Here is an 88,938-nt window from a genome sequence, read left to right as displayed (position 1 = left end):
AAGCGTTGTGAGGCGTTGAGCTAACCTGTACTAATTGCCCGTGAGGCTTAACCATACAACACCCAAGGGGTTTTGATGGACTCAATGAAAGAACATTGAATGTGTAAGAACGAGAATTAAACACAGCTTTCCGAATTAAAGAATTTGCTTGGCGACCATAGCGTTTTGGACCCACCTGACTTCCATGCCGAACTCAGAAGTGAAACGAAATAGCGCCGATGGTAGTGTGGGGCTTCCCCATGTGAGAGTAGGACATCGCCAGGCTTTAGTTTTATTTTCACTTTTTCGAAAAGTGAAGACAAAAGCGGACATTTGCTTATTAAAGCGAGTGATACCACTGCGGAGTGGTAGTTCAGTTGGTTAGAATACCGGCCTGTCACGCCGGGGGTCGCGGGTTCGAGTCCCGTCCACTCCGCCACTTATTTGAGCGTCGTCTCAATAAACACGAATTACAGGGGTGTAGCTCCAATTGGCAGAGCAGCGGATTCCAAATCCGCGTGTTGGGAGTTCGAATCTCTCCACCCCTGCCATACTCTAAAGCCTCAGCAGTAATGCTGGGGCTTTTTTGCATCTGAAGAAAAGAGAATCTGACTAGTTGGAGAGTTGTCGATTCCTCTGATACCAAAGTATCGGGGGATTGAAAGTTCATATCTCCGGGATATTGGTCCACTTCACCTATCCCCCATATTCATAAGCTCTGGCTTAGGTCAGGGTCTCTTTTATTCCTAACGTATAGTTTCGATGTCAGGTGTATGTTTATCCAACGAATATGGCATACCTTTGCTTCAGATAGTTTTATTTTCTAGTAATGTAATTACTAAATGTTGATGTATCGCTTTGCTCTTTCTGTTTTACCTTCGAATTTCATAACACTTTTTCTTCGTTATCGAGCACATCTGATTCACAATCTATTGAAAGGTCAGTGGTTACATTGGCTTGGATGATTACTGACTTGGTTCCTGTTATCATCATGCATTAATGCTAATAATTAGGAAGTAAGTTTATGCCACATTTTCGATTCCGTGCTGTAGAGCCACAAGCTGTTCAGGCATTATCAAAACCCCTTACGGATGAACTTCAGCCTCTAATGGACTGTCCGCGTGAGGATTTTACTTTTGAGTATATCTACACTACGTTTTTCAATGAGGGTGAGGTGAGTGCTGCATATCCTTTTGTCGAAGTGCTTTGGTTCGACCGTGGCCAGGAAGTGCAAGATGAAGTTGCCAAGCTTATTACGCAACAAGTGCGCGCTATCGCTGGTGCCGATATTGATGTTGCAGTTATCTTTTCCGCCTTATCTCCTAAAGCTTATTACGATAATGGCGAACACTACTAAAGGTTAAAGGCTATGAGGCTGAGTTTCATTGTAACTTTGGGTTTATGTTTCTCAGCTTCAGTATGTTCTACTCCTTGGGAGTCCGCGGTTAATCCTACCCGAAACTCTTCCTCCTCTATTGGTAGTTATGCTAACGGTTGTTTAGATGGTGCATTACCCTTACCTCTCGATGGCGTTGGTTATCAAGTCTTACGTAGTAAAACGAAGCGCTACTATGGGCACCCTAAAACGATAGAGTTTATTGAAAATCTGGCGCTTAAAGCTCACCAAAATCTCAACACCACTCTGCTGATTGGTGATTTGTCTTTACCTAGAGGTGGAAGGTTCTCGTCTGGTCATTCTAGTCATCAAACCGGGTTAGATATCGATATTTGGTTAAGACTTGCTGACCATCCGCTTTCTTATAACGAATTACAACTTCCTAAGCCAATGAGTGTGGTGGATTTAAAAGGTTATTCCATACTTAATCAGCGCTGGGAAGAACGGCACTTTAAGCTAATTCGGTACGCTTCAAAAAGTAAGGATGTTGCACGAATTTTTGTACATCCTGTTATTAAGGAGCAACTTTGCTTGCAAGAAAACGGCAAAGATCGTTCTTGGTTACGTAAAGTACGTCCATGGTGGGGGCATCATTACCACTTTCACGTCAGGTTATCTTGTCCTGATTCGAGCGACTATTGTGTTGATCAAGCACCACCTCCAGTAGGTGATGGCTGCGGTGTTGAGCTCGCAAGTTGGGCCCCGAAAGCAAAACCTATTGATACCCCTCCACGGGTAAAAACAACCTCTAAGCCTAAACGAAAAAAAGTCGTTCCACCTCAATGCTTGCCGCTTATCAATCCTAATTAGTGTTACTCTTCAAGTTTATCTGTACTTGGTGATTTCTTTTATGAAACTGGAGAAACATCATACTTTTGTCTACATTGAATAGTACCAATACAAAAACTAACCCAATTAGTTTTGGGGACATATTATAGAAATCTAAATTAAACAAAGAGTTGTAGTATGGGTAAGTTGTAACTTCTCTGTTTAGAAAAAGATCTTTCGTCACGATACTCTGGTTTCTTAGCAATATGTCTGTCAGTTGGCTAAAAAGCGATAACAACGCAGACAAGTGTGTAAGGCAGGGATATGCCCTTTTCCTGTTAGAAGAGTAAATCAAGGACAAAACCATGACTATGATTTGTGCAAAAGAATTTGCAGAGTGGTTAAGACACAGATTTAGCAGTGATACTAAAGGAGTCTCTTTGACTCGAGAGGATGTGAATCACCTGACTGGGCGTCAACGCCTTGATCCGGGTTTTGTTAATGATGTGCATTATGAGCTGATGCAATATGGAATGGCTTTCGTTACTGATACGAGCCGAGAAAACTTTTATTTAATACCTGTTTCTCAAGCGGAAAATTGGCGTGAGAGACTAGAGTATCATTTTGAAAAAGAGCTGTTCTGCAATATTATCCCTATTGAAAAATCAGGTTGAGAAAAGGTTCAACTTTGATGCCAAAGTTGAACCTAATTGCTCTTATGCTAACCCTTGAATAATCACGAATTTTTCAAGCAACTGCTCTTCAGTTTCGACATGGTTCGGATCAGTGATTATGCATTTTGTAATTGGACACACTGACTGACAGGTCGGCTTTTCGTAATGGCCCTTACACTCTGTACATAGCGCTGGATCAATTTCGAAAATGCTCTCTCCCATACTGATTGCCCCATTGGGGCATTCGGGATCACACATGTCGCAGTTAATGCATTTATCAGTAATGAGCAAGGCCATGGTTACTTACCAGTCGGATTACGGGTGTCCTGCCCTGAGTTTAGATTACGCATTAATAGGCCATATTCTAAATCTAGCTCTGCTGGTACTGGAATGAATACAAAGTGACCGTTTCCTTTCGCGTCTTCAATAGACTCTGATTTGCGGTTTTCCATTGCCTCTAGCGTGAAAACAATATTGCCTTTTGGCGTCATTAGTTCAAGGCTATCACCGACAAGAAACTTATTTTTTACTTCTACTTCAGCCATGTCACCACGACGTTTGCCAGTGAATTCACCAACAAACTGTTGAGCATCAGAGACTGAGTAACCGTAATCGTAGTTTTGGTAAGTATCGTGTGTATGACGGCGTAGGAAGCCTTCAGTGTAGCCACGGTGAGCTAGGCTTTCTAGTGTACCCATTAGGCTTTCATCGAATGGTCGACCTGCTACAGCATCATCAATTGCTTTACGATAAACTTGAGCGGTACGTGCGCAGTAGTAGAACGATTTAGTACGACCTTCAATTTTCAATGAGTGAACACCCATCTTAGTTAATCGTTCAACGTGCTGAACCGCTCGTAGGTCTTTAGAGTTCATGATGTAAGTACCATGCTCATCTTCGTAAGCCGCCATTTTTTCTTCTGGACGGTGCGCTTCAGAAAGCAGAACGACTTCATCTGTTGGTTTGCCGCGACCAATTGTGGTTTCAGGGCGCTCGTCTTGTACTTCGACAGGCTGTGCTTCAGTCGGGTCGAATTTCTCTACGATATCACCAGCGTCGTTTTCTTTACCCTCTTCAACTTTGTATTCCCAGCGGCATGCGTTAGTGCAAGTGCCTTGGTTAGGGTCACGTTTGTTGATATAGCCAGAAAGTAGGCAACGACCTGAGTAAGCCATGCATAATGCACCGTGAACGAATACTTCAAGCTCAGTTTCAGGGCAATGCTCACGAATTTCTTCGATTTCTTCTAGAGACAGCTCGCGAGAAACGATCACACGTTCCACGCCATTCGCTGCCCAGAACTTAACGGTCGCCCAGTTTACAGCGTTTGCTTGTACAGAAAGGTGAATTGGCATTTCTGGGAAAGCTTCACGAACCATCATAATTAGGCCTGGATCTGACATGATCAATGCGTCAGGACCCATCTCTACGATTGGCTTAAGATCACGGATGAACGTTTTTAGCTTCGAGTTGTGTGGTTGAATGTTACATACCACATAAAGCTTTTTGCCTAGGGCGTGGGCTTCATCGATACCGATTTTTAGGTTCTCGTGGTTAAACTCGTTGTTACGTACGCGAAGGCTGTAGCGAGGTTGGCCAGCGTAAACTGCATCTGCCCCGTAGGCGAATGCGTAACGCATGTTTTTCAGGCTGCCCGCTGGAGATAGTAGCTCAGGCACGAATGCTTTCTCAGTTGTCATTGCTCAATTCTCTTTTATCTGATCACAAGTCAGGCCAATTCCACCTAATGGAAATGGGGCGCAAATTTTACGTCAAAATGTGAACTGTGACTAGGGTAATTGTGCTTCAGATAGAAAAACGCCCTCAAAAAAAGTGAGGGCGTTATGGTTAACCTTTATACAATATTATGCGTTAGGATTCGGTAAGCCGCCTAGCGCATCGTATAAGTTGGGAAGGAAAGCACTGAACTCTCCACACATTAGAGAGAAGTCTGCATCAAATCGAGCTGCTTGATCTTCACGTGGAATATCATCGTTTTGATCTTTCAATTCATCAGAGAATTTTAGACGTTTGATGCCCGCATCTTCCGTCATAATGAACTCAATACGATCTTGCCAATTAAGCGCAAGTTTCGTCACGACTTTATCCGCAGCGATGTGGTTGCGGATTTCATCAGTGGTTAGCTCTTGCTTCTTACAGCGAATCACACCACCTTCTTCAAGTACGGATTTTAGCTCAGCTTCGTCCATCATGCTGATACCTTGAGGTGTGTCACCGCTTTTCACCCACTCGGTTAGCGTAGTTTCAATCGCCACTTCTGGAATAGCAGGAACAACAGGTAAACTACCCATGGTTTTACGAAGCAATGCTAATACATCTTCTGCTTTTTTATAGCTGCTTGCATCAACAAGGATAAAACCTTCTTTTGGCATGATGAGCACGTGAGTGTGGCTGCTGCGGCTGAATGCGCGCGGCAGTAAATCCATTACGATGTCATCTTTCAGGTTGTCTTTCTCTTTCTTCTTCAGAGGACGACCTTCTTGCGCTTCCATTGCTTCTACTTTTGCATTCAATGATTCTTTGATCACAGAGGCAGGTAGCATTTTCTCTTCTTTCTTGGCGCAAATCAGAATGCGGTTTTCTGACACGTGAGTCATCATATCGCCATGTCTACCCATTGCACTGACCCAGCCAAATTTCTGTTTGTCTTGACTGCCACACGGGGTGAATCGGAATTCAGACAGCTGAGTTTCTAGTTGTTCGGCGTTAAAAGTAACCTCGCGGTTAACGCGGTATACCAGACAGTTTTTAAACCACATAAATCTTCTCTAGGCTTGATGACAAGGGACTAATCATAGGGAATTTTTGTGCTGATGTCTTAATAGAAATGAAAAATATCCGAATGAACCTCAAAAGAAAGTTATATGAAAATTTGTTTTCAAAGGTCACAAAAGTGTCATAATTGGTAGTGATAATGCTTATGCATAGAGAGGCGCTTTGTCTCTTAAATTCATTAGCTCAACGAACATAAGGTTACTCAATTATGTCTAGAAGGATTCTGGTTGTTGAAGACGAAGCTCCTATTCGCGAAATGCTGTGCTTCGTACTTGAGCAGAAAGGTTACCAAGCGGTAGAAGCGGAAGATTACGATACTGCAGTAACCAAACTGGCTGAACCCTTCCCTGATTTAGTTTTACTGGATTGGATGTTACCAGGCGGTAGTGGCATTAACTTCATCAAACATATGAAGCGAGAGGAATTAACGCGCAACATTCCAGTTGTGATGCTTACCGCTCGTGGTGAAGAAGAAGATAAAGTGCGCGGTTTAGAAGTCGGTGCGGATGACTACATTACCAAGCCATTCTCTCCTAAAGAGTTGGTTGCACGCTTAAAAGCGGTGATTCGTCGCGTAACCCCTACTGCACTAGAAGATGTAATTGATGTACAGGGATTAAAGCTTGACCCTGTATCGCACCGTGTTACGGCTAATGATGCGCCATTAGACATGGGCCCAACAGAATTTAAGATGCTTCATTTTTTCATGACGCATCAAGAACGCGTATACAGCCGTGAGCAGCTATTAAACAATGTTTGGGGCACCAACGTGTATGTCGAAGACCGTACAGTCGATGTCCATATTCGCCGTCTGCGTAAAGCGTTGGAAGCTGCAGGGCATGATAAGCTGATCCAAACTGTTCGTGGTGCTGGATACCGCTTCTCGACGAAGGCATAAATTAACACGCAGCTTATCGGTACCATTTCTGGAGTTATGAGTGGTTGAAAGATTAACGTGGAAAAAGCTGGCCTGGGAGCTGGCTTTTTTTTACACCCCATGGGTGATAGTAGGTTGGATATTCGGTTATATGCCGTGGTTGCTTTTGGCTGCTACGGCATTGCAGCTTGTGTGGCATTTGCATAACCAAGTACGTTTATCTTCTTGGTTATGGGATGAAAAACGCCTCACGCCACCATCTGGTAGTGGTAACTGGGAATCTTTGTTCAATGGGTTGTATCGCTTACAACAGCGCCAACGCCGCAAACGAAAAGAACTTACTAATCTTATTCGTCGATTCCGAAATGGTGCAGAATCGCTACCCGATGCGGTAGTGGTATTCCGTGCTGAAGGAAATATTGTTTGGTGCAACAAGCTGGCTCAGCACTTACTGGGCTTCCATTGGCCAGAAGATTCAGGTCAACCTATCTCCAATCTCATTCGTACACCTGATTTTATCAAGTACCTCAACAAGAAAGACTTCTTAGAGCCATTAGAAATGCGTTCACCACTCAACGTCGAACGCATGCTGGAATTGCGTATCGTACCGTATACCGAGGGTGAGCACTTGATGGTAGTGCGTGATGTGAGCCAATTAAAACAACTTGAGGGAATGCGTCGCAACTTTTTTGCCAACGTATCTCATGAACTGCGTACACCAATGACGGTGCTACAAGGTTATCTTGAGATGACAGAAGACCCTGATATGGTCGTGGGTCCAATGTGGAGCAAAGCTCATGGTGTCATGACGGAGCAGCTTAACCGCATGAACAGTTTGGTGAACCAACTACTGACACTATCTAAAATTGAAGCGGCACCTATGCATGAGCTTGAGGAAGTCGTGAATGTGCCCGCGATGCTTGAAGTGTTAGAAAAAGAGGCGGTTAGCCTTAGTGGGGACAACCAACATAAATTGAAATTTGATGTTGATGCTAGCCTACGCGTGCTGGGCGATGATGACCAGTTACGTAGTGCTATCTCTAACCTCGTTTATAATGCCGTCAAATACACACCGCCTGGTGCGAACATTAATGTTCGTTGGTTCCAGACCTCTCAAGGCGCATGCTTAGAGGTGGAAGATAGTGGTGATGGTATTGAACCTCAGCACCTCCATCGACTTACTGAGCGTTTTTATCGAGTGGATAAAGCAAGATCACGTGATACTGGTGGAAGTGGTTTAGGGCTTGCCATTGTAAAACACGCGCTGAGTCACCATGACTCTCATTTAGAAATTCACAGTGAAGTAGGCGTGGGTAGTAAGTTTTCTTTCGTATTGCCTGAGCGTTTGGTGGTGAAATAATGGCTTTACGATTGGCAAAAACATTCAGTTTATTCGCGCTTGTTTGTTCTTGTATGGCTGCTGCTCAAGATAAACCATTGCCGACTTATCATAAAACGACGGGGATTGTCGGGAACTTGCTCTCTGTTGGCTCCGATACACTTGCGGGTATGACAACGCTTTGGGTTGAAGAGTTTAAATCCATTTACCCGAATATTAATGCGCAAGTCCAAGCGTCTGGCTCTTCTACTGCCCCTCCAGCATTGACCGAACAAACAGCTCAGTTTGGTCCCATGAGCCGCCCTATGCGTTTAAGAGAGGTTGAAGCGTTTGAACGTGAACATGGCTACAAGCCAACGGCGCTTAGGGTAGCCATCGATGCAATCGGTATTTTTGTTCATCAAGATAATCCAATTCAAGGTCTTAACTTTAGTCAATTAGATGCTTTGTTTTCTGCCACGCTACGCTGTGGTGAAAGTCAATTTGTAACAAACTGGCAGCAACTCGGTCTTGAATCACAGTGGGCAAAGCGAAACGTACAGTTGTTTGGTCGTAACTCCGTTTCTGGAACTTATGGTTACTTCAAAAGTAATGCCTTGTGTGGCGGCGATTTCAAGACTCGAGTTAACGAGCAGCCAGGCTCCGCGTCAGTTGTGCAAGCTGTAGCGTCAACCATCAGTGGAATTGGTTATTCCGGTGTCGGTTATCGAGTGGCAGGCGTGCGCTTAGTCCCTGTGGCTAAAATGGGAAATGACTACGTGACTCCAACGCGAGAACATATTGTTAGTGGTAAGTACCCACTATCACGTTACTTATATGTTTACGTGAATAAGCACCCTGATTACCCATTAACACCAATTGAAGCTGAGTTTATTCGCTTTATCTTTTCTGCTCAGGGACAAGCGTTGGTTGAGAAAGATGGTTATGTGCCCATTACGGCAGACTTTGCAGAAGAAGAGTTAAAAAAAGTCGGCCTGTAAGCCGACTTTTTATTTAGGTATGGACAGTACGAGATCAGAAAGTGAGTGTCCACTTCGCGCTGTCCCAACGTTCTTGTTCTTCCTGTAAATCCGCGTGAAGTAATTTATTGTTTTCTAGCCATGCTTCATCTGTGCAGGTGAGAATCCATTCGTCATTTTTGATAGATAAGGTGATATCAGGCAATGGATCTTCATTACGCTGCCCATTTAATACGATAGAAAGTCGTAATATTTTGATGAGGCTTATAACGTCACTCTGTTTATAGAGGTTGAAATCTGGTAGTTCTTGCAATTTGAGCGCTTTACGCTGGAAGCGAGCTAATGTTGCAAGCACTAATTGCTGCTCACGGTTGAAGCCTTGTAGGGTGGAGTGCAACAGAATATAAAAAGAGTGGCGATGGAAACTACGCAAGTTGATACTTAATCCGACTTCATGAAGCAACGCTGCCCATTCTAGTAAGTCAAATAACTCACTCTTTTTCTTAATGCCTAGTTCAGAGCGTACCTGGCATAACATCTCACGTGCATGCCCCTTAACACGAGCGGCATGCTCTAAGTCGACTCGGTGCTTGTTGGCTAAATTTTCTGTGGTGCGCATGCGAATATCGGAGCGTGCGAAACGTTCTTCCATTTCGTACAACAGGCCTTCGCGTAGAGCACCATCGGAGAAAAACATTTGCTCAATGCGAAGCGCTTTGAAAATCGCGGACAAAATCGCTACGCCTGCTGCGAATACGGGTTTACGTTCTTCTGTTAGACCCGCCAGCTCAATATCTTCAATGGAATCAAATTTACACAGAGTTTCGATAAGTGTATCCAGTCGACTCGCTGTGATCAGGCCATCTTCAAAACCTAATCCTACTAGCACTTCTTGAATCGCTTTGATGGTTCCTGATGAGCCGAGAGCAATATCCCAGCCCTTTTTACGATATGTTGAAGCGATGGACTCGAGTTTTTGTTCGGCAGCTAACATCGCCTTGCTGAAGTTTTTTCCTGACAGTTTGCCGTTTTTAAAGTATTGCTCTGTAAAACTGACACATCCCATCTGTTTACTGTTGAGAAGCTCAGGCTCAAATTCTTGTCCAATAATCATTTCGGTACTGCCGCCTCCGATATCGATGACTAGTTTGGAGTTGGATTCTACTTGAGTGTGCGCGACGCCTAAGTAAATCAGGCGGGCTTCTTCTTCTCCAGGGATAATTTCTATCGGGAAAGGCATCACTTCTTTCGCACGCTCGATGAAAAGGTGGGCATTTTTAGCGCGTCTTAGTGTGTGTGTGGCGGCGATACGTACATTTGACTCATCAAGCCCTTGCAGCCTCTCAGCGAACATGGCTAAGCATTCTAGCGCACGCTCCATTGCGGCGTGACTTAAGTTCATTTCACTGTCGAGTCCTGATGCTAAGCGAACACGTTGTTTATGACGACTAACCAGTTGTAGGTCACTGCCAACAACTTTGGCCACCACCATATGGAAACTGTTTGAGCCGAGGTCTATCGCGGCAATGTAGCGAGTATCTTGTTCAAGTATTTGAGGCATCTGAATTTTGTTTTCTAGTTTGCTTTTCTATATTTTTAAGATAGTCATAGATAGCGATTTGAGAGCGAACTTTTTTGCGATTACCTCGTGGTACGTAAGCGTTACTCATTTCTTTATCTATTAAACGAGCCTTTACTGTATCGGTAAAATGGATATTCGTTATATCAATAATTCTCTGTTTCAAACGTGGATCACGGACTGGTACTGCTACCTCGATACGGTGATCAATATTTCTTGTCATCCAGTCTGCGGAGGAGATATAAACTTGCGGATCGCCATCATTGTGGGTGATCACCACGCGAGGGTGCTCAAGAAAGCGGTCAACAATACTGATGATGCGAATATTGTCGCTGATCCCCTCAATGCCCGGTACTAATGAGCACATACCTCGAATGATCATGTTTATTTTTACACCGGAAGTACTTGCTCCATAAAGCTTATTGACGATGCCTTTATCGACTAGGTTATTGACCTTGATCGTAAGAGCGGCTTTTTTCCCTAGCTTGGCATTCGCAATTTCATTATCAATTAAGCGGTAGATTTGGGTTCGAGAATTACGAGGAGATACCATAAGGTGATTGAACTTCACTGGTCGGTATGGATTCTCAATGTAACCGAAGACATTACGGACTTCATTAGTGATTTCTTGATCTGCCGTAAGCAGGGAGAAGTCGGTATAAATTCGTGCCGTCTTCTCATGGAAGTTGCCTGTGCCGATGTGTGCGTAGCGAATAATTTCTTCACCTTCGCGGCGGCTAATCATCAGTAGCTTTGAGTGAATCTTAAGACCAGGCGCACCAAAGATGACGTGCACACCCGCTTCGGTTAATACTTTTGACCATTCGATATTGGCTTCTTCATCAAAGCGAGCTTGCAGTTCGACGACCACAGTGACATTTTTGCCGTTGTGCACCGCATCAATTAAAGAGTTCATCAAGCGAGAATCTTTCGCGACGCGATAAATGTTAATCTTGATACTAAGTACTTTGGGATCGAAGGAGGCTTGGCGCACTAACTCACTAATATGGTCAAAAGTGTGGTAGGGATAATAGAGCAGAATATCTTTCGCTTTAATCGCGTCAAAGCTGTTGGCATAACCTTCGAAATCGGCACATTTCATTGGCGGGAGAGGTTTATTTTCAAGATATTCTCGTCCAACATTTGGAAAGCCGATGAAGTCTTTAAAGTTGTGATAGCGTCCGCCGGGGATAAGGTTATCGTAGTTAGAGATATTAAGTTTGTTACACAGAAACTCTAACATTTGAGGCGGCATATCGCGTTCGTAGACGAAGCGAACGGGCTTTGCTGTCAGTCGCTGATTGACACCCTCTGACATTTGTTCAAGCAAGCTGTACTCGATTTCATTGCGTAAATCGTATTCAGCGTCACGCGTCATTTTCATCGCATAGCCGCTAAGCTCATCATAATCAAAAAAGCCTTTGAACAGCTCGTCCAAACAGTGGCGGATAATATTATCAAGTAAGATGATGGTTTTTCGACGCTTTCCTTTCTGTTCTGGTACCATCACAAAGCGGGGAAGGTGATCGGTCGGAATTTCGATCAGAGCGTACTGGTAATGTTCTTCTTTACGCAGTTCTACGGCGATGTAAGCGTACTCGTCTTTGAGAAATTGCAGAACATCGATCTCGTCTTTCATTAGGAGGGGAGTGATATGCGGCATTACCTCTCTACGGAAGTATTTTGCGATCCACTTTTGTTGCGATTCATCCAGTTGTTGTTCGTTGACCAAGAAAATGCGACGTCGTGCCATTTCTCGAATCAATTCGCTGTAAAGCTCATCAAATTGTTCGTTAAGCTTTAGTGCTTTCGACTGCATTTTGGTTAACAGTCGTTTAGGGCTATCACTGCCACCGCGCTCTTGGCTGATTAGGATTCTGCGCTTCACGTCCGCAAAGCGTACTTTGTAAAATTCATCTAAATTGTTGGAAAAGATCCCAAGAAAGCGAATACGTTCGATCAAAGGGACGGTTTTATCGGCAGCTTCTTGTAATACTCGTTCGTTGAAAGACAACCAACTCAGCTCTTTTTCTATATATAGTTTTTCTGCGCTCATAACCTTACCTAGCCAAAAGTGAAGTAATACGTACTCATCTTGGAAAAATGGATGAGTGAGAACATTATGAGATTTTCATTACAGATTTATTTCATACCACGCATTGCATAAGAGTTGTATTCTTTTCAGGTGTTTAATGTGATCTGTAATATAATTGTCATCTTAACGACATATTCTAGTACTAAGTCAAAAAAGGTAGAGATTTAAATGGCACAAGCCGAGTTTTCATTGCAGGAAAAAGATAAGAAACGACTGATAAAAGATCGTTTAGTTCGACTTGCAGTGACATCCGGTGGTGTCGGCGTACTCGCGGCGCTTATTTTGATCTTTGTCTACCTCGCCATGGTGATCATTCCGCTTTTTTCTGATGCGGAGATCAAAACCAACCAAGCCATTCGAGCCACTCATATTGAAACACCACTTGCGATTTCAGTGGATGATTACGCTCAGCTTGCGTTCGTCCTAACCCAAAGTGGTGAGATTCAATATTTGTCGATGGACGATCCTACGAAACCTGCGGTGTATAAACAGCAAATCGTCCAGAAACCCGTCGCTTTCTCTCAATCTGCTCCTGGGCTAGGTTGGTATGGATTTGTTGATGGGCAGGGTAAAGCGAACCTTTTCAAGCCAGAATTTAATGCCACATTGAGAGAAAATACACGTCCTCCGGAAGTGATTGAGCTAGACACCAGCATGGATCTGACACTAAGTACGCCTCAAGATCCTGTGACTCAGTTTGTATTTGCAGCTTCGACGCCCTTACCAACGGTTGTTTGGCAGACGCAAAGCGGTGAAGTGAAAGCTCGCTGGCAAGTGGCTTCGTCTTTGGGTACGTCTCCTACAACGATCGATTTTACGTTCTCTTCAGGCTTTAATACGCCTCAGCAAATGTTGTTGACACCTGACGGTGAAACGCTTTATTTGCGCGATGGCTCTGAGTTGATCGTGTTAAAGAAAACCGCACGTAAATTTGCTGTGCGAGAGGTGGTCGATCTCACTCAAGGTGATAAGAAGCATTCCGTTCGTACGATAGACTTATTGGCTGGTGCTTACTCGCTTTTGGTGACGCACAACGATGGTCGGGTGTCGCAATGGTTTGATACGCTGCAAGAAGAAAAACGCACGTTAACGCATATTCGTGATTTTAAATTGGCATCAGAGCTTAAGTATTTGTTGCCGGATTCTCATCGAAAAGGATTTTATAGCTTTTACACCAACGGCACGTTGCAAAGCCATTATACAACCAGTGAAAAACTGGTGTTGTTTAAGCGTGCGTACAATCAAGCGCCCGCAATCGCAGCAATGTCTAACAATGAACGCTACTTAATCACTTGGCAAAATAATGCGTTAAATGTTGCGGAAGTGGACAATGCCTATCCAGAAATTTCATTGTCCTCATTATGGCAAGAAGTGTGGTACGAAGGGTATCCTGAGCCTGAATTTGTGTGGCAATCGACTTCGGCGAGCGATAACTTTGAGGCTAAGTTCAGCCTAGTACCTATTGCGTTTGGGACGATAAAAGCGGCGATGTTTGCGATGCTGTTTTCAGTACCGCTCGCAGTGCTAGGTGCTATTTATACGGCTTACTTTATGTCGCCACGCATGCGTCGTGTCGTAAAACCGTCGATTGAGCTAATGGAAGCACTGCCGACGGTGATCATTGGTTTCCTCGCGGGGCTGTGGTTCGCGCCTATTGTCGAAGATCACCTGATTACGATCGTCGTTATGCTGTTTGTTTTGCCCTTGAGCACCATGATTATGGGCGGGCTATGGGCATTAATACCGCAACCTTTGCGGAATCGTCTGCCTAATGGTTGGCATGCTTTAGTGCTCATGCCTGTCATATTGGTACTGATTGGGCTTGGAGTGTGGATTTCGCCTACGATTGAGCAGACGTTCTTTGGTGGCGATATGCGCTTATTCTTAACCGAGCATGGTATTGGTTACGATCAACGCAATGCATTGGTGGTGGGGCTAGCGATGGGGTTTGCTGTTATCCCGACGATTTTTACCATTGCCGAAGATGCCATTTTCTCTGTACCGAAGCATTTATCGGATGGCTCTTTGGCATTAGGGGCCACGCCTTGGCAAACTTTAATCTATGTTGTCTTGCTTACTGCAAGCCCAGGTATTTTTTCTGCCATTATGATGGGCCTGGGACGCGCCGTTGGCGAAACCATGATTGTGTTAATGGCAACGGGCAATACGCCATTAATGGATTGGAATATTTTGGAAGGATTGCGCAGCCTGTCGGCGACCATCGCCGTTGAGTTGCCAGAGTCGGAAGTTGGAAGTTCGCATTATCGCCTGCTATTCCTAGCTGCATTGATTTTGTTTGTGTTTACGTTTGCAGTAAACGCGCTTGCGGAGTGGGTTCGTCAGAGACTGAGAGATAAGTACCGTGCGTTGTAACAATGGTTTGAATAAAGAGCGAGTAATAACGTGTTAAATTGGATTCGTTCTGGCGCACCGTGGATATGGCTAACAGGCGGTGCAGTCAGCATCAGTTTGTTGTCGGTATTAGGGTTGTTACTCCTTATCGGCTGGAAAGGCCTGACTTACTTTTGGCCAGCGCCCTTGTATCAGTGGAATGTTGCAGCGCTGACTCCTGTACAAGGTGAAGTGCTACATGAAAATACTATTCTGATTGGTCAAGTGTATGAGCGCAGCTTTGTACCGAAGAGTTATTTGCCTGAAAGCGCAGCACAACAGTTAGAAGACGATGAAGATTTTGCCACGCGACTCAACATCAAAATCGCTAACCGAGAGTTGTATCCCGCCGATTTTATCTCCGTATTGCAAATGCAGTTGGATGAGCCCACGACGCCAGAAGAGTGGGCGGTGATAGAGCGCAGTAGCGGTGGTTATTTCTTTGGTAAGCTGGTGGCGTTTCAAGATGGCGATAATATATACACCAGTGATATTCAATCGATACTAAATAAAAAGCTTGATGATGCAGAAACTCTGCGCCATGAGATTGATTCTTTGGTGGTCGATCAGCTTAAAGAGCTTGGTTGGAAGCTAGAGCAGTTGCGATTAGAAAAGCGCAAGCATGAATTGAATGACACGCTGACAGAAAGCTTCTTAAAGGAAAATCAGACGAAAAAAGAGCAGATAGAGAAAGCGCTTGAGACGTTAGATTTGCAACTTGATGGTTTACGACTTCAGCTCTCTGACTATGCCTTGATTGTCGAGGATATGACCGGGTCACAAGTATCGATTCCGCTCGAAGATATTTTGGACTACTGGTATCCAAACCAAATGTCACTGCCTGATAAAGTCATGCATTGGGGAAAACAGGTTTGGAAGTTTTTATCTGAAGATCCAAGAGAGTCTAACTCCGAAGGAGGCGTGTTCCCTGCGATATTTGGTACGGTTTTCTTAGTACTCATTATGTCGATCATTGTGATGCCACTTGGGGTGATCGCCGCTATCTATCTACATGAATATGCTAAGAATAACGCTCTAACCAGAGTTATTCGTATTGCGGTTATAAACCTAGCGGGTGTTCCATCGATTGTTTATGGCGTGTTTGGTTTAGGTTTCTTCGTTTATACGATTGGTGCCTCTATCGACAACGTATTCTATGCGGAGAAGCTACCGGCACCAACCTTTGGTACGCCGGGTTTGTTATGGTCAGCACTAACTCTTGCCGTGCTGACGCTTCCAGTTGTGATTGTGACGACTGAAGAAGGTTTAACTCGTATTCCGAGCTCAGTACGACATGGTTCTCTGGCGCTTGGTGCAACTCAGTTCGAAACACTATGGCGTGTGGTTTTACCTATGGCGACGCCAGCTATTATCACAGGTTTGATCCTTGCGATTGCACGTGCAGCTGGCGAAGTAGCGCCACTGATGCTGGTGGGGGTCGTGAAATTGGCATCCAGTTTACCGGTTGACGGACAATTCCCTTATGTGCATTTGGATAGAAAGTTCATGCATTTAGGTTTTCACATTTACGATGTTGGCTTTCAAACCTCCAACATCGAAGCGGCGCGACCATTAGTTTATGCTACCTCTTTCTTACTCGTGACAGTGATTGTCGGGCTAAACTTAACAGCAATCAGTATTCGCAATAATTTACGAGAAAAATACAGAACGTTAGGACAAGATTAAGTATGTTTAATTTTGATAGTACATTAGGTTATGAGCCACCATTGGATGTTCATAATTTAACGGATGAACAAACAGCCATCTCAATCGAGAACCTTAATCTGTTCTATGGTCAAACTCAGGCGCTGCATGATATTTCGATGCGAATTCCCAAAGGGCGAGTCACCGCTTTTATCGGTCCTTCAGGGTGTGGAAAGTCGACGTTATTACGTTGCATCAATCGCATGAACGACTTAGTGGAAGGGTGTCGAGTCACAGGTAAAGTGCGTCTCCATGGCAAGAATGTTTATCATCCTAATGTCGATGTTGCGACACTTCGACGCCGAGTGGGGATGGTGTTTCAAAGACCCAATCCATTTCCTAAGTCTATTTATGAAAACGTAGTTTATGGCTTACGCTTACAAGGTGTAAAAAACAGCCGTAGTTTAGATGACGCAGTGGAGCGATCCTTGCGCTCAGCGGCGTTGTGGGATGAGGTAAAAGACCGCTTGCATGAGAACGCATTTGGCTTATCTGGGGGACAGCAACAGCGCTTGGTCATTGCGCGCGCGGTGGCGATTGAGCCGGAAGTCCTGTTATTGGACGAGCCAACATCAGCGTTGGATCCAATCTCAACTTTAACTATTGAAGAGCTTATCAATGAGCTGAAGACTCAATATACTGTGGTTATCGTTACCCATAACATGCAACAAGCGGCGAGAGTGAGCGATCATACTGCATTCATTCATATGGGTAAGTTAATTGAATACTCTGACGCGGACTCGATCTTCACTTCGCCAATGAAGAAACAGACCGAAGATTACATTACGGGTCGCTACGGTTAAGTCGCGACTCTATACGGAATAAGGAACATCATGCACTTTGGACGTCATATTTCAGGACAATTTAACGTAGAGCTAGAATCGATTCGTACTCATGTATTAACCATGGGAGGCTTGGTAGAGCAGCAGCTTTCGTATGCTATTCAAGCCTTGCATAAAGAAGACATCGAACTGGCGCGTAAGGTTGTGCGTGACGATCATAAAGTGAATGCGATGGAAGTCTCGATCGATGACGCCTGTACACGCATTATTGCTAAGCGTCAGCCAACGGCAAAAGACTTGCGCTTAATCATGGCTATCATCAAAACGATCACGGATTTAGAACGCATCGGTGATGTGGCGACACGCATTGCTTACGTTGCCATTGAAAGCCCATCATCAAAAGAACGACAATTCCAAGTGTCGTTAGAGCCTCTCTGCCGTCAGGCAATTAATATGCTGCATCAGGTTTTAGATGCGTTTGCCCGCATGGATGTAGAAGCGGCAGCAGAGGTGCATAAACAAGATGACAAACTAGACGCCGAGTATGAAGCGGTGATTCGTCAGTTGATGACTTACATGATGGAAGATCCAAAAAATATCCCTAACATTCTGCAAGTGATGTGGTCGGCACGCGCGATTGAACGCGTGGGGGACCGCTGCCAGAACATCTGTGAATACATTATTTACTTCGTGAAAGGGAAAGATGTACGCCATCTAGGTGATCAAAGTATTGATGACGTACTGAAGTAACTGACTTCAATAAATAGACCAGCTTTTAGGCTGGTCTATTTATTAGAGAGAAGGAAAGCACATCAATATTTATCAGGAACGAAGGTCTGATCATCAATGGGCGCTCTGACGTAACCTTCTTTATTGAGTTCAGGTAATTCGATGGGTGAGTACTCAAGTGCTTTGTAATCAATCTGGCTTAGTAAATGACTGATACAGTTCAAGCGCGCTTTCTTTTTGTCATCAGAAGGGACGACCCACCAAGGGCAGTTTTTCGTGTCTGTATAGGCAAACATCTTATCTTTTGCTTCCGAATACTCCGCCCAGCGATGACGTGACTCTAAATCCATTGGGCTGAATTTCCAACGTTTGATCGGCGTATTAATTCGACCTAGAAAACGTTTTTCCTGCTCTTCGTCTGAAACCGAAAACCAATACTTAATCAGAATAATCCCAGAGCGTTGCAACATTCTCTCGAATTCAGGGCAAGAGCGTAAAAACTCCTCGTATTCGTCTGGAGTACAGAACCCCATGACTTTTTCGACACCTGCTCGGTTATACCAACTTCGGTCAAATAAAACGATTTCACCAGCAGATGGTAAATGAGCGACGTAACGCTGGAAGTACCATTGCGTTTTTTCTTTTTCTGTCGGTGCAGGCAGAGCCACTACGCGACAAACACGCGGGTTTAGCTTTTCTGTAATTCGCTTTATCACTCCGCCTTTGCCCGCAGCATCACGGCCTTCAAACAGAACCACCACTTTTAACCCTTTGTGTTTGACCCACTCTTGAAGTTTTACGAGCTCAACTTGAAGGTTTTTGAGCTCCTTTTCGTATTCCTTTTTCTTCAATTTAGACATACACCTTTCCTCACTCCTTGATAAACAATATGTTAGCACTCAAAAGCTATGCGCGTGAGGTTACGGTAGTCTATTTGAGAGCTGCTACGACATCGGTAATGGCTTGTGTACTTGTGATGGGGATTAAAAAATCATCGACATCGGATGCGCCCATTTTGCTTTGTTCAGCAACAAAGGTCATTTGGCTAGGGCGTGTGGTTTTGCCTGACAGATGGATTTCAGGAACTTGAGTGTCTTCTACTAACGCACGTACGTTACTCGCATTAACGCCAGCCCCCGCCATGATTGCTATGCGTCCTTGGGCTTGCTTAACCAAAGCTCTAAGCACATCGATCCCTTGTGGTGCTGAAGGCGCAAGACCGGAGGTTAAAATACGTTCACAACCTAAGCTGATCACTTCTTCCAAAGTTTTTTCAGCGTCACGACACTGGTCAAAGGCACGATGGAAGGTCACGCCTAAGCCAAGCGCTTGAGCAAATTCACACAGCGCAGCCGCGTAAGGCATATGAATATCACCGTCTTGAGTGAGCACGCCGAACACGACACCGCTCAAGCCTGATTGGTGAGCCGCTTCAATATCCCAACGCATCATTTCGATCTCTTCTTCATTGTAGAAGAAGTCACCTTGGCGTGGGCGGATCATGGCATAAACTGGAACACTCGAAAGCTTAGCTGCTTGCTGCATAAAACCATAACTGGGTGTTAGCCCGCCTAAAGCCAAAGAGGAGCAAAGCTCAATCCGAGTGGCGCCGCCAGCAATGGCGTAGTGCAGAGATTCAATATTATCGATACAGACTTCTAGGTGAGTAACCACGTTCATTCATCCTGCTAACGTTACAAATAGGTGTTGTGGCTAAGATATTAACAGGGCCAGTAAGCAGAATCTGTATGGAGGGGATGATAAATAGAGGTAAAGTTTACGCTGAAGCGTTACCTCATTTTTGCGGTTTATCTGAAGGAAAAAGAAAGCCCAGAGCAGAGGCTCTGGGCTTTGATAGGACTTTACTTAGACTGATTGGCGTTTGCGGTTTTCCGCATTAGCTTATTGCTTTATATACATCCAACCATCACACCCGTTGAGCTAGGGTGAAGGTCTATTATTTTTTGCCTAGGTCAGCTGCGTGCTCAGATAGGAACGCTGCAACACCTTTTGGAGATGCGTCCATACCTGCTTTACCTTCTTCCCATTGTGCAGGACATACTTCGCCGTGCTTCTGGTGGAAGTTAAGAGCGTCAACCATGCGTAGCATTTCGTCGATGTTACGGCCTAGTGGTAGGTCGTTAACTACTTGGTGACGTACAACGCCTTCTTCGTCGATTAGGAAAGAACCACGGAAAGCAACGCCTGCTTCTGGGTGCTCAACGTCGTAAGCTTTACAGATTTCGTGCTTAACGTCAGCAACTAGTGGGTACTTAACTTGACCGATACCGCCATCTTCGATAGCAGTGTTACGCCATGCGTTGTGAGAGAACTGAGAATCGATAGAAACACCGATTACTTCAACACCTTTAGCTTGGAAGTCAGCTAGACGGTTGTCGAATGCGATTAGCTCAGATGGGCAAACGAAAGTGAAATCTAGTGGGTAGAAGAATACTACTGCTTTCTTACCTTTAGTGAACTCTGCAAAGTTGAAGTTTTCAACGATTTCACCGTTACCTAGAACAGCTGCTGCAGTAAAATCAGGGGCTTGACGACCTACTAGTACCATTTTTTTGCTCCTAAAAAGTATGGTTAGCTCCAAACCGAATTCAGTTGTGTCGGTTTGGTTCGTGTTTGTACGAGACAAACTATAGTACAGATTGTAGTATTGAAAAAAGCGAAATAAATAGATTGAGTTAATCGAAAAAAACGATAATAACAAAACTCTTAACTCGATCACTGGAACGGCGGTAGATACAAATACAATTATGAATAAATGGCCCAGTTTGAAGCAGTTACACTATTTAGTCACACTGCATGAAACAAGACATTTTAGTGACGCTGCAGAGCGTTGTTTTGTCAGTCAGTCGACTTTAAGTAAGGGTATTCAAAACTTAGAGGAATTGATTGGTTGTCCCTTATATGAAAAGAAAGATAAGAAAAGTCCACTGGTTTTTACCCAAACAGGAGAAATGGTAGTAAAGCAGGGGCGAGAGCTGTTAGCAAAAGGGCAAGATTTGGTCGAGCTTGGACGTATGTGCCAAGGCGACGATATGCAAGGCCAGCTAAAAGTAGGATGCATACCAACAATTGCTCCGTTTTTACTGTGTGATTTGGTACAAGAGGTGAACTACCGTTTCCCACAACTGAACCTTTTATTAAGAGAAGACACGACGACAAACTTACTCCAAGCGCTCAGACATGGTGAGCTGGATGTGCTTATTTTAGCGTTACCAGTCGAAATTGATGGGATGGAAAGCCGAGTAGTGGGTAAGGATCCGTTTCGAATGGTTATAAGCGCTAATCAAGCCCAATCGGTCCCTGTGCCGATTCGTTACGCGGATTTACCTGACGAATCCGTCTTTCTACTAGAGAAAGAACATTGCTTAACGGAACATGCGGTATCAGCGTGTAAATTAACAGACAAAGAAAAAATCAATCCGTTTACGGCAACCAGCCTCCATACACTGGTGCAAATGGTTGCGAATGGTTTGGGAACAACGTTCATTCCTCAAATGGCTATCGACCATGGCTTGCTGCATAACCAGAATTTAGTCGTGATCGATCCTCCAGGTAAACAAGCTTATCGCGAAATCGGCTTAGTTTGGCGTCCGAGCTCGTCAAGAACGAAAACATTTAATCAACTTGCAGAAGTCGTTTCAGAGCTGCTTTAGCTATTAGTATTAGCCCTTACTTCTCCATTATTTATCTAAAAGCGCACTGGAAACAGTGCGCTTTCTAGTATTTTATTCTGTTGGTAAACTTTGACTTGTAAAATTTTACAGCTCTTCTTTGATGAAGCTTTCATAAAATAGTGAAATTTCACAATGTTAATTTTACACAAAGCCCTGCATGTCTTGTTTGACCCCTGTTTAAATCCATCTCTTCAGCCCTTGTGAATACAAGGTGTTTGTTTATCAGTCTATATTCATACGCTTGTTTGAAATGATAAAACGACTTTAAATTTAATGTAATTTTATTACGTAATAACTTACAAAATAAGGCTCTTGATAGATGGTTTTTACCTTGCGGAATAAAACTTTGAATTTTCTCTTTTGTTTATATTGGGGGTTTCACTAAACCCCTTGTTGATATAGCTTATTTAAAGGCCGGTACGACTTATGTCTAGATTGAAAATACACGTAGCATTACGCAATCTATCGACATGGCTAGACGAGTTGAACACAAAGTTAAAGGATGTAATTTGTTGTTCATAACTTACAAATGTAGCTTTACGCTGACTGCCCAAGATTGATAAAGCACGTTAAGGATGAATGATTATGCTTGCTCAGACAGAACAAAAAACACAACAACTAAAGCAAACCCAAGGCATGCTTGAGGTGAATGGAGTCGTAGCTCCAGAACATCAAGCAATTTTCCCTGTTGAAGCCCAAACCTTTTTATCTCTACTGTGTGAAAAATTTGCCGGACGTGTTGAACAGTTGCTAGAAGCAAGAGAAGAGAAGCAAGCACGTATTGATGCTGGTGAGCTACCAGATTTTCTACCAGAGACACAAGACATCCGTGAAGGAAGTTGGAAGATCCTAGGAATCCCACAAGATCTGCAAGATCGCCGTGTGGAGATTACCGGACCAACTGACCGCAAGATGGTGATTAACGCACTGAATGCGAATGTAAAAGTGTTCATGGCAGACTTCGAAGATTCAATGTCTCCTGCATGGAGTAAAGTGCTGGATGGTCAAATTAACTTGCGCGATGCTGTTAATGGCACCATCAGTTACACCAATCCTGGCAATGGCAAACATTATCAGCTGGAAGATGACCCAGCGGTGTTGATCTGCCGTGTTCGCGGCCTTCATTTAAAAGAAAAACACGTTTCGTGGCACGGTCAGATCATTCCAGGTGCGCTATTCGATTTCGCTCTGTATTTCTATAACAACTACAAAGCGTTACTTCAAAAAGGCAGTGGCCCTTATTTCTACCTTCCAAAACTGCAATCGCATCACGAAGCGAAGTGGTGGAGCGAAGTGTTCCATTTCACGGAAGACTACTTCGGTTTGGATACAGGCACGATCAAAGCGACTGTGCTGATTGAAACCTTACCAGCGGTATTCGAAATGGACGAGATTCTGTTCTCGCTTAAAGAACACATCGTTGGTTTGAACTGTGGTCGCTGGGATTACATCTTTAGCTATATCAAAACATTGAAAAAACACTCAGACCGAGTACTGCCAGATCGCCAAGTGGTAACGATGGACAAGCCATTCTTAAACGCTTACTCGCGATTATTGGTACGTACTTGCCATAAACGAGGTGCTTTCGCGATGGGAGGAATGGCCGCATTTATCCCAGCTAAAGACCCGAAAGAGAATCAAAAAGTATTAGACAAGATCCAGACTGACAAATCGTTAGAAGCTAACAACGGCCACGACGGTACTTGGGTGGCTCATCCAGGTTTGGCTGACACTGCTATGGAAGTCTTTAGTGCTGTGCTGGGTGAACGCACCAACCAGTTGGATGTGAGCCGTGCAGAGGATGCGCCTATTACAGCAGCCGAACTGCTTGAGCCTTGTGAAGGCGAGCGCACTGAAGGCGGAATGCGCCACAATATTCGCGTTGCGCTGCAATACATCGAAGCTTGGATTTCTGGCAACGGTTGTGTGCCGATTTACGGACTGATGGAAGACGCAGCAACGGCAGAAATCTCCCGTGCTTCTATCTGGCAATGGATTCAACACGGCAAGTCGCTAGACAACGGATTAAAGGTCACTAAAGAGCTGTTCGAACTCTATCTGAAAGAAGAGATTGAAGTCGTGAAGCAAGAAATTGGCGAGCAGCGCTACCATGCGGGTCGATTTGAAGAAGCAGCAGACTTAATGGCAAGGCTCACGACGAGCGATGAACTGACCAACTTTTTGACAGTTCCTGGTTATGACTACCTAGATTAATAAAGAATAACTGTAACACCAATAACGTGAAGGATTTTCAAGGCAGATAGGGAAGTACTGCCTGAGAACGGAAACTCAACGCACACGCATAAAGTGCAAATTATAAAGAGGGATAGACCAATGACTAACTTAACTCGCCGCCAACAAATTGAAGCTCTGGAAAAAGACTGGGCAACTAACCCACGCTGGAAAAATGTGAAGCGTACTTACACTGCCGAGGAAGTGGTGGAACTGCGTGGCTCTATGGTGCCTGCAAACACAATTGCACAACGTGGTGCAGACAAACTTTGGTCACTGGTCAACGGTAGTGCGAAAAAAGGTTACGTAAACTGTCTTGGTGCGCTAACGGGTGGTCAAGCGGTTCAACAAGCTAAAGCAGGTATTGAAGCGATTTACTTGTCAGGCTGGCAGGTAGCGGCGGATAACAACACCGCCTCGACGATGTATCCAGACCAGTCTCTTTACCCAGTAGATTCTGTACCGTCAGTAGTAAAACGCATCAACAACTCATTCCGTCGTGCAGACCAAATTCAGTGGGCTGCTGGTAAGACGCCTGAAGATGAAGGTGGTATTGATTACTTCCTACCTATCGTAGCGGATGCTGAAGCGGGCTTTGGTGGTGTGCTTAACGCTTACGAACTAATGAAATCGATGATCGAAGCCGGTGCCGCGGGCGTTCACTTTGAAGACCAGTTAGCATCAGTGAAAAAGTGTGGCCATATGGGTGGTAAGGTATTAGTTCCTACGCAAGAAGCGGTACAAAAGCTCGTTGCAGCTCGTTTGGCTGCTGACGTAGCGGGTACAACAACATTAGTTATTGCTCGTACTGATGCGAATGCGGCGGATCTCATTACTTCAGATTGCGACCCATATGATAAAGACTTCATCGAAGGTGAGCGTACTCAAGAAGGTTTCTACCGCGTTCGCGCGGGTATCGACCAAGCGATTTCTCGCGGCCTGGCTTACGCACCATATGCAGACTTGATTTGGTGTGAAACGGCTACGCCATGTTTGGAAGAAGCACGTAAGTTTGCAGAAGCAATTCACGCTGAATACCCAGATCAATTGTTGGCGTACAACTGCTCGCCTTCATTCAACTGGGAGAAAAACCTAGATGCAGAAACTATTGCTAAGTTCCAACAAGAGCTTGCAGACATGGGCTACAAGTACCAATTCATCACGCTAGCAGGCATTCACAACATGTGGTTCAACATGTTTGAACTGGCGCACGCTTACGCTCAAGGTGAAGGTATGCGTCATTATGTTGAGAAAGTTCAGCGTCCTGAATTCCAAGCAGCTGAAAAAGGCTATACGTTTGTTGCGCACCAACAAGAAGTAGGTACAGGTTACTTCGATAGAATGACCAATACTATCCAAGGTGGTAACTCTTCAGTGACAGCATTGACAGGTTCGACCGAAGAAGACCAATTCTAATTGGCAGAGAAACACTTCCTTAATCAGCGTCAGTAATGGCATTTTGAGCGGCAACCCTGCCGCTCTTTTTTCGTTTAACCGGTGTAAAAACGAAACTTACAACAAAGAGAATACGCTTGCGTACTACTCTTCCTGCTCGATTTCTTCAGGTTCCACTTCTTCTTGTAGTTCCAATAAGTTAATCGCAATCGTCACGAAGTCACTATCAGTAATAATGCCGACCAAGCGACCTTTGGTGACAACAGGTAGACAGCCAACTTTATGCTTTTGCATATAGATAGCGCTCTCTTTGAGCCCCGCGATAGGCTCTGCCGTCATGATATTGGTGTGCATCATTTCGTAGAGCGGTGTGTCTAAAGTAAAAGATTGTTCAGCCTCATCTGGGTGCAAGCTCGATTCTTGAGCAGCAAGAATGTCGCGTTGAGTCACCAAGCCTTGTAAGTGGTTATTGGCATCAACAACCGGAATATGTCGAATATCAAGCGCATCCATCATGCTTTTTGCATCACGCAAGGTGTGCGTGCGCAGTAAGGTATGAGGATTACGAGTCATCATGTCTTCAACCTTGATCATAGAGACCTCCAGCGGCATTGTCCTTCTCCATTGTCCTTCTCTTAAATATAGAGAATATTTTTCTGTATATCTGGGAGCTAACTCGTTTTTCATCAATTAAATAGCACAATGCTGATGGGCTGCGTAATCTGTGTTTTATTGGTGTTTTTATTAATTTGAATAAGTCGGTTTGTGTGCGAGTCAGTTGGCATTTTTAGTTGATATTGAATGTGTCCCCAAGGTAATCCAATGAATTGAATCGCACATTTTTATTCGCTGGATTTTCCAAGATTCTTCTCTCGAAGAAGATACGTCCAGGCTTACCAAATTGAAGACAGCAACCTAGATGAAACGAACAACGTGTAACAAACTTATTGCGCTGGCAGTGGCGGCATTCAGTGTGCCATCAACACAGGCGATTGTGTTAGGAGATGAACAAACCGATCCTGTTGACCGCGTTACTTTGCGAGCAAGTAATATGGCAGAGTTTCCGCTGTGTGGGGGAACGATGCTGACAGAGCAATGGGTACTGACTGCGGCGCACTGTGTGGTGATGGGACAAGGAACCAATGAAGCAACCTATTATGTGACCCCGCCGGGTGAGCTGTCGGTGAATGCGAATGTGTATGAACTTAATTCTGCAGGGCTTGATAACTTCTATCCGGTGTCTCACGTTGTGGTTCATCCGGATTACACCCGGATTTCAAAAGCTGAGACCGACAGTAATGGCAACGTGAAACCTATCCAAACCGGTTTAGATTCAGACATCGCGTTGCTGTATCTCACGCGCCCAGTGGCAAACGCGAGCTTTGCTGACCTAGCGAGTAAAGTTGACATGGAGAGTATCGAAGCACGTTTGGCGGCGGACTGGAACGATAATTACCTGACCAATCAACGTGTCGAAAATGTGCAAGTGTTTGGATGGGGGTCTACTCAGCCGGATGCTTCTGAACCTTCTAATACGCTCAAAACCACCATTAGCACATTTTTACCCATCGACAAATGTTATGAGCGTTTAGAAATTGGCAGCAGTTTTCCGGGGATCATTGATTCAAGAGACAACCAAACCAAAATTTGTACGCTACCAACACAAAACCATGTATTGGAGCCAGATAACCATACTCAATATGGCAACTCTGCATGTAAAGGTGACAGTGGTGGCCCGTTGGTCGATGTGGCGACCGGCAAACAAATTGGTATTGTTAGTGGCGGCCCCCTTATTCTACCAACGTGTGGCTCTTTGACGATCCCAAGTTTCTACACCAAGGTGAGCCACTATTACGACTGGGTACAGTCTTACATCACTGCCGATGCGCCACCAAGTCGTTACATCATTGCGCCGAATTTTATCAAAAGTGCTAACAATGAAAGTGGTGACAATAAAGAGTGTCACGATGGCATTGCGACCAATAACTGTGATTTCAAAGGCTCAGATGATGAAGGTGGCAGTCTAGGGTTTTGGTTATTGGGTTTATTCGTGCCGTTATTCTTGTGGCGAAAGCGTGAGGTTTGATAGGGCGATTGGAATGCCAAACTAATAAGCAGTGGTATACGCTGCTTTGCTTTTTTCATGTTCTCTCTTTTGGGCTCAAATTAAAAATAGTGCCAAGTCATCGAGGCTTTTCACGTTTTATTACACTCTTCACCATGGCTTTTACTGCTATATTCTGGTGATTTGCTTGCTATTGCAGCATGTAAACATATACTAGTCTGCTGCGAAAAACTCGTCGCAATTTTATCGTCGCCTAGACGTGATTTGACCAATAGATAAGACAAGTAACATGCAAGTATCAGATTTCCATTTCGACCTTCCAGATGAACTCATCGCTCGCTACCCTCAACCAGAGCGTACCGCTAGCCGACTGCTGCAAATGGACGGCAATACCGGAGAGCTCATTGATGGCACATTTACTGATGTATTGGGCCAAGTTCAACCCGGTGACTTAGTGGTGTTTAATAATACACGTGTTATTCCTGCTCGTCTTTTTGGCCGCAAGGAATCGGGCGGTAAATTAGAAGTGCTAGTGGAGCGCATGTTGGATGAGAAAAGCATCCTCGCGCACGTTCGTTGCTCTAAATCACCAAAACCAGGTACAACCATTATTGTTGGCGAGAATGATGAATATTCAGCAGAGATGGTTGCACGCCATGATGCTTTATTTGAACTGAAATTTAGTTCTGATAAGACGGTACTAGAAATTCTGGAAGAAATCGGCCATATGCCGCTTCCTCCTTACATCGACCGTCCAGACGAAGATGCAGATAAAGAGCGTTACCAAACGGTATATAATCAAAAGCCAGGTGCGGTTGCGGCACCTACAGCGGGCCTTCACTTTGATGATGTTCTCTTGGAGAAAATCAAAGCGAAAGGTGCAGAGTTTGCTTACGTTACTTTGCACGTTGGGGCGGGTACATTCCAGCCGGTAAAAGTGGAAAATATCAACGATCACCACATGCATGCCGAGTACGTAGAAGTACCACAAGAAGTCGTCGAAGCAATTAAAGCGACGAAAGCGCGCGGCGGACGAATTATTGCTGTTGGTACCACATCTGTGCGTTCACTTGAAAGTGCAGCGCAAGACGCATTGCAAAAAGGGACTGAGCTGGCCCCATTCTTTGGCGATACAGAAATCTTTATTTTCCCTGGTTACGAATATCAGTTGGTGGATTGCTTGATCACAAACTTCCACTTGCCTGAATCAACACTGATCATGTTGGTGAGTGCATTTGCTGGATACGAGAACACCATGAATGCTTACAAACATGCGGTGGAAAACAAATACCGTTTCTTCTCGTATGGCGATTCAATGTTCATCAAGAAGAAAACGGCGTAGTTAAAAATAGATTTACGAGTGCTAGCAGTAAGCTAGGAAATAAAGCATCCATTGCTTTATCTCTCGCAAGGAAAAGCGACCGCTCCTTAAAGTAGGGTAGAGCCCTAAACACTCAGTCAGACTGTTTCTCTGACACCCGGAGGCATCGTGAAATTAAAATTCGATCTTAAGAAGAAAAACGGCAATGCACGTCGTGGTCAACTGACTTTCGAACGCGGCACTGTTCAAACTCCTGCGTTCATGCCAGTAGGTACTTACGGTACCGTTAAAGGTATGACACCAGAAGAAGTAAAAGGTACTGGTGCAGAAATTCTGCTAGGTAATACGTTCCACCTGTGGCTACGTCCTGGTCAAGAAGTGATGAAAATGCACGGTGACCTGCACGATTTTATGAACTGGCACGGTCCTATTCTTACTGATTCAGGCGGCTTCCAAGTATTCAGCCTTGGTAAGATGCGTACGATCACTGAAGAAGGTGTTCACTTTCGTAACCCAGTAAACGGTGACAAAATTTTCATGGACGCAGAAAAGTCGATGGAAATTCAAAAAGACCTAGGCTCTGACATCGTTATGATTTTTGACGAGTGTACGCCTTACCCAGCGACACACGATGAAGCGAAGAAATCGATGGAAATGTCATTACGCTGGGCACAGCGTTCACGTGACCACTTCGAGAAGCTAGAAAACCCAAACAACCTATTTGGTATTGTTCAAGGTGGTGTTTACGAAGATTTACGTGATGTGTCGGTAAAAGGTCTAACGGAAATCGGTTTTGACGGTTATGCGGTTGGTGGTTTGGCAGTAGGTGAGCCTAAAGAAGACATGCACCGTATTCTTGAGCATACTTGTCCTCAACTTCCTGAAGACAAACCTCGCTACTTGATGGGCGTTGGTAAGCCAGAAGATTTGGTTGAAGGTGTTCGTCGTGGTATCGACATGTTTGACTGTGTAATGCCAACGCGTAACGCACGTAATGGTCACTTATTTGTGACTGGTGGTGTGATCAAGATCCGTAATGCGAAACATAAAACGGATACAACACCATTGGATCCGCATTGTGACTGTTACACTTGTCAAAACTACAGCAAGTCGTACCTTCACCATTTAGAGCGTTGTAATGAAATCTTAGGCGCTCGCTTGAATACAATCCATAACCTGCGTTACTACCAGCGTCTGATGGAAAGCATTCGTAAAGCAATTGATGAAGATCGCTTCGATGAATTTGTTACTGAGTTCTATGAGCGTCGTGGCCGTGAAGTGCCACCACTAGCAAAAGAGCAGTAATTGAAAAACTAAAAGAATTAAAGCCTTTGGCATGTCGCCAGAGGCTTTTGCTAATAAAGTAGGCTAACGCACGTTATTTTTGAGAGAGCGATCTCTATTAGTTACTCTCAGACTTGAATCTAAAATGCGAAAGCCCAATTTGTTTGATTATCAATAAAATATAATGAGGATGTTTTAATGTTTATTTCTCAGGCTCACGCAGCAGCAGAAGGCGCGCCAGCAGGCGGTGGTTTTGAAATGCTAATCATGCTTGGCATGTTCGCAGTGATCTTTTACTTCATGATTTATCGCCCACAAGCGAAACGCGTAAAAGAACACAAAAACCTAATGGCTTCTATGGGCAAAGGCGACGAAGTTTTAACTAGCGGTGGCCTAGTGGGTAAAATCACTAAGATTGCTGAAGACAATGACTACATTTCAATTGAGCTTAACGCGAACAATGAAGTAGTAATCAAGAAAGACTTCATCACTGCAGTGCTACCAAAAGGTACGCTTAAGTCTCTATAAAACAGCTAAAGGATCCTCGCTGTGCTAAACCGTTATCCATTATGGAAGTACTTGATGGTGCTTTTTGCCATCATCACCGCTGCGTTATACGCACTTCCAAATATCTACGGTGAAGATCCGGCTATTCAAGTTACAGGGGCGCGTGGCGCCTCTGTAGATATGTCAACGCTGGATGCTGTCACTACTGCTCTTAACAAAGAGCAACTTTCTCATAAATCCATTGCTCTCGAAGATGGATCAATTCTTGTTCGTTTTAACGACACTGACACACAAATCAGTGCTCGTGATGTCATCAGCGAAGCGCTAGGCAAAGACACAATTGTTGCACTTAACCTTGCACCTTCTACACCCGACTGGCTAGAAGCGATTGGCGCGTCACCATTGAAGCTAGGTCTTGACCTTCGCGGTGGTGTTCACTTCTTAATGGAAGTGGATATGGATGCAGCGATGGAAAAGCTTGTTGGTCAACAAGAAGAAGCTTTCCGTAGCGAACTTCGTGACGCCAAGATTCGTTACCGTGCAATCCGCCCTTCTGGAAAAGAAGCGGTAGAAGTGTTGTTGCGTAACGAAGAGCAATTAGCAGAAGCGAAAGCAACGCTAGAAAAGAATCACCCGGACATGATTTTTGTCGATTCTGATTCAAATGGCCGTTACGCTCTTACTGCAACCTTTACTGAGCAACGTTTACAAGAGATCCGTAACTATGCTGTTGAGCAAAACATTACGATTTTACGTAATCGTGTCAACGAACTAGGTGTTGCGGAACCATTGGTTCAACGTCAAGGTGCTAGTCGCATTGTAGTTGAACTGCCTGGTGTTCAAGATACTGCTCGTGCAAAAGAAATTCTCGGAGCTACGGCAACGCTTGAATTCCGCGAAGTTGATGATAAAGCTGACCTATCGGCAGCGGCAAATGGTCGTGCGCCAGCAGGTAGTGAAATCAAGATGGACCGTGATGGTCGCCCAGTAGTGCTTAAGAAGCGCGTTATTCTTGGCGGTCAAAGCATCACAGATGCAAGCTCAAGTGTTGATGAATATGGTCGTCCACAAGTTAACATCTCGCTAGACAGCGAAGGTGGTAATAAGATGTCTGCGTTCTCTAAGAAGAACATTGGTAAGCTAATGGCTACCGTGTTTGCAGAATACAAAGACAGTGGCCGTCGTACGCCTGAAGGCAAAGTTATTCTGGATAAGCATGAAGAAGTCATCAACCAAGCAACGATTCAATCGGCTCTTGGTCGTAACTTCCGTATCACAGGTATCGACTCTGCTGCAGAAGCACACAACCTAGCACTTTTACTACGTGCTGGTGCACTGATTGCACCTATCTCTATCGTTGAAGAACGTACCATTGGTCCATCAATGGGCCAGCAAAACATCGATATGGGTATCCAAGCATGTATCTGGGGTATGGTTGCCGTAATGCTATTTACGCTGCTTTACTACCGCGGCTTTGGTTTGATTGCAAACATTGCTCTAATGGCAAACTTAGTGCTTATCATTGGTGTTATGTCGATGATTCCAGGCGCTACCATGACGCTTCCGGGGATAGCCGGTATCGTGTTAACAGTCGGTATGGCAGTTGATGCGAACGTACTGATCTTCGAGCGTATCCGTGAAGAAATTCGTGATGGACGTAGTCCACAACAAGCGATTCACCAAGGTTACGCGAATGCATTCAGCACGATTGCTGATGCGAACATCACAACACTAATTACTGCAATCATTCTATTTGCGGTCGGTACAGGTGCGGTGAAAGGTTTCGCAGTTACTCTATCTATCGGTATCTTAACTTCAATGTTCACCGCCATTATTGGTACACGTTGTATCGTGAACCTGATCTACGGTGGCAAACGCGTTGATAAATTGTCGATCTAAGGCTGGGAATTAATATGTTTCAAATTCTAAAAGCAGAGAAGACGATCGGCTTTATGCGTTGGTCGAAAGTAGCATTCGTTTTTTCAATTATAATGATTGCTGCTTCTATCTTCACTTTGTCAACCAAGTGGCTTAATTGGGGTCTAGATTTCACTGGCGGTACTCTTATCGAGGTCGGTTTTGAACAGCCAGCAAACCTTGAAGAGATTCGTGCAGCACTAGATTCAAAAGGCTTTGGCGATGCGACAGTACAAAACTTCGGTAGTGCTCGTGAAGTCATGGTTCGTCTTCGTCCACGTGATGACGTTTCTGGTGAAACGCTAGGTAACCAAATCATTGGTGCTATCAAAGATGGTACTGGCGAAAGCGTAGAAATGCGTCGTATTGAGTTCGTAGGTCCCAACGTTGGTGATGAGCTAACAGAAGCTGGTGGTCTAGCGATCTTGGTATCGCTGATCTGTATTCTGCTTTATGTATCGATGCGATTTGAATGGCGTCTAGCGGCTGGTGCGGTAATGGCATTGGCTCACGATATAATTATCACGCTAGGTGTCTTCTCGTTTCTACAAATTGAAGTTGACCTGACTATCGTAGCTGCGCTACTGACGGTTGTGGGCTACTCACTCAACGATACCATCGTTGTATTTGACCGGATTCGTGAAAACTTCCGTAAGATGCGTAAGGGTGAACCTTCAGACATTATGGACGCCTCAATCACTCAAACGTTGAGCCGTACATTGATTACATCTGGTACGACGCTGTTCGTGGTAATTGCACTGTTCATGCAGGGTGGTGCTATGATTCACGGCTTTGCAACCGCACTTTTACTCGGTATCACTGTAGGTACTTACTCTTCTATCTACGTAGCATCAGCACTGGCTCTAAAACTGGGTATCCAGAAAGAGCACTTGATGCCACCTCAAGTAGAAAAAGAAGGTGCAGAGTTCGACGAAATGCCATAAGGCAGATTGAGAACCGAAAACAAAAACCGCTGAGCAATCAGCGGTTTTTTTGTATCTGAATAGAGTCGTGAGCTTGCCGAACCTCATTGTATGGAGAGCCTTACATTGCAGCTAAGTAGATACGGTTCGGTAGATACAAAAAAGCCCCGCTCATTGAGCGGGGCTTTCTAAAGTCATCAGCGTGACGGGCTAAATATGACTTTCAAATCTTACTTAAGGATCGCGCTGTTACCGTTTTCGCGGATGTGCTTAAGGATAGATTTTACGCCACGAGCGCTTGAAGCAACGATGTTACCAGACTTCATGTAGTCAGTGCCGCCAGCAAAGTCTGTTAGGATTGCGCCAGCTTCACGAGCAATAAGCTCACCTGCTGCCATATCCCAAGGTTTTAGGCCTAGTTCGAAGTAACCATCAACACGGCCAGCAGCCACGTAACAAAGGTCTAGAGCAGCAGAGCCGCTACGACGGAAATCAGCACACTCAGTGAATAGCGCACCAACGATCTTGATGTAAGACTCAGCGTGTTGTTTCTGCTTGAATGGGAAGCCTGTTGCTAGAACAGTACCTTGAAGGTCTTTTAGTTGAGCAACACGAATACGTGCACTGTTTAGTTGAGCGCCGGCACCGCGTTGTGCAGTGAATAGCTCGTTTTGCATTGGATCGTAAACACAAGCAACTTCAGTTTTGCCCTTAATACGAACAGCGATAGAAACCGCGAAAGTTGGGTAACCTTTTACAAAGTTAGTGGTGCCATCCAGTGGGTCGATGATCCATTGTACGTCTTTATCTTTACCTTCGATAAGACCTTGTTCTTCAGCAACGATACAGTGCTCAGGGTAAGACTGCTTGATAGTATCGATGATGATGTATTCTGCTTCTTTGTCTACGTTAGTGACAAAGTCATTAGTGCCTTTAAGAGTAGATTCTACTTTATCAGTGTTTTCTAATGATTTAGCAATATGATTGCCTGCCTTTCGCGCAGCGCGAATAGCAATGTTTAGCATTGGATGCATACGAATTTCCCAACGGATGTTAAAGAACAAATGAAAGCGGCGGCGAGTATACCAGAGATAATCAAAAAGGGAAGTGGTTATTTTTTGCTCTAATTGCGGCCGACTGAGTGTACAGAGCATACTGCGGACGAGAACAATAACCAAGAATGAGAAGAGAGGTCTGCTTGCCTCTAGGGTGTCTTAAAAAACTATGATAACATTCTGCGGTTTTAATTTAGGTAGCAAACACAGATGTTGGATCAAGTAAAAATTGTACTCGTAGGTACCTCTCATTCAGGCAATATTGGCTCAGCAGCTCGAGCAATGAAAGTGATGGGTTTAAACCAACTAGTATTAGTCGATCCACAATGTGAAGTGGATGAACAAACTCTTGCTTTAGCTGCGGGTGCTGGTGATATTGCTCAAAATGCAAAGATTGTCGGCACATTAGAAGAAGCGGTTGAAGATTGTGGCCTTGTTGTGGGTTCTAGCGCCCGCTCTCGTACATTAGAATGGCCAATGCTCGAGCCACGTGAATGCGGTGAGAAATTTGCAGTTGAAGGCCGAAAGCATCCGGTTGCGCTCGTGTTTGGCCGAGAAAGAACTGGTTTGACAAACGAAGAGCTACAAAAGTGCCACTACCATGTTTGTATTCCCGCTAATCCTGAGTACAGCTCGCTTAACCTAGCTATGGCTGTACAAACTCTCAGTTACGAAGTGCGAGTTGCACACTTGAACTTAGAGCAAAGCCAGTTTTCCCCAAATGAATCGGAAGAATACCCGCGTCATCGAGAACTCGAAATGTTCTTCGAGCATCTTGAAAAGGTGATGGTTGAGACCCAGTTTATTAACAAAGAGCAACCTGGACAGGTGATGAATAAGTTGCGCCGTTTGTTCTCTCGTGCTCGACCAGAAACCCAAGAACTTAATATTCTACGAGGCGTTTTGACTTCGATAGAAAAGAAGTTCTGAGTAAATAATAACCACTTTAGGTGTAAGGATGAATACCTGAGTAAAATGGTCAAATAAATACTTGACCAAATTACTCAGGTATGGAAAAATCTTAACCATTACAAACCATGTGGATACGGTGTGGTATGAAACTTACATCTAAAGGAAGATATGCGGTGACAGCCATGCTGGATGTGGCACTGCATTCGCAACAAAACCCTGTACCTCTGGCTGATATTTCAGAGCGTCAAGGGATCTCGCTCTCTTACTTAGAGCAGCTATTTTCAAAATTGCGTAAAGCAGGTCTCGTTGCCAGCGTTCGTGGTCCTGGTGGTGGTTACCGACTTGGTGCCGACGCTCACAGTATCGCTATTGGTACCGTGATTGCTGCCGTTGATGAGTCAGTAGATGCAACCAAATGCCAAGGTAAAGGAGATTGCCAAGGTGGAACACGTTGCCTTACTCACACGCTGTGGCGTGACCTAAGCTCTCGCATTAGTGACTTTTTGAATAACATCACTCTTGGTGAGTTGATGACAGACAATGAAGTACTCGAAATTTCTGATCGTCAGGACATTGATCTGGCGGTAACCCATGGGCTATCAAACAAAAATACAACCGCCGCGCCCATCGGTGTAAACGTCCGCTCTTAGCGGTCAGCTTTTTACATTGGAGTAGAGAATGAAACTGCCGATTTATCTTGATTATTCCGCTACATGTCCAGTTGATCCACGTGTTGCTGAAAAAATGGTTCAGTACATGACAATGGATGGCACATTTGGCAACCCAGCGTCACGTTCGCACCGTTACGGCTGGCAGGCAGAAGAAGCGGTCGATACTGCTCGTGAGCAAATTGCTGACCTTCTAAATGCAGATCCTCGCGAAATCGTATTTACATCTGGTGCGACAGAATCAGACAACCTTGCGATTAAAGGTGCAGCGCACTTTTACTCGAAGAAAGGCAAGCACGTAATCACTTGTAAAACAGAGCACAAAGCCGTTCTTGACCCATGTCGTCAACTTGAGCGTGAAGGCTTTGAAGTGACTTACCTTGAGCCAGAATCAAATGGCTTGATCGATCTAGAGAAGCTTAGAGCAGCCATGCGTGATGACACCGTGCTTGTGTCTATTATGCATGTAAACAACGAGATTGGTGTGGTTCAAGACATTACAGCGATCGGCGAACTGTGCCGTGAGCGTAAAATTGTTTTCCACGTGGACGCTGCGCAATCTGCTGGTAAATTACCAATCGACGTTCAAGAGATGAAAGTTGATCTAATTTCACTTTCTGCTCACAAAGTTTACGGTCCTAAAGGTATCGGTGCACTTTATGTACGTCGTAAGCCTCGTATTCGTCTTGAAGCGCAAATGCACGGTGGCGGTCATGAGCGTGGTTTCCGCTCTGGTACACTACCTACTCACCAAATCGTAGGTATGGGTGAAGCATTCCGCATTGCAAAAGAAGACATGCAAAAAGATTACGATCATGCTTTAGCGCTTCGTAACCGTCTTTTTGATGGCGTGAAAGACTTAGAAGCAGTGACGGTAAACGGTGACTTTGAGCAGCGTGTACCACACAACCTAAACATCAGTTTCGCATTCGTAGAAGGTGAATCACTACTAATGTCGCTTAAAGATCTAGCGGTATCTTCTGGTAGTGCTTGTACGTCTGCAAGCCTTGAGCCTTCTTACGTTCTTCGTGCCCTAGGCATGGATGACGAATTGGCTCACAGCTCGGTTCGTTTCTCGTTTGGTCGTTTCACGACTGAAGAAGAAATTGATTACGCAATTGAACAAATCCGCGTTGCAGTGACTAAGCTACGCGACATGTCTCCTCTATGGGATATGTACAAAGAAGGGATTGATTTGAGCACTGTTGAATGGGCTCACCATTAATCTCAGGGATTGAAATAGAGGATTCGAGGTAATTTATCATGGCATACAGCGAAAAAGTAATTGATCACTACGAGAACCCACGTAATGTTGGTTCATTCGATAAAGAAGATCCATCAGTAGGTAGCGGCATGGTTGGCGCTCCTGCGTGTGGTGACGTAATGAAGCTTCAAATCAAAGTGACACCTGAAGGTATCATCGAAGATGCGAAGTTCAAAACATACGGTTGTGGTAGTGCAATCGCATCAAGCTCACTAGTAACTGAGTGGGTAAAAGGTAAGTCAGTTGATGAAGCGGCAGCAATTAAAAACTCTGAGATTGCTGAAGAGCTAGAGCTTCCACCAGTGAAAGTTCACTGTTCTATTCTTGCTGAAGATGCAATCAAAGCAGCGGTTGCTGACTACAAGAAAAAACACCAAGAATAATTATTCCGTAATATAATGGGAGCTTTGACGCTCCCATTCCAATCGAAATTTAGACAGACTAAGGTGCAGTATGGCCATCACAATGACAGAATCAGCGGTAAGTCGCGTAAGAGCATTCCTAGATAACCGAGGCAAAGGTATCGGTTTACGTCTTGGAGTGAAGACGACTGGTTGTTCCGGCATGGCATACGTACTTGAGTTTGTTGATGAGCTCAATGAAGAAGACGAAGTATTTGAACTCTCTGGAGTGAAAATTATCATCGATCAAAAGAGCTTAGTGTACCTAGATGGTACTGAATTGGATTACGTGAAAGAAGGGTTGAATGAAGGTTTTGAATTCAACAACCCTAACGCGAAAAGTGAATGTGGTTGTGGTGAAAGCTTCAACGTCTAATTGATTGTCCTTCTGGGCAAACGAGTCCGGAAGGCTTTACTAGGACCCGAACTTAATGAATCACTTTGAATTATTTGGGCTACCAAGTCAGTTTAAGCTGGATGGTAGCCTTCTTTCTTCTCAGTTCCGAGAACTACAAAAACGCTTCCACCCGGATAACTTTGCAACGGGCTCAGAACGTGACCGTTTGATGGCGGTGCAAAAGGCGGCGCAAATCAACGATGCCTATCAAGTTCTGAAAAATCCTATTTCTCGCGCCGAGTATATCCTCGCAGAGCAAGGTGTTGAGATCCGAGGTGAACAGCAAACGATGCAAGATCCGATGTTCTTAATGGAGCAAATGGAACTGCGCGAAGAACTGGAAGAGATTGCTGACAAGTCCGATCCTGAATCGGTGCTTTTTGACTTCGACTCTAAGGTCAGCAAAATGTACAAACAGCATCTGGCAAGCGTCGAGCAAGAGCTTGATGATGGTCTATGGGCTGAAGCCGCAGACCGAGTTCGTAAGCTAAAATTCATTGCCAAACTAAAGAACGAAATTGAGCTAGTCGAAGACAAACTCCTCGGCTAGTAAGCGTGACAAGGACCTATCATGGCACTACTTCAAATCGCAGAACCGGGCCAAAGCTCGGCACCTCATGAGCATAAGTTAGCAGCGGGTATCGACCTAGGTACTACCAACTCTTTGGTTGCTTCTGTACGTAGCGGCGATGCAACTCCACTTGCGGACGAGCAGGGCCGTACTATTTTACCTTCAGTCGTTAATTACGCTGAGGAAACGTTAACGGTCGGCCACGAAGCCAAAGCTAAAGCAGAGTTTGAACCAGAGAACACGATTATCTCTGTAAAACGTTTGATCGGTCGTTCATTAAAGGACATTCAGTCCCGTTACTCTTCACTTCCTTATCGTTTTAAAGAGAGTGAAAACGGCCTGCCAATTCTGCAAACACCTCAAGGTGACAAAAACCCGATTGAAGTATCTGCGGACATCCTAAAAGTATTGGGTAAGCGAGCTGAAGATACGTTAGGTGGTGAGTTAGCTGGTGTCGTTATTACCGTTCCTGCTTACTTTGATGACGCGCAACGTGCAGGTACAAAAGATGCGGCGAAATTAGCTGGTCTTCATGTTCTCCGTCTACTTAACGAACCAACCGCTGCGGCAATTGCTTATGGCCTAGACTCAGGTCAAGAAGGTGTGATTGCGGTTTACGATCTAGGTGGCGGTACTTTTGATATCTCTATCCTACGTTTATCGAAAGGCGTATTTGAAGTATTAGCAACAGGTGGCGATTCTGCATTAGGCGGTGACGACTTCGACCATCTATTTGCCGATTATTTAATGGAGCAAGCGGGTCTAGAAGCGCCGCTTTCTGCAGAAAAGAACCGTACACTGTTGAACATTGCTACTGAAGCTAAGATTGCTTTCTCTGAGCAAGACAGTGTTGACGTTGACGTTTTTGGTTGGAAAGGCACCGTGACTCGCGAGCAGTTCGAAGATCTTATTCGTCCGCTAGTGAAGAAAACCCTGATGTCTTGCCGCCGTGCGCTGAAAGATGCGGATGTAGATGCGGAAGATGTACTTGAAGTAGTCATGGTCGGTGGCTCAACACGCACATTGCTTGTACGAGAAATGGTTGGCGAATTCTTTGGCCGTACACCACTGACAAGCATTAACCCAGATGAAGTTGTTGCAATCGGTGCGGGTATTCAAGCAGACATTCTCGCGGGTAACAAGCCTGACTCTGAAATGTTGCTTCTTGATGTGATTCCACTGTCGCTCGGTATTGAAACCATGGGTGGTTTGGTCGAGAAGATCATCCCCCGCAACACTACGATTCCCGTTGCGCGTGCGCAAGAATTTACCACATTCAAAGATGGCCAAACGGCGATGAGTGTTCATGTGGTACAAGGTGAACGTGAAATGGTTGATGACTGTCGTTCACTTGCTCGCTTCTCGTTAAAAGGTATTCCTCCGATGGCAGCGGGTGCGGCACATATTCGCGTGACTTACCAAGTTGACGCAGATGGCCTTCTTTCTGTTACGGCAATGGAGAAGAGCACTGGTGTTCAATCAGAGATTCAAGTAAAACCTTCTTACGGCTTAAGTGACAATGAAGTGGCGGATATGTTGCGTGATTCAATGACGCACGCAAAAGAAGACATGCAAGCTCGTGCCTTAGCTGAGCAGCGTGTTGAAGCCGACCGAGTGATAGAAGGTTTGATTGCAGCGATGCAAGCTGATGGTGATGACTTACTATCAGAACAAGAGAAACAAAACTTGATTAAAGCCATCGAAGCCTTGATTGAGCTGCGTAATGGTGATGATGCAGATGCGATAGAGCAAGGCATTAAAGATACCGATAAAGCGAGCCAAGATTTCGCATCACGCCGTATGGATAAATCGATTCGAGCTGCGTTGTCAGGTCAATCAGTAGACGATATATAAGAGATAAGTAGTTATGCCTAAGATTATTGTATTACCACACGACGATTTGTGCCCAGAAGGTGCAGTGTTGGAAGCAAACTCTGGTGACACCGTTCTAGACGTAGCGCTAAAAAACGGTATCGGTATTGAACATGCGTGTGAGAAGTCATGTGCGTGTACTACCTGCCACGTAATCATCCGTGAAGGTTTTGATTCACTAGAAGAAAGTGAAGAACTAGAAGACGACATGCTAGATAAAGCGTGGGGTCTAGAGCCTGAGTCACGCCTAGGGTGTCAGGCGAGAATTGCTGATGAAGACTTGGTGGTAGAAATTCCTAAATACACACTAAACCACGCTTCAGAAGATCACTAAAACTATCTTCCCAATATAGGGAAGAAGCAAAAGGAAGATGAGCAATGAAATGGACAGATTCTCGCGATATCGCGATTGAACTTTGTGACAAGTTTCCAGATGTCGATCCAAAAACAGTGCGTTTTACCGATCTTCATCAATGGATCATGGAGTTAGATGAGTTTGACGATGAGCCAAACCGTTCTAATGAAAAGATTCTAGAAGCCGTTATCATGTGCTGGATGGACGAAGCGGACTAAGTCTGTAAAACACAGCCTAGTTAACAATTCTTACTAAAAAAAGCGGACCTTTAGGTCCGTTTTTTTTATCCAATTGACATTTTTGCCCTACATAATGCTAACATCCGTGAGTTATTAAAAAGAAGCAGCGTAGGCAACGCTGCTATAAGACAAGGAGAAACCATGTCTACACAGATGTCTGTATTTTTAAGTCAAGAGTCGGCAGCACCACATTGGGGTGAAAAAGCACTGCTTTCATTCGCTGAAAACGGCGCAACTATTCACTTAGGTGAAGGTCATGATCTCGGCGCAATTCAACGTGCAGCTCGTCAGCTAGATGGCCAAGGAATTCGTTCTATTTTTCTTTCTGGTGATAACTGGGATCTAGAGAGCGTATGGGCTTTCCACCAAGGGTTCCGTAACCCTAAAAAACATGGCTCAGTTGAGTGGGCAGCATTGTCTGATGAAGATCAAGCAGAGCTTCAAGCTCGTATTACTTCGACTGATTTTACCCGCGATATTATCAACAAAACGGCAGAAGAAGTTGCTCCTCGTCAGCTAGCGACAATGGCTGCTGAATTCATTAAATCTGTTGCGCCGAAAGGCACGGTGACAGCACGTATCGTCAAAGACAAAGACTTGTTGGCAGAAGGTTGGGAAGGTATTTACGCAGTAGGCCGTGGTTCTGAGCGTACTTCTGCGATGCTTCAGTTAGACTACAACCCAACTGGTGACGAAAACGCACCTGTATTCGCATGTCTTGTGGGTAAAGGCATCACCTTTGATTCCGGTGGTTACAGCTTGAAGCCTTCTAACTTCATGAGTGCAATGAAAGCAGATATGGGTGGCTCGGGTACTATCACTGGTGGCCTAGGGTTAGCTATCTTACGCGGTTTGAACAAGCGCGTAAAACTGATCTTGTGTTGTGCTGAGAACATGGTTTCTGGCCGTGCCCTTAAGCTTGGCGACATCATCACTTACAAAAACGGCAAAACCGTTGAGATTATGAATACCGACGCGGAAGGTCGCTTGGTGCTTGCAGACGGTCTTATCTACGCTAGTGAGCAAAAGCCTGAGTTAATTATTGACTGCGCGACGCTAACAGGCGCAGCGAAGAATGCGTTAGGTAACGATTACCATGCGCTAATGAGCTTTGATGATGAGCTATCGCATCAAGCGCTTACGGCGGCAAACCAGGAAAAAGAAGGCTTGTGGCCGCTACCACTTGCTGATTTCCATCGAGAAATGCTGCCATCTAATTTTGCCGATTTATCGAATATCAGCTCTGGTGATTATTCTCCGGGTGCAAGTACTGCAGCTGCATTCTTGTCTTACTTCGTTGAGGACTACAAAAAAGGTTGGTTACATTTCGACTGTGCGGGTACGTATCGTAAAGCCGCTTCTGATAAATGGGCTGCGGGAGCAACGGGTATGGGTGTTCGTACACTTGCTCGTTTCCTCAATGAGCAAGCTGGAAAATAAGATTGATTGCAGCACTCTCTTGTTTGAGTGCTGCTCTTACCCAGTAAGTCACTTTAAAAGCACAACTATTATTACAAGTACAGAAAGGAAATTTTATGGCTCTAGAAAGAACATTTTCAATCATTAAGCCTGATGCTGTAGAGCGAAACCTAATTGGTGAAATCTACAATCGTATTGAAAAGGCTGGCCTACGTATCATCGCTGCCAAAATGGTTCACCTGACAGAAGATCAGGCAAGTGGCTTTTATGCAGAGCATGAAGGTAAAGAGTTTTTCCCTCCTCTAAAAGAGTTCATGACATCTGGTCCTATTATGGTTCAGGTATTGGAAGGTGAAAATGCGATTGCACGTTACCGCGAGCTAATGGGTAAAACCAACCCAGAGGAAGCGGCATGCGGCACTTTGCGTGCTGATTACGCACTCAGCATGCGTCACAATTCAGTTCATGGTTCCGATAGCCCTGAGTCTGCCGCTCGTGAAATTGAGTTTTTCTTCCCGGAATCAGAAGTTTTCTCTCGCTAACTCGTTCATGCATCACTTTTGCGTGATGATCTAGTTCGTAACAACCTCGGATTTGTCCGAGGTTTTTTATTCCGCGTTCTCCATTTCACCGGCGAGTTCATTCGTAATTATTCGCGAAGACGTTGGCTAATCTGAGCATCTTACAGGGGGGAAAGCTTAGTTAAGTGTGTTTGTTCTCACTGTTTTCTCTGTATCACTTCTACGCTTTTGCTGTCGGTTGTCTAATCATTATTCTCACCGCAAAGTCTGTTTAAAATTTAATCGTTTTTATTTTAATGCCTTAGCAAACTCAGGGTCTTACACCCCTTGTTGTAGCTGCATAAAGGCTGTACAATTCGCGCCCTTATTCTTGTTTCAGTCATTGAGAGGCAACATGACCACTGAAAAAATCAATCTACTCGACTTTGATCGCAAAGGCATGCGTCAGTTTTTCGCGGAAGAACTTGGCGAGAAAGCGTTTCGTGCCGATCAGGTTATGAAGTGGATCTACCATTTCGGTGTAGATGACTTCGAAAAAATGACAAACATCAACAAGAAGCTGCGCGAAAAGCTTTTACACAAGTGTGAAATTAAAGCACCAACTGTAGCAGAAGCTCAGCATTCTTCAGACGGCACGATCAAGTGGGCAATGAAGGTTGGTGATCAGGATGTAGAAACGGTTTACATTCCAGAAGATGATCGCGCAACGCTTTGTGTATCTTCTCAAGTAGGTTGTGCATTGGAATGTAAGTTCTGCTCAACAGCACAGCAGGGCTTTAACCGTAACTTGAAAGTTTCAGAGATCATCGGTCAGGTGTGGCGTGCTGCACGTGAAATTGGTCTTGAGAAAGAAACAGGCCGTCGCCCAATTACGAACGTCGTGATGATGGGCATGGGTGAGCCGCTTCTTAATATGAAGAACTTGATTCCTGCATTGGAGTTAATGCTGGATGACCTTGGCTTTGGTTTGTCGAAGCGTCGTGTAACCGTATCAACATCAGGTGTGGTTTCTGGTCTTGATCAGATGACGGGCAAAATCGACGTTGCGTTGGCGATCTCTCTTCATGCGCCAAACGATAAGCTGCGTAGTGAAATCATGCCAATTAACGATCGTTGGGGTATTCAAGATTTCCTAGCATCCGTTCGTCGTTACATTGCTTCATCGAATGCAAACCGTGGCAAGGTAACAGTCGAGTACGTGTTGCTTGATCATGTGAACGATGACATGGACCATGCTCGTGAACTGGCTGAGCTGATGAAAGACACACCATGTAAGATTAACTTGATTCCGTTTAACCCGTACCCAGGTTCACCTTACAAGAAACCAAGTAACTCACGTATTGATCGCTTCCAAAAAACATTGATGCAATACGAGCACACAGTTACGGTTCGTAAAACACGTGGTGATGACATTGATGCCGCATGTGGTCAGTTGGTCGGTGATGTAATTGACCGAACTAAACGTACGGCAATGCTGAAAGCGTCACGCGGTGCCGATACCATTGAAGTGAAAGCTGTATAAACGACCGGAATTCAAAAATAGCCAGAGCCATTCGCTCTGGCTATTTTGTTTATTGTTTAGGACATTTTCGCCAAGATTTGGGACTATCACTCTTCAACCTAAGGTTATTTGGGTATAATTTCGAATTCCTTTGTCAAAGTTTGGACAAAAGCTTGAGCTATCTGTTAGTTTGAGTGTAAAGAGTTTTTGTCTTCGTTGCGCATTCGCTTATCATGATATGTAACACTAACTATGACACCGATAATTCTCAGCATTTTCTCACATACGTTTTGCTGATTTTTGCAAAACGGGTATTCGCACTCAGATCGCTGAGAGTTTCTTAAAATTATTATTTTTGGTTAACGCGTTTAGGCTAGCTATCTTTAAAGAGGCTTAAGAACAATAACGAAAATACATGACCACGTTAGCCACTAAAACAGATTAAATACCGCCATTATGACAGAACACGAAAATACGAATGAAGTGCCACTCTCTATTGAAGCTGGCACATTACTGAAAAACAAACGTGAATCCTTGGGAATGAGCCAAAAGCAAGTTGCCGATCGCCTGAGGCTTCGCATTTCTGTGATTGAAGATATTGAAAATAACCGATTTGAATCTCAACAAGTCGCGACATTTACGCGTGGTTACTTACGCTCTTACGCTAAATTCGTAGGTCTTGATGAGAAGGTGGTTTTGACGGCGTTAGAGCAGACTGCCGATGCTCAGCCTCAAGAGCAAGAAATTGAAATGCAAAGCTTCTCTCGTAAAACAAAAGACGAGAAGCACAATAGCCGTATTATGCTCCTTACTTGGGTTATCGGGCTGGTCATTATTGGCATTTCAGCGGCATGGTGGTGGCAAAACCAACAAGAGAATAGCCTAACTAAGGAAGTAACGGATTCAAGTGTTGAAGCGCCGCAGCCCACTGCTCAAGAATTAGCTGATATCGATTTGATGACGGCTGAAGAGTTAATCGCAAGCACTCCTGAAGAAGTTGCTTCAACTAATGAAGGCGTTGCTGAATCGACTGAAGCATCCGTTGAGCAAGGGGCGGATCCTTTGCTGACTGAAACTGAAAATACAACAAGCGTAGATTCTGAAGAACCTGTTGCCGTGATTGAAGCGGCGGAAGAGGAACAGCCTGCGCCAGTAGTACCTGAAGGCATGACACTTCTTACTATGAAGTTTAAAGCGGACTGTTGGATTCAAGTAAAAGACACCAATGGTAAAACGCTGGTAAGTGGTACTCATAAGCCAGGACAAGATGTAGAACTTACCGGAAAAGCGCCATTTAAAGTGATATTAGGCGCACCGGAAGGGGTTACAATGACATTTGCAAGTGAACCTGTCGACCTTTCTGGGTATACTTCAGGCAAAGTAGCTAGATTCACTCTACCGTTATAAAAAATTATGCAACACGAATCTCCAATTATTCGTCGTAAATCGACGCGTATTTATGTGGGTGATGTGCCAATTGGTGATGGTGCGCCAATTGCAGTACAGTCAATGACTAACACTCGCACGACTGACGTAGAAGCGACAGTCGCTCAAATCCGAGCACTAGAAAAAGTCGGCGCAGATATCGTTCGAGTTTCTGTACCTACGATGGACGCAGCAGAAGCTTTCAAACTGATTAAACAGCAAGTTTCTGTACCATTAGTGGCTGATATTCATTTCGACTATCGTATCGCGCTGAAAGTTGCGGAGTACGGAGTTGACTGTTTACGTATCAACCCAGGTAACATCGGCAATGAAGAACGCATTCGCGCTGTTGTCGATTGCGCTCGCGATAAAAACATCCCGATCCGTATTGGTGTCAATGGTGGATCTTTGGAAAAAGACCTACAGATGAAATACGGTGAGCCAACGCCAGAAGCCTTGGTTGAATCGGCGATGCGTCACGTAGATCATCTCGATCGTCTTAACTTTGACCAATTTAAAGTTAGCGTGAAAGCTTCAGACGTTTTTCTTGCGGTGGATTCATATCGTCTGCTGGCGAAGAAAATCGATCAGCCTCTTCATTTAGGTATCACAGAGGCGGGTGGTGCTCGAGCTGGCGCTGTTAAGTCATCTGTTGGCTTAGGTATGCTGTTATCTGAAGGGATAGGCGATACGCTGCGTATCTCTTTGGCTGCCGATCCAGTTGAAGAAATCAAAGTCGGTTTTGACATCCTTAAATCTCTGCGCATTCGCTCTCGAGGCATCAACTTTATTGCGTGCCCAAGCTGCTCACGCCAAGAATTCGATGTGATTGGTACGGTGAATGCACTGGAGCAACGTTTAGAAGACATCATCACGCCAATGGATGTGTCTATCATCGGTTGTGTGGTAAACGGCCCTGGTGAAGCAGAAGTTTCTCACTTAGGTCTAGCAGGTAGTAACAAGAAGAGCGCATTCTACGAAGATGGTAAACGCCAGAAAGAGCGCTTTGATAACGATGACCTTGTGAATAAGCTAGAAGCTAAGATCCGTGCGAAAGCAGCTATGATGAATGGCGAAAACCGCATCGAAGTTAAAGTACAAGATTAATCTCAACGAGAATTACGGTAAGTATTGTGGCAAAAACAATTCAAGCAATTCGAGGCATGAACGATTGTCTCCCAACTCAGTCGCCACTGTGGCAAAAATTAGAAAACACAGTGAAAAATGTAATTAGCGCATACGGTTATAACGAAGTGCGCATGCCAATCGTTGAAGAAACAAACCTATTCAGCCGCGCTGTTGGTGAAGAAACAGACGTCGTTTCAAAAGAAATGTACACTTTTGATGACCGTAACGGCGACAGCCTAACACTTCGCCCAGAAGGTACGGCGGGTTGTGTACGTTCATGTATCCAAAACAGCCTGATCAACCGTGATGAACAGCGTCTGTGGTACATGGGGCCTATGTTCCGCCATGAACGTCCGCAGAAAGGTCGTTACCGTCAATTCCACCAGTGTGGTGTTGAGGTGTTTGGTCTAAATGGTCCAGATGTTGATGCAGAGCTTATCATGATGACGGCGCGTCTATGGCGTGAGCTAGGTATCAATGAGCATGTCCGTCTTGAGCTGAACTCTATCGGTTCTCAAGAAGACCGCGCAGACTACCGTACTGCACTGGTTGCATTCCTTGAGCAACATATTGATGTGCTAGACGAAGATTGTAAGCGTCGCATGCACACGAATCCACTGCGTGTTCTGGATACGAAGAACCCAGACGTTCAAGCTATTTTAGGTGATGCACCTCGCCTTTCAGATTACTTGGGTGAAGAGTCTAAAGCACACTTCGCAGGTCTATGTGAACTTTTAGACGCCGCAGGTATCAAATACACAGTTAACGAACGTCTAGTTCGTGGTCTGGATTACTACAATCGCACGGTATTTGAGTGGATCACTGAGAGCCTAGGTGCTCAAGGCACTGTATGTGGCGGTGGTCGTTACGATGGCCTTGTAGAGCAATTAGGTGGTAAACCAACACCAGCGGTTGGCTTTGCAATGGGCCTAGAGCGCCTAGTACTGATGCTAGAAACGTTGGAACTGACAGACGTTCGTCGCAGTGTTGACGTGTACGTAGTCACTGCGGGTGAAGGCACCATGATGGCAGGAATGAAGCTAGCAGAACAGCTTCGCGAGTCTGTTCCAGGCGTTCGTGTGATGAATCACTTCGGTGGCGGTAACTTCAAGAAACAGTTTAAACGCGCAGACAAAGTTGGTGCTGTTGTAGCATTGGTTCTGGGCGAAAACGAAGTTGCGGATAATACCGTAGTACTGAAAGACTTAGCTGGTGGTGAGCAAGAGACTTACAACCAAGCAGAAGTTGCAGAAAAGATCGCAGCACTGATTTAAGTCTTTTAGTAATCTAACAAAATTACATCCTAGTTCGTAAGCTAAGGCTCCCAAATGTGGAGCCTTTAAACGAAATAGGAACAATGGCAGCTAAGCTGCCATTTACATGTTTTAAGAGGACAGGAAGTGGAACTTTACGATACTGAAGAGCAACAAGTTGAAGCCATTAAAGACTGGTGGAAGGAAAACGGCAAAGCCGTCATCATCGGTGCGGTTGTTGGTTTAGGTGGTCTATTTGGCTGGCGTTACTACCAGGATTCTGTGATTCAGGCGAGTGAAGCAGCTTCTCAAAGCTACACGACAGCAATGAATGCTTTGCAAGACAAAGGCACTGATGCTCAAGCTGACGTGAAAGCTTTCATTGAGTCAAATGAAGTAAAAGAATATTCAGTATTGGCTGCGCTACAACTTGCTAAAGCACAAGTTGAAGCTCAAGACCTTTCTGCTGCATTGGAGCAACTGAAGTGGGCGCAAAGCAACACTCAAGATGCTGCGTTGTTACCATTGATTAGTTACCGCATTGCGCGTATTGAGACGGAAATGGGTAACTTCGACGCTGCAACGGCAGAGCTAAGTAACGTCACTGATACAGCATGGACAGGTCGTATTGCTGAACTTCGTGGCGATATTGCGATTCGCCAAGGTGACAAAGATGCTGCGTACGCTGCGTATACTGAAGCTCAGCAAGCGGCAGATGCAAGCCCGACACTACAAATGAAATTGGACGATCTGGCGAAATAAGGACCGCATTGGATGAAAAGAGTCTTTAAGAAAGCCTTGCTAGGGGCGTTAACAATGGGAGTACTTGCCGGTTGTGCAGGTGAGAAAGACACCATTGTAATGGCGCCACTACCTCAGGTAGACAGTCAGTTTACAACCAGTAGTGAGTGGAGCACATCGGTTGGCGATGGTGTTGGTCATTACTTTTCAAAACTATCCCCTGTATTTGCGAATGATACATTGTTCGTGGCAAGTCGTGATGGCTTAGTAAAAGCGCTGGATCCTGAAAACGGTAAACAACGTTGGCAAACGGACCTAGAAGAAGATGTCATTGCTCGTCTCTCTGGTGGTATCACAGCGGCATACGGAAACCTTTACATTGGCTCTGAGAATGGTGAAGTCATCTCTCTTGACCAAGAAACTGGTGAAATTGTTTGGCGTGTAAAAGTTGGTGGTGAGGTACTGGCGAAGCCAGTTGCAGATTCAGGCCTTATTATCATCAATACTAGCCGAGGCATGTTGATTGCCCTTAATGAGAGTACAGGTGAGCAACGCTGGGCATTGAGTACAGAAGTGCCGAACTTAACTTTACGTGGCGACAGTACTCCGACTGCAATTGGCGGCGGTGTATTTTGGGGAACGGCAAATGGCCGACTCGCAGCTGCTATCGTTGAGCGTGGTCAGTTGATTTGGCAACAGCCTGTTGGTACGCCAAAAGGCGCGACAGAAATTGATCGTTTGGTTGACGTTGATTCATCGCCAATTGTGCTAGGCGGTACTCTTTTCACCATTGGATACAATGGTCAACTTATCGCCATTGACTTGCGTTCAGCGAACCCGATTTGGAAGCGTAATTACTCATCTGCGACAGACATTTCTACAGATGGTAGTCGCATCTTTGTGATAACGGAAAAAGATCATGTTGTTGCCGTTGATTCACGAAGCGGGACTGAGTTGTGGGAAAACAGCTTGCTTGAGCACCGACAACTTACAGCGCCAGTTATTGTTGGCAATTATCTCGTTGTCGGTGACACGCTTGGTTACCTTCACTGGATGGATCGTTCAACGGGCGAATTTGTTGCGCAGCAGTTTGTCGATGATAGCGGCTTGGCTGTTGGCCCGACGTTATTGTCGGATGGTTATGTGATTACAACTCGCAACGGCGATGTAAAGAAACTAACCATTAACGAATAATATCGTGATATAATTCACATTCGGCTCCTGGCTGGTGACAGCTAGGAGCCGTTTTGTTGTTTGAATTTATTAACCCTGACGTGGTTATAGGTAAAAATCTGGTTTGATTTGGCATCGAGCAAGTCGTTACCTATAACTACAGAAGAAAGATTATTGTAGAGGTTGTTATGGTACCTGTTGTAGCTCTAGTAGGGCGTCCGAACGTAGGTAAATCTACACTATTTAACCGATTGACTCGCACTCGTGACGCGTTGGTTGCGGACTTTCCAGGCCTAACGCGAGACCGTAAATATGGCCAGGCGAGACTTGGTGAAGAGCACGAATTCATTGTGATTGATACCGGTGGTATCGATGGCACAGAAGAAGGCGTGGAAACAAAGATGGCAGAACAGTCATTAGCCGCGATTGATGAGGCTGATGTTGTGTTGTTCCTTGTTGACGGTCGTGCTGGTCTGACACCTTCAGATGAAGCAATTGCTGCGCATCTGCGTAAAATTGAAAAGCCAGCGATGCTGGTAGTAAACAAAATCGATGGTATTGATGCCGATGCGGCGTGTGCTGATTTTTGGCAGCTCGGAGTGGATGATATGTACCAGATAGCGGCTGCTCATGGCCGTGGTGTGACCGCTTTGCTTGAGCGTGCTTTATCTCCATTCTTTGATGATCTATTAACAAGTGAATCTGAAGAAGGTGAGATTGAAGACCTGACTGGATTCGAAGACGAAGAGCCTCTTGTTGAAGATTACACTGAAGAAGACGCAGAAGCTGAATTCAAGCGCCTTCAAGAGCAGCCGATTAAGTTGGCGATCATCGGTCGTCCGAATGTAGGTAAATCGACACTGACTAACCGTATTCTGGGTGAAGAACGTGTAGTTGTATACGATATGCCAGGTACAACGCGCGATTCTATCTACATCCCGATGGAACGTGATGGACGCGAATACGTACTAATTGACACCGCAGGTGTTCGTCGTCGTGGTCGTATCAATGAAACGGTTGAAAAGTTCTCTGTTGTTAAGACGCTGAAAGCGGTAGAAGATGCAAACGTCGTTCTACTGGTGATTGATGCACGTGAAAATATTTCAGACCAAGACCTAAGCTTGCTTGGTTTTGCACTGAATGCTGGCCGCTCAATTGTCATCGCCGTTAACAAGTGGGATGGTCTAGACAGTGACGTGAAAGAAAGCGTGAAGAAAGAACTGGACCGCCGTCTAGGATTCGTCGACTTCGCGCGTATCCACTTTATCTCTGCGCTGCACGGTACTGGCGTTGGTCACTTGTTTGAATCTATCCAAGAAGCATATAACTCGGCGACAACGCGCGTGGGTACGTCAGTACTGACGCGTATCATGAAGATGGCAGTGGATGATCACCAGCCGCCAATGGTTCGTGGTCGTCGTATCAAACTCAAATACGCACACGCAGGTGGTTACAACCCACCGATCGTTGTTATCCACGGTAACATGGTTCGTGAATTGCCAGATTCGTATAAACGTTATCTGATGAACTACTTCCGTAAGTCTCTGGAAATTATGGGAACACCGATTCGCATTAACTTCCACAACAGTGATAACCCATACGAGAACCGTACGAATAAGCTTACGCTATCACAAGAGCGTAAACGTAAGCGTATGATGTCGATGGTGAAAAACCGCAATAAATAATGAAATTCGAATACCCAAGTTTCTACTTGGGTATTTTTTTATCAAAAGTAATCGTAAAAATGACTATCACAGCAACAAAGACTCGTTTTTGTCATCAAACATGGCAATTAGAAGCACAAATACAGCGCGTTCAATCTACGGAAGAAGTGACTTACGTTATTACAGATGTCACGCCGTTCCATCCCGTTAGTCACATATGGCCGGATCACCCTGCAGACAAAGGAACGTTGAAGGTGAATGGGGCTGAGCATGACGTGGTAGATTGCCAAGTTGGAGCAGTGGAACAGGAAAGTGGTGCTTTGTATGTGGGTAGTGACATCCCTGTAAAGCGTGATGCTGAAGGTTGGGTGTTTGTCGTCGTGCATGTTTTATCACGTACGGAATCATTTGCAATTAATGACTTGGTAACATTAGCGGTAGATAAAGACTATCAAAATGCTGTGAGTCGAGGCCACACTGCAGGACACTTAGCGTATTTGGCGTTGAATAAAGTACTATCGGAAGACTATTGGCGAAAAGACGCAGACCGCAAAGACCCACATGGTTATTATGACTTTAATAGCTATGCGCAAGTTACTAGTTATGTCACTCCAGACAAGTGCCTCGATACGTACCGTTTAGGCAAAACACTCCGTAAAAGAGGATTAAACAGTGCAGATATGCTGAATGACCTCCAGGCGATTGCAGAAAAAGTGAATGGCCAACTGGTTGAATGGCTTCAAAGAGATGCGATGATCACCATGGAATGCCACGGCGATAGATTAACGGATTCTCGCTATTGGAAGTGCGATTTAGGGGAAGGTCAATTAGCGGTAATCCCTTGTGGTGGAACGCATGCGAGCCATTTAAATGAGTTTGCTTTTATCCAAGTTAAACTCGTTAAGCTCGACGCTCAAACTATCGAAATGCACACCAATGTAAACACTGCTTTTTGAATAAGATCTTTTTATTAAATTCTGGTTTTTCGTTTAATTAAATCTCTCTATGGTTTTTTATTCTGTCTTAAATTGGAATGCAGAATATGTAACTTATGCTTTCGGTGTGTGGTTATATAAATATTCTTTTAAGGGGTGATCGCTGATCAAGGAGTAAATATCAGACGATCAGTATAAGATCCTACGTATCAAGTATGGTTAACGCCTCGTGAAACTTGTTGGGGCGGTGATGAAGATCAACACACTTGTTCGTTATTTTGAGTAGCATGCGTTACTCGAAATTGCTTAGTTTAGAGAGAGGAACGGGATATGCAGCAGAACATTTGCCCGACTTGCAATGTCGAACTGGAATGGACAGGACAATACCATTGTGCACAGTGTGAATCGGATTTTAAAAAGGTAGGTTTTTGCCCTGATTGTGAGGCGGAGCTGGAGAAGCTGCAAGCATGCGGTGCTGCGAGTTACTTTTGTAATGTGTGTAATGAACTCAAATCAAAATCACGTGTCCGATTTGAGTTCCAGAAAGTCAGTTAACCAGAGTTTGTATTCAGTTAACGGTAGAACGAACGTCACCTTCGGCTAACCGGGTAATCAATACATCTCCCGACTTTACATCTGAAGATTGCGTAATTACTTTACCTTGCTCAGTTTGAGTAATTGAGTAACCTCGTTTCAATGTCGCTAGTGGGCTGACGGTGTCCAACTTTTCTGCGGCAATCGCGAGTTGATGGCGCATAGTCAGTAATTTGCGATCCATTGCATCCATGAGCTTTTGCTCAACACGTTCTAGCTTCGACTTCTGCTCGGCAAGGCGTGTTACAGGAGAATTTAATTGCAGCCGATAATGTTGACGCTCGATTCGCTGTTGACGCAAGGCAATAAAACGACTCATCGCTCGCTGTAAGCGCATGTCCAACTCATCTAACTGTTGCGTCTGACGTTGCAAGCGATAGCTTGGGTGCTGTCTCTCTAGACGGTGCACTAATTGAGCAGATTGCTGCTTTTGTTGTGCTAGGTAGTAACGCATCGCGCTCGCTAACTTATGCTGGCGGGTAACTAAAGCTTGATCTTTGTGGCTGTTATCACGGCTTACTAGCTCAGCGGCTGCTGATGGAGTAGGCGCGCGTACGTCGGCGACAAAATCAGCTATTGTCACGTCAACTTCATGTCCAACGGCGCTAATAATAGGAATTTGGCTTGCTGCAATCGTGCGAGCTAATATCTCGTTGTTAAAGCACCATAAGTCTTCTAATGAACCACCACCTCGGCCCACAATTAGTACATCACATTCATCACGGCTGTTAGCGCGACCAATGGCTTGTGCAATTTGAATGGCTGCGTCCTCACCTTGTACCACTGTCGGATAAATCACAACAGGTAGGGAAGGATCACGACGTTTCAATACGTCTAAGATATCGTAAAGCGCGGCACCAGTTTTCGATGTGATGACGCCAACACGTTTAGGGTGCTCAGGCAAAGATTGCTTATTGATTTGCGCGAACAACCCTTCTGCTGCAAGCTTCATTTTCAGCTCTTCAAACTCTTGTTGAAGACGGCCATCACCTTCCGGTTGCATGCTTTCGATGATCAATTGGTAGTCACCGCGAGGCTCATAAAGAGACAGACGAGCTTTTACTAGGACTTGATTACCGTTAGCGGGTTTGAAAGTAACGCGGCGATTGTTACCACGAAACATGGCACATTTAACTTGAGCGCGAGAGTCTTTAAGAGTGAGGTACCAGTGACCAGAGACAGGAGCTGAAAAGTTGGATATCTCTCCGACGAGCCAAACGATCCCCATTTCGTTTTCAAGGAGTAAACGAACTTCTGCGTTGAGACGAGAAACAGTAAAGATGTTTTGATTGGTCTTGGAGAGCACAGCTAATCTCTTAGACGTGAGTATGGAAATTAGCGGCAATATAATACATAGCAAGGGGGTAATTGCAAGAAAAAAATTAAAAAATTTGTGGTCAAGCGATTGCGTTAACCGTATAATCCCTCCGCAATATCTAATCCAAATGTAGCTAGTTGCTAACGCAGGTTACCCTCATTATGCGAAACGATGAGATTGGATTGTTCTTTTTACTCCTCTAATTGTGAGATATTGCAAATGCTAAGAATTGCCAAAGAAGCGCTGACATTCGATGACGTACTACTTGTGCCAGCACACTCCACCGTTCTCCCAAACACAGCTGATCTTCGCACTCAGCTAACTAAGAACATCACCCTAAACATCCCAATGATTTCAGCGTCTATGGACACTGTTACTGAAGCTCGTCTAGCAATTGCGCTAGCGCAAGAGGGTGGCATTGGCTTTATCCACAAGAACATGTCTATTGAGCAGCAGGCAGCCGAAGTTCGTAAAGTTAAGAAGTTCGAAGCTGGTATGGTAACTGACGCGGTTACTGTAAACCCTGACGCGACCATCGCTGATGTTGTTGCACTCACTGAAAAGCATGGTTTTGCAGGTTTCCCTGTTGTCACTGAGAGCAATGAGCTTGTTGGTATTATCACTGGTCGTGACGTTCGTTTTGTGACGGACCTTTCTAAGAAAGTATCTTCAGTAATGACGCCAAAAGAGAAGTTGGCAGCAGTTAAAGAAGGTGCAACACGAGAAGAAGTGCAAGAGAAAATGCACGAAGCTCGTGTAGAGAAAGTATTGGTTGTGAATGATGAGTTCCAACTAACCGGTATGATTACTGCGAAAGACTTCCACAAAGCAGAACGTAAACCAAACGCATGTAAAGATGAGCGTGGTCGCCTACGTGTTGGCGCAGCCGTTGGTGCTGGCGCTGGTAACGAAGAGCGTGTTGCTGCTCTAGTTGAAGCAGGCGTTGACATTCTACTTATCGACTCTTCACACGGACATTCTGAAGGTGTACTAAACCGCATCCGCGAAACTCGCGCTGCTTACCCAGATCTAGACATCATCGGTGGTAACGTAGCAACAGGTGCTGGTGCTAAAGCACTAATCGAAGCTGGCGTAAGCGCAGTGAAAGTGGGTATCGGCCCTGGTTCTATCTGTACAACTCGTATTGTAACGGGTGTGGGAGTTCCACAAATCACTGCAATCGCAGATGCGGCAGAAGTGGCTAATGATTATGGTATTCCGGTTATTGCTGACGGTGGTATCCGTTTCTCAGGTGATATCTGTAAAGCAATCGTAGCTGGCGCATCATGTGTGATGGTTGGTTCTATGTTTGCAGGTACTGAAGAAGCGCCGGGTGAAGTGATTCTATACAACGGCCGTTCTTACAAGTCTTACCGTGGCATGGGTTCTCTTGGTGCTATGTCTCAAGGTTCTTCTGACCGTTACTTCCAGTCTGACAACGCAGCGGACAAGCTAGTACCAGAAGGTATCGAAGGTCGTATCGCATACAAAGGCCGTCTAAAAGAGATCGTACACCAACAAATGGGTGGTCTACGTTCAAGCATGGGTCTAACTGGTTCTGCAACTATCGAAGATATGCGTACGAAAGCTGAATTTGTACGTATCTCTGGTGCTGGTATGCAAGAGTCTCATGTACACGATGTTCAAATTACTAAGGAAGCACCGAACTACCGTCTAGGGAACTAATTACCTAACGGAAACGTTTGCTTTTTCCTTGAAGCATTAAGAAGAGGCGAGTACACTCGCCTCGGTTTTAATCACTTAGCCTTAAAAAGACTGCTCAAAATGACTAAAAATATCCATGACCAACGTATTCTGATCTTGGACTTCGGTTCTCAGTACACTCAATTAGTAGCACGCCGCGTACGTGAAATCGGCGTTTACTGTGAACTATGGAGCTGGGATGTAGAAGAAGCGGATATTCGCGAATTCAACCCAGATGGCATTATCCTATCTGGCGGTCCAGAAAGCGTAACGGAAGAGAACTCTCCACGCGCGCCTCAATATGTGTTTGATTCTGGTGTTCCTTTGCTTGGCGTATGTTACGGCATGCAAACCATGGCGGAACAGCTAGGAGGCAAAGTGGCGGGCTCTAACGAACGTGAGTTTGGCTACGCTCAGGTTAAAGTTTCTGGTGAATGTGCTCTATTTAAAGACCTTGAAGCAACTCAAGACGTTTGGATGAGCCATGGCGACAAAGTAGTAGAGATCCCAGCCGATTTCGTAAAAGTTGGTGAGACAGACACTTGTCCTTACGCTGCGATGGCGAATGAAGAGAAGAAATACTACGGCGTTCAGTTCCACCCAGAAGTGACACACACAAAAGGTGGCCTACAAATGCTTGAGAACTTTGTTCTTGGCGTATGTGGCTGTGAACGTCTATGGACTTCTGAATCTATCATCGAAGACGCGGTTGCTCGTATTAAAGAGCAAGTGGGTGACGACGAAGTTATCCTAGGTCTATCTGGTGGTGTTGATTCATCGGTAGTCGCGATGCTAGTTCACCGTGCAATCGGCGACAAGCTAACGTGTGTATTTGTTGATAACGGTTTACTTCGTCTAAACGAAGGTCAACAAGTAATGGATATGTTCGGCGACCAATTTGGTTTGAACATCATCAAAGTTGACGCTGAAGAACGCTTCCTAAAAGCACTTGAAGGCAAGTCTGACCCAGAAGAGAAGCGTAAGACTATCGGTCACGTATTCGTAGATGTATTTGATGAAGAGTCTAAGAAGCTGAAAAACGCGAAATGGCTAGCTCAAGGTACGATTTACCCTGATGTAATCGAGTCAGCTGCATCTAAGACTGGTAAAGCGCACGTGATCAAATCGCACCACAACGTGGGCGGTCTTCCAGATGACATGGAAATGGGTCTTGTTGAGCCACTACGTGAGCTGTTCAAAGATGAAGTTCGTAAGATTGGTCTAGAATTAGGCCTGCCTTACAACATGCTTTACCGCCACCCATTCCCAGGTCCTGGTCTAGGTGTTCGTGTTCTTGGTGAAATCAAGAAAGAGTACTGTGACTTGCTACGCCGTGCTGATGCTATCTTTATTGAAGAGCTTCACGCAGCTGATCTATACAACAAAGTATCTCAAGCGTTCACGGTATTCCTACCAGTACGTTCTGTTGGTGTAATGGGCGATGGCCGTAAGTACGATTGGGTTGTGTCTCTACGTGCGGTAGAAACTATCGACTTCATGACTGCTCATTGGGCACACCTACCATATGACTTCCTAGGTAAGGTTTCTAACCGTATTATCAACGAAGTTGATGGCATTTCTCGTGTTGTTTACGACATTTCAGGTAAGCCACCAGCGACTATCGAGTGGGAATAATTTTCCTCTAGACAGTTGAGTTTATAAGAACCAGCCTTCGGGCTGGTTTTTTTGTACTTCAAGTTTGTGAAGAGGAGGCTCAACTTTTTCGTGAGAGATATATACATGCGGTTAAATTAAATATATATTCATTTTAATTGTTTGATTATCATAAATGGTATTGCTATGGAACAGGCTGACGTTACCTCTCTCATTCCCATCCTTATTACTCTTTTCCTCGCGCTGACCACAAGAAATGTCGTTGTTGGTTTATTCGCCGGTGTGGTGAGTGGTGTCGCTATGCTCGAAGGGACATTTGTCGAAAAAGGGCCACTAGACTCGTTTAGTGCATTGATGAAAAGCTATCTACTGCCGCAATTAACTGACAGCTACAATGCGGGCGTCATTTTGCTCTTGGTCTTTATTGGTGGCTTTGTTGCCTTGATGGAGAAATCTGGCGGTGGTGTGGCGTTTGCTAAAAAGGTTACTCAATGGGTTGCGAGTAAATGCCAAGCTCAACTGTCCGCATGGTTCGGTGGTGTGGTTATTTTCTTCTCAGACCTTGGTACACCACTGATTGTTGGCCCTGTTTTTCGCCCTTTATTTGATAAGTTAAAAGTATCACGCCAAAAATTAGCTTTTATTATCGACTCTACTTCCTCTCCCGTCGCAATCTTGATCCCTTTTATCGGATGGGGCGTTTACATCATGGGATTGATTCAAAAAGAGTTTACTGCCCTGAATGTCAGTATGAGTGATTGGGATGCTTTCATTGGTGCGATCCCGTATCAGTTTTACGCCTTTCTTGCGATCGCGATTGTGCCGATTGTCTCTTTCTTCAAATTAGATTTCGGACCGATGGCGAAGGCTGAACAACTAGCAGAGCAGGGCTCCGACTTTGGGAAAGTGCAGGAGTCCATGAATGTGTTTACGCATAAAAATGCAAAATCTAGTTTTGTATGGGCACCTTTGCTCGTTATGCTGGTGGTTCTATGTACCATCCTCGTGCCACACGGTTTTCCATTTCAAAAAGTAGCAGGCTCAACGTTCAGGGCTGCACTTTCTTCGGCATATTTCTTCGCAGCCTTTACTTTGATTGCGCTGATGGCGTTTTATGGCGTAAGAAAACTCTCTGATGGCATTCAGGTTTACCTAAAAGGGATGTCGAACATGATGTCTGTAGCCGTGATTTTGGTATTGGCTTGGGCACTTAGCTCGGTTGGGAAAGAATTAGGTGCAGCTGCATACATTGCTGAACAAGCTCAAGCCGGTTTCCCGTACTGGCTATTGCCAGCAGTCGCCTTTTTGCTTGCTGGTGTTATCTCATTCGCTACGGGATCATCTTGGGGGACGTTCGCCATCATGATGCCATTAGTGATCCCAACTGCCGTTGCGATTGATGCACCACTGTTGGTTTGTATTGGTGCGGTATTATCTGGTGGCTTGTTTGGCGATCACTGTTCTCCCATCTCTGAAACTACGATTTTGTCGTCGACAGGAGCGGGGTGTGAACAGTATGAGCACTTCCGTACACAATTGCCCTACGCATTACTCAATGGAATGATCGCATTAGGGTGTTTTCTTTTAGCTGGAATCAACGCCTCACCAGTGATTGTGCTTGCCGCAATTATTTCTCAGTGTGTGGTTTATTTTGTGCTGTCTAAACAAAAGTCAACCGCGAAGCTAGAGGTGGTTTCGGCAGAACAATAAAGAGAGAAACATCACAAAGCGGAGGCTCACAGGGTCTCCGCTTTTCTTTTGAGTCAAGGTAACATTTTTCTTGTGACAAAATGTGTGTGAGGACCTATTTATTCATTTTGTCTCGCAGAATCAACGTACTTGGCTCGGTGTTTCGTATATATGATCCACTATATGTCTAGTTATTCCTCGTATATTGTATTGTTGAAATCCGGAGACTAGACATGTTTGCACTCAAACATCTTCCTCTTGCATTGAGTTGTGTCTTAGCAGCACAAGTGAATGCGAGTATGAATATTCAGCCCGATCCGCAAAATCCGAATGGTTATGTTATTGCTCGTGGTGACGTTCAAGCCGTAGAGCAAAGCAAAACTTCTGATCCTATGTATGCCATTTGGTCACAAGCATTAGAGACACGCCCGAACTCAGTGGTTGAAGCGATTGTTCCAGGGGCGACAACCAACCCAGAAAACGTGAAGCGTGTAGAGCGTGTATTCCCCGAAAGTGAGTGGGACTTCCTGACTCAAATGGCGGCACCTGAATACACTTACACGCGTTTCCTACGTGCAATTGGTAAGTTCCCTGCATTCTGTGGTGAGTACACAGACGGTCGTGATTCGGATGCAATTTGTAAAAAATCGATCGTGACAGCGTTTGCTCACTTTGCACAAGAAACCGGTGGCCATATTTCGATCGATAACGTATCGGATAATCCGCTAGGGTTGGAAGAGTGGCAGCAAGCTTTGGTTCATGTGCGAGAAATGGGATGGTCTGAAGGGCAAGAAGGTTACACAACAGGTTGTGGTCAAAATGACTGGCAAAACAAACGCTGGCCATGTGAACCTGGACAAGGTTACTTTGGACGTGGTGCAAAACAGCTTTCTTACCATTTTAACTATGGCGCGTTCTCTGAAGTGATGTTTGATGGTGATGCATCTGTATTGCTAAAAAATCCAGGCTTGGTTGCGGATTCGTGGCTGAACTTAGCATCGGCTATCTGGTTCTTCCTAACCCCACAAGCACCGAAACCAGCAATGCTACATGTGATTGACCGTACTTGGGTGCCTTCACAGCGTGAGCTTGATGCTGGCATTGGTTACGGCTTTGGTACGACCATCAACGTGATCAATGGAGGTATTGAGTGTGGGGAGCAAAACAAAGATAAAGGTCAACCTGTTAACCGTATTCGCTATTGGGAAGGACTTGCCGCTCATTATCAAATTCCAATTGAAGCCGATGAGACCAATACCTGTTGGCAGCAGACGCCTTACGGCAGCTTAAATCTAAATGGTGCGACAGACGTGCTTTACACCAACTGGGATGGTAACTGGAAATACTACTCAGATCGTCCTGGAGGTCACTCATTTGAATGTGAGCTTGTTGGTTTCCAAACGGCTTACTCTGCGCTAGTTGCGGGTGACTATGAGAAATGTGTAACTAACTTCTACCAATCTCATGCGGGTTGGCCAGAAGTTCGTGTAGTTGACAAGGCAGACCCAGTGGATCCGGTCGATCCGCCTGTAGGTGGTGTGGCAGCTTGGGATTCTGGCAAAGTATATAACACGGGTGATCAAGTTTCTTACCAAGGTGCTGTTTACGAAGCGAAATGGTGGTCACAAGGTAATGAGCCAACGAAAGGAGACCCGTGGAAGCTGGTTTCAGGGACTCCTACGGAGCCGCCTACAACGGAACCTGAACCACCTGTGACTGAGCCAGAGCCGCCCGTCACAGAACCTGAGCCGCCAGTAACCGAGCCAGAACCACCAGTGACAGGCAATTTTATTCAGTGGGATCCGGGTGTAACGCAAGTTGCTAACGGCGATAAAGTGACGTACCAAAACAAATGTTTTGTCGCAAAAAATGGCCCTGGAGTGTGGGAAAGCCCAACGCAAAGCAACTGGTTCTGGGACGAGATTTCTTGTCAGTGATTGAGTAAAAAAACAACCTAACCATCTATAAAGACTCTGCTTTTTTGCAGGGTCTTTTTTTATATATGTAGTGGTTTATTTATGGAATCTAAGTTTTCAATAACAGCTTTTCTCTTTTGTTCTGGAGCCCATTAAAATTCGCGCGCATTTTTTATCAACATTTTTGAAAAAAGGTATTTGTACATGTCGACAAAACTGGCTAACCCAGCACCGCTAGGTCTAATGGGTTTCGGTATGACCACTATTCTGCTCAATATTCATAATGCAGGATTTTTCCCAATTGACTCTATGATTCTAGCGATGGGCATCTTTTACGGTGGCCTTAGCCAAGTAATCGTTGGCATCATGTGTTTTAAACGCGGTGATACGTTCGGCACAACTGCGTTTACTTCTTACGGTCTATTTTGGCTAACATTGGTTGGTCTAATCGTAATGCCTCACATGGGTCTTCCTGCAAGCCCTGCAAGCTTTATGGGTTGGTACCTAGCGCTTTGGGGCATCTTCACTGGTTTCATGTTCATTGGTTCTCTATGTTACCCAACAGCGAAGCAAGTGGTATTTGGTTCTCTAACTATCCTGTTCTTCTTGCTTGCTGCTCGTGATTTCACTGGTAGCGAAGTGATCGGTGCTATCGCTGGCTTCGAGGGTATCTTCTGTGGCGCAAGTGCAATTTACTTTGCAATGGCGCAAGTACTGAACAACGAATTTGGTCGTGAAGTATTACCTGTCGGTAAAGCAAAAATCGCTCGTAAAGTTGAAGCGGTTATCGCCTAAGCTGTTACTCATAATGAAGAAAGGGGGATTAACCATTGGTTAATCCCCCTTTTTTATGTCCTCAATCGGACCACTGCTTTTTCTTATTTATGTGATAACGCTATGTTGATGGTTGCTCAACAGTTTCTGCGCTATTGCTGTCTGCCGTTGGTGCTTTACCCGTTTTACGTCGGTACTTATCTTCCCAGTAATCTGCGCCTTTAATGCCCAGTGCAACAGGGTTAAATGTAAAATCGGTCACACCACGTTTTTGTTGCTCTTCGTAGTCGTTCAATGCTTTGAGTGCAGGCTTCGACATAAAGAAGATGATCAAAATACCGATGATGTTTAGCCACGCCATCAGTCCTACGCCTACATCACCCATCGCCCATGCTAAGTTGGCGGTTTTCACGGTTCCGTAGAACACGGATGAAATAATGATGACTTTCAGAATAAACATCAGTCCATTTACTTTGAACGTACGACGAATGTAAGCAATGTTCGTTTCTGCAATGTAGTAGTAAGCCAGAATGGTCGTAAACGCGAAGAAGAATAGAGCGATTGCGATGAATGGCTTACCCACGCCAGGTAGTGCGCTTTCGATCGCCATCTGTGTAAACACAGGGCCATTTGCACCAATATCCGCTGGTAGGTTTTGAACCAGGAATGTACCTTCAATCGCACCATTTACGTTGTACGCGCCAGTGATAAGAATCATGAACGCGGTTGCTGAACACACAAGTAATGTATCGATGTAGATAGAGAAAGATTGAACAAGACCTTGCTGAGCTGGGTGATCAACACTCGCTGCTGCTGCTGCGTGAGGACCAGTACCTTGACCTGCTTCGTTGGAGTAGACACCACGTTTTACACCCCAGCCGATTGCTGCACCAACGCCTGCCATTGGTGTGAACGCGTCACCAATGATCATGCCGAAAATGCGTGGAACCTCACCAATGTTTAGAAGGATGATGACAAACGCAGTAATGATGTAAGCTAACGCCATAAATGGCACAACGACTTGGGTAAAGTTCGCGATACGCTTTACGCCACCAAAAATGATGAAAGCCAAAATGACACAAACAACCGTACCAGTGAAAATTTTAGCAAAACTGAAGGTACCAATAGCGGTTTCAATCATGTCACCTGAGCCAAATGCGGCTTCTACTGCGTTACCGATACTGTTCGATTGAACGCCAGGAAGTAGAACACCACAAGCAAAGATGGTCGCGATAGCAAAGATCCAAGCGTACCATTTTTGTCCCATTGCTTTCTCAATATAGTAAGCAGGGCCACCACGGAACTCGCCTTCGTCTTCTTCTTTATAAATTTGTGCAAGTGTTGATTCTGCGTATGCGGTTGCAGCGCCAAAGAAGGCTACGACCCACATCCAGAATACGGCGCCTGGGCCACCGAAACCGATAGCAGCAGCAACACCAGCAATGTTACCTGTACCTACACGGCCAGACAGTGAAACGGCAAGTGCCTGAAATGATGATATCCCTTTTGTTGAACTCTTCCCTGAAAGTAATAAGCGCCACATCTCAAAGAAGTGACGAATTTGTACAAAACGCGTCATGATTGAATAGAACAAACCTGCGCCAAGGCACAAATAGATCAGTACCGGGCTCCAAATAATTCCATTCAGAAAATCAACTAATGACTGCATGAGTATTTTCCCTGTTAGTTGTGTTTGTGGTTGTTTTTCACACAATACATTACCCTTTATGTAATGCAATTGTTAACTTTTTTAGCTACAAATCCTTTGTAGCGTGATGATGAACACAGAATGGAGAGTAGTTGTTAAAATTTGGTTCTTGTTGCTTATTTGCTCCTTTTAGGTAGAAGATTTGCCTGATGATTAATTATGCAGCACATTGTCATTTAGATGTACTGCGATTTTGATGAGTTAAAAATGCCAATGGTTATGCATTTTGTGGAGTAAGTGTCTGTCTGTTTTTTGTTCAGTCATGTGCTCAGGCGTAACGACAAAGGTTAAGTTCCGCATTATCCATCACTTTTGCTTTTTCACCTTTCATTACGCTTGCTAGCAATTGACCTGAACCACAAGCCATCGTCCAGCCCAGAGTTCCGTGTCCGGTGTTAGTAAAAAGGTTATCGTATTTAGTCGCGCCGATAATTGGTGTGCCATCAGGCGTCATTGGCCTAAAGCCGCTCCAAAACTCAGCTTGGCTGAAGTCACCACAACGAGGAAAAAGATCACGGATGACCATTTCGATAGTGTTTTTGCGCTTTTGTGGAAGGGAAGCATCAAACCCTGCTAATTCTGCGGTGCCAGCTACGCGAATTCGGTCATCAAATCGAGTCATAGCGACTTTATAGGTTTCATCCATCACAGTAGATCGAGGAGAGAAGTGTTCATCTTCCATCGGGATGGTGAGTGAATAGCCTTTGACAGGGTAGACCGGAATATCAATATCGAGTTGCTTGAGTAGCGCTGTAGAGTAGCTGCCAGAGGCCACCACATATTGGTCTGCTTTAAATTGTCCTCGGTTCGTTTGGACACCTATGATCTTTTTGCCTACTGTAACCCAATTGCTTACTTCAGTATCGAACTCAAATCGGACACCGTGTGCCTTAGCAAGCTCCGTTAGTTGTTGGCAAAATTGATGGCAATCGCCCGTTTCGTCATCAGGTAGATGCAAGCCACCAACCAGTTTGTCTTTCACAAGTGCAAGCCCTGGCTCTTGTTCAATACATTGTTCGACGTCCATTAGCTTAAATCGGGTTCCGCTTTGTTCAAGGAGCTGCATGTCCTTTTCAATGGCTTGCAGCTGTTGATGTGTTCGGAATACTTGCAAGGTCCCAAACTGACGTCCTTGATACTCAATGGCGTGTTCTTGGCGTAACTGTTCTAAGCAAATACGGCTGTGGTTGGCGATCGAAAGCATGCGAGCCTTGTTAACTTGATAGCGAGGTAGGGTGCAGTTCGCGACCATTTTACTTGCCCAGCGGATCATGTCGGCATTCAGAGTGGGTTTGATTTTAAGTGGAGCATGCTCCTCCATTAACCACTTAATGGCTTTAACAGGAACACCAGGCGCAGCCCAAGGCGAAGAATAGCCATATGAGATCTGCCCGGCATTGGCGAAGCTCGTTTCCATGGCACTGCTTGCTTGGCGGTCAATGACGGTAACTTGATAGCCTGCTTGAGATAAATACCAAGCAGAGGTTAAGCCGATAACGCCGCTGCCTAATACGATGACTTCCATTGATGCACTCCACACATTTATCAGAGTGCTCAGTTTCTTTTCTTTACCTTTTGTTAACAATCGATATAAATTACACACAGCGTTTAGAAAAATTATAGGCTCAAGGATGAAAAGTAATCTGATAAGTGGTTTGTGTTTATTTAGCCAAGTCGCGGAGTACAACAGCTTTACTGGTGCTGCAAGACATTTACACCTCACCACTGGTGCCATAAGCCAACAAATTATTCATTTGGAGGCGTTATTAGGTTTTACTTTATTTGAACGCCACTCTCGCGGTATTCGTTTAACCGTAAAAGGCACTCAGTTACACCAAGCGACGCAGTTTCACTTTTCGGAACTGAGCAAATTGCTTGATGAGCTCAAAGTAGAAAAGCAAACCAATGAAATTCGTTTGAAGTTGACGCCTTCTTTTGCTTTCAAATGGTTAGTCCCAAAGCTCGAAAGCTTCCATCATGATAATCCGGATATCCAAGTACAAATCTTTGCGGAAGGTGCGCTGGTAAATAGTGAGATAAAAGACTATGACGTCGCAATTGACTATGGTCTTCATCCTTATAGAAATGCTAACGCGGAGCTGATTTTGGATGAGCATCTGCTACCGGTGATGAGTCCAAAATACCTTGAGGATCATGGCTGGCTAAAAACGTTGTTTGGTGAGCAAAAAAACTCAATGCCAGTGAAGCAATGGCAAGAGGCGACGCTACTACACGATGCGATGCCATGGGAAAAAGCGACGCGTGACTATGAGTGGCTATATTGGGCGTCAGCGATGGGGTTGGATTTTAAAACCGATATCGGACACTTTTTTAATCGAACGGATATGGCGATGTCTGCAGCCGAAGCAGGCGTTGGGATTGCGATGGCACGAATGGCACTGATTGAGGATGAATTGACGACAGAGCGTTTGGTTTCTCCATTCAAACCGATTCCTGCCAATGCAGGGTATTACTTGATCATGAACACACGTACGAATGCGACAGAAACGTTTCGTCACTGGTTACTTGGACAGTTGAATTAGCGTTTTATCTCTGTGATTCATCCCTACGTTATTTGTTGAAAAATTGTGCAATATAAGTTTTAAGCAAGGTAAGTGCTTTGCTTGCCGCTATTTGAGTGATGAAAGACAGGGAAGAACATGAAAGACGAAACGCTATCCATCCATTTTGGTTACGAAACTGACCCTACCACTAAATCTGTCGCGACGCCGATTTATCAAACAGTCGCGTACGAGTTTGACAACGCGCAGCACGGCGCTGATCTGTTTAACTTGGAAGTGCCGGGGAATATCTACACTCGCATCATGAATCCGACTAACGATGTTCTGGAAAAACGCATGGCGGCGTTAGAAGGCGGCATTGCTGGATTGGTCGTGAGTGCGGGGAGCGCAGCGATTAACTATGCAATTCTGACCTTAGCGCAAGCGGGCGATAACATCGTTTCTACGCCGCAACTTTATGGCGGTACTTATACCTTGTTTGCGCACATGCTCCCAAATCAAGGTATTCAGGTGAAGTTTGCTAAAGATGACAAGCCAGAAAGTTTGGCCGAATTAATTGATGAAAATACCAAAGCGGTGTACTGCGAGAGCATTGGTAACCCTGCGGGCAATATCATCGATTTAGAACGTGTGGCGGAGCTTGCTCATGCACAAGGCGTACCTGTGATTGTGGATAACACCGTTGCGACGCCAGTGCTTTGCAAACCCATCGAATTTGGTGCGGATATCGTAGTTCACTCTCTCACTAAATACGTTGGTGGGCATGGCACCACATTAGGTGGCGTGATTGTGGATTCAGGTAAATTCCCTTGGGCGCAGCACAAAGACCGCTTTCCTGTTTTCAACCAACCAGAACCTTCTTACCACGGCGTGGTGTATACCGAAGCGTTTGGTGAGGCGGCATTTATCGGGCGTGCGCGTACCGTACCACTGCGTAATACCGGAGCCGCATTATCACCGATGAATGCATTTATGCTTATGCAAGGGCTAGAAACGTTACCGCTGCGTATGGAGCGCCATACCGAGAACACACTCAAAGTGGCTGAATTCTTGGAACAGAATGACAACGTCAGTTGGGTAAGTTATGCCGGATTACCAAGTTCTGAACACTTCCATCTCGCCGAAAAATACATGAAAGGTAAGCCTTCTGCGATTTTGTCGTTTGGTTTAAAAGATGGTTATGACGCTGGTGTGCGTTTTTATGATGCTTTGAAAATCTTTAAGCGTTTGGTGAACATTGGCGATGCAAAATCATTGGCTTGCCATCCTGCATCGACGACTCATCGTCAATTGAGCGAAGCAGAACAAAAACAAGCTGGTGTGTCTCCAGAGATGATTCGTTTATCGGTGGGTATTGAACATATTGACGATATTCTAGCCGATTTAGAACAGGCACTAAACTCGTAAAACGATTCTGTTTTTAGCTTTGGGTTACCCATAGGCCAGCCTTTAAAAAAGCTGGCCTATTTTTATTTTATTGTTTAAATATCAAGGGTTTTGGTGTTTTTGGTTTGTGGCATTCCAAAAGCTCATAGAGGGTGAGATTTATTCTCTTGTCACGTTTGGGTTTGTTCCTGATGATGTGTGCAAGTATTACACATTGGAAGGGACTCAAATGTCTTACGTATTTCACCGTCATTGCCATGCCACGCTACCAATCATCGATAGAGGTGAAGGTGTTTATCTATTCGATAAGCATGGAAAGCAGTATCTCGATGCTTGTGGTGGTGCTGCGGTATCAAACCTTGGCCACAGTCATCACGCCGTTAAAAAAGCCATGTTGGAACAGATCGAGCGAGTGCCATTTGCTCATACTGGATTTTTTACTAGTGACAACAGTGAGCGCCTAGCAGAATTGATTTGTCAGTACATGCCTGAACAGTTCAACCATGTGTATTTAGTCAGTGGAGGATCAGAGGCGGTGGAGTCGGCACTAAAAATGGCGCGGCAGTATTTCGTGGAATCAGGTAAGCCAGAGAAAAAGCAATTCATCGCGCGTCAGCAAAGTTATCACGGCAATACCTTGGGGGCTTTGGCTGTCGGAGGTAATGAATGGCGACGTGAACCGTTCAAACCCATCTTACACCCGAGCCATCATATCGCCCCTTGCTATGCTTATCGTTATCAGCAGAGTCATGAGTCGGAATTGGATTACTCATTGCGAGCGGCGAATGAGCTAGAGGCAAAAATTCTTGAATTGGGGGCTGATAATGTCATGGCTTTTGTCGCCGAGCCCATTGTGGGTGCCACCGCTGGAGCTGTGCCTGCAACGCAAGGCTATTTCAAGCGTATTCGCGAAATATGCGAACAATACGATGTGTTATTGATCTTGGATGAAGTCATGTGTGGCGTTGGACGCAGTGGCAGTTTTTTTGCGTTTGAGCAAGAAGAGGCAGAACCCGATCTGGTGTGTATGGCTAAAGGGCTTGGTGCGGGTTATCAACCTATTGGCGCGGTGGTTGCGAATGATCGAGTCTATCAAGCTATTGCTGATGGAAGCGGTTTTTTCCAACATGGTCATACTTTTATGGCGCACCCTGTGGCGTGCGCTGCTGCCGTGGCGACCATTCAAACCATCTTCCAAGATAATTTGTTAACGGCGGTGAATCGGCAAAGTGCTTTGCTGCGTAATGAGCTTACTTCTGCATTGGCCCATTTACCGTACATTGGCGACATTCGTGGTAAAGGTTTGTTTTTTGGCATTGAGCTGGTGGCGGATCAAGAAAGCAAGGCGCCTCTGAGTAAAGCCACATTGGCAGACAAACGCATCAAACAGCGAGCAATGGAAAATGGCTTAATGTGCTATCCAATGGGCGGAACGATTGATGGCGTTAATGGGCACCATATCTTGCTTGCGCCGCCATTCATTATTCAGCCTCACCATATTGATGAGCTAGTTGGCAAACTCTCATTAACGCTAAAAGAGGTAGCGAAGGAATGGAATTAGAAAATCGATGTATACGAGAGCCTATCGCTATTATCGTGGCCCCAAACGGTGCAAGAAAAACTAAGCACGATCACGCCAGCTTACCCATGACAACAGACGAACTGGTTGCAGAGGCTATCGCTTGTCAAACGGCAGGGGCTGCCATGATCCATTTGCATGCTAGAGACGCCAACGGACGTCATTCATTAGACATCGACGACAACATGGCAATTTACCATGCCGTGAAAGAAGCGGTGGGACAAAACATGATGGTACAGCTCACCACAGAGGCGGTGGGCTTGTATTCTCCGCCACAACAGATGGCGTTAGTTAAAGCTGTGAAACCAGAAGCGGCTTCTTTTGCATTGAGGGAGTTAATCCCTGATCGCGCAAGTGAGAAAGAAGGGCATGCCTTTTTCCATTGGGTGGCAGAACACAACATCGTGAGCCAAATTATTCTCTACGATGCAACCGACATTGAACGTTATTTCCAACTGCGTGATGCGGGCGTGTTACCTAAAACGCATCAGCATGCATTAGTGGTGTTAGGGCGTTATCACCAAGCTCAACAGTCTTCGCCATGGGATTTACGAGGTTTGAATTTGGCGCGTTTTGACGAGGAAGAAATTCGATGTGCCATTTGTGCTTTTGGTGCGCGAGAGCAAGACTGTTTAGCGAGTGCGATGTTACTTGGATTCGATGTGAGAGTGGGGTTTGAGAATAACCACGTCGATGTGGCAGGCGAATTAGCAATCAGTAACGCGGCTCAGGTGGAAGCTCTACGTGATGTGGCGCATCGCTTTGCGATTCCTTTACGCAGTGCGCAAAGTTTGCGTTCAGCTTTGAAGTAAATCTGCTCGCGGAAAAGAAAAAAAGAAGAAAGGAAAGTAAAAAGGCTCCATCGGAGCCTTTTCGGTATTTGTCGTTAGTTCTCAGTTTGCGCTACAGGTTGACGAGCGGGATGTTTGATAAACACCGCGACAACAGCCGCTATCGCTAATGCAAAACAGTAGTAAGAATTGGCAACTACTTCAAGTGGCGAGAGGTTGAACACGGAACCTAGCAGTAGTACTTGAGCACCGTAAGGCAACACGCCTTGCACCACGCATGAGAAAATGTCTAACAAGCTTGCTGAGCGGCGAGGAGAGACATTATTCTCTTCCGCCAGTTGGCGAGCAACGCTGCCCGATACAATGATGGCTACGGTGTTGTTTGCCGTACAGCCATTGACCATTGATACCAAACCTGCAATACCTAGCTCGCTTGCACGACTGTTCGCATGCTTAGAGTGACTAGAGCCAAACGCGTGGATAAGGCTACTAACGAAATTTGTTAGAAAAGCAAGACCACCTTGGCGACGCATCAGTTCACTCAAGCCACCAATCAGCATGGATAACAAGAAGATCTCTTGCATGTTACCAAAGCCTTTGTATACGTCTTGGGCTAGATTAGTTAGTCCGTAATTGTCAATCGATGCCAAGCTCACGCCGCCAGCCAAAAGAATGCCAATCGACAGAACCACAAACACATTCACACCAGATACCGCTAGGATCAAAATAGTGATGTACGGCAAGACTTTTAGCCACTCAATATCGCCAGTTGCAGGCACTTGAGTCGCAGTACTGTTGAAAGCGAACACTGCAATCGCGATCAACGCCGCAGGTAAAGCAATACGAATGTTCTCTTTAAACTTGTCTTTCATCTCACAACCTTGAGAGCGTGTCGCCGCGATGGTGGTGTCAGAGATGATAGAAAGGTTATCACCAAACATAGCGCCGCTCAGTACAACGCCTGCGGTTAACGGTAAGCTCATTCCTGCTGATTCAGCAATACCCAACGCTACGGGGGCAACGGCTGCGATGGTACCCATCGAAGTCCCCATTGCTGTTGCGATAAAAGCAGAAATCAGAAAAATGCCCGGTAAAATCATGCTGGTTGGAATAGCGGATAAACCAAGGTTCACTGTTGCATCAACACCGCCAGAGGCTTTTGCTACCGCAGCAAAGGCACCTGCAAGCAGATAGATCATACACATTGCGATGATGTCTGGGTGGCCAACACCACGCATGAAGTGTTCGATTGAGCGGTTAAGTTTCTCTTTACTTAAAAGAAACGCAATGATGATGGCTGGTAACACCGCGATGGGTGCAGGCAGCTGGTAGAAGGCAAATTCCACGCCTTGCAAAGATAAGTAAGTGCCTACGCCAATAAATAGCGCAAGGAATACAATTAATGGGATCAGTGCGACCGCAGACGGTGCAACTGTTTTAGTAGTTTGTTGGGAACCGGACATGTAAACGACAATGTTAATGATAAGAGAGAAGAGCAGACTAATATCACACTTCTACATTGTCAACGTCTAGACGTCTAAATGGCTGTTTAAATTTTACACGTAAAGAAAAAGATAAAAGCTCGTGTTGCGTATCTCACTGATACCACGAGCTTTAGTTATGCGCTAATGAAGAGACTGTTGTTATTGCATTGATTTGGCTTTTTTGCGTTTAACAATACCTAAAACCATCCACGTAAATAAGACAGCAGCAAATGCCCATACCAGATATTTGTATTCGGTGTACAGGTTGCTCAACACGCTTAAATGCTCAAATGCAAAGTGAGTTAACAAGCTGAATACCAATACCCAAACCGTCGCCGCGAGGGCGTTACCGAGCAAAAACTCTCTACGTGGCATTTTCGCGATACCGCATGCAAGAGGCATAAATTGCTTCATTCCTTCAATAAAGCGGCTGACGACCAAGCACGTAGGGCCGTATTTCTGGATAGTCAATTGAAGCGTTTGCATCTTCGGGCCGGAAATGTAGCCTTTTTTATCCAACCAGCCTTCAAAGTAATAGCCGATTAGGTAACCACAGGTATTACCCAAAAAGCAGCTCAGCCACGATACCATAATTACCATACTTAGGTTCATGACTTGTTCTGACGAGAGCAAAGATGCCGCGATCATCAGTGATTGACCAGGCATCGGGATACCTATCCCTTCTAGAAATATACTGACAATCAGCGCAACGTAGCCGTATTGCTCAAGCAAAGGCTTCATTGACACGAGAAGTTCGTTAATATGTTCCAAAAGCTTTCCCCTAATAAAAGCGGAACGAAGTTGGAGTGATACTCCGAATGTCCTATTGGGTCAATTCTTGTTTCTCACCATTGAGAAAAACTGACATGCCTCTGATAATTGCGCAGAATCAACCTGCAGCAGGCTTTATTCGCCGCCACGCTCTTTGGTAGCGGCGAATTAGGGAGATCCTTATGACTCTTTGGCTTTGGTGAATGCACCATACAAATCAAGGCGGCGATGACGTAAGTTGGTGACAGAGCCTTCGGTATTAAGCTGTTTCAACTTAGTCAAATCAACATCAGCGAAGATTATCATTTCGGTGTTGGCGCTTGCTTCTGTCAAGGTCGCATCGTGTGGAAAATAGATATCCGACGGTGAAAATACGGCAGATTGTGCGTACTGGATATCGACATTATCAACACGAGGTAAGTTGCCGACACTGCCCCCAATTGCAACGTAGCATTCGTTTTCGATGGCTCGTGATTGGGAACAGATTCGTACTCGTTGGTAGCCATTTTTTGTGTCTGTCCAGAAAGGAACGAACACAATTTGTGCGCCTTGCTCGGCGAGCATTCTTCCCAACTCTGGGAACTCGCTGTCATAACAAATCAGTATGCCGACTTTGCCTGCATCGGTTTCGAACACTTGAACATTGTCACCACCGTCGATCACCCAGTCTTTTTGCTCATGGGGCGTGATGTGGATCTTATATTGAGCGTTTATTTCACCATCTCGTTGCAGCAAGTAGGCCACATTATACAACTTGCCATCCTCGATGACGGGCATACTGCCTGCAATAATGTTGATGTTGTAGGTGACGGCCATCTGCGAGAAGCGGTTTTTGATCTCTTCTGTAAAGCTAGCCAAAAAGCGAATTGCTTCGACGGAATTTTGGTCGTTTTGCAATCCCATCAGCGGCGCGTTAAAGAATTCAGGGAATAGGGCGAAATCGGCTTTGTAGTTCGCAAGAGAAGAGATGAAGAACTCAGCCTGATCGAGCAAGTCCTCTAAGTCATTCATAGCACGCATTTGCCATTGCACAACACCAATCCGAATCAGCGTTTTTTCTACATCGTGTACGGATTGAATATCCTCTTCGTAGAAGAAGTTATCCCACTCCAGTAGAGTTGCGTAGCCTTTAGAAGCACTATCCTCTGGCAAGTAACCACGCATAATACGCTTTACATCGAAGTCATTTGCAAGCTGAAAAGACAAAATAGGATCGTGAAGCTCACGGCGTTTTATCTTGTCGATGTATTCAGCCACGCTCAATTCGTCAGCATATTTGTGGTAATTCGGGATGCGGCCACCGGCTAAAATTGCTTTGAAGTTCTTACTCCGGCAAAGTTCTTTACGCGCATCATACAGACGGCGACCTAAACGCAGTCCACGGTAGTCCGGGTGAACAAATACATCGAGACCATACATGGCGTCACCGGTCACTTGGTTTTGGATGACGTTGTTCTCGGTGATGATGTCGGTGTATAGGTGAGGAAGTGAAAATCGGTTGTAGTCCACTTTGATTGTTAGCGCTGCGCCGACAATTTTTCCGTTATCCTCAATACAGATTTGTCCATCAGGAAACTGATGAATGAGATCCATGATGGTCAGGCGTGGCCATGAGCCACCAACATCAGGAAAAACAAGGTCCATTAATTCCGCGAGCTCTGGGTAATCGGTCGGCTCAATGGTGCGTAAAGAGAGTCTTGGCGTGTTGCTGTCCATATCCTACTATCCATTTATCCTTTTTAAATAGTATGGATGAGAATGCCATAAATTTGAGCAGACAGATACCGAAGTCTTTGAGTTGTTTTGGTTTACCTAAACGAGCTTAAAGAAATAACATTAACTTAGCTTGCTCTTCAGCCATTCGTGAAACACCGCTACTTTTTTAGCCGAAAGTCGATAATTTGGAATCATCACGTAATAACCATAACCGCTCTGTAAAGAAAGGTTGAGAACATGCTGAATGTCCCCTCTTAAAATCGAATACTGCGCCATAAAATCGGGAAGCAAGGCGAGCCCTTTTCCCATTCTGACAGCTTCGCAAGCTAGGTAAAAATGTTCGACGCCTACAGGTTGATAGGTAACGGGAGATTCTACAGTGTAGACAGCTTTAAATTGCTCCCATAGCTGAGGGCGAGTGATTTGAGGTATAAACGGATAATTACTAACAGCGTGCACACTCTCAATTGCAGGAGCATTTGTGCAACCGACTAATAACAATGTTTCTTCGCACAGTAAGTGGCTGTATTCATAATGTGTGGATAATGGAAGGCAGCGAATATGTAAGTCACTTTCGTTGCTCGAATCTTTGACGTTCCCATCCCCGGTACAGACTCTTACTCGAATGTTAGGATGTTGCTGGTGGAAGTCATCAATATTAGGTATCAACCAAAGGCTGGCAAAAGAAGGGGTTACGTCCACGGTGAGTAATTCTTGCTTTGAATCTGACTGGATTAAGTTGGCAGTTGCATGCTGAATAAGCTCCAAAGCTTCTGTGACTTGCGGCAGATAACGCTTGCCCTCTTCGGTTAACTCAATACCACTCGCCCCTCTTTGTATTAAAGGTAAACCCACCAATTGCTCCAGCGATGCGATTTGTTTGCTTACTGCGCTTTGCGTAATACATAGGGCATCCGCTGCTTTAGAGAAACTGAGGTAATTAGAGACCGCGACAAACGTCCTTAATGCTCGAATAGAAGGGTATTCACTGCCTTTTAACATACTTCTGTTCCATTAAACTCTGCTTAGGCAAAGAGTAGAATATTCACGGCTTGAAGCAAAGTAAGATGCAACGTATGTGTGATTAGCTTCCTTTCTTATAAAAACTAGCTAAGCGTTTTTTGACGGATTAATCTACAAGAGTATTTTAGATGTTTATTTAATTTCTTTGAAAAATCTACAAATTAACAAGAATCTTTTTCACATCATCGATTAACCTCAATTTAGTGTTGTTTATATAAAGTAAACAGACAGATCGTTTTTTCTGTTTTTGTTCGGCGTTCTTTAGAGGATTGTCAGTATTCTATAAAATTAAACATATTTTTCATTAATTTAAAGTTGGCATTGCATTTGCTCTTTACTATTCGAACCTTCAATGGAACTTATATTAGGAGAACGAAATGAAAAGCAATGTTGTTACTTTGATTAGCCTTTTTTCTTTAGCAACGTTTAGTACTTTATCACATGCTGCGGACTCCAACGATCATGGTGTATATGTTGGCGCCAACTACGGTTACTTAAAAGTTGATGGACAAGATGACTTTGATGATGACAGCGATGTTATTCAAGGTTTAGTTGGTTACCGTTTTAATCCTTACTTAGCGTTGGAAGGTGGTTACATTGATTTCGGTAGCTATGGTAATAACCTAGCAAATGCCGAAACGGACGGCTATACAGCGGCTCTAAAAGTTACCGCTCCCATTGCTGATCGTGTCGACCTTTACGCAAAAGGCGGTCAAATGTGGTACTCGACGGATTACAACGTTGCGGGCTTCCAAGGCAACAAAGATGATGAAGGTGTATTCGCTGGTGCCGGTGTTGGTTTTAAAGTTACTGATAACTTCTTAGTTAACGCAGAATATATGTGGTACGACGTAGAACTCAATGCGGAGAATGTCGCGAACGGTGCAAACACGGAAACAGACTTTAACCAAGCATCACTAGGTGTGGAATATAGATTTTAATATTGTTAACAACTCTAAGCCCTAATAAAAAGCGAAGCCTAAATAGCTTCGCTTTTTCTGAACTCAATCTAGTTGAGGATAATAGAGCGGTTTTTAGAATAATTGTTAGTGTCTTTTACTGTCACGCTACTATATTTAGAGCATTTCTAACATGACTGTCTAACCTTCTTACTAGTCTCGAAAAACAAAGTTTTATCACTCTATAAGTAATACTCGATAGGTCGATCGCTGCGCTACCTGACATTACATTCATGTGACCTAAAATACCGCGAACGTGTTCTGTATACTCGTTTTTTAGTTTTGAGATGTACGCCATAGCTTTAGCTAGTAGATCCCAAGCAGTAAGGCCTACAGTTGCTATTTGTTGTATTATATGACCCAGACCTGAAATTCTTAATAAGGTCAAAATTGAAGAGACTATTTTACTTACCCAACCATCAGTCATCCGAGCATTATATCTATTGTTGAAGTCAAGAAATACGTTGCGTTCTAGGTAAGCTTGAGATTTGGGTTGTAGTGCCGACCACTCATTACTTGTAGCGGTATTGACATAACCCGGAACAGATTTTTTTCCTAGTCCATGAGCGCAGAAGTAGATGCCAGAACTTCCATCTAGCCGATACTCAATACCACCGTGAGTAAATGGCCAAAGAGGAGACATAGGAACTGGAGTTGTATCATGAGTGCATTGTTTAATTTCCATATAAGTCAGAGTCTATATAACCAAATAAATTACATTGGCTGTTTACGTAGTAGTCATCGTTTTCTTCATCATCAATTGAAAAAGCAAAGTACTTAAGAGGGTTCTCAGTGTCACAAGCAAGGTTAGCCATGTTATTTTTTACGTAATCCTCTATTTTATAACCATCAAAGCTTCCTTCCCAAATAATAGTACTTTCATCATTGCTGAGTTCTGCGACTAAAACAATAGTTACATAGTGCTCAATAAGAGGAGTGCTTATGACGTCTTTATTTTCATAGACTGGAGAAAACTCAAAGCGACCAGTACTGTCTGTGAATGTTGATAAGTCTATTGATTTCCCTGACATGCTTAAACCAATACTAAGGCTAACCTTCAGGCTACTAAGTGGTTTTCCTTTCTTTGTTAACACACCATTGATTTGCGGTGTGTATTGATTAACGTGTTCGTCATTCAATTTACTTTCTTCAAAATTCATTACAATGCTCACTAATATGACTGTAATAATTCCAGTAACTTAATTTTTCACAACAATATTTTCATTTTGAAATTTAAAAATCTATATATGTTGTGTTTCTGCTCAATATCTAAGGTTAACTTTGTGATTAGAGTTACATTATTTTTTGTAACTACTGTTTGTAGTCATTACATCTATAGAGTTGTAATGAAACAAGCGAGTAGGGACTAACAATGAATACATCAATCAATTCATCGAGGGAGATGAGTATAGACTTTAGACTTAGATCTAGTTATCTCTTAGAAAGGATAGGTAAGCAGAAGACTTTTAAGTTGCAGGGCTTTTAGTACCATGCTTTCTGCCTTTTTGATTAGTACTTATGAACTTCTTGTTTACTGATTAATACTCAACGAGTTTGTAAACCTACATGGGCCAAAGGTATGCGGTAATCCATGTAGTAAGATTTCAGAAAGCATGAATGTTTGAAAAAAGAGACTATTTTAGTTGATACAAAAAAGGCCACCCGAAGGTGGCCTTTTCCAAACGTTTGGTGGAGCTGGCGGGAGTTGAAATGGTTTCTCACTTTTCATAAATTCAGTAACTTATAACGATGTTACCAATTTGGTGTTGCATCAAATGTTACATCAATTTCCTGCTTCAAAAGGAACTGAACCCGCGTCCATGAATTCCTGAATTATTTAAAAATGCTAGTTTGTTATAGCAATTTAATCTAAAGCAATAGCGCTGATACTGAGTATTTTACCCAGCCTCACCATCCATTAATAGCGATTTTAACGCATCGGAAGAAGAAGGGAGTAGTCCGACTTTTAAGCCAAATGGTTTGAATACCTTATTGAGAATCTCTGCATTGTAGCTGCCCCGATCATTCTCTATATCTGAGAGTGTTTTTCTTGAGACATCGACAAGTCTTGCAAACACATCCTGTTTGAGTCCCAGTATCTTAATGCGTAAACTTTTCAACGCTTGGCCTTGTGTTAGCTCTCCAAGCAATAAGTGTTTGATGATTTTGTTTGCCTCGGTTTTGCGTTCTGATGGACGAGTGGAGGGGGAGATTTTTGAGACTCTCTGACTTATTGAAGTTTTGGGGGATGTATTAACGACATGGCTCTCTGATATCTCGTGAGGTGCATCTCGATTGGCCCTTAAACGACCTATGACCTCTTCTACAGACTCTCTTTTTTCTGGAGCAATTTTATTCATAGCAGCCTCGCTTTATCAGATCCTCTAAAGCTTATGAATTAGTTATTAATGTTATGAGTAAAAAATTACTCATAACATTGATTCTTAGATGTTAATGAGTATTTTCTTACTCATTTAGCTTTTATCTAGATCTCTGAGGTGATCAAGTAAGTATTCTGTGTAGTAAAGCGGCATCACGATGTGTTCTCTCTCTGTTGCTGGAGAGCCTTGAGTACCTGTAAGTTTGATTGTCTTGTGGGGCTTACACTTCTCGATGTAGGATTGCAATGATTTCGCACGGGTTCGCTTACCGCTTTTTACTTCTACAGGTACGATTCGACCTAGGTCATCAGCGATAATGAACTCTATCTCTGCTCTTGCGTCTCCCCAAGAGAAGCTTGGTTCAATACCTAGCGCAGCGATTTCCTGTTGAACATAGTTTTCGGCGATATATCCCTTGTATTCATAGCCTTGCTGTTTGATTTCACGGTAACCAGTGCCGAGCATATGGTTCAATAGCCCTACATCAAAGAGAAACAGTTTAACCGTATTTTCCTTCCGATAAGCAGCTAAAGGAGAACGAGGCTGTCCTTCAATAGGATGATTTTTTAAAGCAAGCCGACACTTGTGAAGCCATGTGATCGCACTTTCATACTCAGCATAGCGAGACTTGCGTTCGTGAACTCCCTTGAATTTAAACCGTTTAACGGAGTCGTCGAATACCGAAGATAGTTGAGCGGGAATGCTTCGAAATACAGATTCGATGAGCTGTGCATCCACTTTTCCAGAGTACTTTCCGAAATCACGCATGTAGCCCTCAATTAAGTTCCTATGGACTTCAGACACGGCTTCAATGCGTTCAATAATACTGAGTTCTGAGTTTTCGAACCATGAGTTTACGGCTTCAGGCATGCCGCCAACAAAATAATAGTCGGTCAGTAGTTCGATTAATTTTGTATGAGCTGCTGGAGAATTCAGCTTTTGGTCAAACGCTTTTTGCAGTGCTTTTTCTCCAGATGCCCACAAGAACTCCCTGAAAGTCAGTGGCCTTAAATTGTGTTGCTCAACTTTTCCAACGGGAAAGGACGTGAGCAATCCGATATTTGAACCACTAGCAGCAACATAAGCTTTGGGAGCCTTTTCTGCAAAGTACTTAAGAGAGGTGACCGCTCTTGGACATTCACCAATTTCATCTAAAATAAGAAGATCTGTTGATGGCTCGAAGATTTCTCCTGTTAATAGTTCAATGTTGGTGATGACGTCATCAGGGTTTAGAGAGCCTGAAAAGGCTTCCATTAACTCAGGGCTTTCTAGAAAATCGATTCTTAGGACATTTTCGAATGTACTTCCTAATAGTTCCTGCAGTAGGAATGTTTTACCAGTTTGTCTAGCACCGTCAATCAGCAAAGGCTTCCTTGTCGGCTTGTCTTTCCAGGTGAGTAGGTTTTCAAGTAGTGTTCGTTTCATCTAGCCACCTCAGTTAAAGTGCTTATCTGGTCGATTGTTTATTACATAAAAATGCGCAATAAAATGCAAGCGTTAACATTTAAATGCGCATAAAAATGTATTAAACAACACTTTTATGCGCGTAAAAGTGTTGTGTGTGTATTTGTGCGAATGATAGTGTTGGGATTGTGAAGGGAGGTGATGAATCTATGCATCATTTCTGATTGGTTGCTTTGCAAGGTGATCAATTATCGCAGCGAGAAAGCCCTAACGGACTTTCAGATGCCGAAGTTTCTTGCTGTCTAGCTCTTATAGGTAATAAGCTTTATTAGTAAGTAATCCACTAGTCAATAAGCTGACAGAACCCTTGGGGTTAGAAATGAATGTGGTACTACCGCCTGCGATCACTTTCTCTACAGCATCATGTTGATGCCCTGCAACCCAGAACCTCGCTTTTGAGATCAACTCATTACTCAACCCTGCATGGTAGTAGGGGGCATAAACACTATTGGCATTTTCTTCTGTCGCGAAAGCTTCTTTAGAAGGAAGATGATGTGAAACAACAAGATCTACTTTCTCAGGGAGGTTATTGACGAATGCTTTGTACTGCTCTTCAATTATAGAGCTGTCAATAAACTTAGCGTCGTTCATCAACTCAGAATATACATTTACAAGCTCGACCGAATAGGTGTGAATGGGAAACCAAAGGGTTCCACCGAAGATAGTGAATCCGTTCAATTCAATCGACTCATTGTTCAAAAAGAACAGGTTTTCAGTGGTATCGCTATGAGCCTTAAGCTTTGCTAATACTGAATTCTTAGAAACGTTGAGAGAACCAGAGTTAGTATTAGATTCGCACTCACTTGTATATCGGTAGGATTTACTGTTATTGCTATACCATTCATGGTTTCCAGCAACCATGATGACCGCCTTAAAGTGGCGGCAAAGTACATTCTTTACGTATGCTATGCCTAATAGACCGTTTGCCGTGTCACCAGCAACAACCAACGTGGCTTCTTTATCGAACTCATGCCAAAAATCGCGGCGTATTCCGTGAGTGTCCAGGTGTAGGTCAGAAACAACGTAAAACTTCAAACTATCATGGCCTTAAGATTGATTGACTACTTCATGCATGGTACATGGATTATTTGGATTAGAGAAGTGGGCATATGCGCTAAGCATTTCTACTCAAGGTACTTGAAGGGTGCTTTTGTACAGGACAATGATTGGACGTGTTGTTTGATTTTTCGGCACTAAGATTTAGACACTAACTTTTAGTGTCTAAATCTTAGTTGTTATTAACAATTTGAAATTGTTAGTTTTTAGTTGAGGTGCTTTGATTTGGCAACATCGTTGAGGCTTGCAAAAGTGTTAGTGTGCTACCGTAACTACGGCAGGCATTTTTATGAGTGAGGCTTATATGAAGAGCGAGGTTAAGGCTAAAAAAGTGATAACGAGCAAGCCGACTAACATGATCGTGACGTTGCGCTAGATGGGGTTATTGACTTGCTCGATTACGATATCTCTACCAAACACAGGTATGGTAGTTTGAAGTAACTGAAGCCTCACAGAGCAGCTGGAAGAGAGCATTGGTGACGAGCAGGTTGACCTAGACGGAAAGTATTAAGAATAACCCCTATTTGAGGTTGCACAGCATAAAGCTGTGTTTTTTAAGCGGCATACGCCGCAGTAGCGAGTGATAGACATCATGCACAATATCTTTCTTGCAGTGTATTCTCTAATTCTTTGCCCAGAATAATTTCAAAGTCAGTAAATAAAGCGACGGGACGAGAAGTATTTTCTTTCTTCTCTATTTGGATAAACCCTTTCGATGATAGTAAGTGGAGTGTACGTGACAGTTTACGAGTATTATGACCGCTGATGTCCGCAAGTTCAGCTAGATTTGCAGGCTTTTCCCTACTCATCAGGAGCATTAGCTCGATATTTTCATTACACAGTAACTTTGATACTTCATCTAGTGATGTGAACCAAAATGTCGGTAGATGCTTACTATGACTAATGTTGCCTGCGGCCACACTAATCATGTGCCTACGAATGAGGTCTTCTGACATAACTCCAATACGAGCTTTCATTACTATCCTTCCCAGAACGAAATAACAAAACCCTAGTGTATAAAACGCTGCTCTGAAAGAAAAAGTGGATAGTTATATTCAACGAAAAAACGATACCATCGGACACAACTTTCGAGATCGTGAGGATAATAGAAACAATGAAATCCAAGTACCATTGAGCCTTTTTTCGGGTCACCCTATCCTAAGGTCTACGAGGCTCTTCACTAGAAAAACACTTGTGTATTAGCTGACCAATCAAGACTAGAGAGTTGGTTTTCGTGTTACTCATGGGGGCAAAGTAAACTAGTTGCAGTGTTAGTTTGCTTTTCTTTTTATATGTTAGAATAACAGCATGAGTAAATAATCAATGCTTACAATGTCAGAACAATTATATTACAAGCTTTTAAAATCTACTTTTGAAAATGCACTGCTTCATCTTTACTTTAAAGTCAGCGCGTCTCAAAGCTTTGTCAAAGAAGAGCAACGCAACAAAATCCTCATTGATTTCTTAAAACCAAAATTGAAAGAGCAACGCTATTCACTTATCAAAAAGAATTTAAAAACCATCTGTTTAATGAAAAATAAGTTTGGGTCAATCGAGAAATATTTAAATGGGATTGTATTGCAATATAGTTCAATCAAGAGCAAGAGTGATGTAGACAAACTCTATGAGTTGCTTGAGCAGCTTGAGAAGGCAGGGTTTGAAACAAAGTTGATTGAAGAAACTCCAACACAGGATCAAGATGTTGTTTATTTAGATAGAGCACACATTAACAACTGTTTCGATGAGTATGACAATCACCAGGTTGCGCCCATTTCTTTGCTCATTCATACAGAACAAATAGTTAAGTTCACTCAATCCCTAGATGAGCAAGCTTATTTTGAATATGAAGTATTTCAAGTTAATAAATCATTGAAGAGCTATCACTATCGCTTACACCCTCGTTCCTGATTGCTGAACATATAAAAATAATAGTTCCAAGTATTTCTAATATTTCATAATGTAGTCTTGGAACTTTTCTGTACCAAATGTTTAGTTATTCGACTTTACCTTGATACATATTATAAAAATACTTCAAGAACAATATGTTAAGAATGACGCCTTTTCTACTATATCCTGGAAGAATCCTCATAGGATGTTGTTGGTTGCCAATTCATTGGTGCGGATAAGCATTACATTTTCCAATGTCAGGAACATCACAGGGCTTTGTTAAGTAATTCGGATAGATAACCAAACCACCTGAGCATTGTAATTTCTCATGTATATCTTCCTACCAAGCGACTGCTTCACTCTATACATCGTACTTTTTGAGAGTAAATGCTTGCAATAACAATATCGCTTTTTTCACTTTTTGTTAAAGCCGTAAAGCTTCTGGCAAACTACCGCTAAGATCCGAGAGTGGCTTTTTCTTGTAGAGATTAGCGGAACAGCTCGCTTAACCCGTATAGTATTGTGACAACTCCTTGTATCATAAGCTCCATCACCAGATATCTCGATAATTCTTCGGCGTGTTTGACTTACAAAGTTAAGAAGGACTTCTGTATCGTAACATGAGATAAACTCAGTTCTTCTGCGATTATTTTGTGAGTGCAGCGTCGGATACTAAATGCAAATTTGCTCAAACTCTACGCATCCGTCAGTACCATGATTTTTGACCTTCCGTTTAACTTCGCCATAAACCTTGAGGCTGCCAGTATCAGTGGCTAGGTATTGTATTGCACCTCCATTTTTTGTCTCAAAAGAGACCTCAACTTGTTTAACTAAAAGACTGATACAAATGAAGTATGAGAGGGTAAGAGTAGTATTAGACAACATAAACAAGGAATCGATAAACTGATTACATGCTAGTGTTGTTGTTTTTTATTCACCTTCAGTACGGTAGTGATGGCTAAGTCGATGAATCGACGAGGTCTGCTACGGTTGATTAACGCTTTGTTGTACTGTTGCAGTTAGTTTTATTATAACTAGGTCTCGCATAGGCCTAAGATGATTAACTGATATACACGTTTAGCTGTTAAGTTATTGATTTATTTTTAATCTAATTGCCCCCAACCAAACCGTTGAACTAAAACTTACCAAACTTGGAAAGGCTATGGAAGATAAATAGTTTATTGACGGTAGCGAAAAAATAAAAATAGAATAGACAATATCAAGTCAAATAAAGATATGATATTGTCTTAATTTATTAGTCGATTTGATAAGTTAAATTTTGATTTCAGTATTTTTAATGAAACTTTCAAATATAATGATCTAAATTAATTGTATTTAACCTTTTTGTATAAATTTAATGAAAAGCCTATAGTCTTTAAATATAAATTCACAATCTTTACAAAGGAATTTTTTCTTGATTATAATTTTCTCTATAAACTTTCTTTCTATTCTATAGCATCCAAAACTAGAACAGTTTCTACACTTCATCTAAACCTCTTCCATTAATACATTATTTTTAACAAGGAGTTTATTTACAATAGATTTCATACTTTCTGGTTTTCCATATAAAAAACCTTGAACAGATATACAGTCATTTATTTCTATCAAATGATCATGTTGCGCAATGCTTTCTATCCCTTCTATAACAATTTTATATTCCAAGTTATACAAAAGATTAATTATAGAATTTAAAAGTGAGTTGTCTTTTAATTCATTTGGAACTTTATCTAAAAAACATTTATCTAACTTAACTTCATATAATGGCAATTTTATTAGATTGCTTAACGTAGAATATCCCTTACCAAAATCGTCTAGGGAAAATCTAAACCCTAGCTCAACCAAATCATTTATTATCTCAATTTTATTCTCATTTTCGACAAAAAAAACATTTTCAGTTACTTCAAATATTATATCTGAAGTATCAATTGTTTTTCTTATTATTAATTTATTTAAATAGTGTTTTAAGTTTTCATTTATCTGATTTGGTGACAAATTTATTGATAATGTCACATTATTATGAAAATATAATTTATTTTCGTAATAATCTTTAATTGCATAATCTATAACTCTAAAACCGACAGAATCAATTAAATCAGCAGACTCAGCAGTTTCTATGAAAACATCTGGAGGAATATTACCTTTTTTAGGGTGTCTCCACCTAACCAAAGCTTCTAAACCAACTAATTGACGATTCTTGATATCAAACTTTGGTTGATACTCAGTATAGAACTCATTATTTCGACAAGCCTTTCTCAAATCATTTACTAGATCAAATTCAATATTAGCCTTCTGAAGTAGACCAATATTATATTCGGTATAATGTGACCTTCCTTTTTTCTTGGACTCATACATAGCTAAATCTGCATATTGTAATAAAAGATCCAATTTATCTCCATCGTTTGGATATTGAGAAATACCAATACTAGCAGTAGTTTCTATTCTTCTATTTTTTATAAAAACAGGCTTATTTATTGAACGTGATAAATTGTTAATCTTACTTAAAATGTCAACATTACCTTGAAATATAACAATGAATTCATCGCCACCAAATCTATACAACTTATCATCAATATCAATTCCTTCAGTGATATTATTAGATATTTTCTTTAGAAACAAATCACCAAACGAATGGCCTAACGTATCGTTTATATACTTAAAGCCGTCCAAATCAATAAACACTAAATAAAAACTGTTGAGACAAAATGTTTTTCTAAAATCGATTTCCAAACTTCTTCTATTTGGTAAGCCTGTTAAGTAATCGGTTTTTGCTATACTATCAATTTTTTTATTTGAATCTTTTAACTTTTTTTTCTCTAGCAATACTTTATTACTATATTTAGTCAATATACGTGATATTTTTCTATGTAAAAAATAATATATAACAAATGAAAGAGATAATAGAATAGAGAATGAGCTGACTATTGTTTTGATATCTTCATATAAGAACTCTTTAAATAGATATTTAAAGTCATCGTTTAGTTCATATTTGAAGTTTTTAGCCATAGAGAGTGATATATTTATCCCATATTCACTTATGGTTTTGTCAATATAAAGAAACTCCCTACTGCTATCTAATTCAAGAAAGTTGTTATAGATATAATCATAGAAAAAATAAAGTGAACTTTGACTGTTTAAGTATCTTTTTTGTTTAACCTTTTGGTCATATATAATACCGTTATGAGTTGAGTAGACCCTATATTCAATATTGTCATCCAAACTTGAATTTTCTAAAAGATTAAATATTTCATCATGTACACGTTCGAGAAGAAACTCGTTAACATATCCACTTGCCAAATATAGTTCTGTGTTAGGTATTTGTTTTATATACGATACTTTGTTAGAACCAAATTTAGAAGGTACTTTGTATCTATACACGCCACCATTGATAGGAAAGTTTTCAAAAAAACTATTAGAATATTTATCTTTAAGATTGTCATTAAGTTGGTTAAAAATATTTGATTCTATAATGTTCTTATCTTTATAGTTTACTATAAAAACATAATTATCTTTGAAGGTTGAGTTAAACTTATTTACTTTTTCTTTTATAAAGTCTTCTTCTATACTATCTTCATTAGCAAATTCAATGATGGCAGTATTTTTCTTAACACTCTCGATAAGTTCGTTTTCTATTAAATTTATAATTGAATAAATAGAGGCTGAAATAGACTCTGCCTCTTCTATTAATGCATTTCTTTTTTCAACTAGTTTGTTTTCACTAAACTTATCAATATATAATGAATATTGCTCTAAATTACCTACAAATACTCTAAAAAAAATTATAATAAAAAAAGCCAAAAGCAAAAATAGATAAACGGATAAATTAATACGTGAAATCTTATTGTTAATCACTGACATATTGATATTAGCTTTTTTTAAATAAATTAATGAAAGTTTTTGGAGTCATTCCATAAACAATTTTAAACTTCTTTATAAAAAAAGAACTACTGGAAAAACCTAATAATTTCGAAGTTGTAACAACGCTTTCTGTAGATAATAATAATTCCACTGAGTTTTCAAGTTTAACTTTAATCACTAATTCAGACGTTGTCACATTTAGCTTAGACAAAACTAATTTAACCTCTCTAATACTTAAATTTGACCTTTGACAAAGCTTATCAATATTCCAGTTTATGCTTGGATGCTTTTTTATACACTCTCTTATTTTTTCTAATGTTGGTTCATCTGATTTTATCTTGGGCAAGAAAAGATCTTTTTTAATTAGGTCTAACAGATAATTTTTATAATATATTGATGATAGCTCTAAATCGTTCTTTGTTTTTAAATAAATATAATAATCACGCTTGGACATGATTTGCTTTAAATGACTGAACGATATGACTTTAAGCTCTACTATTTCTTCTTCTACAGAATAATGAATAACTTCTCCTTTCGGAAGATAAAGGTAATCACCTGGTTGAAATATACATGAAAACCCGTTATACGATACAGCGCCACTCCCTTCTTCAATCTGGATAATATGTTCATTCTTATTGAAGTAAGCGCCTAATTTACAAGGTTTAACTTTAACTGATTTCATGATGAAAACCTTTTCGGTGGATTTTTATAATATCCCTGATAGTATATTTTGTTAGAACTTTTTAAATGTTGTTTTATGCTTGAGTCAACGCCATCAATAATTACGCCAACGTTACAAAATGGAATTAAAATTTGTGCTACATGCTTTTCTAAATCCTTAAATGAGTACTTTTTGTCTATTTTAATATAATCCCAATCTATATAACCTAAACATTGATTAAAAGTTTCATCTTTGTGACAAAAAGAGTCTAAGCAAAATTCAATTCCACACTCCTTGAGTTTTTTTATTGATAGATACAAGTCAGGTAGCATATTATTTTCTATTTCATTAACTTCTATCACTAAATTTTTGTTATTAAATAAAGAAATTCTCGTTATGAATTCATCACTCAACAATATATTTGCGGTAATATTAATACTAAATTTGTTTTTTTTATTGTTTTGAAGTTTTTTAACAATATTTAATGCTGACTCCATTATTATTTCATCGGATACAGTCATATCTAAAAACTGCTCCTCATAATATCCATCAGGTATAGTGTATAAAACCTCAGAGAAAGCCACATCTCCAGTTTCACTTGAGTAAATAGGATGCAAAAAAATACTATTTGAAATGCTACTTTTTAAATCCATATCTCACTACACCTTTTTTAATATGAATATTGTTTTTAAGCGCAAGATTAATCATCTCTTAAAACCTAAGCAACCAGTTTTCTATTATTAGCCATGATATCTATTGTTATTTATCACCCTCAAACGCACTGTCATTATATTGACATTAAATTGACCGTACATTAACAGATAGCTTATTGAACATTTAAAATCAAGAGTGCTTTAGTGTGGTCTATGTTTAAGGCTTTGTTACGTAACTCGATGAAACTAAGGCAAGAGGTGATGAGCTGTACGACGACACAGTTGATCCCCCTAGTCTTATGGAGAAGCCTCGTTACACAACAACTAACTGAAAACAGTACAGCAAAGTGCTAATTAATCGTGGTTCACTCACTTTCTGGATTGATGAAGGAGTTATAAGCGAATAGAAGCAAAGCAAACAGAACAAGCGTGGCAGGCCTCGTCAATTCAGCGACCTCGCCATTACTGAGCCGCACCAGTTATCTTGGACCCTGAGTTAAGTGAGTAAAATCACTAACGAGGTGAATCATGA

76 protein-coding genes, 2 tRNA genes, 1 rRNA gene and 3 pseudogenes (1 of these 82 only partly in view) are annotated in these 88,938 nt (G+C 43.5%); 55 read left to right on the top strand and 27 right to left on the bottom strand.

The genetic code is table 11. The annotated features are described in order from the left end of the window. Positions 1-147: 147 nt before the first annotated feature. From rrf to NL626_RS05055, 6 genes are all read left to right on the top strand, one after another. Positions 148-264 (top strand): 5S ribosomal RNA (gene rrf / locus NL626_RS05080). 77 nt (positions 265-341) lie between these two features. Continuing rightward, a tRNA-Asp gene (locus NL626_RS05075) sits at positions 342-418 on the top strand. Between the two features lie 35 nt (positions 419-453). Next, a tRNA-Trp gene (locus tag NL626_RS05070) sits at positions 454-530 on the top strand. A gap of 473 nt (positions 531-1,003) precedes the next feature. Next, positions 1,004-1,336, top strand: a complete 333-nt coding sequence (locus NL626_RS05065) for a DUF1904 domain-containing protein (protein WP_017633933.1) — start codon at positions 1,004-1,006, stop codon at positions 1,334-1,336. Between the two features lie 12 nt (positions 1,337-1,348). After that, positions 1,349-2,185, top strand: coding sequence for a penicillin-insensitive murein endopeptidase (mepA, locus tag NL626_RS05060; protein ID WP_253657044.1), 837 nt, complete (start codon positions 1,349-1,351; stop codon positions 2,183-2,185). A 323-nt stretch (positions 2,186-2,508) separates the two neighbouring features. Further along, positions 2,509-2,817 (top strand): hypothetical protein, encoded by a 309-nt coding sequence (locus NL626_RS05055; RefSeq protein WP_005381765.1) that lies wholly within the window; start codon positions 2,509-2,511, stop codon positions 2,815-2,817. A gap of 42 nt (positions 2,818-2,859) precedes the next feature. Here the strand turns inward: NL626_RS05055 and NL626_RS05050 are convergent, their stop codons facing one another. From NL626_RS05050 to rdgC, 3 genes are all read right to left on the bottom strand, one after another. Further along, positions 2,860-3,114 (bottom strand): YfhL family 4Fe-4S dicluster ferredoxin, encoded by a 255-nt coding sequence (locus NL626_RS05050; RefSeq protein WP_005381763.1) that lies wholly within the window; start codon positions 3,112-3,114, stop codon positions 2,860-2,862. Between the two features lie 2 nt (positions 3,115-3,116). Next, a complete protein-coding gene (gene yegQ, locus NL626_RS05045) occupies positions 3,117-4,517 on the bottom strand; it encodes a tRNA 5-hydroxyuridine modification protein YegQ (RefSeq protein ID WP_005381754.1) in 1,401 nt (466 codons plus the stop codon). A gap of 165 nt (positions 4,518-4,682) precedes the next feature. Beyond that, on the bottom strand, positions 4,683-5,597 hold the full coding sequence (gene rdgC, locus NL626_RS05040; protein WP_005381753.1) for a recombination-associated protein RdgC: 915 nt from the start codon (positions 5,595-5,597) through the stop codon (positions 4,683-4,685). A gap of 224 nt (positions 5,598-5,821) precedes the next feature. On the opposite strand from rdgC, the gene phoB reads away from it, so the two are divergent. Genes phoB through NL626_RS05025 form a run of 3 tightly spaced genes read left to right on the top strand, consistent with a single transcriptional unit; the run spans position 5,822 to position 8,809 of the window. Then, positions 5,822-6,511 carry a phosphate regulon transcriptional regulator PhoB gene (gene phoB, locus NL626_RS05035; RefSeq protein ID WP_005381752.1) on the top strand — a complete coding sequence of 230 codons (690 nt, stop codon included), beginning with the start codon at positions 5,822-5,824 and terminating at the stop codon, positions 6,509-6,511. Between the two features lie 40 nt (positions 6,512-6,551). Then, a complete protein-coding gene (phoR, locus tag NL626_RS05030) occupies positions 6,552-7,850 on the top strand; it encodes a phosphate regulon sensor histidine kinase PhoR (RefSeq protein ID WP_253657043.1) in 1,299 nt (432 codons plus the stop codon). Further along, entirely contained in the window at positions 7,850-8,809 is a 960-nt protein-coding gene (locus NL626_RS05025) for a PstS family phosphate ABC transporter substrate-binding protein (protein WP_005381750.1), read from the top strand. Before phoR ends, NL626_RS05025 begins: the two co-directional genes overlap by 1 nt. A gap of 34 nt (positions 8,810-8,843) precedes the next feature. On the opposite strand, the gene ppx is transcribed toward NL626_RS05025, so the two are convergent. Continuing rightward, complete coding sequence (gene ppx / locus NL626_RS05020; protein WP_064376917.1) at positions 8,844-10,349, bottom strand: exopolyphosphatase; 1,506 nt, start codon at positions 10,347-10,349, stop codon at positions 8,844-8,846. Next, positions 10,333-12,423 carry a polyphosphate kinase 1 gene (gene ppk1, locus NL626_RS05015; RefSeq protein ID WP_005381748.1) on the bottom strand — a complete coding sequence of 697 codons (2,091 nt, stop codon included), beginning with the start codon at positions 12,421-12,423 and terminating at the stop codon, positions 10,333-10,335. The genes ppx and ppk1 overlap by 17 nt, the downstream gene beginning before the upstream one ends. A gap of 207 nt (positions 12,424-12,630) precedes the next feature. Here ppk1 and NL626_RS05010 point away from each other — a divergent pair, with 207 nt between their 5' ends. From NL626_RS05010 to phoU, 4 genes are read left to right on the top strand one after another with little or no spacing between them, the layout of a single operon-like run. Beyond that, positions 12,631-14,835 carry an ABC transporter permease subunit gene (locus tag NL626_RS05010; RefSeq protein WP_064376916.1) on the top strand — a complete coding sequence of 735 codons (2,205 nt, stop codon included), beginning with the start codon at positions 12,631-12,633 and terminating at the stop codon, positions 14,833-14,835. Positions 14,836-14,865: 30 nt separating this feature from the next. Then, the gene (pstA, locus tag NL626_RS05005) at positions 14,866-16,539 is read left to right on the top strand and encodes a phosphate ABC transporter permease PstA (RefSeq protein WP_213871963.1); all 1,674 of its coding nucleotides are present in this window, start codon (positions 14,866-14,868) and stop codon (positions 16,537-16,539) included. 2 nt (positions 16,540-16,541) lie between these two features. Beyond that, positions 16,542-17,360, top strand: a complete 819-nt coding sequence (gene pstB, locus NL626_RS05000; RefSeq protein ID WP_005381745.1) for a phosphate ABC transporter ATP-binding protein PstB — start codon at positions 16,542-16,544, stop codon at positions 17,358-17,360. A 30-nt stretch (positions 17,361-17,390) separates the two neighbouring features. Beyond that, the gene (gene phoU, locus NL626_RS04995) at positions 17,391-18,089 is read left to right on the top strand and encodes a phosphate signaling complex protein PhoU (RefSeq protein ID WP_005381744.1); all 699 of its coding nucleotides are present in this window, start codon (positions 17,391-17,393) and stop codon (positions 18,087-18,089) included. Positions 18,090-18,151: 62 nt separating this feature from the next. Here the strand turns inward: phoU and ppk2 are convergent, their stop codons facing one another. From ppk2 to NL626_RS04980, 3 genes are all read right to left on the bottom strand, one after another. Next, entirely contained in the window at positions 18,152-18,928 is a 777-nt protein-coding gene (gene ppk2 / locus NL626_RS04990; protein WP_005381743.1) for a polyphosphate kinase 2, read from the bottom strand. Positions 18,929-18,998: 70 nt separating this feature from the next. Beyond that, entirely contained in the window at positions 18,999-19,748 is a 750-nt protein-coding gene (locus NL626_RS04985; protein ID WP_005381742.1) for a copper homeostasis protein CutC, read from the bottom strand. A 277-nt stretch (positions 19,749-20,025) separates the two neighbouring features. Beyond that, the gene (locus tag NL626_RS04980; RefSeq protein WP_005381738.1) at positions 20,026-20,637 is read right to left on the bottom strand and encodes a peroxiredoxin C; all 612 of its coding nucleotides are present in this window, start codon (positions 20,635-20,637) and stop codon (positions 20,026-20,028) included. 199 nt (positions 20,638-20,836) lie between these two features. On the opposite strand from NL626_RS04980, the gene NL626_RS04975 reads away from it, so the two are divergent. From NL626_RS04975 to aceA, 3 genes are all read left to right on the top strand, one after another. Continuing rightward, positions 20,837-21,742: a hydrogen peroxide-inducible genes activator gene (locus NL626_RS04975; protein ID WP_005383681.1), complete on the top strand. Its 906-nt coding sequence runs from the start codon at positions 20,837-20,839 to the stop codon at positions 21,740-21,742. A 606-nt stretch (positions 21,743-22,348) separates the two neighbouring features. Continuing rightward, positions 22,349-23,977: a malate synthase A gene (gene aceB / locus NL626_RS04970; RefSeq protein ID WP_165935380.1), complete on the top strand. Its 1,629-nt coding sequence runs from the start codon at positions 22,349-22,351 to the stop codon at positions 23,975-23,977. A gap of 120 nt (positions 23,978-24,097) precedes the next feature. Next, the gene (gene aceA / locus NL626_RS04965; protein ID WP_005381733.1) at positions 24,098-25,411 is read left to right on the top strand and encodes an isocitrate lyase; all 1,314 of its coding nucleotides are present in this window, start codon (positions 24,098-24,100) and stop codon (positions 25,409-25,411) included. A 123-nt stretch (positions 25,412-25,534) separates the two neighbouring features. On the opposite strand, the gene NL626_RS04960 is transcribed toward aceA, so the two are convergent. Next, the gene (locus NL626_RS04960; RefSeq protein WP_017820562.1) at positions 25,535-25,984 is read right to left on the bottom strand and encodes a CBS domain-containing protein; all 450 of its coding nucleotides are present in this window, start codon (positions 25,982-25,984) and stop codon (positions 25,535-25,537) included. Between the two features lie 325 nt (positions 25,985-26,309). Between NL626_RS04960 and NL626_RS04955 the strand changes: the two genes are divergently transcribed. The 6 genes from NL626_RS04955 (at position 26,310) to secF (ending at position 33,428) form a co-directional block, all read left to right on the top strand. Continuing rightward, positions 26,310-27,476, top strand: coding sequence for a trypsin-like serine protease (locus tag NL626_RS04955; protein WP_253657042.1), 1,167 nt, complete (start codon positions 26,310-26,312; stop codon positions 27,474-27,476). Between the two features lie 268 nt (positions 27,477-27,744). Continuing rightward, positions 27,745-28,797, top strand: coding sequence for a tRNA preQ1(34) S-adenosylmethionine ribosyltransferase-isomerase QueA (queA, locus tag NL626_RS04950; protein ID WP_005381728.1), 1,053 nt, complete (start codon positions 27,745-27,747; stop codon positions 28,795-28,797). Positions 28,798-28,944: 147 nt separating this feature from the next. Beyond that, complete coding sequence (gene tgt / locus NL626_RS04945) at positions 28,945-30,081, top strand: tRNA guanosine(34) transglycosylase Tgt (protein WP_005381727.1); 1,137 nt, start codon at positions 28,945-28,947, stop codon at positions 30,079-30,081. A 177-nt stretch (positions 30,082-30,258) separates the two neighbouring features. Next, the gene (yajC, locus tag NL626_RS04940; RefSeq protein WP_005381725.1) at positions 30,259-30,588 is read left to right on the top strand and encodes a preprotein translocase subunit YajC; all 330 of its coding nucleotides are present in this window, start codon (positions 30,259-30,261) and stop codon (positions 30,586-30,588) included. 21 nt (positions 30,589-30,609) lie between these two features. Continuing rightward, positions 30,610-32,466 (top strand): protein translocase subunit SecD, encoded by a 1,857-nt coding sequence (gene secD / locus NL626_RS04935; protein WP_005381724.1) that lies wholly within the window; start codon positions 30,610-30,612, stop codon positions 32,464-32,466. A gap of 14 nt (positions 32,467-32,480) precedes the next feature. Continuing rightward, complete coding sequence (secF, locus tag NL626_RS04930; protein ID WP_005383689.1) at positions 32,481-33,428, top strand: protein translocase subunit SecF; 948 nt, start codon at positions 32,481-32,483, stop codon at positions 33,426-33,428. A gap of 209 nt (positions 33,429-33,637) precedes the next feature. Here secF and suhB read toward each other — a convergent pair whose 3' ends face one another. Continuing rightward, entirely contained in the window at positions 33,638-34,441 is an 804-nt protein-coding gene (gene suhB, locus NL626_RS04925; protein ID WP_005381722.1) for an inositol-1-monophosphatase, read from the bottom strand. Between the two features lie 231 nt (positions 34,442-34,672). Here suhB and trmJ point away from each other — a divergent pair, with 231 nt between their 5' ends. From trmJ to NL626_RS04825, 20 genes are all read left to right on the top strand, one after another. Continuing rightward, the gene (trmJ, locus tag NL626_RS04920) at positions 34,673-35,392 is read left to right on the top strand and encodes a tRNA (cytosine(32)/uridine(32)-2'-O)-methyltransferase TrmJ (protein ID WP_005383693.1); all 720 of its coding nucleotides are present in this window, start codon (positions 34,673-34,675) and stop codon (positions 35,390-35,392) included. A 125-nt stretch (positions 35,393-35,517) separates the two neighbouring features. Next, on the top strand, positions 35,518-36,024 hold the full coding sequence (iscR, locus tag NL626_RS04915; protein ID WP_005381720.1) for a Fe-S cluster assembly transcriptional regulator IscR: 507 nt from the start codon (positions 35,518-35,520) through the stop codon (positions 36,022-36,024). 28 nt (positions 36,025-36,052) lie between these two features. Further along, complete coding sequence (locus NL626_RS04910) at positions 36,053-37,267, top strand: IscS subfamily cysteine desulfurase (protein WP_005381719.1); 1,215 nt, start codon at positions 36,053-36,055, stop codon at positions 37,265-37,267. Positions 37,268-37,305: 38 nt separating this feature from the next. Beyond that, complete coding sequence (iscU, locus tag NL626_RS04905; protein WP_005381718.1) at positions 37,306-37,689, top strand: Fe-S cluster assembly scaffold IscU; 384 nt, start codon at positions 37,306-37,308, stop codon at positions 37,687-37,689. Between the two features lie 70 nt (positions 37,690-37,759). Continuing rightward, positions 37,760-38,083, top strand: a complete 324-nt coding sequence (gene iscA, locus NL626_RS04900; protein ID WP_253657041.1) for an iron-sulfur cluster assembly protein IscA — start codon at positions 37,760-37,762, stop codon at positions 38,081-38,083. Positions 38,084-38,138: 55 nt separating this feature from the next. Continuing rightward, the gene (gene hscB, locus NL626_RS04895) at positions 38,139-38,654 is read left to right on the top strand and encodes a co-chaperone HscB (RefSeq protein WP_253657040.1); all 516 of its coding nucleotides are present in this window, start codon (positions 38,139-38,141) and stop codon (positions 38,652-38,654) included. A gap of 21 nt (positions 38,655-38,675) precedes the next feature. Then, the gene (hscA, locus tag NL626_RS04890) at positions 38,676-40,529 is read left to right on the top strand and encodes a Fe-S protein assembly chaperone HscA (RefSeq protein WP_053302969.1); all 1,854 of its coding nucleotides are present in this window, start codon (positions 38,676-38,678) and stop codon (positions 40,527-40,529) included. Positions 40,530-40,542: 13 nt separating this feature from the next. Beyond that, positions 40,543-40,881: an ISC system 2Fe-2S type ferredoxin gene (gene fdx, locus NL626_RS04885; protein WP_005381713.1), complete on the top strand. Its 339-nt coding sequence runs from the start codon at positions 40,543-40,545 to the stop codon at positions 40,879-40,881. Between the two features lie 44 nt (positions 40,882-40,925). Next, positions 40,926-41,120 (top strand): Fe-S cluster assembly protein IscX, encoded by a 195-nt coding sequence (gene iscX, locus NL626_RS04880; protein ID WP_005381711.1) that lies wholly within the window; start codon positions 40,926-40,928, stop codon positions 41,118-41,120. 162 nt (positions 41,121-41,282) lie between these two features. Further along, a complete protein-coding gene (gene pepB / locus NL626_RS04875) occupies positions 41,283-42,581 on the top strand; it encodes an aminopeptidase PepB (RefSeq protein ID WP_206954192.1) in 1,299 nt (432 codons plus the stop codon). A gap of 95 nt (positions 42,582-42,676) precedes the next feature. Then, on the top strand, positions 42,677-43,102 hold the full coding sequence (gene ndk, locus NL626_RS04870; protein ID WP_042521171.1) for a nucleoside-diphosphate kinase: 426 nt from the start codon (positions 42,677-42,679) through the stop codon (positions 43,100-43,102). A gap of 373 nt (positions 43,103-43,475) precedes the next feature. Next, a complete protein-coding gene (locus NL626_RS04865; protein ID WP_253657039.1) occupies positions 43,476-44,603 on the top strand; it encodes a bifunctional tRNA (adenosine(37)-C2)-methyltransferase TrmG/ribosomal RNA large subunit methyltransferase RlmN in 1,128 nt (375 codons plus the stop codon). A 435-nt stretch (positions 44,604-45,038) separates the two neighbouring features. Further along, positions 45,039-45,989 carry a cytoskeleton protein RodZ gene (gene rodZ / locus NL626_RS04860; RefSeq protein WP_005381700.1) on the top strand — a complete coding sequence of 317 codons (951 nt, stop codon included), beginning with the start codon at positions 45,039-45,041 and terminating at the stop codon, positions 45,987-45,989. 6 nt (positions 45,990-45,995) lie between these two features. Next, positions 45,996-47,114, top strand: coding sequence for a flavodoxin-dependent (E)-4-hydroxy-3-methylbut-2-enyl-diphosphate synthase (ispG, locus tag NL626_RS04855; RefSeq protein WP_005381699.1), 1,119 nt, complete (start codon positions 45,996-45,998; stop codon positions 47,112-47,114). A 26-nt stretch (positions 47,115-47,140) separates the two neighbouring features. Beyond that, a complete protein-coding gene (gene hisS, locus NL626_RS04850) occupies positions 47,141-48,409 on the top strand; it encodes a histidine--tRNA ligase (RefSeq protein WP_005381698.1) in 1,269 nt (422 codons plus the stop codon). A gap of 126 nt (positions 48,410-48,535) precedes the next feature. Further along, positions 48,536-49,150, top strand: coding sequence for a YfgM family protein (locus tag NL626_RS04845; RefSeq protein WP_005381697.1), 615 nt, complete (start codon positions 48,536-48,538; stop codon positions 49,148-49,150). 12 nt (positions 49,151-49,162) lie between these two features. Further along, positions 49,163-50,323 (top strand): outer membrane protein assembly factor BamB, encoded by a 1,161-nt coding sequence (bamB, locus tag NL626_RS04840; protein ID WP_005381696.1) that lies wholly within the window; start codon positions 49,163-49,165, stop codon positions 50,321-50,323. Positions 50,324-50,490: 167 nt separating this feature from the next. Further along, complete coding sequence (der, locus tag NL626_RS04835) at positions 50,491-51,987, top strand: ribosome biogenesis GTPase Der (RefSeq protein WP_017820569.1); 1,497 nt, start codon at positions 50,491-50,493, stop codon at positions 51,985-51,987. A gap of 59 nt (positions 51,988-52,046) precedes the next feature. After that, on the top strand, positions 52,047-52,922 hold the full coding sequence (locus tag NL626_RS04830; protein ID WP_253657038.1) for an alanyl-tRNA editing protein: 876 nt from the start codon (positions 52,047-52,049) through the stop codon (positions 52,920-52,922). A 309-nt stretch (positions 52,923-53,231) separates the two neighbouring features. Further along, positions 53,232-53,456 carry a zinc ribbon domain-containing protein gene (locus tag NL626_RS04825; protein WP_005381691.1) on the top strand — a complete coding sequence of 75 codons (225 nt, stop codon included), beginning with the start codon at positions 53,232-53,234 and terminating at the stop codon, positions 53,454-53,456. Positions 53,457-53,469: 13 nt separating this feature from the next. Here NL626_RS04825 and xseA read toward each other — a convergent pair whose 3' ends face one another. Further along, positions 53,470-54,801, bottom strand: a complete 1,332-nt coding sequence (xseA, locus tag NL626_RS04820) for an exodeoxyribonuclease VII large subunit (RefSeq protein WP_017633909.1) — start codon at positions 54,799-54,801, stop codon at positions 53,470-53,472. Positions 54,802-55,032: 231 nt separating this feature from the next. Between xseA and guaB the strand changes: the two genes are divergently transcribed. The 5 genes from guaB (at position 55,033) to NL626_RS04795 (ending at position 62,531) form a co-directional block, all read left to right on the top strand. Further along, complete coding sequence (guaB, locus tag NL626_RS04815) at positions 55,033-56,499, top strand: IMP dehydrogenase (RefSeq protein ID WP_017633908.1); 1,467 nt, start codon at positions 55,033-55,035, stop codon at positions 56,497-56,499. Positions 56,500-56,598: 99 nt separating this feature from the next. Next, positions 56,599-58,152, top strand: coding sequence for a glutamine-hydrolyzing GMP synthase (guaA, locus tag NL626_RS04810; protein WP_005381685.1), 1,554 nt, complete (start codon positions 56,599-56,601; stop codon positions 58,150-58,152). Between the two features lie 165 nt (positions 58,153-58,317). After that, entirely contained in the window at positions 58,318-59,841 is a 1,524-nt protein-coding gene (locus tag NL626_RS04805; RefSeq protein ID WP_054730033.1) for a Na+/H+ antiporter NhaC family protein, read from the top strand. Between the two features lie 212 nt (positions 59,842-60,053). Beyond that, positions 60,054-61,757: a chitinase gene (locus NL626_RS04800; RefSeq protein WP_253657037.1), complete on the top strand. Its 1,704-nt coding sequence runs from the start codon at positions 60,054-60,056 to the stop codon at positions 61,755-61,757. A 183-nt stretch (positions 61,758-61,940) separates the two neighbouring features. Then, the gene (locus tag NL626_RS04795) at positions 61,941-62,531 is read left to right on the top strand and encodes a GPR1/FUN34/YaaH family transporter (protein WP_005381682.1); all 591 of its coding nucleotides are present in this window, start codon (positions 61,941-61,943) and stop codon (positions 62,529-62,531) included. A gap of 100 nt (positions 62,532-62,631) precedes the next feature. Here NL626_RS04795 and NL626_RS04790 read toward each other — a convergent pair whose 3' ends face one another. Both NL626_RS04790 and NL626_RS04785 read right to left on the bottom strand, forming a co-directional pair. Next, positions 62,632-64,179, bottom strand: coding sequence for a sodium:alanine symporter family protein (locus NL626_RS04790; RefSeq protein WP_005381681.1), 1,548 nt, complete (start codon positions 64,177-64,179; stop codon positions 62,632-62,634). Between the two features lie 307 nt (positions 64,180-64,486). Beyond that, positions 64,487-65,743 (bottom strand): D-amino acid dehydrogenase, encoded by a 1,257-nt coding sequence (locus NL626_RS04785; protein ID WP_005383728.1) that lies wholly within the window; start codon positions 65,741-65,743, stop codon positions 64,487-64,489. A gap of 106 nt (positions 65,744-65,849) precedes the next feature. On the opposite strand from NL626_RS04785, the gene NL626_RS04780 reads away from it, so the two are divergent. From NL626_RS04780 to NL626_RS04765, 4 genes are all read left to right on the top strand, one after another. Beyond that, positions 65,850-66,761, top strand: coding sequence for a LysR substrate-binding domain-containing protein (locus NL626_RS04780; RefSeq protein ID WP_017635708.1), 912 nt, complete (start codon positions 65,850-65,852; stop codon positions 66,759-66,761). Positions 66,762-66,878: 117 nt separating this feature from the next. Continuing rightward, positions 66,879-68,147 (top strand): O-acetylhomoserine aminocarboxypropyltransferase/cysteine synthase family protein, encoded by a 1,269-nt coding sequence (locus tag NL626_RS04775; RefSeq protein WP_253657036.1) that lies wholly within the window; start codon positions 66,879-66,881, stop codon positions 68,145-68,147. A 208-nt stretch (positions 68,148-68,355) separates the two neighbouring features. Continuing rightward, on the top strand, positions 68,356-69,687 hold the full coding sequence (locus tag NL626_RS04770; RefSeq protein ID WP_253657035.1) for an aspartate aminotransferase family protein: 1,332 nt from the start codon (positions 68,356-68,358) through the stop codon (positions 69,685-69,687). Beyond that, entirely contained in the window at positions 69,678-70,517 is an 840-nt protein-coding gene (locus tag NL626_RS04765; protein WP_253657034.1) for a 3-keto-5-aminohexanoate cleavage protein, read from the top strand. The genes NL626_RS04770 and NL626_RS04765 overlap by 10 nt, the downstream gene beginning before the upstream one ends. 74 nt (positions 70,518-70,591) lie before the next feature. On the opposite strand, the gene NL626_RS04760 is transcribed toward NL626_RS04765, so the two are convergent. From NL626_RS04760 to NL626_RS04745, 4 genes are all read right to left on the bottom strand, one after another. Then, positions 70,592-71,959, bottom strand: coding sequence for a Na+/H+ antiporter NhaC family protein (locus NL626_RS04760; protein WP_005381672.1), 1,368 nt, complete (start codon positions 71,957-71,959; stop codon positions 70,592-70,594). 180 nt (positions 71,960-72,139) lie between these two features. Continuing rightward, a complete protein-coding gene (locus NL626_RS04755; protein ID WP_253657051.1) occupies positions 72,140-72,727 on the bottom strand; it encodes a DedA family protein in 588 nt (195 codons plus the stop codon). 204 nt (positions 72,728-72,931) lie between these two features. Further along, a complete protein-coding gene (locus NL626_RS04750) occupies positions 72,932-74,467 on the bottom strand; it encodes a bifunctional GNAT family N-acetyltransferase/carbon-nitrogen hydrolase family protein (protein ID WP_005381670.1) in 1,536 nt (511 codons plus the stop codon). A 120-nt stretch (positions 74,468-74,587) separates the two neighbouring features. Continuing rightward, on the bottom strand, positions 74,588-75,469 hold the full coding sequence (locus NL626_RS04745) for a LysR family transcriptional regulator (protein WP_085569924.1): 882 nt from the start codon (positions 75,467-75,469) through the stop codon (positions 74,588-74,590). Between the two features lie 398 nt (positions 75,470-75,867). Between NL626_RS04745 and NL626_RS04740 the strand changes: the two genes are divergently transcribed. Then, on the top strand, positions 75,868-76,431 hold the full coding sequence (locus NL626_RS04740) for a porin family protein (protein ID WP_005381668.1): 564 nt from the start codon (positions 75,868-75,870) through the stop codon (positions 76,429-76,431). 121 nt (positions 76,432-76,552) lie between these two features. On the opposite strand, the gene NL626_RS04735 is transcribed toward NL626_RS04740, so the two are convergent. The 6 genes from NL626_RS04735 to NL626_RS04710 all read right to left on the bottom strand — a co-directional run bounded on the left by NL626_RS04735 (position 76,553) and on the right by NL626_RS04710 (position 82,327). Continuing rightward, complete coding sequence (locus NL626_RS04735) at positions 76,553-77,134, bottom strand: hypothetical protein (protein ID WP_253657033.1); 582 nt, start codon at positions 77,132-77,134, stop codon at positions 76,553-76,555. After that, positions 77,124-77,609 carry a DUF6795 domain-containing protein gene (locus tag NL626_RS04730; RefSeq protein WP_137281749.1) on the bottom strand — a complete coding sequence of 162 codons (486 nt, stop codon included), beginning with the start codon at positions 77,607-77,609 and terminating at the stop codon, positions 77,124-77,126. The genes NL626_RS04735 and NL626_RS04730 overlap by 11 nt, the downstream gene beginning before the upstream one ends. 738 nt (positions 77,610-78,347) lie before the next feature. Next, entirely contained in the window at positions 78,348-78,800 is a 453-nt protein-coding gene (locus NL626_RS04725) for a helix-turn-helix domain-containing protein (RefSeq protein WP_253657050.1), read from the bottom strand. A gap of 123 nt (positions 78,801-78,923) precedes the next feature. After that, complete coding sequence (locus NL626_RS04720) at positions 78,924-80,255, bottom strand: ATP-binding protein (RefSeq protein ID WP_253657032.1); 1,332 nt, start codon at positions 80,253-80,255, stop codon at positions 78,924-78,926. Positions 80,256-80,543: 288 nt separating this feature from the next. Continuing rightward, positions 80,544-81,329, bottom strand: coding sequence for a metallophosphoesterase (locus NL626_RS04715; RefSeq protein WP_253657031.1), 786 nt, complete (start codon positions 81,327-81,329; stop codon positions 80,544-80,546). Between the two features lie 611 nt (positions 81,330-81,940). Beyond that, entirely contained in the window at positions 81,941-82,327 is a 387-nt protein-coding gene (locus NL626_RS04710; RefSeq protein ID WP_253657030.1) for a transcriptional regulator, read from the bottom strand. A gap of 355 nt (positions 82,328-82,682) precedes the next feature. Here NL626_RS04710 and NL626_RS04705 point away from each other — a divergent pair, with 355 nt between their 5' ends. Next, on the top strand, positions 82,683-83,258 hold the full coding sequence (locus tag NL626_RS04705; RefSeq protein WP_253657029.1) for a DUF2913 family protein: 576 nt from the start codon (positions 82,683-82,685) through the stop codon (positions 83,256-83,258). A 285-nt stretch (positions 83,259-83,543) separates the two neighbouring features. On the opposite strand, the pseudogene NL626_RS04700 reads toward NL626_RS04705, so the two are convergent. The 4 genes and pseudogenes from NL626_RS04700 to NL626_RS04685 all read right to left on the bottom strand — a co-directional run. After that, a pseudogene (locus tag NL626_RS04700) lies at positions 83,544-84,226 on the bottom strand (transposase); the annotation flags it as partial. A gap of 499 nt (positions 84,227-84,725) precedes the next feature. After that, positions 84,726-87,092 carry a bifunctional diguanylate cyclase/phosphodiesterase gene (locus NL626_RS04695; RefSeq protein WP_253657028.1) on the bottom strand — a complete coding sequence of 789 codons (2,367 nt, stop codon included), beginning with the start codon at positions 87,090-87,092 and terminating at the stop codon, positions 84,726-84,728. 7 nt (positions 87,093-87,099) lie between these two features. Beyond that, a complete protein-coding gene (locus NL626_RS04690; protein WP_253657027.1) occupies positions 87,100-87,774 on the bottom strand; it encodes a helix-turn-helix domain-containing protein in 675 nt (224 codons plus the stop codon). Further along, the gene (locus NL626_RS04685) at positions 87,771-88,406 is read right to left on the bottom strand and encodes an EAL domain-containing protein (protein WP_253657026.1); all 636 of its coding nucleotides are present in this window, start codon (positions 88,404-88,406) and stop codon (positions 87,771-87,773) included. Before NL626_RS04685 ends, NL626_RS04690 begins: the two co-directional genes overlap by 4 nt. Before the next feature lie 347 nt (positions 88,407-88,753). Between NL626_RS04685 and NL626_RS04680 the strand changes: the two are divergent. Together NL626_RS04680 and NL626_RS04675 are read left to right on the top strand one after the other, a co-directional pair. Further along, positions 88,754-88,873, top strand: a pseudogene (locus NL626_RS04680) (transposase); the annotation flags it as partial. A 61-nt stretch (positions 88,874-88,934) separates the two neighbouring features. Further along, a pseudogene (locus NL626_RS04675) lies at positions 88,935-88,938 on the top strand (IS3 family transposase) (it continues 1,124 nt past the right edge of the window).

Origin of the sequence: Vibrio sp. Y58_MX_L22 (assembly GCF_024181865.1) — a bacterium.
In the GTDB taxonomy this organism is placed as follows: Bacteria; Pseudomonadota; Gammaproteobacteria; order Enterobacterales; family Vibrionaceae; genus Vibrio; species Vibrio alginolyticus.
Note: the sequence above shows the minus strand (reverse complement) of the source record. Positions and strands in the feature narration are given on the sequence as shown.

What these genes read in the sequence shown, in the direction of transcription:
- NL626_RS04910 (WP_005381719.1), top strand. Translation starts at nt 36,053, where the DNA reads ATGAAACTGCCGATTTATCTTGATTATTCCGCTACATGTCCAGTTGAT.
- NL626_RS04975 (WP_005383681.1), top strand. Translation starts at nt 20,837, where the DNA reads ATGAATAAATGGCCCAGTTTGAAGCAGTTACACTATTTAGTCACACTG.
- NL626_RS04740 (WP_005381668.1), top strand. Translation starts at nt 75,868, where the DNA reads ATGAAAAGCAATGTTGTTACTTTGATTAGCCTTTTTTCTTTAGCAACG.
- NL626_RS04735 (WP_253657033.1), bottom strand. Translation starts at nt 77,134, where the DNA reads ATGGAAATTAAACAATGCACTCATGATACAACTCCAGTTCCTATGTCT.
- rdgC (WP_005381753.1), bottom strand. Translation starts at nt 5,597, where the DNA reads ATGTGGTTTAAAAACTGTCTGGTATACCGCGTTAACCGCGAGGTTACT.
- ppk2 (WP_005381743.1), bottom strand. Translation starts at nt 18,928, where the DNA reads ATGTCTAAATTGAAGAAAAAGGAATACGAAAAGGAGCTCAAAAACCTT.
- NL626_RS04865 (WP_253657039.1), top strand. Translation starts at nt 43,476, where the DNA reads ATGACCACTGAAAAAATCAATCTACTCGACTTTGATCGCAAAGGCATG.
- NL626_RS05010 (WP_064376916.1), top strand. Translation starts at nt 12,631, where the DNA reads ATGGCACAAGCCGAGTTTTCATTGCAGGAAAAAGATAAGAAACGACTG.
- pstB (WP_005381745.1), top strand. Translation starts at nt 16,542, where the DNA reads ATGTTTAATTTTGATAGTACATTAGGTTATGAGCCACCATTGGATGTT.
- NL626_RS05055 (WP_005381765.1), top strand. Translation starts at nt 2,509, where the DNA reads ATGACTATGATTTGTGCAAAAGAATTTGCAGAGTGGTTAAGACACAGA.
- NL626_RS05050 (WP_005381763.1), bottom strand. Translation starts at nt 3,114, where the DNA reads ATGGCCTTGCTCATTACTGATAAATGCATTAACTGCGACATGTGTGAT.
- NL626_RS04785 (WP_005383728.1), bottom strand. Translation starts at nt 65,743, where the DNA reads ATGGAAGTCATCGTATTAGGCAGCGGCGTTATCGGCTTAACCTCTGCT.
- guaA (WP_005381685.1), top strand. Translation starts at nt 56,599, where the DNA reads ATGACTAAAAATATCCATGACCAACGTATTCTGATCTTGGACTTCGGT.
- NL626_RS04795 (WP_005381682.1), top strand. Translation starts at nt 61,941, where the DNA reads ATGTCGACAAAACTGGCTAACCCAGCACCGCTAGGTCTAATGGGTTTC.
- guaB (WP_017633908.1), top strand. Translation starts at nt 55,033, where the DNA reads ATGCTAAGAATTGCCAAAGAAGCGCTGACATTCGATGACGTACTACTT.
- NL626_RS04780 (WP_017635708.1), top strand. Translation starts at nt 65,850, where the DNA reads ATGAAAAGTAATCTGATAAGTGGTTTGTGTTTATTTAGCCAAGTCGCG.
- iscU (WP_005381718.1), top strand. Translation starts at nt 37,306, where the DNA reads ATGGCATACAGCGAAAAAGTAATTGATCACTACGAGAACCCACGTAAT.
- suhB (WP_005381722.1), bottom strand. Translation starts at nt 34,441, where the DNA reads ATGCATCCAATGCTAAACATTGCTATTCGCGCTGCGCGAAAGGCAGGC.
- NL626_RS04985 (WP_005381742.1), bottom strand. Translation starts at nt 19,748, where the DNA reads ATGAACGTGGTTACTCACCTAGAAGTCTGTATCGATAATATTGAATCT.
- NL626_RS04690 (WP_253657027.1), bottom strand. Translation starts at nt 87,774, where the DNA reads ATGAAATCAGTTAAAGTTAAACCTTGTAAATTAGGCGCTTACTTCAAT.
- NL626_RS04685 (WP_253657026.1), bottom strand. Translation starts at nt 88,406, where the DNA reads ATGGATTTAAAAAGTAGCATTTCAAATAGTATTTTTTTGCATCCTATT.
- fdx (WP_005381713.1), top strand. Translation starts at nt 40,543, where the DNA reads ATGCCTAAGATTATTGTATTACCACACGACGATTTGTGCCCAGAAGGT.
- NL626_RS04695 (WP_253657028.1), bottom strand. Translation starts at nt 87,092, where the DNA reads ATGTCAGTGATTAACAATAAGATTTCACGTATTAATTTATCCGTTTAT.
- NL626_RS04710 (WP_253657030.1), bottom strand. Translation starts at nt 82,327, where the DNA reads ATGAAAGCTCGTATTGGAGTTATGTCAGAAGACCTCATTCGTAGGCAC.
- NL626_RS04955 (WP_253657042.1), top strand. Translation starts at nt 26,310, where the DNA reads ATGAAACGAACAACGTGTAACAAACTTATTGCGCTGGCAGTGGCGGCA.
- ndk (WP_042521171.1), top strand. Translation starts at nt 42,677, where the DNA reads ATGGCTCTAGAAAGAACATTTTCAATCATTAAGCCTGATGCTGTAGAG.
- NL626_RS04750 (WP_005381670.1), bottom strand. Translation starts at nt 74,467, where the DNA reads ATGGACAGCAACACGCCAAGACTCTCTTTACGCACCATTGAGCCGACC.
- NL626_RS04775 (WP_253657036.1), top strand. Translation starts at nt 66,879, where the DNA reads ATGAAAGACGAAACGCTATCCATCCATTTTGGTTACGAAACTGACCCT.
- NL626_RS05025 (WP_005381750.1), top strand. Translation starts at nt 7,850, where the DNA reads ATGGCTTTACGATTGGCAAAAACATTCAGTTTATTCGCGCTTGTTTGT.
- mepA (WP_253657044.1), top strand. Translation starts at nt 1,349, where the DNA reads ATGAGGCTGAGTTTCATTGTAACTTTGGGTTTATGTTTCTCAGCTTCA.
- NL626_RS04745 (WP_085569924.1), bottom strand. Translation starts at nt 75,469, where the DNA reads ATGTTAAAAGGCAGTGAATACCCTTCTATTCGAGCATTAAGGACGTTT.
- iscR (WP_005381720.1), top strand. Translation starts at nt 35,518, where the DNA reads ATGAAACTTACATCTAAAGGAAGATATGCGGTGACAGCCATGCTGGAT.
- bamB (WP_005381696.1), top strand. Translation starts at nt 49,163, where the DNA reads ATGAAAAGAGTCTTTAAGAAAGCCTTGCTAGGGGCGTTAACAATGGGA.
- ispG (WP_005381699.1), top strand. Translation starts at nt 45,996, where the DNA reads ATGCAACACGAATCTCCAATTATTCGTCGTAAATCGACGCGTATTTAT.
- aceB (WP_165935380.1), top strand. Translation starts at nt 22,349, where the DNA reads ATGCTTGCTCAGACAGAACAAAAAACACAACAACTAAAGCAAACCCAA.
- hscA (WP_053302969.1), top strand. Translation starts at nt 38,676, where the DNA reads ATGGCACTACTTCAAATCGCAGAACCGGGCCAAAGCTCGGCACCTCAT.
- NL626_RS04765 (WP_253657034.1), top strand. Translation starts at nt 69,678, where the DNA reads ATGGAATTAGAAAATCGATGTATACGAGAGCCTATCGCTATTATCGTG.
- ppk1 (WP_005381748.1), bottom strand. Translation starts at nt 12,423, where the DNA reads ATGAGCGCAGAAAAACTATATATAGAAAAAGAGCTGAGTTGGTTGTCT.
- queA (WP_005381728.1), top strand. Translation starts at nt 27,745, where the DNA reads ATGCAAGTATCAGATTTCCATTTCGACCTTCCAGATGAACTCATCGCT.
- NL626_RS04800 (WP_253657037.1), top strand. Translation starts at nt 60,054, where the DNA reads ATGTTTGCACTCAAACATCTTCCTCTTGCATTGAGTTGTGTCTTAGCA.
- NL626_RS04770 (WP_253657035.1), top strand. Translation starts at nt 68,356, where the DNA reads ATGTCTTACGTATTTCACCGTCATTGCCATGCCACGCTACCAATCATC.
- NL626_RS04720 (WP_253657032.1), bottom strand. Translation starts at nt 80,255, where the DNA reads ATGAAACGAACACTACTTGAAAACCTACTCACCTGGAAAGACAAGCCG.
- iscA (WP_253657041.1), top strand. Translation starts at nt 37,760, where the DNA reads ATGGCCATCACAATGACAGAATCAGCGGTAAGTCGCGTAAGAGCATTC.
- NL626_RS04760 (WP_005381672.1), bottom strand. Translation starts at nt 71,959, where the DNA reads ATGTCCGGTTCCCAACAAACTACTAAAACAGTTGCACCGTCTGCGGTC.
- phoU (WP_005381744.1), top strand. Translation starts at nt 17,391, where the DNA reads ATGCACTTTGGACGTCATATTTCAGGACAATTTAACGTAGAGCTAGAA.
- yegQ (WP_005381754.1), bottom strand. Translation starts at nt 4,517, where the DNA reads ATGACAACTGAGAAAGCATTCGTGCCTGAGCTACTATCTCCAGCGGGC.
- NL626_RS05065 (WP_017633933.1), top strand. Translation starts at nt 1,004, where the DNA reads ATGCCACATTTTCGATTCCGTGCTGTAGAGCCACAAGCTGTTCAGGCA.
- phoB (WP_005381752.1), top strand. Translation starts at nt 5,822, where the DNA reads ATGTCTAGAAGGATTCTGGTTGTTGAAGACGAAGCTCCTATTCGCGAA.
- pepB (WP_206954192.1), top strand. Translation starts at nt 41,283, where the DNA reads ATGTCTACACAGATGTCTGTATTTTTAAGTCAAGAGTCGGCAGCACCA.
- NL626_RS04825 (WP_005381691.1), top strand. Translation starts at nt 53,232, where the DNA reads ATGCAGCAGAACATTTGCCCGACTTGCAATGTCGAACTGGAATGGACA.
- rodZ (WP_005381700.1), top strand. Translation starts at nt 45,039, where the DNA reads ATGACAGAACACGAAAATACGAATGAAGTGCCACTCTCTATTGAAGCT.
- NL626_RS04830 (WP_253657038.1), top strand. Translation starts at nt 52,047, where the DNA reads ATGACTATCACAGCAACAAAGACTCGTTTTTGTCATCAAACATGGCAA.
- NL626_RS04790 (WP_005381681.1), bottom strand. Translation starts at nt 64,179, where the DNA reads ATGCAGTCATTAGTTGATTTTCTGAATGGAATTATTTGGAGCCCGGTA.
- iscX (WP_005381711.1), top strand. Translation starts at nt 40,926, where the DNA reads ATGAAATGGACAGATTCTCGCGATATCGCGATTGAACTTTGTGACAAG.
- aceA (WP_005381733.1), top strand. Translation starts at nt 24,098, where the DNA reads ATGACTAACTTAACTCGCCGCCAACAAATTGAAGCTCTGGAAAAAGAC.
- ppx (WP_064376917.1), bottom strand. Translation starts at nt 10,349, where the DNA reads ATGCCTCAAATACTTGAACAAGATACTCGCTACATTGCCGCGATAGAC.
- secF (WP_005383689.1), top strand. Translation starts at nt 32,481, where the DNA reads ATGTTTCAAATTCTAAAAGCAGAGAAGACGATCGGCTTTATGCGTTGG.
- NL626_RS04805 (WP_054730033.1), top strand. Translation starts at nt 58,318, where the DNA reads ATGGAACAGGCTGACGTTACCTCTCTCATTCCCATCCTTATTACTCTT.
- NL626_RS04960 (WP_017820562.1), bottom strand. Translation starts at nt 25,984, where the DNA reads ATGATCAAGGTTGAAGACATGATGACTCGTAATCCTCATACCTTACTG.
- trmJ (WP_005383693.1), top strand. Translation starts at nt 34,673, where the DNA reads ATGTTGGATCAAGTAAAAATTGTACTCGTAGGTACCTCTCATTCAGGC.
- NL626_RS04980 (WP_005381738.1), bottom strand. Translation starts at nt 20,637, where the DNA reads ATGGTACTAGTAGGTCGTCAAGCCCCTGATTTTACTGCAGCAGCTGTT.
- yajC (WP_005381725.1), top strand. Translation starts at nt 30,259, where the DNA reads ATGTTTATTTCTCAGGCTCACGCAGCAGCAGAAGGCGCGCCAGCAGGC.
- hscB (WP_253657040.1), top strand. Translation starts at nt 38,139, where the DNA reads ATGAATCACTTTGAATTATTTGGGCTACCAAGTCAGTTTAAGCTGGAT.
- der (WP_017820569.1), top strand. Translation starts at nt 50,491, where the DNA reads ATGGTACCTGTTGTAGCTCTAGTAGGGCGTCCGAACGTAGGTAAATCT.
- NL626_RS04705 (WP_253657029.1), top strand. Translation starts at nt 82,683, where the DNA reads ATGTCAGAACAATTATATTACAAGCTTTTAAAATCTACTTTTGAAAAT.
- NL626_RS04730 (WP_137281749.1), bottom strand. Translation starts at nt 77,609, where the DNA reads ATGAATTTTGAAGAAAGTAAATTGAATGACGAACACGTTAATCAATAC.